The organism is Ciceribacter sp. L1K23 (genome assembly GCF_018122705.1).
Taxonomy (GTDB): domain Bacteria; phylum Pseudomonadota; class Alphaproteobacteria; order Rhizobiales; family Rhizobiaceae; genus Allorhizobium.
The window spans coordinates 2,618,869-2,702,645 of sequence record NZ_JAGRRC010000001.1 but is presented as its reverse complement, the minus strand read 5'-3'; the positions used below and the strand labels follow the sequence as shown (position 1 = coordinate 2,702,645).

Genomic DNA, 83,777 nt, shown 5'->3' with positions numbered 1-83,777 from the left:
GATGCCGCCACCAGCTACCAGGAGAGCCAGACCTATACCGTGCTCAGCGCCGCCGGCGGCATTACCGGCGACTTCGCCGACCTGCTCGGCGATTCCGCCTTTCTCGACGTCTCCTCCGCGATCTCCGGCAATGACGTGCTGCTGACCGTCGTCGTCGATCCGGATGACGATGATGGAGACGGGGATGGAGATGGTGACGGAGACGGTGACGGAGACGGTGACGGGGACGGTGATGGTGATGGTGATGGTGATGGGGATGGAGACGGCGACGGGGATGGCGATGGCGACGGGGACGGCGATGGCGGCACCTTCGTCACCGTCGCGCAGACCGGCAACGAACAGGCGGTCGCCCGGGCGCTCGACAGCCTGGAGCAATCCGGTCCGTCGCTTTCCCTCTACAACAGCCTTCTCCTGATGAATGCCGAGAATGCCCGCAAGACCTTCCGCCAGCTCTCCGGCGAGGTGCATTCCTCGACCACGCCGCTGCTGACGACCGGCACGCAGGCGATCAACGGCATGCTCAACACCCGCATGCGCGGCCTCTCCGGCGGTTCGGTCGAGCAGTCGGCGGGCGCGGCGACGGCTTACGGGCCGGAGGAGACCAATGCGGCGGCCGAGCGCTTCTCAGCCTTCGACGGCGGGACAGGGTTCGATGCCGGCCGCTTCGGCTTCTGGGCCAGCGGCTTCGGCGCGCGCGGCAGCATCGACGGCTCCGGCGGCACCGCCGGCAGCGACATCCACTCCGGCGGCACGCTGATCGGTCTCGACGGCATGGCCGGCGACTGGCTGGTCGGCCTCTATGGCGGCTATTCCAGCGCCTCGGTCGGCACGGAGACGGAGACGGCGTCGAGCGACAATTATCATCTCGGCCTCTATGGTAGCCGCGACTTCGGCCCCCTCTCCGTCCGCTCGGGCGTGAGCTATACGTTCTCCGGCATCGACACGGTGCGCAACGTCACCATGCTCGGGCAAAAACTGGAGGCCAACTACGATGCCGGCACGCTCAATCTCTTCGGCGAACTCGGCTACCGCATGGCGGCGGGCGGGGTGGAACTCGAACCCTTCGTCAACCTCTCGCATTCGCGCATCCGCACCGACGGCTTCACCGAGACCGGCGGCACCGCGGCGCTCACCGTATCGGGCCAGAGCGACGACGTGACCTTCACCACGCTTGGCGTCAGGGCCGCGAGCGGCTTCGATCTCGGCGGGGCCACGACCGTGGCGCGCGGCATGATCGGCTGGCAGCATGCCTTCGGCGATACCGCCACCACCTCCACCGCCCGGTTCGCCACCGGCGACAGCTTCACCATCGCCAATACGCCGATCGACAGCGATGCGCTGGTGATCGAGGCCGGTCTCGACTTCGCGCTCTCGCCCGCCGCCACCCTCGGCATCGGCTACAACGGCCGCTTCGGCGACACCGCCCGCGAGCACACCGCAACCGCAAAGGTCAGGATCGCATTCTGAGGGCGGGTGCGGTCGGTGTTGCGGGCGGCGACAATCGGCAAGTCCTAGCCGATCCAATCTTCCAGCACCCGGCGGATCGCGCGGTCGGCGGGTTCCTCGCGGGTGAACGCCCACCAGGTGTAGGCGCCCTGCCAGAGGCTTGCCATCTGCCAGCCGAGGCGTCGGCCCTCCTGCGGATCCGCTGACAGCCGGCGGCCGAGGGCTTCGGCGAGGCGGTGGCCCCAGGCGGCGCCGCGGGCGCGCAGTTTCGGATTGCGGATATCCTCGCGCAGCAATAGCAGGCCGTCGGTGGTGTCGCGCTCGGCCTGTTCGGGCGGCATCAGGCGCAGCAGCAGGTCGACGGCACCCTGGCGGGTCTCGGCCTCCTCGACATCCGCCCGCTCGGTCTCTTCATCCAGCCGGTCCCAGGCGCGCAGCAGGATCGCCTCCACCAGCGCCTCGCGGTCACCGTAGCGCTGCACCAGCGTGGCGGGGGCGAGCCCGCCCGCTTTGGCGGCGCGGGAGAAGGTGAGCCCGGCGGGGCCTGTTTCCATGATCGTTTCCAGCAGCAGGTCGAGCAGCGTCTCGTCGGATATCGTCTTGTGTCTGGCCATGAAATATATAAACGTACATTCGTTTATGAATCAAGGGAGCGCCATGATGGCCCGCATTCTCGGATATATCGCCGCCAGTTTGGACGGATTAATCGCCGCTGAGGACGACACTCTCGACTGGCTGTTCCAATATGACGGCATGGATCTCGGCGAGCACGACTATCGCCTGTTCATCCAGCGCATCCGCACCGTGGTGATGGGGCGCGGCACCTATGATTTCCTGGCCCGCGACCCCTCCCCCTGGCCCTATGGCGCGCAGCGCTGCATCGTCGTTACCTCGCGGCCGATCGACGACCCGAAGGGTCCGCTTGAAACCCGAAGCGATGTCGATGCGCTGATCGGCGAGCTTCGCGGGCTCGATGACGGCGATGTCTGGATGCTGGGCGGTGGGGCCTTGCAGATGGCCTTTCTCGAGCGCGGGGCCCTGGACGAGCTCGAGATCTACGTGATCCCGGAAATGCTGGGCGGCGGGCGCCCGCTCTTTCCGCTGACCGGCTTTCGCGCCAGCCCGACGCTCTTGAGCGCCAAGGCGCTCGACCGGGGCTGCGTGCGGTTGCACTACAGCTTCGCCCCGGCGTCGGAAGGGTCCGGATGACGGGCGGGCGGGGCGTCAATCTACGCTTTCCGGTTGCAAGGCAGGAACAAAACGACTGTCGGATCGTTTGTGCAGCACTCAAACCGAGGGAGTTACGATGAAGACGCTTTCCGAACTGTTCGAACATACGCTGAAGGATGTGTACTGGGCCGAAAACGCGCTGACCAAGGCCATGCCGAAGGTGGCGAGCGCGGCGAAGGACAAGAAGCTCAAGGATGCGATCGAGGGGCATCTGAAGGAGACCAAGGACCAGGTCAAGATTCTGGAAAAGGTCTTCGCCACGATCAACGTGAAGCCCGAGGGCGCCAAGTGCGACGCCACAGAGGGGCTGATCAAGGAAACCGAAGGCATCGCCGAGGAGGCCGAAGGTGTCGCGCTCAACGCCGGCCTGCTGGCGGCAGCCCAGGCTGTCGAGCACTACGAGATCGCCCGCTACGGTTCGCTGCGCGAATGGGCAAAGGTGCTCGGCAACGAGGAGGCGCATGTCCTGCTGTCCGAAATCCTCGACCAGGAGAAGGCGGCGAACTCCAAGCTGACATCGCTCGCCGTCAACGACATCAACAAGAAGTAGCCGGAGCACGTCCGGCGTCGCCGCTCCCACCCCGCCGGCCCCATGCCGTCGGGGTGGGCGGTCGGTCACGGTCCGGGCCCGGAGGGAGCCCAGCGAATGACATCCGAGCCCGCACCGGCCACCGAAACGCCCGCGCCGCAGGGCACATCGCGGCTGCAGAAATACATCGGCTTCATTCTCCTGCTTCTGATCGTCTACGGACTTTACCTCGGGCGGGAATTTCTCACTCCCATCGTGCTGTCCTTCCTGATTTCGCTGACGTTGACCCCCATCGTCCGCTTTCTCGGGAAATACGCCATTCCGCCGGCGCTTTCGGCCACGGTACTTGTGATTTCGATCACCGCCTCCATCACGGTCATGGGCTATCTCGTCAGCGGGCCGGTGTCGGAGCTTCTCGCCGATGCGCCCCGGATCACCGAGCGGCTGAAGGTCAAGATCCACACGCTGCAAGCCACGGTCGAGCAGGCGGTGCAGGCCACCCAGGAGATCGACAAGGCGACGGAGGCGATCAGCGAACGGGGCGTGCAGAAGGTGGTGGTGGCACAGCCCGGCATCCTGTCGATCGCCGCCGGCACCGCACTCTCGATCGTCACGACGCTCGCCATCACCTTCGTGCTGTCGCTTTTCCTGCTCGCCTCGGGACCACTGTTCTACGAGAAGATCGTCCAAAGCGTGCCGCGGCTCAGCGACAAGAAACGCGTGCTGCGCGCCGCCTATACCGTCGAACAGGTGGTTTCCCGCTATCTCTTCACCATCACGCTGATCAATATCGGGCTCGGCGTCGTGGTCGGCCTCGGCCTCTGGCTGATCGGGATACCGAACGCGTTCGTCTGGGGCGTGGCGGCCGCACTCCTCAACTACCTTCCCTATGTGGGCGCGCTGATCAACATCGTGCTCGTCGCGATGATCTCTTTCGCCACCTATGACAGCCTGCTCGTCGGCCTCGCCGGTCCTGCCTTCGTGCTCTGTTGCAATGTCATCGAGGGCCAGTTCGTCACGCCGCTGCTGCTCGGCCGAAGACTGGAGCTCAACACCGTCGCGGTGTTCATCTCCATCTCGTTCTGGTCGTGGATCTGGGGCTTCATCGGCGCGCTGCTGGCCGTGCCGATCCTCGTCGTCATCAAGGTGATCTGCGACCACTTCGACAGCCTCGCCGCCTTCGGCAACTTCCTCGCCGCCCAGCAACCGGCGCCGAGCCCGGAGGAGCGGCAGGAAGCACGCGGGACGCCATAGACACTGCGTTCATCGCGGGCGCGTTGTGGGGCGGACCGCGATTGCCTATATCGCGGCTACGAAGTGCCGCAACGGCACGCCCTGAAACCTTGTCGCGGTGATATCCCATGAAAAAGATAGGCTTTCTCTCCTTCGGCCACTGGTCGCCCTCGCCGCAGTCGGGCACGCGTTCGGCGGGCGATGCTCTGCTGCAGTCGATCGACCTTGCGGTCGCGGCCGAGGAGCTGGGGGCGGACGGGGCGTATTTCCGGGTGCATCATTTCGCCCGCCAGCTCGCCTCGCCCTTCCCGCTGCTGTCGGCGGTCGGTGCAAAGACCTCGACCATCGAAATCGGCACGGCTGTGATCGACATGCGCTACGAAAACCCGCTCTACATGGCCGAAGACGCGGGTGCGGCGGACCTGATCTCGAAGGGGCGGCTGCAGCTCGGGCTCTCGCGCGGCTCGCCGGAGCAGGTGATCGACGGCTGGCGCTACTTCGGCTACGCGCCGGAGGAAGGCCAGAGCGATGCAGACATGGGCAGGCGCCATGCCGAGGTGTTCCTCGACGTCCTGAAGGGCGAAGGTTTCGCCCGGCCGAACCCGCGGCCGATGTTTCCGAACCCGCCCGGCCCGCTGCGCCTCGAACCGCATTCGGACGGGTTGCGCGAGCGTATCTGGTGGGGTTCCGGCTCGGACGCCACGGCCCGCTGGGCGGCCAAGATGGGCATGAACCTGCAATCCTCGACTCTGAAGGACGACGAGACGGGCGAGCCCTTCCACGTGCAGCAGGCGAAGCAGATCCGCGCCTATCGCGAGGCCTGGGCGGAAGCCGGGCACATGCGGGCGCCCCGCGTCTCCGTCAGCCGCTCGATCTTCGCGATCGTCAACGACATGGACCGCGCCTATTTCAGCCAGTCCAAGGACCAGGATTCGATCGGCTATATCGACGAGAACACCCGCGCCATCTTCGGCCGCTCTTATGCCGCAGAACCCGACCGGCTGATCGAGGAGCTGCGCGGCGACGAGGCGATCGCGGAGGCCGACACGCTGCTCTTGACCGTCCCGAACCAGCTCGGCGTCGCCTACAACGCCCATGTGATCGAGGCGATCCTGAAACACGTGGCACCGGCGCTCGGCTGGCGCTGAGGGCTGAGACGGCGGGTTAGCTGGAAAGGGCCGGACGCGGGAACGCCTCCGGCCCTTCTCAATATCACAGGACGAAATCGCCCTTCACTAGGTCGATCGTGCCTTCGAGCTTGATCGAGAAGTCGGCCTTCTTGTCGCCGTCGTCATCAGCATAGACGAATGTGTCGCCGCTCTTGTGGACGTAGCGAAGCTCGCCCGCCCTGCCGGAAAAGGACTTCTCGCCGATGAAGGAGAATGTCTGGTTTTCATATGCCTTTGTATTGGCATCAATTCTCTCCAGATCGATCAAGTCGCCTTCGGAGTGCTTGAAGTCGTAGATCGTGTCGCGGCCTTTGGCGTCAACCGTCGAGTCAGCGGTAGAGGAATAGACGAAGACATCCTGCCCGGTCCCTCCGTGGAGCGCGTCGGCACCATGGTAGCCGTAGAGCCGATCGTTGCCCGCGTCGCCATAGAGCTTATCGTTACTGCCGGCATAGATGCTGAGTATGTCGCCGAAGAGCCAATCGTTCCCGCTGCCGCCTTTCAACGTGTCGGCACCGTTCTCACCCGACAGTCTGTCATTGCCGGTTCCGCCCAGCAGGGTGTCGTTGCCGAAGCCTCCGAGCAGGTGGTCATTGCCCGCGCCGCCCGACAGCGTGTCATTGCCGGTACCGCCGCCGTCCAGCGTGTTGTCGCCGCTGTTGCCGGTTATGACGTTGTTGAGGACGTTGCCGGTGCCGTCGATATCGTCGGTGCCCGTCAGCACCAGGTTCTCGACATTGGCGGTCAGCCTATAGCTGCGACTTGCCCGCACGGTGTCGGTGCCTTCGCCCGAGGCTTCGGCCACCGTATCGCTCCCGTTATCGACATAATAGGTGTCGTTGCCCGTTCCGCCCCACATCGTGTCGGCGCCGGCCTTGCCATCCAGCACGTCGTTGCCGGCCATGCCGCGCAGGTAGTTATTGGCGCTATTGCCCGTCAGGGTATTGTTGAGCGAATTGCCCGTGCCCGATAGTTTGGAGGTGCCCGTCAGGACGAGCTTCTCGATATTGGCGCCGAGCGTGAAACTGACAGACGCGCTGACCGTATCGGTGCCCTGGCTGGCGGCTTCGGTGACGACGTCATTCGTGTTGTCGACATAGTATTTGTCGTTTCCGGTGCCGCCGATCATGAGGTCGGCGCCAGCCCCACCGTTCAGCGTATCGTCGCCGGCATAGCCGTAGATGGTCTCGGCGAAGGCCGTTCCCGTCAGGGTGTTGGCGGCGCTCGTTCCCTTGATGTCCGCGGCGTAATAGCGCTGGTAGACGCCGGAGCCGTCGCCGTCCTGGCCCGCCGAGCTCCAGGTGACAATCCAGCTGCCGTTCGGCAGCGCCGTGACCCAGCTTTTGAACTGTTCGTCCGCCGTCGTCACGTTGACCAGCGTTTCCGTGCCGATCGCCACGCCGTTGGCGCCGTAGCGCTGCATATAGATGCCCTGGCCCGAGCCGTCCTGCTCCCAGGAGGTCCAGGTCACCACCCAGCCGCCATCGGCAAGCCCCGCGACGGAGGGATCGATCTGGCCGTTCGCGGTGGTGGTGTTGATCCGGGTCTCGGAGCCGACGAGGGAGCCATTGGCCGCGTAACGCTGCTGATAGATGCCGTAGTCGTCGCCGTCCTGGGTGTCGGAGCTCCAGGTGACGACCCAGCCGCCGTCGGCAAGCCCCGTCACCGCCCGGACCGTCTGGGCGCTCGACAGGGTGGTGTTGACGCGCGTCTCGGAGCCGTATTCGGTGCCGTCCGCATTGAAGCGCTGCTGGTAGACGTCGTAGTCGATCCCGTCCTGGTTGGTGCTCCAGGCCACGACCCAGCCACCATCCTCGAGCGCCGTGACGACCGGGTTCATCTGCCAACCGGCCGAGGTCGTGTTGACCTGGACTTCGGCGCCCTGGAGACTGCCGTCGGCATTGTAGGCCTGCTGGAAGATGCCGTAGCCGTCGCCGTCCTGGTCATAGGTGTGCCAGGTGACGACCCAGCCGCCATCGGCAAGCGCCGCGATCGCGGGTGCGGCCTGCGTGCCTGCTGTCTCGGTGTTGACCTGCTCTTCGCTGTCCACGGCGACGCCGGAGGAATTGTAGCGCTGTTGAAAGATGCCGCTGCCATCGCCGTCCTGACCATCGGAAACCCAGGAGGTCACCCAGCCGCCATCGGTCAGCGCGGTGACGGTGGCGCTGCTCTGGGCGCCGGTCGTGGTCGAATTGACAAGCACTTCCCCGCCAGTGGCCACGCCCGCGGCGGTGTAGCGCTGCTGGTAGATGCCGGTGTCGGACCCGTCCTGCCCATCGGACGTCCAGGTCACCACCCAGCCGCCGCCCGAAAGCGCCGTGACGGTGGCACCGTATTGTTCACCGGTGGTGGTGGAATTGACTCGTGTCTCCGCCGCGGCTGTGGCTCCGATCGACATGCAGGATCTCCCTTTTCTGACGTCCTGTTCCTGGGCATGATCGACGGGCATTCGAAAAAGCTGCTGCCACGGATATCAGGCCGCGCCGGCGTCCTGACCATGCATCATGCATGTCCTTGAGCGATCGGGGCCATTACTAGGACACAAAAAGTAAAAATAGCTGGAATCGAAATCCGACATTTTATCCAAAGCAATGATTGCGTCGGGAATTACGTCTTAATCTACTTATGAAGCATAACAATGCGATGGTTGTTTTAGAAAAGACAAAAATTCAGCTTCACTCCCAAATATAGACAGCACAACGTCAATAATTCCCAAGAATACTTGAAAATCAGGATGCTGGCCTCTCCTGCCAACGGGGCCTCATCCACGCGAAGCGCCCGACGGCTGGCAGCGGGATGCCACGCGCGCACCTCAAAATGCGGCATCGGCCACTTTTGGGGACAATTGTGACTTGTCCGGCAAAGCGACGCTCCCGGACGAAAGACGGGTGTGTCAAAGCCGCCCGTCGTCGATGTGCGCTACAGTCCGGGGCAGACGAAAAAGGGGTATTGGCGCGCCGGGCTGGCCTTTCGCCAGCCCTGCTCCAGCTTCGCATGTATTAGTGACATATAAAGCCACACCAAACCCGCGAGAGCCCAACGTGTCGACCGCAGCAGCCACAGCCTCCACGCCGCAGTTCCTCGAAATCATCGCCTTCAAGATCAACGACCAGTCGTTCTGCGTGAAGACGCGGTCGATCCGCGAAATCCGCGGCTGGGCGCCGGCGACCCCGATCCCGCATTCGCCCTACGAGATGCTTGGTGTCATCAACCTGCGCGGCAAGGTGATCCCGATCATCGATCTCTCGGTCAAGCTCGGCATGTCGGGCACGCAGGCCAGCGAACGCAGCGCCATCATCGTCACCGATGTCAACGACATGACGCTCGGCCTTCTCGTCGAGGGCGTGTCGGACATCCTGACGGTGCCGGCCGACAGCCTGCAGCCGGTGCCGCAGAGCGCCGGTCAGGCGACCAATTTCACCGAGGGCCTGCTTGCCCACCAGGGCAACATGATCTGCTTCCTGAACCTCGAAGAACTCTTCGCCTCCGGCAACAGCTACGCCACCGGCGGCGGCGGCGGCGGCGGCGGTGGTGGCGGAGCCGACGGCTGGCAGGAGTTCTGAGGCGACACCTCGAACGCAAAACGGACGATCCAGGGGTCGGGTGCGATATCGCTCCCGACCCCTTTTTCCGTGCGCTACAAGATGAAATCGCCCTTCACGAGGTCGATGTTCGCGTCGATGCGGATCGCGAAGTCGGATTTCTTGTCACCGTTGACGTCGCCGTAGACATAGGTGTCGCCGCCGGAATGGACGGTGCGGAGTTCGCCTGCCTTGCCGGAGTAGGACTTCTCGCCGATGAAGGAGAAAGCCTGGTTGCCGGAAGACCTGGTCGAGGCGTCGATGGCGGAGAGATCGACGCGGTCGCCCTGCGACTGGCTGAAGTCGTAGATCATGTCGCGAGCGGAAGACGAGACGGTGCTGTCTGCGAGCGCCGTGAAGACGAAGCGGTCGGCACCGGTACCGCCGTAGAGCTTGTCGGCCCCTGCCCCGCCGTAAAGCTTGTCGTTGCCCTCCATGCCCTTCAGGGTGTCGTTTCCGTCCAGTCCCTTCAACGTGTTGGCGATGATGCTGCCGGTGATGACGTTGGCAAGGGCGTTGCCGGTTCCGTCAATGCCGGCGGACGCCAGTGTTCTCGGAGCGCTGCTTATGACGGTTTTCAAGACAAGGTTCTCGACATTGGCGCCCAGCGTGTAGCTGATCCTGGCTTCGACCGTGTCGGTGCCCTGGCCGGAGAGTTCAACCACAACGTCGCCGGCATCGTCGACGTAAAAACGGTCATGACCGGTGCCGCCCTCCATGCGGTCGGCGCCGCTGCCACCGTCGAGGATGTCGTTGCCGGCATAGCCGCGCAGCGTGTCGTTGTCCGCACCGCCATAAAAGGTCTCACCGCCTGCCCCGCCATAGAGGCGGTCATTGCCGCCGCCGCCATAGACCTCTCCAGCGATGGTGCCGGAGCGGCCGTCATAGAGGTCGTTGCCATAGGAAAAGTCGAGATGCCCGATGATGCGGCCCGTGTTGGTGATCTCCTCGATCGCCGTGGTGTTGTTGCCCCACAAGGCGAAGTCGGCCTCGATCACGCCGCTGTTGGCGATCACCAGCTTTTCGGTGCTGTCGTTGGCCCGGTAAATGCCGACGCCGTCGGACCGGATTTTCCCGGCATTGATCAATGTTGAACTGGTGGAGCCGCCTTCGCCGCCGAAGGTGATGCCGATCGTCTGACCCACGACCATCCCCTCATTGACCACTTTGGAGGAGGTGCCGCTCAGGACTATGCCCGTATAGGAGCCATAGACCAGCGCAGTCTCGTGAACGTTGACCCTTTGCCAGTAGTCATTCGTCTGCGAATCCCCGAGCGAGATACCAGCGTAGACGCCGACCGCATTGCCGTAAAGTTCAACGACATGGTAGGAGCCGGTACCGCCAATCGCGCTATCGCCAATGCTGGTGCCGTTCGAGCCTAGAGTGACACCGGCCATGACGATGGCCGAGTCCGATGTCCCGAGGTTTGCCCGGACGCCCGTGCCGACCGAGTTGGTGGTGATGATCTGCAGTGCCATATAAGTATGCTCCCTGTCGCTGAAATGCGGCGGGAGGCAGAACACAGTTCGGCGGCGGACGGGAGGGGCGAAGGCCGAAACGGCAGGATCGGCATAACAGTTAGCGGACGCGCATAACTTTTAGCCGTGACATATGCCGCGTCGGGCCGTCGGACGGTTGCGGATGCTACAGCACGAAATCGCCCTTCACCAGATCGATCCGCCCGGCGAGCAGGATGGCGAAGTCGGCGGTGCCGTTGCCGTCGACATCGCCCTCAACGACGGTGTTGGCGCCGGCGAACTTGTAGCGGAGCTCTCCCTCGTCGCCGGAGAAGGCCGACTTGCCGATGAAGGAAAACGCCTGGTTGCCGCCGGTACCGGTCTGGGCGTCGATGGCGGAAAGGTGGATCTTGTCGCCCTGGGAATGGCTGAAGTCGAAGATCGTGTCGCGGCCGGAGGAGGCAACGGTGCTGTCACCGACGGCGGTGAAGATGAACTGGTCGGCGCTCGTTCCGCCGTAGAGCTTGTCAGCGCCGGTGCCGCCGGTGAGTTTGTCGGTGCCCGTTCCGCCTTCCAACTGATCATTGCCGGTGCCGCCGAGAAGCGTGTCGTTGCCGGAGAGGCCCTTCAGAGTGTTGTTGCCGGTGTTGCCGGTGATGGTATTGGCGAGGCTGTTGCCGGTGCCGTTGATATTGCTGGCGCCAGCGAGGATCAGGTTCTCGACATTGGCTCCGAGTGTGTAGGCGATCGTGGATTCAACCGTGTCTGTGCCCTGGCCGGAGGCCTCGACCACCACGTCGCCGGCATCGTCGACATAGAACTTGTCGTTGCCCGCACCGCCCTCCATGCGGTCGGCGCCCGCTCCGCCATCGAGCGTGTCGTTGCCGGCATACCCCTTCAGCGTGTCGGCATCGTTGCCACCATAGAAGGTGTCGTTGTCGATGCCGCCATAGATCCGGTCGGCGCCGTCGCCGCCATAGACGGCGCCGGTCAGTCGGCCAGAGCGCCCATCGTAGAGATCGTCTCCTCCGAAGAGGTCGATTGTTCCATTCATCCGGCCCGTGTTCGTGATCTCGTCGACGGCCGTGGCGAAATTGCCGTAAAATGCGTAGGTCCCCGTGATGGACCCGCTGTTGTTGACTACCAGTTTTTCGGTCGAACCGCCTAGACGGTATAGCGCGTAAACGCCGTCAACTGTGATCGACCCAGTGTTTGTAATGGTGGATGTCGCGCTGTTATTGTTTCCTCCGGCCGCTATGCCATATGTGAGGCTGGAGATCGTGCCAGCATTGGTGATGGTCGTACCGTATGCCCCTATATAGACACCGATAAAGTCGCCGTGAACGAGCGCTCCCGAGTGAATGACAACCTCCTCACCATTGTCGGCCGCATAGTCGTTACCCATCTCGATCGCGGTGTCGGCGGCCACGACATTGCCGTAAATGTTCGCGCGCTGGAAGCTACCTGTGCCCGAGATCGCGGTGCTGTTCGTCGAACCGACGGTGACGCCTGCCATGACAAAAATGCTGTCCGTTGTGGTAAGGTCCGCCCGGATGCCGGTGCCGATGCTGTTACTCCCGAAAATCTGCAATGCCATGATCTATACTCCCCTTTTTTCGGCCGCGGCCTCATACAGTTAACGTTAAGTTAAGCATGAAGTCGCGGCATGCGGGAGTCTGTCGGGGAGCACAATCGGCTGCGGCGCGTGTGTCTGTACTCGGGGGCGCTGTTGCCTCTCAGAGCACGAAATCGCCCTTCACCAGATCGATACGGCCGGCGAGCAGGATGGCGAAGTCGGCGGTGCCGTTGCCGTCGACATCGCCCTCGACGATCGTGTTGGAGCCGGAGAACTTGTAGCGGAGCTCTCCCTCGTCGCGGGAAAACGCAGCCTTGCCGATGAAGGTGAAGGCCTGGTTGCCGGAGGCGGTGCTGTCGGCATCGATGGACGACAGGTGGATCTTGTCCTTCTGGGACCGGGAGAAGTCGTAAATCGTGTCCCGCCCGGCCGAGGCAACCGTGCTGTCGCCGAGGCTCGTGAAGATGAACTGGTCGGCGCTCGTTCCGCCGTAGAGCTTGTCGGTGCCTGTGCCGCCGACGAGTTTGTCCGCGCCGGAGCCGCCTTCGAGCCGGTCGTTGCCTGCCGCCCCTTTCAGCGTGTCGTTGCCCGAAAGGCCCTTCAGCGTGTTGTGGCCGCTGTTGCCTGTTATCGCGTTGGCGAGGCTGTTGCCGGTGCCGGAGAAATTGCCGGTGCCGGTGAGGATCAGGTTCTCGACGTGGTTGGTGAGCGTATAGCTGCGCGAGGCCCGAACGGTATCGGTGCCCTGGCCGGAGAGTTCGACCACCAGATCGCCGGCATTGTCCACCGTGTAGGTGTCGTTGCCGGTGCCTCCTTCCATGCGGTCGGCGCCGGCGCCGCCATTGAGCCGGTCATTGCCGGCATAGCCGCGCAGCGTGTCGTTTCCGGCCTCGCCGAGGAAGTTGTCATTGTCGACGCCGCCATAGAGGCGGTCATTGCCGTCGCCGCCATAGACATCGCCGGTCAGCCGCCCCGAGCGGCCGTCATAGAGATCGTTGCCGCCGTCGAGCCCGATATCGCCGGTTATCCGGCCCGTATTGGTGATCTCGTCGACAGAAGTCGAGATAATGGAATAATACGCGACGGCGGACGCTTCGATCCGGCCGCTGTTGACGAGCACCAGTTTTTCGTCCGACGAATATCGTACAATCCCGTATGCCGCCTTGATCGTTCCGGTATTGGTGACGGTCGTGGTCGATGACGTGCCTATCCCGCTGAGCCACATGCCGTAGGTGCCGCCACTGATCGTTCCCGCATTGTCGATGCTGGAGTTCCGGCTGAATATCCGTATTGCGGCATCGACGCCATGGACGATGGCGCCGGAATGGACCTCGATCCCTTGCCCGGAATCGACGGACGCGTCGTCTCCCAGCACGATCGCATCGTCACCGCCGACCACTTGGCCGTAGATATCGGCGCGGTGGCCGCTGCCGATGCCCAGTACGGCGATATCGTTGGTCGAGCCGACGACGACGCCGCTTGCGACATACACGCTGTCCGTGGTTCCGAGAGCGGCGCGCACGCCGGTGCCGATGGTATTCGCGCCAATGATCTGCAATGCCATGGTCATGTCCCCTGTCACTGGTTATCACTGACGGGAATTAAACCACAGGTTCGCGTCAAACGCGAGTGAAGTCGGTTGTTGGCCCTGCCGGACGAGCTTCACTTTTTCTCACGTGCTTGGGAGCGAAGCCGCAGCGCGCGGGTGCTGTCAGAGCACCGTTTCCCAGCGCTGCTGGGCCTCCCCGGCCGTCAGCGACAGGTGGATGTGTGCGTCGACATGGTCGACCCAGTTCAGCGGAATGGCGTGGTCGCGATCGTCGGGGCTGTCGGCGCGCATTAGCCGGATGCGATTATCGCCCTCGATCCGGTCGACGGTGCCGACGGGCAGGCCATCGGCGCCGACGACCTTCATGCGTATCCTGATCCGCTCCGCCGATAACATGGCCTTCTCCCGCGTGTGATATGGCGGGAGAAGAACGGCGGACACGGGAATGGGTTCCTGTCCGGCGGCGAACGGAGAAACGGCGCCGGAAAGCACCGCCCTCGCTCGCCCCTACAGTGCTGCCTGTCGTCAGAGGATGAAATCGCCCTTCACGAGGTCGATATTGGCGTCGATTTTGATCGAGAAGTCGGATTTCCTGTCGCCGTTGACGTCGCCATAGATGAAGGTGTCGCCGCCGGAGTTGACGTAGCGCAGTTCGCCCGCCTTGCCGGAATAGGCCTTCTCGCCGATGAAGGTGAAGGCCTGGTTGCCGGAGGATTTGGTCGAGGCGTCGATGGCCGAGAGGTCGATCTTGTCGCCCTGGCTGCGCGAAAAATCCTCGATCGTGTCGCGGCCCGTGGACGAGACGGTCGAGTCCGAGAGCGACCTGTAGATGAAGCGGTCCGCGCCCGTGCTGCCATAGAGGATGTCGGCGCCGGAATTGCCGGTCAGGCGGTCGTTGCCGGAGCTTGCCTCCATCCGGTCGTTGCCGGAACCGCCGTTCAGCGTGTCGTTGCCCGAGCCACCGAGGAGACGGTCGTTGCCTGAACCGCCGCTCAGCGTGTCGTTGCCGGCGCCGCCGTTCAGCGTGTTGGCGCCCGTATTGCCCGTTATCGTGTTGTTGCCGCTGTTGCCGGTGCCGCTCAGATTGCCAGAGCCGGTGAGCACGAGATTTTCGAGCGTGGCGGACAGGGTGTAAGAGATCGACGCCTTGACGGTATCGGTCCCCTGGGCGACGAATTCCTGCACCTTGTCGCCCGTCGAATTGACGATATAGGTGTCGTTGCCGGTGCCGCCCTGCATCAGGTCGGAGCCGCCCTTGCCGTCCAGCGTGTCGTTGCCGCCATAACCGCGCAGGGTTTCGTTGAAGGCCGTGCCGGTGAGCGTCTCGGAGCGGTTGCTGCCGGTCACGTCGACGGCATATCGGCGCTGGTAGACGCCGTAACCCGATCCGTCCTCGAACTCGCTGGACCAGCTGACGACCCAGCTGCCATCGGGCAGTCCGACGACCAAAGCCTCGCGCTGAGTACCGGCGGTGACGTCGTTGACGCGGGTTTCCGCACCGGCAGCAGAGCCGTCGGCGTTGTACCGCTGCATATGTATGTCGCCGCTGGACGACCAGACGACGACCCAGCCGCCATCGGCAAGACTTGCGACATCAGACCCAGTTGAGGAGGTATCGAGCTCACTGACCAAAACTTCCCCGCCATAGCGACCGCCATCCGCCGTGAAACGTTGCTGGACGATCGTGGTCTCGCTGAGTATCGCTCCAGTCGAGCTCCAAGTGACCACCCAGCCACCATCGGCAAGGGTGGTTACCTGACTATCCGCCTGCGCGGATTGCGTCCGCGTGTTGACAAGCGTCTCCGCGCCAGACCTTGCGCCCGAAGCATCGAAGCGCTGCTGATAGATGCCATCGGAACTCCCGTCCTGGCCAAAGGATTGCCACGTCACAAGCCAGCCACCGTCGGCCAAGGCCGTCACTTCGCAATACCTCTGGTTTTGCGTGGTATACGTGTTGACCCGCGTTTCCGCGCCGACGCGCACGCCATCGGCCCCGTAGCGCTGCTGGTAGATGCCTTCATTGCTGCCGTCCTGCCCATAGGACTGCCATGTGACCACCCAGCCACCGTCGACGAGTCCCGCCAGCGACGGGCTCGTCTGGCTCTCGGGCGTGTAGACGTTGACCAGGGTTTCCGATCCTTTGGGCGAACCGTCGGCATTGTAGCGCTGCTGCCAGATGCCGAAGGTATCAAGCGCGGGGTCGAGACCTTGCCAGACGACCACCCAGCCGCCATCGGCAAGAACCCGAACCTCGGGCGCAAGCTGATTGAAGAGCGTCGCTCCGTTGACCCGCGTTTCACCGCCTGCGGCGGAACCATCCGGATTGTAGATCCGCTGATAGATTCCATTGAGGCTTCCGTCCTGCCCGTCGGACTCCCAGACCACGACCCAGCCGCCATTCGGTCTGAGCGTGATTGCCGCGTTGTCCTGATCATTCGTCGTGTAGATGTTGACGCGTGTGATGGCGTTTCCGGTCGCGTTCGACAAAGCTGTTTCTCCCGGTCATCGTTGGCCCGATGCCGGGCAAGCTAGGAAGAAACGGGAGCGCCGGCAGTCGGCATATGCCGACCGGCAGACAGAAAATTGCGCTCCACGGACTTTCAGTCCGGCGTGGAAACGCCGGAGGCCGGTCCGCTGTTCAACAGCGCGACCAGTTGCGCCTGGCTGGTGGCGCCGGTCTTGCGGAAGATGCGCTCCAGATAGGTACGGGCGGTCTTTTCCGTGACCGCGAAGGATGCGGCGGCCGCCTTGACCGAGCCGCCTCCCGCCAGGAAACGGGCAAGACGGGCCTCGGCCGGTGTGAGGTCGAACAGGCCAGACAGCAGCGTCGGTGACGGCACCAGTCCTGACGCCGAAAGCGGCGAGACGGCGACGAGCACGCGGCCGGACGAAAAGAGATCCAGCCCCACCCGCCCGAGCGGCATCAGATGAACCAGCATGGGGGGACGGTCGTCCGCCACCGGCACGGCGATCGAGCGGACCGTCGGCGTGGGAGTCCCGTCGCCGCCGCCTGCGGCCAGAAGATCCTGCAGCGAGGCGCGGTAGATCGTATCCGCCGCGCGGTCATTGATCGCCAGTCCGTCATAGGCAAGCGGCACGAACAGGCTGCGCAGGGCCTCGAAATCGGCGTTCGCGGCCCGCAGGCGGCCGCCGGCGCCCAGGATGGCGGCCGGGATGCCGAGCGCCGTCAGCGCATCGAGCCGTTCCCGCTCCTTCACGGTCGCCATGCGCGTGCCGATCAGGCAGGCCCGGGCGAAATCGGCATAGAGGCGCTGGAAGGTCGCGAGCGCGCCAGAGGGAAAAGGGCCGTCGGCCAGCCAGCGCTCGAAGGCGAGCGCCACGACCTGGCCGGTGGGCATGGCGATGATCGTGCCGACCTGGGCGCCCAGACCATGCTCCGCCCACAGCCGGTGGGGGATATCGGCGGCCAGCAAGCCCGCGCCGAAATACTCGTCGGCGCGGACAAAGCCGGTGATGGGATTGGCCTGATAATGCAGCATGCGGCGATTGTCACGCCACAGCCCCTCGCCCACGAACCGCTCCATCAGCGGTCGTGAACGCGGAGTGGAAACGAACCGCAGCGGATTGGTGGCATCGAAAACGATCAGCGAACTGCTGGCCGCCCCGGACAGCGCCTCAGTCACCGTCAGAATATCAAGCCACAGATCGGGCTCGAACACCGCATCATAGATGCGCTCCCTGACATCCCGCTCCAGATGCTCCACGGAAAACCCCGCAACCGATCTCGTTTGCCGCACAATTCACAAAGTGCAAGGCTTGTTCCCCGTCCTTCGAGCGGGACATGTCGCAGAACAATAACAGAGATGACGGGCGTTCTGAAGCATACTGCGGGCTTGCGGCGCCCGGGGGCTGGCAGGACTGCCGGGCGCGCCTTGGCGCCCGGTCCACCGTTTATGGCTACAGAATGAAATCGCCCTTCACGAGGTCGATATTGGCGTCGATCTTGATCGAGAAGTCGGATTTCCTGTCGCCGTTGACGTCGCCATAGATGAAGGTGTCGCCGCCGGAGTTGACGTAGCGAAGCTCGCCGGCCTTGCCGGAATAGGACTTCTCGCCGATGAAGGAGAAGGCCTGGTTGCCGGAGGATTTCGTCGAGGCGTCGATGGCCGAGAGGTCGATCTTGTCGCCCTGGCTGCGGGAGAAATCCTCGATCGTGTCGCGGCCGGACGACGAGACCGTGCTGTCCGACAGGGACTTGAAGATGAAGCGGTCGGCGCCCGAGTCGCCGAAAAGCACGTCGGCGCCGGAACTGCCGGTCAGCTTGTCATTGCCCGAGCCGCCCTTCATCCGGTCGTTGCCGGAGCCGCCGAGAAGGCTGTCATTGCCGGCACCGCCGTACAGGCTGTCGTTGCCGGCGCCGCCGCTCAAACTGTCATTGCCGCTGTAGCCGTTCAGCGTGTTGTTGCCGGAATTGCCGCCGATCGTGTTGGAGAGCGAATTGCCGGCACCGCTGGTATTGCCCGTGCCTGTCAGCACGAGCTTTTCCAGATTGCTGCCCAGCGTATAGCTGCGGCTTGCCCGCACCGTGTCGGTGCCGCCGCCCGAGCTTTCGACAACCACGTCACCGGAATTGTCGACATAGTAGGTGTCGTTGCCGGAGCCGCCTTCCATGCGGTCGGCGCCGGTGCCGCCGTTCAGCGTGTCGTTGCCGGAGCCGCCGATCAGGCGGTCATTGCCCGCACCGCCGCTCAGGCTGTCATTGCCGGAGCTGCCGTTCAGCGTGTTGTTGCCGCTGTTGCCGGTGATCGTGTTGTTCAGGCTGTTGCCGGTGCCGCTGGTATTGCCCGTGCCCGTCAGCACCAGGTTCTCGACATTGCTGCCGAGCGTGTAGCTGCGGCTTGCCCGCACGGTGTCGGTGCCGCCGTTCGAGCTCTCGACCACGACGTCGCCGGAATTGTCGACATAGTAGGTGTCGTTGCCGGAGCCTCCTTCCATGCGGTCGGCGCCGGTGCCGCCGTTCAGGGTATCGTTGCCGGAACCGCCGATCAGCCGGTCATTGCCGGAGCCTCCATTGAGGCTGTTGTTGCCGCTGTTGCCCGTTATGACGTTGTCCAGACTGTTGCCGGTGCCGCTGGTATTGCCGGTGCCTGTCAGCACCAGGTTTTCGACATTGGCGCCGAGGGTATAGCTGCGGTTGGCGCGCACCGTGTCCGTGCCGGCATCCGCCTCCTCGACCACCACGTCGCCGGCATTATCGACATAATAGGTGTCGTTGCCGGCGCCGCCCTCCATGCGGTCCGCCCCGGCCTTGCCATCGAGCCTGTCATTGCCATCACCGCCGATCAGCGTCTCGTCGAACGCCGTGCCCGTCAGGGTGTCATTGCCCGAGGTGCCCTCGATATCGGCGGCGAAGATGCGCTGGTGGACGGCTCTGATTTCGAATCCATTTAAGGCGGCCCAGGTCACGACCCAATTCCCGCCCGGCAGGGCCTCGACGCTGGGGAAATAGCCATAGGCCTCCTCGGTCGTCGCAACGAATTCCTCGCCGCCAACCGGATTGCCGTCGCTGTCGTAGCGTTGCTGATAGATGCCGCGCTGACTGTCGCCAAAGGACTGCCAGACGACGACCCAGCCGCCGTCATCGAGCGCGGCGACCGAGGGTTCCTTCTGGCTGCCCTCGGTCGTGGTGTTCACCCTGCTTTCACCGCCGACCTCGTTTCCGTTGGCATCATAGCGTTGCTGATAGACCCCATCGCTGTCTCCATCCTGGTCCCCGGAGTTCCAGGTGACGATCCAGCCGCCATCGGCGAGAACGGCTGCATCATGGCTAGCCTGATTGTCCTGAATGGTCGTGTTGACCATCGACATGAGACCGGTCGGAGAGCCGTCCGCATCGAACCTCTGCATGAACACGTCACGCGCCGTGCTGTCGTTATAAAACATCCAGAAGGTGATCCAGCCGCCATCCGGCAGGGCGATCACAGCGTCAGTGCTCGGGTAAGAGACATTGGTGGGGCTGGCCGCCGTCTCGCCGCCGACCTTGTCGCCATCGGCATCGAACCGCTGCTGATAGACAGCCGTGTTGCTACCGCTGCCGCCCCAGGCAACGACCCAGCCGCCATCCGCGAGCGTCGTGATCTGCGGATCTGACCCCGACTTGTTGGTCATGTCGAGACGCTCGGGCGAACCGACCGCATTGCCGTTCGAATCGAAAACGAACTGGTAGATACCGAATCCGTCCTCGCCGCCGGTCCTCATCACGGTCACCCATCCGCCATCATCGAGAGTGGCAACAGCGGGACCATACGCGCTGCCGGGAGCTTCAAAAACAGTGACCGTTTCGCCTACGGTATTGCCGGCGGCATCGAACCGCTGCTGGAGGACAACCATCGGTGCATCGTCGTCATCGCTTGTCCGTGCGCGCCATGTCGTGAGCCAACCACCATCGGCAAACGTTGCGATACCGGCATCTCTGACGGTTCCGTTATCCCCTGTGTAGACGGTTGTTTCTGCCTGTGCGGTGGCGTTCGAGCTCATCTGCTTTCCCTTCTATGTTGTTCGCGGCGGCGCGACATGGGCGTCGCCGATGAGACATCGACGTTTGCGGTAATCATGGTCCGGGCATCGTTGCCGGAGAGCGTCGCGGCTAGCGCCCACGACGTCCCCGTCCCCGGCCCGCTCACAGAATGAAATCGCCCTTCACGAGGTCGATATTGGCGTCGATCTGGATGGCGAAGTCGGAGATCTTGTCGCCGTTGACGTCGCCGTAGATGAAGGTGTCGCCGCTCTTGTTGACGTAGCGAAGCTCGCCCGCCTTGCCGGAATAGGACTTCTCGCCGATGAAGGAGAAGGCCTGGTTGCCGGAGGATTTGGTCGAGGCGTCGATGGCCGAGAGGTCGATCCGGTCGCCCTGGCTGCGCGAAAAATCCTCGATCGTGTCGCGGCCCGAGGACGAGACCGTGCTGTCCGACAGGGACTTGAAGATGAAGCGGTCGGCGCCCGAGTCACCGAAAAGCACGTCGGCGCCGGAACTGCCGGTCAGCTTATCATTGCCGGAGCCGCCCTTCATCCGGTCGTTGCCGGAGCCGCCGAGAAGGCTGTCATTGCCGGAGCCGCCGTACAGGCTGTCGTTTCCGGCCCCGCCGCTCAAACTGTCATTGCCGCTGTAGCCGTTCAGCGTGTTGTTGCCGGAATTGCCGCCGATCGTGTTGGAGAGCGAATTGCCGGCACCGCTGGTATTGCCCGTGCCCGTCAGCACGAGCTTTTCCAGATTGCTGCCGAGTGTGTAGCTGCGGCTTGCCCGCACCGTGTCGGTGCCGCCGTTCGAGCTCTCGACCACGACGTCGCCGGAATTGTCGACATAGTAGGTGTCGTTGCCCGAGCCGCCTTCCATGCGGTCGGCGCCGGTGCCGCCGTTCAGCGTGTCGTTGCCGGAACCGCCGATCAGCCGGTCATTGCCGGAGCCTCCATTGAGGCTGTCATTGCCGGAACTGCCATTCAGCGTGTTGTTGCCGCTGTTGCCGGTCATGACGTTGTTGAGGCCGTTGCCGGTGCCGCTGGTATTGCCCGTGCCCGTCAGCACCAGGTTCTCGACATTGGCGCCGAGGGTATAGCTGCGGCTTGCCCGCACGGTGTCGGTGCCGCCGCCCGAGCTTTCGATCACCACGTCGCCGGCATTGTCGACATAATAGGTGTCGTTGCCGGCGCCGCCCTCCATCCGGTCGGCGCCAGAACCGCCATTCAGGGTGTCGTTGCCGGAACCGCCGATCAGGCGGTCATTGCCGGAGCCTCCACTGAGGCTGTTGTTGCCGCTGTTGCCCGTTATGACGTTGTCCAGACTGTTGCCGGTGCCGCTGGTATTGCCGGTCCCTGTCAACACGAGGTTTTCGACATTGGCGCCGAGGGCATAGCTGCGGTTGGCGCGCACCGTGTCCGTGCCGGCATCCGCCTCCTCGACCACCACGTCGCCGGCATTATCGACATAATAGGTGTCGTTGCCGGCGCCGCCCTCCATGCGATCCGCCCCGGCCTTGCCGTCGAGCCTGTCATTGCCATCGCCGCCGATCAGCGTCTCGTCGAACACGGTGCCCGTCAGGGTGTCATTGCCCGAGGTGCCTTCGATATCGGCGGCGAAGATGCGCTGGTGGACGACTGGCCTAGAGGTAACCGGGTCCTCCGATACCCAGCTGACGATCCAGCCGCCATTGGGCAGGGCGGTCACGGAAGCACTATCCTGGTAGCCTTCCGTCGTCACATTGACGAGCGTCTCGGTTCCGACCGCATTGCCGTCGCTATCGTAGCGCTGTTGATAAATGCCGTAGCTGTCGCCATCCTGGCCAAAGGACTGCCACGTCACCACCCAGCCGCCATCTGAAAGCGCGACGACGTCCGCATCGCTCTGGAAACTGGTGCTGGTCGTATTGACCTGCGTCTCCCCGCCGACGGCGTCGCCGTCGCTGTCGTAGCGCTGCTGGAAAATGCCGGTCTGGTCGGCATCGGGCGACTCCCAGGTCACCACCCAGCCACCATCCGAAAGCGCGGCAACGGCCGGAAATCGCTGCGATCCCGCGCTCGTCGAATTGACCCGCGTCTCGCCGTCGACCTTATCCCCATTGGCGTCGAACCGCTGCAGGAATATATTCCCGTCGACGACAAACCATGTAACAACCCAGCCGCCGTCGGAAAGGGCCACCAAGTCGGGGAAGACATGCCGACCCGACGTCGTCGTATTGACCTGCGTTTCCGCGCCGACCGTATTGCCGTCGGCGTCGAAACGCTGCTGCAACACGTCCTCATTTCCGGCACCCGCTTGCCAGGTCGTGACCCAGCCGCCGTCGGAAAGAGCCACGCTTTTGACAAGACGAACATCGCCCCCGGTCGTATTGACCTGCGTTTCCGCGCCGACCGTATTGCCATCGGCGTCGAAACGCTGCTGGACGATCGGGCCCCCGTCGCTCGTCACGATAAAGCCGCCGTCCGCAAGAGCGACCACCGTCGGCTTAAAATGCTCTACTTCAGGATCACCCACCGGGATTTCGGCGCCCACCGGATTTCCCGCTGCGTCGAAGCGCTGCATAAATATATGGGTGTCATCGGCGTCGTCAGTCGCCGACCAGATGGCGATCCAGCCGCCAGCCGGCAGCAAGGTGACGCTCGGGTCGTTCATCCCGCTCGCGGCTGTCGTGCTGACAACGATTTCTTTGGTTCCGGTTGCGTTCGAGCTCATCTCATTGGTCCTTCAAATCGTTCAAAACGGTCGTCGTGTCGCGCCCGGCGGGTTCGTACATGCCGCCTCATGCGGTTCCGCCGGGCGCGATCGCCGTGCCTTGAGGCACAGCCCTGCTGTTTCATCACCGCCGCGCGCAGGCGGTGTCGGATGTCTTCGTCATCTTTCCATTCCGGGCAGCGGCGTGGTCGCGTTCAATCGCCCCCCCCTTGCCAGATCGGCGGCCGCACTTGCTGTGCCGCGCATCACATGCCGCGCCCCTTGTGAAATCGTAGGAGAACCGCAGCCGGGATCAGCCGGTAGCGGCCGGAGCACAAAACGGTGAACTTTTACCACTTGGAAAAAAATCGGCGCGGCCCCGCAAATCGCGGTGCGTGCACAAGTCATTGCGTTTTGTGCAGCGACGGCTATTTTCCGAACGATACGCCGTGGAATGCATTTGCGGCGCTGCGACGCGGTTTGCGTGCATGGCCCTCCGACCGGGGCACCAGAACGGCCCCGGTTTCGATATTTGATACGAAAATCACCTCATAAAAGAATTTCAAGCGAGCGACTGCAAATGAGCCTACATGACAGCCTGGCCGGCGACCGGACGCGGATACCGAACTTCAGGTTTTCGACCGAAAGCATCCGGCAGGAGGATCAGTTCGACGCCTGGTGCGAGTTCACGTCATCGATGTGCGACCTGGAGGCGATCACGCCGCCCTCGCAGGGCTTTCGCGCCAGCGCCGATTCCTATCGCCTCGGCTCGCTGCAACTGACCTCGTTCGAGCTCTCGCCGATGAACTTCCGCTACACGCACGATATCGTCCGGCGATCCGGCTTCGACCACTGGTGCATCAGCGTGGTGACGCAGGGGCCGGTGGGCTACGAAAGCCGGGACAGCGAGTTCAAGGTGCCGGCCGGCCAGCTGATCCTGCACTCCTATGCCAGCCCCTTTTCCGGCGTGATGGACAAAACCAATTACAGCGGCGTGTTCTTCACCCGCGACGACTTCTGGGACATCGCCGACCAGCTGGACCGCGCCGCGCATCAACTGGTGCAGGGGCCGATGTCGCAGATCCTGCGCGATTTCCTGGTATCGATCGCCAACCGCGCCAACCATCTGACGGTCGGCGAGGCCTCGGCCGTCGGCGATGCGTTCGGACAGCTGATGCGGGCGATGATCGCCGGCACGCCGGCGACGCTCGAAAGCGCGCAGGCGCCGATCGCAGCCGTGCAGTTCGACCGGGCGCGTCGCCACATCAACGCCAATCTCCGCTCGCCCGACCTGAGCGCCGACCAGATCTGCGCCACGATCGGCGTGTCGCGCCGCCAGCTCTATTATCTCTTCGCGGAACAGGGTGGCGTCGCGACCTATATCCGCAATCGCCGTCTCGCCGCCTGCTATGCCGCGCTCTCGAAGACGTCGGACGGCCGGCTGGTCAGCTCGATCGCCTACGAATACGGCTTTACCAACCTTTCGTCCTTCTACCGGCAGTTCCACGCCCGATACGGTTTCAGCCCGACCGAGGCCCGCGCGGCGGCGCGAAGCGGCGCGGCACCGGCCAGCGCCGACACCGGCACCTTCGTGGACTGGCTGTTGCGCACCGAGCCGGCCTGAGCGCCGGCCGCCTGACCGACCCGTTTTTTTCTGCCGGCGCCGTTCATCGGGAGCGCCGACGCCCGTTTGCCAAGGTTCGACATGCTTATCGAAATCGTATTGCCGCTCATCCTGATCGTCATCATGTTCTCGCTCGGCCTGGAGCTCGGGCCGCGAGATTTCGCCGAGGTGGCTCTTCGTCCGAAGGCGTTCGCGCTCGGCGCCTTCAACCAGATGCTGGTGGTGCCGCTTGCCGCCTTCGTGCTGGCAATGCTGTTTTCCCTGCCGCCGGAACTGGCGGTCGGGCTGATGATCCTGGCCGCCAGCCCCGGCGGCGTGCTGTCGAACTCGGCGACACGGCTGGCCGGCGGCAATGTGGCGCTCTCCATCTCGCTGACGGCGGTGATCTCGCTCGCCGCGACGCTGACCCTGCCGCTGGTGGTGGCCTTTGCCGTCGGGTATTTTCGCGGCGCCGAGGCGCCGGCGCTCGATGTGACCGGGCTCGGTCTCACGGTCTTCGTGCTGACGGCGGCCCCGGTCGGCCTCGGCGTTCTCGTGCGCCGGTATTTTCCCCGCTTCGTCGCAAAAAGCTCCGCGGCGATTGCACGGTTTTCGATGTGGCTGTTCCTGGTGACCATCGTCGCGGCTGTCATCGCCAACTGGCAGGCCTTCGCCGACAATATCGGATCGCTGTGGCCCGTGCTCATCGCGCTCAACGCCACGCTTCTGGCCGTCGGCTGCCTGACGGCCTCTCTCGCCCGCCTGCCCGCGCGGGACATGACGGCGATCGCCATCGAAACGGGCACCCAGAACGGTGCGCTTGGCATCGCCGTCGGCCTGGCGGTGGCTGCGACAAGCACCGGCCTGCCCGACACGACTCTGCCCTCGGTCATCTACTCGATCACCGCCTGGATTTTGACCATGCCCTTCGTGCTGTGGCGACGGAGCCGGTCTTCCAGCTTACCAGCGACCGCGCCTGATGGCGTTGCCTGACGGATTTTCCACCTACAAAATGAAATCGCCCTTCACGAGGTCGATGTTGGCGTCGATCCTGATCGCGAAATCCGAGGTCTTGTCGCCGTTGACGTCGGCGTAGATGAAGGTGTCGCCGCCGGAGTTGACGTAGCGCAGTTCGCCCGCCGCTCCCGAGAACGCAGATTTTTCGCCGATGAAGGAGAAGGCCTGGTTGCCGGAAGACTTGGTCGAGGCGTCGATGGCGGAGAGGTCGATTTTATCGCCCTGGCTGCGCGAGAAGTCGAGGATCGTGTCCCGGCCGGAGGAGGAGACCGTCGAGTCGGAGAGAGACGTGAAGACGAAACGGTCGGCGCCGGTGCCGCCGGTAAGCGTGTCGGCGCCGGTGCCGCCCGTCAGGCGATCATTGCCGGAGCCGCCGTTCATCGTGTCGTTGCCGATGCCGCCAAGGAGGGTGTCGTTGCCGGCATTGCCGTTCAGCGTGTCGTTGCCGGCGAGGCCTGTCAGCGTGTTGTTGCCGGTGTTGCCTGATAGGGTATTGGCGAGGTCGTTGCCGGTGCCGGCGAAGTTGCCGGTGCCTGTGAGCACGAGGTTCTCGATATTGGCGCCGAGGGTGTAGCTGCGGCCGGCGCGGACCGTGTCGGTGCCGCCGTTTAAGGCTTCGACGACGACGTCACCGGCATTGTCGACCACATAGGTGTCGTTACCGGCGCCGCCGGTCATGGTGTCGGCTCCGGCGCCGCCGTTTAGCGTATCGTTGCCGGCGCCGCCCAGCAGGGTGTCGGTGCCGGCATTGCCCTGCAGGTCGTCGTCGTCGTCGCCGCCATCCAGCGTCTCGTTGCCGGTGCCGCCCTGGATCACGTCGTCGCCGGCGCCGCCATAGACAGTGCCGAGGATGGTTCCGAGCCGTCCGTCGTAAAGGTCGGCGCCGCCGCCCAGCAACACATCCCCGCTCATCCGGCCGCTATTGGTGATCTCGGTGATGCCGTCGCCGCCTGACGCACCGTTGAACGCCATCAACGGCCCCGAAATGGTTCCGGTATTGGTGATGACCATCCGTTCCGAGCCGAGCTGGATGATGCCGGCGTTGACGCCGTCATCGTCCGTGCCGCTGATGACACCTGTGTTGGTGATCGTCGACGTTCCCGTTCCATCGGCTTCGACCTCAATGCCGAAGCCGCCGGAAATCCTGCCAGCATTCTCGATCAGGCTGCCGGAGGACTGCATTCGGAACCCCGCCTGGGTCGCGTCCAGAACGCCTGTCTCGTGAACGGTGACGCGAATGTTTCCGGCGGTTCCAGCGCTGGAGCCAGCATATAGCGAATACCTGAGCCCGTAGACGAGGCCGTGGATATCGATTGCATGGTCCGTTCCGGGCGCCTGCAGCCCGTCGAAGACCGGCGCCGAAACGATCGCGTTCTGCGCGACAATCACATCATCGCCGCCGGACACGGTGGCGCCGTCAAGATCAAGACCTGTTATAGTAATCGTTGCCATCGCGCACTTCTCCCGTCGCCAGACCCTTCAGCCGGGCAGCAGCCACGACCTTGCGGGGTGGTGCGGAGGATCGCACGATGGCGCGGATAGCGCCTGTGTCGCGCGTCACGGCAACGGCACTCCGGGATCGGATATCGCCATCTGGTTGCCTGCCCGGCTTCCGGCCCTACAGAATGAAATCGCCTTTCACGAAGTCAATGGTCGCGTCGATCCGGATGGCGAAATCGGCTTTTCTGTCACCGTTGACGTCGGCGTAGATGAAGGTGTCGCCGCCGGAGTTGACGTAGCGCAGTTCGCCCGCCGCTCCCGAGAACGCAGATTTTTCGCCGATGAAGGAGAAGGCCTGGTTGCCGGAAGACTTGGTCGAGGCGTCGATGGCGGAGAGGTCGATTTTATCGCCCTGGCTGCGCGAGAAGTCGAGGATCGTGTCCCGGCCGGAGGAGGAGACCGTCGAGTCGGAGAGAGACGTGAAGACGAAACGGTCGGCGCCGGTGCCGCCGTAGAGCTTGTCGGAGCCGGCGCCGCCGGTGAGACGGTCGTTGCCGGAACCGCCTTCGAGGCGGTCGTTGCCGGAGCCACCGAGAAGGCTGTCATTGCCGTTGCTGCCGCGCAGTATGTCGTTGCCGCCGGCACCCGACAGCGTGTTATTGCCGGTGTTGCCGGTGATCACATTGGCGAGGCTGTTGCCGGTGCCGGAGAGGTTGCCGGTGCCTGTCAGCACGAGGTTTTCGACGTTGCTGCCGAGGGTGTAGCTGCGGCTGGCGCGGACCGTGTCGGTGCCGGCGTTTGCCGCTTCAACGACGATGTCGCCCGCGTTGTCGACATAGTAGGTGTCGTTGCCGGTGCGGCCCAACATCGTGTCGGCGCCGCCACCGCCGTTCAGCACATTGTTGCCGGCATTGCCGACGATCATATTGGCAAGCCCGTTTCCGGTGCCGTTGATGCTGGCGGAACCGATCAGCACGAGATCCTCGACATAGGCGGCGAGCGTATGGGAGACCGAAGCGTCGACGGTATCGTGTCCCCCGCCCGATCGCTCGGTGACGACGTCGCCTGCATTGTCGACGTAATAGGTGTCGTCGCCCGCGCCACCGATCATAGTATCGGCGCCGGCGGCGCCGTTCAAAACGTTGTCGCCGGAATTGCCGGTGAGCCTGTTGGCAAGCCCGTTGCCGGTGGCGTCGATGTTGGCGGTGCCTGTAAGGACGAGGTTCTCGACATGGGCCGAGAGCGCATAGCTCAGCGCCGCGCGGACCGTGTCGCTGCCGGCGGAGGCGGTTTCGCGCACGACATCGCCGACATCATCGACATAATAGGTGTCGTTGCCGGCGCCGCCCTCCATCGTGTCCGCGCCGGCTTTTCCGTCGAGCGTGTCGTCGCCGGCCATGCCGCGCAACAGGTTGTCGCCGGTATTGCCGGTCAGGCGGTTGTCGAGATCGTTTCCGGTGGCGTCGATGTTCGCCGAGCCGGTCAGCACGAGGTGTTCGACATTGTCGCCGAGGGTGAAGGTGACCGAGGCGCGGACGGTATCCGTGCCGCCATTGGCGTCCTCCTCGACGACATCATAGATGCTGTTCACCTGGTAGACGTCGTCGCCGGCAAGACCGCGCATCAATTCGCCGAGGACGGTGCCGGAGATCGTATCGTCAGCGGCGGTGCCGTCGATGTCGGGAGCGTACCAGCGATGCACGATGTCACCCTCAGAGGCCCAGCTCACCACCCAGCCGCCATTAGCAAGCGCGGTGACGACGGGCTCGATCTGGTTGCCGACCGTTGTGGAATTGACCAGCGTTTCGCCGCCGACCGCCGTTCCGTCGGCGGCGTAGCGCTGCATGTAGATGCCAGCGCCGCTTGGATCGGCCGATTGCCAGACGACCACCCAGCCGCCATCGGCGAGCCCGGCGACATCCGGCGACCATTGGGCATTTACGGTGGTGGTGTTGACGAGCGTCTCGGACCCGGAAAGGCTGCCGTCGGCGGCGAAGCGCTGCATCCTGATGTCGTGCTCGTCGTTGCCGCCCATCCAGACGATAAGCCAGCCCCCGTCGGCAAGGGCGGCTGCCACGGGCGTCTCGTCGCCGTTTGTGTAGCTGTCTTCGATGGGATTCTCAAAGCCGAGGGACGTGCCATCCGCGGCGTAGCGCTGGAAATAGATCCCGGGACCGATGACGCGACCGGAGTGGCTCCAGACGACCAGCCAGCCGCCGCCGTCAAGCGGAATCACATCCGGGTGCGCCTGATCACCCTGCCACCTCGTATTGACGATCCCCTGGCTGATGAGCTGTCCGTTTGCATCGAACCGGCGCTGGCTGATTCCCAAGTCATTGCCGTCAGCAAAGTTGCTTTGCCAGGAGATCACCCATCCGCCATCGGCAAGGGAGGAGATCGCGGGCGAACCCACATACGGCCAAGCGCTGTCGAAAGCAGCCTCTCCGCCCAAGGCGCTGCCGTCGCTCGCATAGCGCTGATGGCCGATGAAGTCGCTGCCGCCGGTTTGGTATGTCCACGTCACCACCCAGCCGCCATCGGCAAGGGCGGTCACGGCCGGTTCGCCTGCGTTGTAGCTCGTATCGGTATTGACGACCGTGGGGCTGCCCATCGCCGTTCCATCGGGGGTGAAGCGCTGCTGATAAACCGCGTTCGAGATGCCATTTGGGCCCAGACCGAACGACGTGATCACCCAGCCGCCATCGGCAAGCGCCGTGATGGAATGGAAGCCGGTCGATCCGGAGGCGATGTTCTCCGCCGTGAACTCAGAACCTGCCGTCGCCTGAATTGTCATCAACAACATCCTTTCTGGAAAAATCTGCCGGCCGGTACCCCTGGCGGCGCCGTCTCACAAAATGAAATCGCCCTTCACCAAGTCGATGTTGGCGTCGATGCGGATCGAAAAATCCGAGGTCTTGTCGCCATTCACATCGCCATAGATGAAGGTGTCGCCGCCGGAGTTGACGTAGCGCAGTTCGCCGGCCTTGCCGGTAAAGGCCTTCTCGCCGATGAAGGAGAAGGCCTGGTTGCCGGAGGATTTCGTCGAGGCGTCTATCGCCGAAAGGTCGATCCTGTCGCCCTGACTGCGGGAGAAATCCTCGATGACATCGCGACCCGACGAGGAGACGGTCGAGTCGGAGAGCGCCTTGAAGATGAAGCGGTCGGCGCCCGAGCCGCCGTACAGCACGTCGGCGCCGGAATTGCCGGTCAGGCGGTCATTGCCGGAACTGCCCTCCATCCGGTCGTTGCCGGACCCGCCGTTCAGGACGTCGTTGCCGGAGCCGCCGAGCAGACGGTCATTGCCCGAGCCGCCCGACAGCGTGTCATTACCGGAACTGCCGTTCAGCGTGTTGTTGCCGGAATTGCCCGTGATGCTGTTCGCGAGGCTGTTGCCGGTGCCGGAGAGGTTGCCGGTGCCTGTCAGAACGAGGTTTTCGACATTGCTGCCAAGGGTGTAGCTGCGGGCCGCCCGCACAGTATCGATGCCGCCGTTGGAGCTCTCGACCACCACGTCACCGGCGTTGTCGACATAATAGGTGTCGTTGCCCTGGCCTCCCTCCATCCGGTCGGCCCCGGTGCCGCCGTTCAGGACGTTGTTGCCGGCGTTGCCGGTCAGGCTATTGGCGAGGTCGTTGCCGGTTCCGTTGAGGTTGGCGGAACCTGTCAGGACGAGGTTTTCAACGTTGGCTGTGAGGTTGTATGAGATGGACGCGTTGACAGTGTCGGTGCCGTCGGCAACGCGTTCGTTGACGACGTCGCCGGCGTCGTCGACATAAAAGATGTCATCCCCCTCTCTGCCGTCCATGAAGTCAGCGCCGGTTCCGCCATCAAGGACGTCGGCGCCGGTACCGCCATCCAGAGTGTCGTTGCCGGACCCGCCATTGAGAACATCGTCGCCGAAACCTCCTTCCAGGGTGTCATTGCCGCCACCGCCGCTCAGGATATCGTTGCCATTTTCGCCGTCGAAGATCTCGTCACCGGCCCCGCCCAGCAGCTCGTCGTCGCCAAAGCCACCTTCGACAACACCCACAATCGTTCCCAGCCGGCCATCATAATAGTCATTGTCATCATAAAGGCGCACGTCGCCCTTCAGGACGCCGCTGTTTATAATGCGGTCCACGCCGTAGGACACGGATGTAATCGAATAGCTACCGCCCTCGATGACCCCGGTATTGTGGATCTCGAAGGTACTGCCAGTGTCTCCCTCAAGCAGCACCCCAGCGTACAGACTGGTGATGGTTCCCCGGTTGGTGATCAGTGACGGATCGCCGGAAAAAGCAGCAAACTGCTGCAGAGATATACCGGCATCGCCGCCCCATATCAGGCCGTCATTGGTGATCGACTGTCCGTCCGCGCTGAGATAGATGCCGTAATGATCAAATCCCATTACGACCCCGCTTGCGCCGACATTGACGGTCGAGTCGTCGGTGACCATTCCCCAGACGCCCCGAATGCCACTGGCGCCGACAATCTGTCCTTCGATATCGAATTGACTGCGTGCACCGTTGAACTGGATTGCAGCGTAATCGATGGTCACCAGTCTGACGCCTGCGGCAAGGATGTAATGCTCGTCGTCCTGCACCTCAAGATACGTCGCGGTGCCGCTCCAGTCCGTGGTGATCGTCGTCGCCATGTTCTTTCTCCCTTGTGTGTTGTTTCAAACCTGCTCCCGTGTCGCGGGCATTTTCAGTCGATCACGAGCGCACCCGCGGCGCCGTCTCACAAAACGAAATCGCCCTTCACGAGGTCGATGTTGGCGTCGATCCGGATCGAAAAATCCGATTTCCGGTCGCCGTTCACGTCCGCGTAGATGAAGGTGTCGCCGCCGGAATGGACGGTGCGGAGCTCTCCCGCCTTGCCGGTGAATGCCTTCTCGCCGATGAAGGAGAAGGCCTGGTTGCCGGAGCTTTTGGTGCTGGCGTCGAGGGCCGAGAGGTCGATCCGGTCGCCTTGGCTGCGGCTGAAATCGTAGATCGTGTCGCGGCCTGACGACGCGACGGTGCTGTCGGAGAGTGCGGTGAAGACGAACCGATCGGCGCCCGTCCCGCCGTAAAGCTTGTCGGCGCCATTACCTCCGGTCAGGCGGTCGTTGCCGGCCTCGCCTTTCAGGGTGTCGTTGCCGGCGAGGCCGGAGAGCGTGTTGGCGCCGGAATTGCCGGTGATCACGTTGGCGAGGCTGTTGCCGGTGCCGGAGAGGTTTCCGGTGCCTGTCAGGATCAGGTTTTCGACATTGGCGCCAAGGGTGTAGCTCCGGCTGGCGCGGACCGTATCGGTGCCGGCGTTCGCGGCCTCGACCACCACGTCGCCGACGTTGTCGACATAGTAGATGTCGTTGCCCTGACCTCCCTCCATCCGGTCGGCGCCGGTGCCCCCGTTCAGGACGTTGTTGCCGGCGTTGCCAGTCAGGCTATTAGCGAGGTCGTTGCCGGTGCCGTTGATATTGCCGGTGCCTGTGAGGACGAGATTTTCGACATTGGCCGTCAGGGCGTAGGTGATCGAGGCATTGACCGTATCCGTCCCTGCCCCGCTGTTTTCGGTGACAACATCGCCGGCGTCGTCGACATGGAAGGTATCGTTGCCGATGCCGCCCTCCATGGTGTCGGCACCGGCGCCGCCATCGAGAACGTCATTGCCATCGGCGCCGTAGAGCGTATCGGTGCCGGCGCCGCCGGACAGGCTGTTGTCGCCGTCATTGCCGGTCAAGGTGTTGTCGAGGTCGTTGCCGGTGCCGTCGATATCGTCGGTGCCCGACAGCACCAGATTCTCGACATTGGCGGTCAAGGCATAGCTGATCGCGGCGTTGACGGTGTCCGTGCCCTCGCCCGTGCTCTCGGTCACGACGTCGCCGGTATTGTCGACGTAGTAGGTGTCGTTTCCGCTGCCTCCCTCCATGCGATCGGCGCCGGTGCCGCCGTCGAGGCTGTCATTGCCAGTGCCGCCGATCAACGTGTCGGTTCCGGCATTGCCTTCCAACTGGTCATCGTCGGCGCCGCCGTCGAGCGTCTCGTTGCCGGTGCCGCCTTGGAGCACGTCGTTGCCACTGCCGCCGTAAACGACACCAAGGATCGAGCCCAGCCGTCCGTCATAGAGATCGTCGGCGCCGCCGAGCAGCACGTCGCCGATCATGCGGCCACTGTTGGTGATTTCGGTGACAGCAAGATTGCTTGGGACGAACGAGCCATTGAAGGACGTCGTTACGCCCGCGATGAGGCCGGTATTGGTCAGGACGAGCTTCTCGGATCCGTACTGCTCGATGGCTGCGTAAAGCGAATCGCCTGCGCCGATGATCGAGCCGCTGTTGACGATGGTCGACGTGGTGGAGCCGCTTGCGGCGATAAAGATACCGTAGGTGCCGGAGATCAGTCCGGCGTTAGTGATCAGGCTGCCGGAAGACGTCACGAGAACGCCCTCGACGGTCGAGGTCAGCACACCGGTGGCATGAACGGTGAGCACATTGCTACCAGCGATCGCGCTATTCGAGCCGAGTGAGATCGACCAGGTCCCGCCGAAAACGTGGCCGTAGATGTCGATGTCGTGGTTCGTGCCATAGGCGGTGATGCCTGCGGCGTTGAATGTGGCCGTATTGCCAACGACGGCGCCGTAGCGGACGATCACATCATCGCCGCTCGTGATCGCCGTCGCGGTAGTGCCGACAGTCCTGCCGGTAAAGTCTTGCAGTGCCATTATCCGATCTCCCGAAGCTATGGAACGCAGCGATCCACGCCGCGCGGCCCTCGAACACATGGTTGCGAACCGGCGGCGGTCCGCCTACCGCCGGCTCGCCCGATCCGCCGCCTCACAAAATGAAATCGCCCTTCACGAGGTCGATGTTAGCGTCGATCCTGATCGCGAAATCGGGGGTCTTGTTACCGTTGACGTCAGCGTAGATGAAGGTGTCGCCGCCGGAATGGACGGTGCGGAGTTCGCCCGCCTTGCCGGTGAATGCCTTCTCGCCGATGAAGGAGAAGGCCTGGTTGCCCGTGGATTTCGTCGACGCGTCGAGGGCGGAGAGGTCGATCTTGTCGCCCTGACTGCGAGAGAAGTCGTAGATCGTGTCGCGGCCCGACGACGCGACGGTGCTGTCGGAGAGTGCGGTGAAGACGAACCGATCGGCGCCCGTCCCGCCGTAAAGCTTGTCGGCGCCCGTGCCGCCGGCAAGGCGGTCGTTGCCGGCCTCGCCTTTCAGGGTGTCGTTGCCGGCGAGGCCGGAGAGCGTGTTATTGCCGGTGTTGCCGGTGATCACGTTGGCGAGGCTGTTGCCGGTGCCCGTCAATCCTCCGGTGCCTGTCAGCACGAGGTTTTCGACATTGGCGCCAAGGGTGTAGCTGCGGGCGGCGCGGACCGTGTCGATGCCGGCGTTGGCCGCTTCAACGACGATGTCGCCGGCATTGTCGACGACATAGGTGTCGTTGCCGGCGCCGCCGGTCATGGTGTCGGCGCCCGCGAGCCCGTCGAGCGTGTTGTTGCCGGCATTGCCGGTCAGCGTGTTGGCGAGCGCGTTGCCGGTGCCGCTGATATTGGCTGTGCCCGTCAATACGAGGTTTTCGACATTGGCTGTCAGCACGTAACTGATCGACGCGCGGACGGTATCTGTGCCCTCGCCCGCGTTCTCCGTGACCACGTCGCCGGCATTGTCGACAAAATAGGTATCGTTGCCGGTTCCGCCAAAGAGGGTGTCGGCGCCGCCGCCGCCGTTCAGGATGTCGTTGTCATCGCCGCCATAGAAGGTTTCGGCGCCTGCGCCGCCGAGCAATTCGTCGTCGCCATCGCCGGCCTCGACGTCGCCGACGATCGTGCCGAGGCGGCCGTCGTAATAGTCGTCACCGCTGCCGAACGAGATCGCGCCCTTGATGGTGCCGCTGTTGGTCAGGCGGTCCGCCGCACCGCCGGATTGCAAGGCATGGGTTCCGCCCTCGATCCGCCCGGTATTGGTGACCTCGATGCGGGCGTCGCTGACGCTTGAGTAGATCGCGATCGTGGTGCCGATGATGGTCCCGTCATTGGTGATGGTATTGACACCACCTCCGGCGGCAAACAGCGGCTGGAAATTGATGCCGTACGAGGCCCCCCAGATCAGCCCTTGATTGCTGATGACATGGCCGTAGTCGATCAGCGAGATGGCATCGCCCGCCGATCCCAAGGCCGCTCCGAGCGGGCCGACATTGATCGTCGCGTTGCCGTATTCAAGGCCGGCGATGGCATTGTTGCCGACGACCATGCCTTCAACATCGAGACGCGCATTATCGGCCTCGATATAGATGGCCGTTCCACCAAATGTCGACATGATGCTGACGCCGGCGGCGATGACATACTGGTCTGCGTCCTCGATATCGAGAAAGGTGCCGGTGCCGGTCCAACTGGAGGTAATCGTCGTCGTCATGATTTTCTCCCGTCACAAAGTCTCTGTTGATCAAAGGATGAAGTCGCCCTTCACGAGGTCGATATTGGCGTCGATGCGGATGGCGAAATCGGATTTCCTGTCGCCGTCGACGTCGGCGTAGATGAAGGTGTCGCCGCCGGAGTTGACATAGCGGAGCTCGCCGGCCTTGCCGGAATAGGACTTCTCGCCGATGAAGGAGAAAGCCTGGTTGCCGGAGGTCCTGGTGCTGGCGTCAATCGCCGAGAGGTCGATCCGGTCGCCCTGCGAGCGGGAGAAATCCTTGATCACGTCGCGGCCGGTGGAGGAAACCGTGCTGTCGGCGAGCGCGGTAAACACGAAACGGTCGGCGCCCGTGCCGCCATAGAGCGTATCGGCGCCCGTGCCGCCGGCGAGGCGGTCGTTGCCGGCCTCGCCTTTCAGGGTGTCGTTGCCGGCGAGGCCGGAGAGCGCGTTGGCGCCGGAATTGCCGGTGATCACGTTGGCGAGGCTGTTGCCGGTGCCGGAGAGGTTGCCTGTACCTGTTAGCACGAGGTTTTCGACATGGCTGCCGAGCGTGTAGCTGCGGGAAGCGCGGACCGTGTCCGTGCCGGCATTGGCCGCCTCGACGACCAGGTCACCCGAGTTATCGACGTAATAGGTGTCGTTGCCGGTGCCCCCTTCCATGCGGTCGGCGCCCAGGCCGCCGTTCAGGGTGTCGGCGCCGCCAAGGCCGCGCAGCGTGTTGTTGCCGGAATTGCCGGTGATGACGTTGTCGCGGGTGTTGCCGGTCGCGGCGATGTTGCCCGAGCCCGTGAGAACGAGGTTCTCGACATTGGCGGCGAGGGTATGCGAGACCGATGCGCGGACGGTATCGGCGCCGGCATTGGCGCCTTCGACGACGACATCGCCTGTGTTGTCGACGTAGTAGGTATCATTGCCGGTACCGCCTTCCATGCGGTCGGCGCCGCCGAGGCCGTTCAGCACATCGTTGCCGCCGAGGCCTTTCAGCGTCTCCGCCCAGGACGAGCCGGTCAGCGTGTCGGCCCCGGTGGTGCCGACGCGATCGAGGGCGTAGTGGCGGATATGGGGGCCTTGCCCCCCTGGCGCGCTGCTGCTGGCGTTCCACATCACCAGCCAGCCGTATTCCGTCGCCACGATGGATGGCTTGTCCGAGACGTTGCTATCGACGATCACGGTCTCGCCTCCGACGCGACTGCCGGCCGCGTTGAAGCGCTGCTGGACGAGACTAAAGATACCGCCTAGGCCTTGCGAAACCCAGGCGACGACAAAGCCGCCATCCGCAAGGGCGACGATGGCAGGGGAACCCTGCGCGCCGCTCGTCGTGGTATTGACCGCGACTTCGCCGCCGACCGGATCGCCATTGGCATCATAGCGCTGAAGATAAACGCCATGCTGATTGCTATCCAGCCCCTGCCAGACCACCACCCAGCCACCGTCCTCCAGCCCCGTAGCGGCCGCATCGACCTGGCTGCCGACAGTTGCGGTATTGACGCGCGTTTCGGACCCAACCAGCACGCCGTTGGCCGCATAGCGCTGCATGTATATATCGGTGTCGTCGGCACGATCATCGAAGGCGGTCCAGGCCACGAGCCAGCCACCGTCCTCCAGCGCCGTCACCGAGGGAGTGTCCTGGCTGCCCGGATGATAGGTGTTGACCACGATCTCACCCCCGACCGGCGTTCCATCCGCCGCGTAGCGCCGCTGGACAATGCCGTTGCCATCGAGGTCTATGTCGAACCCAGACCAAGTGACGACCCACCCGCCATCCGACAACAATGCGATGGAGCGCTCGTAGGAGATCGTCGTTTCGAAGGTGTTGACCTGGCTTGGGGATCCCACCAGCCCGCCGTTGGAATCGTAGCGTCGCTGGAAGATGTCACCCGATTCGAAATCGGTATCATCGCCGAGCCAGTTCAGAACCCAGCCGCCGTCTTCATGTGCGGTGACGCGTGGAGCAACAGCGTAGGTCATGTCCGAGGCAAGCTCGATTACTCCGCCGACACGACTGCCGTCGGCGGCATAGCGCTGCATGGATATGCCTTTTCCACCGCCCTCCACATCCACAACCCAAGCGACGACCCAGCCACCGTCGGCGAGGCCCGTGACCGATTGGCTAAAACCGCCAGAGCTGGTGTTGACGCGCTCGATTGCGCTGCCTGTCGCCTCGGATCCCATGTCGAAACCTCCATCCCGCCGTTGAGAAAAGGGGCCGGCGAAAGGACAGGCGCCGTCGTTCGGTCCCGCGACAATCAAGTCCGCGTGACCGGCGACACACCTTGCTTTTCAGCGGTCGGCACCCCTGCTAACAGGATGGATAGACAAGGAAAAAAGCGGTTACAACAATTTTGGGAGGTAATTGTCCGGCAGACGCGATTTTGGCGGGAATGGTCAAAATGCGTGACGTGGCTGGTCAAAAACGCGGAAGAATGTTTTCCTTGCCCTGACGATTTCAGCACCAGCCCATCTTTGACCCGACCGGCCCATGACGATCAAGACACCGATCCCTGCCATTCACGTCGATACGCAAGATTTTCCCGCCGCAGAGCAGTTCGCCACCTGGAGCCGCGGCGTTACCACCCACAAGATCACCCGGCCGGTGGCGGCGACGGAGCCGTTCATGGCCGTGGTCGATGCCTGGATGCTGGGCGACATGGTGCTCACCCATTCGCGGCTCGATCCGACGAAATTTTCGCGCACGACCGAGATGATCCGCGCCGACGGCCTCGACTGGGTGCAGGTGGTGCTGATCAATGCCGGCACGCTGACCTTCCAGACGGACGATCAGGGCGAGCCGCGGCAGATGTGGCAGGGCGAGGTTGCCGCCTTCGACGCGCGCCGGCCGCTGACGACGGAAAGCTCCGTCATCGAGTGCGTGACCTGCACGGTGGCGCGCCGCGCCTTCACCGCCGTCAACCACGAGCCGTTCCACCACCATGGACGGGTGATCGACGGGCCCTGGGGGCGGCTGCTCGCCGATTGCCTGCTGTCGCTCGTCCGGCAGGTGGGCGAAATGCAGGCCGCCGACGCGGCGAACCTGACGACCGCCTTCGTCAACCTGCTGGTGACGGCCTTGCGTGCCAAGGAGCGCGACGCGCCGGTCCCGCCGCAGAAACCCTCCGTGCCGCTGCGCCAACGGGTTGAGGCCTATATCGACCAGAACCTCACCGCCGCCGACCTGACGCCGAAGAAGATCGCCTCCGATCTCGCGGTGTCGCAGTCCAATCTCTACCGCGCCTTCGCCAATACCGGCGGGGTGACCGCCTATATCCGGCGGCGGCGGCTGGAGACGATCCATTCCCGGCTCAATGGCGGCGACGCGATCTCGGTCGGCGAGGTGGCACGCGCCTACGGCTTCGTCAGCGCCGCCCATTTCAGCCGCGCCTTCCGCCGCCAGTTCGGCTTCGCGCCGCGCCGGACCCGCGCCATGGACATGCCGGCGGGACCGTTGATCGACACGGAAAACGCCAACCTCTTCCGCGCCTGGGAAGAGCGGCTGAGCTGAGCGGCGCGCGCATGCCTCAGAGGATGAAATCGCCCTTCACGAGGTCGATGTTTGCGTCGATGCGGATGGCGAAGTCGGACGCCTTGTCGCCGTTGACGTCGGCGTAGACATAGGTATCGCCGCCGGAATTGACGTAGCGCAGTTCGCCCGCCTTGCCGGAATAGGCCTTCTCGCCGATGAAGGTGAAGGCCTGGTTGCCGGAGCTTTTGGTGCTGGCGTCGATGGCCGAGAGGTCGATCTTGTCGCCCTGGCTGCGGGAGAAGTCGTAGATCATGTCGCGGCTGGTGGAGGAGACGGTGGAGTCAGAGGTCGCGGTGAAGATGAAGCGGTCGGCGCCCGATCCACCGTAGAGCTTGTCGGCGCCAGAACCGCCGGTGAGCTGGTCGTTGCCGGCCTCGCCCTTGAGGGTGTCGTTTCCGGCCAGACCTTTGAGGATGTTGTTGCCGGAGTTGCCGGTGAGCACGTTGGCCGAGGCGTTGCCGTTGCCGTTGAGGTTGCCTGCGCCGGAAAGGATCAGGTTCTCGACATTGGTTGCCAGCGTGTGGCTGATCGAGGAGCGGACCGTATCGGTGCCGGCGTTCGAACCTTCGACGACAACGTCGCCGGAATTGTCGACGTAGTAGGTATCGTTGCCCGTGCCGCCTTCCATGCGGTCGGCGCCCGAGCCGCCGTTCAGCGTATCGTTGCCGGAACCGCCCAGCAAAGTATCGTTGCCCGCGCCGCCGTCGAGCGTGTCATTACCCGAACCGCCATCGATGCGATCGTTGCCGCCAAGGCCGCTCAGGGTATTGTTGCCGGAGTTTCCTGTGATGACATTGGCGAGGCTGTTGCCGGTGCCGGTGAGGTTGCCGCTGCCTGTCAGCACGAGGTTCTCCACCGAACCGCCGAGGGTGTACGAAATGGAAGCACGGACGGTATCCGTGCCCTGGGCGGCCATTTCCTGGACCTGGTCGCCGGCCGAGTCGACGATGTAGGTATCGTTGCCGAAGCCGCCGAGCATGATGTCGTTGCCGCCGGCGCCGTCGAGCGTGTCGTTGCCGCCATAGCCGCGGATGGTCTCGTCGAAGGCGGTGCCATCAAGCGTCTCGGCGCGTGCCGTGCCGTCGATGTCGGTGGCGAAGACGCGTTGGGCGATGCCGGAACCGCTCCCATCCGACGTTTGCCATGTCACGACCCAGCCGCCGTCGGGTAATGACGCGACTTGGGGCGCGCGGGCAGAACCTTGGATATTCATCCTGGTTTCGGTTCCCACCGCATGGCCAGCGGCATCATACCGCTGCTGGTACACACTGTCCTGCTGCAAGGACGTCCAGACAATTATCCAGCCACCATCTGCAAGACCGGCCGCGACCGACTCGCGTTCAATCCCTGCCCGGAACGTGTTGACCAGTTGATCCTCCCCGACGGCATTTCCATCGGCGTCGTAACGCCGCTGATACACATCGTGACTTCCAGTCTGACCGTTGGACGCAAATGTGACGAGCCAGCCGCCATCGGCGAGCGCCGCGACCGAACTCGTAAGCTGGGCGCCACCGAGAAAGCTATTGACCCGCTGCTCGGCGCCTATCGCATTTCCGTCGGCACCATAGCGCTGCTGGTAGATATCCATAGAGACTTCCTGATCGCTGGAGACCCACACCACCACCCACCCGCCATCGGACAGTGCCGTGACGGTTGCCTCGGTCTGATAGCCGACAACATGTGTATTGACGCGCGTTTCAACACTCACGGCCTCCCCCTCGCCATTGAAGCGCTGCTGATAGATTCCGTATCCCGAGCCGTCCTGATCGAAGGACTGCCAGGTAACAACCCAGCCACCGTCGGATAGAGAGGTGACGGACGAGAGATCGCGAGTGTAGTTCACCTGGCTATCGACCCGGCTTTCAACGCCCATCGGCTGCGCTTCGGAGTCGAAACGCCTGTGAAAAATTCCGTCGTTCCAAGTGAGGGCATCGCACGTCCACGTGACGACCCACCCACCGTCGACGAGGGCGGCGATGGCAGGATTGGTATTGGTGGTGTTAATGACACCTTCGTACACCAGAACCTCGTCGCCCACCGCGACGCCCGTGGCGTCATAGCGCTGCTGCCGCACCCCAACGGTGCCTGCTTCGTTCAGATGTGACCATGCCACCACCCAGCCGCCATCGGCGAGCGTGGTGATCGTGGCGCTCCACTGAATGCCGTCAGTCGTGGTGTTGACGATGGTCTCGCTGCCACCGGTCGCTCTTGCCGTCATGATCCTTCCGCCTCCCGCACAGTCTTTCTGGGACAGGCGGGCGGGCCGGATGGGACATGTCAGGAAAGGAAAGTCCTCATACGGCCCGGATGCGGCCTGTCGTTGGCGCGGAGGCTAGCGGGACGGCAAAGGGGAGTCGCCGTCCATTTTTGATCGTGGCAGCGCCGAATTCTTCGGCCGGCGTCGGCATGGGTGGGACGCGGCACAACCTTCGGCCTCAGAGGATGAAGTCGCCCTTCACGAAATCGATCGTGGCGTCGACGCGGATGGCGAAGTCCGAGACCTTGTCGCCGTTGACGTCGGCGTAGATGAAGGTGTCGCCGCCGGAGTTGATGTAGCGGAGTTCGCCCGCCTTGCCGGTGAAGGCGGTCTTCTCGCCGATGAAGGTGAAGGCCTGGTTCCCGGAGCTCTTGGTCGACGCGTCGATGGCGGAGAGATCGATCCGGTCGCCCTGGCTGCGGGAGAAGTCGTAGATCATGTCCCGGCCGGTGGAGCCCACCGTCGAGTCCGAGAGCGCGGTGAAGATGAAGCGGTCGGCGCCCGATCCACCGTAGAGCTTGTCGGCCCCTGCCCCGCCCGTCAGCTGGTCGTTGCCGCCCTCGCCGCGCAGGGTGTCGTTGCCGGCGAGGCCTTTGAGGATGTTGTTGCCGGAATTTCCGGTGAGCGCGTTGGCGAGCGTGTTGCCGTTGCCGTTGAGGTTGCCTGAGCCGGAAAGGATGAGGTTCTCGACATTGGCGGCCAGCGTGTGGCTGATCGAGGAGCGGACCGTATCGGTGCCGGCGTTCGCCGCCTCTACGACAACGTCGCCGGAATTGTCGACGTAGTAGGTATCGTTGCCCGTGCCGCCTTCCATGCGGTCGGCGCCGGTGCCTCCATCAAGGCTGTCGTTTCCGGACCCGCCGATGAGCGTATCGTTGCCGGTACCGCCTTCCAGCCTGTCATTGCCCGCGCCACCATCGAGCCGGTCATTTCCGGCAACGCCAAGAAGCGTGTTGTTGCCACTGTTGCCCGTGATGACGTTGGCGAGACTGTTGCCGGTGCCGGTGAGGTTGGCGCTGCCTGTCAGCACGAGGTTTTCCACCGAGCCGCCGAGGGTGTAGGAGATCGAAGCACGGACGGTATCCGTGCCCTGGGCGGCCATTTCCTGGACCTGGTCGCCGGCCGAGTCGACGATGTAGGTATCGTTGCCGAAGCCGCCGAGCATGATGTCGTTGCCGCCGGCGCCGTCGAGCGTGTCGTTGCCGCCGTAGCCGCGGATAGTCTCGTCGAAGGCCGTGCCTTCCAGCGTGTCGGCCCGCGCCGTGCCGTCGATGTCGGTGGCGAAGACGCGTTGGGCGATGCCGGAATCGCTCCCATCCGACGTCGTCCATGTCACGACCCAGCCGCCGTCGGGCAGTGATGCGACTTGCGGCCCGCCGCCAGGGCCTTCGACATTCAACCTGCTTTCGGTTCCCACCATATTACCAGCGGCGTCGTATCGCTGCTGGTAGATGTTTCGGCTGCCGCTATGGCTGGAACCCCAGACAATCACCCACCCCCCGTCCGCAAGCGCCGTTAACGCCGGAAACGACTGATCGCCTGAGGTGGTCGTGTTGACGCGTTGCTCGGCGCTGGCGGCACTGCCATCGGCGTTAAAGCGTTGCTGGTAGACCTCGTTTTGATAGGGATCATCGGAGGAGTGCCATGTTACCACCCAACCGCCATCGGACAGACCAGCAATGGCAGCTGTTGGATCAACGCCGGCTCTATCCGTGCCGATAGTTTCTGTTTCGCCCATCGCCGTCCCATCTGCCGCAAAGCGCAACTGACGAATACCATAGTTGCCGCTCTCGCTGTTCTGGAGGGTCCACGCTACGACCCAACCTCCATCGGACAGGGCGGCGACCACCGAGTTGTATTGCTGTCCCGTGTTCGTGCCACCAACACGTATTTCCATAGCGCTAGCCATACCATCCGAGGCGAAACGCCGCTGGTAGACATTAGCATCGCCTTCATGATCGGAACTCCAAGTCGCGATCCAGCCACCGTCCGCAAGCCCTGTGAGAGACACAATGCCCTGAAAGCCATCAGCCGACGTATTGATGCGGACCTCGCCGCCCAACGCCATGCCATTCGCGTCGAAACGCTGCTGGTAGACGTCGCTGTCGCCGGCCTCGTGGTCATAGTGTTCCCATGCGATGACCCAGCCGCCTTCGGCCAAGGCCGTGACCTTAGGAGCCTGCTCATAGAGCGCCAGAGTGGTGTTGACCTGCACCTCCCCGCCGATCGCGGCGCCATCGGCACCGAAACGCTGCAAAAAGATCTTGGTCCCGCTGATATTCTGAGGCGACCCCTGCCATGTCACCACCCAACCGCCGTCGGCGAGCATGGTGATCACGCTGCTGTGTTGACCGTATTCAGTCGTCGTGTTGACGATGGTCTCGCTGCCACCGGTCGCTCTTGCCGTCATGATCCTTCCGCCTCCCGCACAGTCTTTCTGGGACAGGCGGGCGGACCGGATGGGACATTTCGGAAAGGAGCGTCCTCATACGGCCCGGATGCGGCCTGTCATTGGCGCGGAGGCTAGCGGGACGGCAAAGGGGAGTCGCCGTCCATTTTTGATCGTGGCAGCGCCGAATTCTTCGGCCGGCGTCGGCATGGGCGGGACGCGGCACAACCTTCGGCCTCAGAGGATGAAATCGCCCTTCATGAAATCGATGGTGGCATCGACGCGGATGGCGAAGTCGGCGACCTTGTCGCCGTTGACGTCGGCGTAGACGTAAGTGTCGCCGCCGGAATTGACGTAGCGGAGTTCGCCGGCCTTGCCGGAATAGGCCTTCTCGCAGATGAAGGTGAAGGCCTGGTTGCCGGAGCTCTTGGTGCTGGCGTCTATCGCCGAAAGATCGATGCGGTCGCCCTGGCCGTGGCTGAAATCGTAGATCATGTCGCGGCCGGAAGACGAGACGGTGGAGTCGGCGGTCGCGGTGAAGATGAAGCGGTCGGCGCCGCTGCCGCCGTAGAGCTTGTCGGCGCCCGAACCGCCGGTGAGATAATCGTTGCCGCCCTCGCCCTTCAGCGTGTCGTTGCCGGAGAGCCCCTTCAACGTGTTGTTGCCGGCATTGCCTGTCATGGCGTTGGCGGCGGAGTTGCCGGTGCCGGCGATATTGCCGGAGCCCGTCAGGACCAGGTTCTCGACGTTGGTCGCAAGCGTATGGGAGACGGAGGCGCGGACCGTGTCCGTGCCGGCGCTCGATCCCTCGACGACCGTGTCGCCGGCATTGTCGACGACATAGGTGTCGTTGCCGGCACCGCCCTCCATCCGGTCGGCGCCTGCGCCGCCATCGAGCGTGTTGTTGCCGGCATTGCCCGTCAGCGTGTTGGCAAGGCCGTTGCCGGTGCCCGACAGGCCGGACGTGCCGGCCAGGATGAGCTTTTCCACATTGTCGGCCAGCGTGTAGGAGATCGTCGCGCGGACGGTGTCGGTGCCGGCGCCCGAGCCCTCGACCACGGAGTCGCCGGCATTGTCGACATAATAGGTATCGTCGCCGGTGCCGCCGTCCATCATGTCGGCGCCGGTGCCGCCGTCGATGATGTCGCTGCCGTCGGCGCCGTAGAGGTCGTCATCGCCGCCGCCGCCGGAAAGCGTGTTGTCACCTGCATTGGCGATGATGGTGTTGTCGAGATCGTTTCCGGTGCCGTTGATGTTGCCGGAGCCCGTCAACGTCAGGTTCTCGACATTGGCCGTCAACACGTAGGAGATCGCCGCGCGGACCGTATCGGTGCCGGCGTCTTCCTCTTCGCTCACCACATCGCCGGCATCGTCGACATAATAGGTATCGTCGCCAACGCCGCCTTCCATCGTGTCGGCGCCGGTGCCGCCATCGAGGGTGTCGTTGCCGGCGTCACCCTGCAGCAGATCGTCGCCCGAACCGCCGTCGAGGCTGTCATTGCCATTGCCGCCGATCAGCGTGTCGGCGCCGCCATTGCCCTCCAGCGTATCGTCGTCCTCCTCGCCATTCAGGGTCTCGTCGCCCAGGCCGCCGCGCAGGGTGTCGTTGCCGTCGCCGCCATAGACGATGCCGTCGATGAAGCCGAGGCGGCCGTCATAGAGGTCGGCGCCGCCGCCGAGCAGAACCTGCCCGACCATCAGGCCGCTATTGGTGATCTGAGAGACACCGCCGCCGAACACTCCATTGAAAGAGGAGAGGGCGCCCTTGATCAGGCCTGTATTGGTGACGACCAAGCGTTCCGAGCCAAGCTGCAGAATGCCGCCGTCGTAGGTGTTCGTGCCATGACCGATGATCGAACCGCTGTTGACAAGGGTGGTGGGGCCGAGGCCGTAAGCGGTGACACCGAAGCCGAAGCTGCCGCTGATCGTGCCGGCATTGTCGATGGAAGCGCCGGAGGAGTAGACGTAGAAACCGTCGTTCTCCGAGGTCACGGCGCCGTTGCGGTGGATGCGGACGACGATATTGCCGGCCGCCGAAGGGTTTCCGCTGACGGCTATCGACTGGAAGGTGCCGAAGACGGTGCCGTAGATATCGGCTTCGCTGTTGCTGAGCAGTGTAAGACCGGTGCCGATGAAGCCCGTGCCGGCCAGCAGAGCGCCCGCCGCAACTGTCACGTTATCGCCGCTGTCGATAAATGCGGCGTAGCTGTCCTCGACGGTCACTCCAGAGAAGGTCCGATCGGCCACTGTATTCGCTCCCCGTGATCAAAAATCGCTTTTGCCGGTCGCATACGCCGGCTGTCCGAGCCTGACACAACCACAGACCCGCGATTTGCAACATGCCATGAACATGGGGGATCGCACCGGCGCGAGGGCCGGAGCGGTCCGCCTCGCTCTCTCCCATGGACGAGACCGAGGCGGATTCCGTTCGTATCAGAGGATGAAATCGCCTTTCACGAGGTCGATATTGGCATCGATCTTGATCGCGAAATCGGATTTCTTGTCGCCGTTGACGTCGCCATAGATGAAGGTGTCGCCGCCGGAATTGACGTAGCGGAGTTCGCCGGCCTTGCCGGAATAGGCCTTCTCGCCGATGAAGGTGAAGGCCTGGTTCCCGGAGCTTTTGGTGCTGGCGTCGATGGCGGAGAGATCGATCCGGTCGCCTTGGCTGTGGCTGAAATCGTAGATCGTGTCGCGGCCGGAGGAGGACACAGTCGAGTCGGAGAGCGCCTTGAAGACGAAGCGGTCGGCGCCGGTGCCGCCGTAGAGCTTGTCGGCACCCTTGCCGCCGGTCAGGATATCGTTTCCGGCCTCGCCGCGCAGCGTGTTGTTGCCGGTATTGCCGGTGATCGTGTTGGCCGAGGCGTTGCCCTTGCCACTCAGATTGCCGGAGCCGGTGAGAACCAGGGTCTCGACATTGGTCGTCAGGGTGTAGGAGATGCTCGAGCTCACCGTGTCGGTGCCGGCGCCTGAGGCCTCGACGACCACGTCGCCGGAATTGTCGACGTAATAGGTGTCATTGCCGGCGCCGCCTTCCATGCGGTCGGCGCCTGCGCCACCGTCAAGCGTGTCGTAGCCGGCATTGCCATAAAGCGTGTCGTTACCGGCACCACCGGAGAGGGCGTTGTCCCCGTCATTGCCGGTGATGACATTGGCGAGCGTATTGCCGGTGCCGGAGAGATTGCCGCTGCCGGTCAAGGTCAGGTTCTCGATATTGGCGCCAAGCGTCCAGCTGCGGCTTGCGATCACGAGATCGGTGCCCTCGCCCGCCGCCTCCGTGACGGTGTCGGCGGCATTGTCGACGTAATAGGTGTCGTTGCCGGTGCCACCGGTCATGGCGTCGGCGCCCGTGCCGCCGTCAAGGCTGTCATCGCCCGCACCACCCACCAGAGTGTCCGCGCCAGCGCCGCCATCGAGCGTGTCGTTGCCATCGCCGCCGTCGAGGGTTTCATTACCGGTGCCGCCGAGCAGCGTGTCGTTGCCGGCCTCGCCGTAGATGGCGCCGCTGATGGTGCCGAGGCGGCCATCGTAACGGTCGTCGCCGCCGCCGAACTTGACGACACCGGCGATGCGGCCGCTGTTGGTCAGGTCGTCGACCGCCTCCTCATATTCCGATCCGATATAGGCGTAGATGCTGCCCTGGAGCACCCCGGTGTTGACGGTCGTCAGCTTCTCCTCGCCGGAATTGTAGATCGCGGCATAATAATCGTCGTTGCCGGAGGCGGCGATGATGCCGCTGTTGGTGATCGTGCCGCCATCGCCGCTTGCGGCTCCATTGTAATAGAGACCGTAGGCGCCGGCGATCTTTCCGGCATTGGTGAGCGTGGAGTTGGACGCGGAGATCGATATGCCGCCACCGGCGAGCACAGAGGCGCCGGCGTAGACGTTGATCGTCTGGTTGGTCGAGGTGCCGCTGGTACCCGCCTGGATCGAATAGGTGCGCCCATACACCGTCCCGTAGACATCGATGGTCTGGTTGGATCCGGTGGACCAGACCGCCGAGTCAAACAGGCTGGTGCTGGCGAGGAAGGCATCGGCGGCAATCTCGGCGTTGTCCGTTTCGCCAAGGAAAGCGGGGAAGCCTGACTGGGCGGTGATGCCGGTAAATGTCTGGGTGGCCATGGCCAAAATCTCCTGTTGCGTTGAACGGGAGATGTCGCCAGCGGCCTTGCCGAGTCAAAAGTCAAAATTGGGCGGATCGGCCCGCAAAACGTCCAAAACTGGGCGCGTTGCGGAACTGGCGTTCAGATGACCGTCAGAGGATGAAATCGCCCTTCACGAGATTGATGTCGGCGTCGAGGCGGATGGAGAAGTCGGAGACCTTGTCGCCGTTGACATCGCCATGGATGAAGGTGTCGCCGCCGGAATTGGTATAGCGCAGTTCGCCCGCCTTGCCGGTGAAGGCGGTCTTTTCGCCGATGAAGGTGAAGGCCTGGTTGCCGGAGGATTTGGTCGAGGCGTCGATGGCCGAGAGATCGATCCGATCGCCCTGGCTGCGGGAGAAATCGAGGATCAGGTCCCGGCCGGAGGAGGAGACGGTCGAGTCGGAGAGCGCGGTGAAGATGAAGCGGTCCGCGCCATCGCCGCCGGTCAGCCTGTCGGCGCCTGTGCCGCCGGTGAGGAAATCGTTTCCGGCTCCGCCATTCATCGTATCGTTGCCGGCGAGCCCCTTCAGGGCGTTGTTGCCGGTATTGCCTGTGAGCGTGTTGGCGGCGGCGTTGCCGGTGCCGGCGATGTTGCCGCTGCCGGTCAATGTCAGCTTCTCGAAATGGGTCGAAAGCGTGAAGGCGATCGACGACTGGACCGTGTCAGTGCCGCCGTTCGCCGCCTCGACCACGACGTCGCCGATAGTGTCGACGACGAAGATGTCGTTGCCGGTTCCGCCTTCCATGCGGTCGGCGCCCGTGCCGCCATCCAGCGTGTCGTTGCCGGAACCGCCCTTCAGTGTGTCGGCATCGGCGCCGCCGGAGAGGTTGTCATTGCCGTTGCCGCCATCAAGCGTATCGGCCCCTGTGCCGCCCGACAGGTTGTCGTTACCACCTCCGCCATCGAGCGTATCGTTGCCGGCACCGCCGACGAAGGTGTCGTTGTCGATCCCGCCCAGAATGCGGTCGGCGCCGTCTCCGCCGTCAATTTCGCCGGAAAGCCGGCCCGAGCGACCATCATAGACGTCGTCGCCGCCGAAGAGGTTGATGTCGCCGATGATGCGGCCGGAATTCGTGATTTCGTCGATGGCGACGGGGGTGATGTTGGAGGTATAGGCGAAGCTGCCGGCCTCGATCAGTCCGGTATTGGTGAGCACCACGCGCTCGGTGGAAGCGTTTAGACGGCGGATGCCGATGCCTGCGTCGGCGGTCGCGAGGATCGAGCCGCTGTTGTCGATGGTCGTGGTGGTCGTGGTGGAGAGATTGGTCAGGGAGATGCCGACTGTGCCGGCCTGTATCCGGCCGGCATTGTCGATCGCATTGTCATGGGAAAAGAGCGAGATGCCGGTCGAGCCCGAATAGACCATCGCGCCTTCGTAGACATTCACGACCTGGCCGAAATTGATCGATCCGGTATTGCCAAGAGTGATGGCCGCTGACGTGGAAATGAGCGCGGCGGTCGCCACGACATTGCCGAAGACCTCCACGAGGTGGTTGTCGCCGGTTCCGTCAATCGCGGCGGAGGTGGTCGTGCCAAGTGTCACACCCGCCAGGACGATGATGCTGTCCGTGGTCGACAGGTTGGCTGCGATCCCGCTCGCCGGAACCGTGTCTGAGTTGATGATGCGAAACACCATTTTCTTCCCCTATTCCCTGCGTTCTGAAACGAAATCAATCCAACGCCCCATCTAAGGGCTTTCAATGCCCGCGAACGACAGATTTCCTGACATCGCGGCGACTAGTTTTGGTGGTTCCCCTGCCTGAGGTCTCGAAAGGCGACCGTCTTTTCCGGCGGGGCGACGCTGGGGGAAGACATGCGGCCCGACGACACCCGCCGGAAAGAAACGACCTGCGCTGATGCTGTCACGATCCCGGGAAGGGACGAGTGTCGTCCGTCACAGGTCGGGCCGACCAAAAAGGGGTCGACGTGGCGGGCCAGGGATATCCAACCACGCGGCCAACCAGGCCAGCCGTCGGCGGATGGCAAGCGGCTTCACAGGATGAAATCGCCCTTGACGAAGTCGATGGTTTTGTCGAAGGCGATCATGAAGTCGGACTTCTTGTCGCCGTTGACGTCGCCGTAGAGGAAGGTATCGCCGTTCGAGTTGACGTAGCGCAGCTCGCCGGCCTTGCCGGAATAGGACTTCTCGCCGATGAAGGAGAAGGCCTGGTTGCCGGAGGATTTCGTCGAGGCGTCGATGGCCGAGAGGTCGATGCGGTCGCCATGGCTGTGGGTGAAGTCGTAGATCATGTCGCGGCCGGAAGAGGAGACGGTCGAATCCGAAAGCGCCTTGAAGACGAAGCGGTCGGCGCCCGAACTGCCGTAGAGCTTGTCCGCGCCGGCGCCGCCGTAGAGAACGTCGTTGCCCGAGCCGCCCTCCAGCCGGTCATTGCCGGCGCCGCCGTTCAGCGTGTCGTTTCCGGCGCTGCCCTTCAGGATGTTGGCGCCGGAATTGCCTGATAGCGTGTTGTTGCCGGTATTGCCGGTGCCGTTGAGGTTGCCGCTGCCAAGCAGGGCCAGGTTCTCGAAATTGGCCGAGAGAGTGTGGGTGAGAGTGGAGCGGACGGTATCTGTGCCGCCGTTCGCTGCCTCGACGATCACGTCGCCGGCAGTATCGATATAGTAGGTATCGTTGCCGGCACCGCCGGTCATGGTGTCGGCCCCTGTCCCGCCGTTCAGCACGTTGTTGCCGGCATTGCCTGATAGCGTGTTGGCGAGCGCGTTGCCGGTGGCGTTGATATTGCCCGAGCCGGTGAGGATCAGGTGCTCGACATTGGCGGTCAACGTGTAGCTGATCGAAGCATTGATGGTGTCGGTGCCCTCGCCGGTATTCTCCAAAACCCCGTCGCCTGCGGTGTCGACATAATAGGTATCGTCGCCTGTGCCGCCGATCAGGATATCGGCGCCGCCGCCGCCGTTCAGGATATCGTCGCCCGCGCCGCCGTCCAGCGTCTCCGCACCCGACCCGCCCTTAAGCGTATCGTTGCCATCCTCGCCGTAGACCGTGCCTGTCACCGTGCCGAGGCGGCCGTCATAGATGTCGGCCAAGGCGCCGAGCCGGATCGTGCCTTCGATCGTGCCAGAGTTGGTGATGATGTCGACCGCGGCCACATCGTCCGACAGGTAAGCCTTGTCCGGGCTGTAAATGCGGCCCGTATTGGTCAGTTCCATGCGCGTCGCGTCGGACCCCGTGATCCAGAACGTGGCCGCGTTGGCACCGCTGAAGCCACCCTCGATGACACCGGCGTTGATAACGGTTTTCGTTCCCGTGCCGCCGACCGTCATGGCCCAGCGGGTTCCATAGAGTTCTCCGGAATTGTCGACCGTCATAGATCCGGTGCCGGCACTGACGCCGATTGTGTCCGACGAGATAATGCTCCGGTTTGTCAAACGGACGCCCTCGCCCTGCATGAGAAGGCCGTAGTTCAGCGCCCTGATCACGCCGTCATTCTCGACGACGCTGTTGTCTGACCGAAGCTGGATCGCACTTCCGACAGAGTAGAGATAGCCATGCTCTCCGATTGTCACGGTGTTGCCGGTCTGGCCCGGTTGAAAGACGATACAGACGCTGTAGGCGACAATGCTGCCGGCGACATCGATGCTGTTCCCGGAGCCGGTGACGTAGACGGCGCTCCCGCCGTCCGCCATGGCGATGCTGCCGAAGCGCGTGATGACAAGGGTGTCATCCGTCGTCAGATCGATGCCGTCGCCGTCCAGTTCCGACAGGGTTATCGTGGCCATGCAGGGTCTCCTCGTCAAACCGTGGCGCCGCCCGCCAGCGGCTCGCCTTCGGCGACTAGAACCATAAAAGGTCAGGTCTGACGAGAGATATTACGATGCATGCAACCTTTGGACCGGACGGGACGATCTGATGACGCCGGCGCGTTACAGGATGAAATCGCCCTTGACGAAATCGATGGTCTTGTCGAAGGCGATCATGAAGTCGGACTTCTTGTCGCCGTTGACGTCGCCGTAGAGGAAGGTGTCGCCGTTCGAGTTGACATAGCGCAGCTCGCCCGCCTTGCCGGAATAGGCCTTCTCGCCGATGAAGGAGAAGGTCTGGTTGCCGGAGGATTTCGTTGAGGCATCGATCGCCGAGAGGTCGATGCGGTCGCCGTGGCTGTGGGTGAAGTCGTAGATCATGTCGCGGCCGGAAGAGGAGACGGTCGAATCCGAAAGCGCCTTGAAGACGAAGCGATCGGCGCCGGAACTGCCGTAGAGCTTGTCCGCGCCGGCGGCGCCGTAAAGGACGTCGTTGCCCGAGCCGCCTTCCAACCGGTCATTGCCGGCGCCGCCGTTCAGCGTGTCGTTTCCGGCGCCGCCCTTCAGGATGTTGGCGCCGGAATTGCCTGATAGCGTGTTATTGCCGGTGTTGCCGGTGCCGTTGAGGTTGCCGCTGCCAAGCAGGGCAAGGTTTTCGAAATTGGCCGACAGTGTGTGGGTGAGAGTGGAGCGGACGGTATCGGTGCCGCCGTTGGCGGCCTCGACGATCACGTCGCCGGCGTTGTCGATATAGTAGGTGTCGTTGCCCGAGCCGCCGGTCATGGTGTCGGCCCCTGCCCCGCCGTTGAGCACGTTGTTGCCGCTGTTTCCCGTGATCGTGTTGTCGAGCGCATTGCCGGTGGCGTTGATGTTGCCGCTGCCGGTCAGAACGAGGTGCTCGACATTGGCCGTCAGCGTGTAGCTCACCGAGGCGTTGACGGTGTCGGTGCCTTCGCCGGTATTCTCCAAAACCCCGTCGCCGGCATTGTCGACATAATACGTATCGTCACCCGTGCCGCCGATCAGGGTGTCCGCACCGGCACCGCCGTTCAGCAGGTCGTTTCCGGCACCGCCGTCCAAGGTCTCCGCGCCCGACCCGCCGAGCAGCGTATCGTTACCGTCCTCGCCTGAGATCGTGCCTGTCACAGTGCCGAGACGGCCGTCATAGGTATCGTCCGCGCCACCGAGCCGGACGCCGCCCATCAAGGTGCCGGAATTGGTGAGGATATCGACCACCAGGGCGCCGTTCGACCGGTAGGAGAGGCCGGAACTGGTGACGGTGCCGGTATTGGTCATTTCCACCCGCGCCGTCACCGACGAGGAGTGGTAGATGGCGGCGTTGGAGGCGGCGGTCGCCACGATGGTGCCGCTATTGGTGATCACCGACGTGCCGCCGACCCCATTCGAATTGGATATCGCCGCGGTCGTTCCGGTGATGTCGCCGGCGTTGTCGACGGTGACGCGACCGCCATCGCCGTTTATGCCGACGCCGTTGGATCGGATCGACCCGCCATTGCTGACGGTATTGGCGTCGCCACGCAGGGAGATGCCGAAGTTCTTGCCGATCAGTTCGCCGTCATTGTCGATGAAGCCGTTGGCCGAGAACATCCGGATCGCCGAGATACGCCCGTAGACGATGCCGCTCTCGCGCACGGTGACGCCGTTGTCGGATTGACCGAACTCCGAGAAGGCAATGGCGTGGGAGCCCGAGGTGATGTTGCCGTAGACATCGACGCGATGACCGGAGCCGGAGCCGGTGACGGCATTGCCGCTCGACTGGATCACCGTGTAGTCGGTCAGCAGGAGGTCGTCGGTCGTTGACAGATCGATGCTGCCGCTGAAGGTGTTGTCTATGATCTGCACAACCATGCGCGTTCTCCCTCGTGACGCCTCGGCACCCCACCGCCATCGGGGCTCGTTCGGCGACTAGAACCATAAAAGGTCAGGTCTGACGAGGGAAAATACGATGCATGCAACCTTTGGACCGGCGCGGCTGCGGAGGACCCGGCGGGCGGCTCAGAGGATGAAATCGCCCTTTACGAGATTGATGTCGGCATCGATGCGTATCGCGAAATCGGCCTTGCGGTCGCCGTCGACGTCACCGTAGACGAAGGTATCGCCGCCGGAATTCACATAGCGGAGCTCGCCGGCGGTGCCGGTGAAGGCCGATTTTTCGCCGATGAAGGAGAAGGCCTGGTTGCCGGAGGACCTGGTCGAGGCGTCGATGGCCGAAAGGTCGATCTTGTCGCCCTGGCTGCGCGAAAAATCGTGGATCATGTCGCGGCCGGCGGAGGCCACCGTGCTGTCGGACAGCGCCTTGAAGACGAACCGATCGGCGCCGGAGCCGCCGTAGAGCCGGTCGGCACCGGCGCCGCCGATCAGCGTATCGTTGCCGCCCTGCCCTTTCAGCAGGTTGTCGCCGGCATTGCCTGATAGCGTGTTGGAGAGCGAATTGCCGGTGGCGGAAAGCGGCTTCGATCCCGTCAGCACGAGGTGTTCGACATTGGCGGGAAGCGTCAGCGATATCGACGACCGTATCGTGTCGGTGCCGGCGCCGGAGGCCTCGATGACCACGTCGCCGGTGTGGTTGACATAATAGGTGTCGTTGCCGGTGCCGCCTTCCATGCGGTCGGCGCCGGAGCCGCCGTTCACCAGGTCGTTTCCGGTGCCGCCGTAGAGCCGGTCATTGCCGGAACCGCCCTTCAGCGTGTCGTTGCCGCCATAGCCGTAGAGCGTATCGTCACCGCCGCCGGCATCGAAGAGATCGACGCCCTTGCCGCCGGTCAGGGTCGCAGCCTTGTCGTGATCGTAGGAAAACGGCGTGGCGTAACCGGCGAAGAGCTTGACGTAGTTCAGGACGGAGACGCCGTTGCCGTCATAGCTGGCGCTGTCGCCGCCGGACTTCAGATATTTGGCGACCGAGCCGGCGCCGACCAGATGGGCACCGGCCAGCATGCCCGACAGCGTGATCTTCGTGCCGTTGACGGTCTGGCCCTCGTATTGCTGGACGGAGGCCATGTAGCGCCATTGCAGCACCATGTAGGCCTTGACCGCCTTTTCCTGCACGGCGGGGCTCGCCAGGAAATCGGCCTTGGACCGGATGCCGTCCTTGCCGGTGAAGTAGGACGACTTCCAGTCGTTGGTCGAGGTTCCATCGCGGCGATAATAGCCGAGATCGATCATCGCCAGCTCGCCCATCTGGTATTTGCCGAGATAGCCGTAGCGGTTGACGGCACCGTAATTGCCGCCGGACTCGCGATCGCCGAGCGCCTTCAGGAAATCGCTGTAGTTCTTCGCCATACGCGGGACCCGATGTCGTGTTCGACGTCATCATGCAGGAAAAATGTAAAGATTTGGGGATCGCCGCGCGGCGAGGCTTGCCGGGCGAGTTCGAGCCCTGCCCTGTCCGCCCGGATTTTTCGATCTTTTTTCGAAACAATGGCGCGCCTGCTCTGTTCGGTTCTCGAGTGCTCGTCACCGAGGCTCGTTCACCCAGAAGGAGAAACAGAAAAGGAGACACCATGCTTTCCACCAGGACCAACCGGATCTTCGCGCCGGCCTTTGCCCTTTCGCTGCTTGCGGCTCCGGCGCTGGCGCAATCCGCGGATACGACCGATACCGGCACGTCGTCGACGACGTCGACCGGCTCCAGCCAGAGCGGCACCGGCGGAATCGATCCGACTACGGCGCAGAACAATGTTCGCGACCGGCTGAACGAAGCCGGTTTTCAGCAGGTCGAAATTCTCGACGCTTCCTATCTCGTGCGTGCGCAGACCGAGGACGGCAATACCGTGCTCATGGTGATCGACCCGCCGATGCGCGGCATGGGAACGTCCGGCTCGGACACGTCGGGGACTTCCGGGTCTTCCGGAACCTCTGACAGCAACTAGTCCGGCAGCGGACACAACGTGAGCTCCTCTCACGGAGACGGTGCGGCCCAGGCCGCACCGTTTTTTTTGTGTTGGCGCTTTTGCGAGCACCTCTGCCTTCCCCAGACGGCATCGCACTCGGTGGCGGACATAAAAAAGGCGGCAGGTGCGCCTGCCGCCTTGGAATCCCGAGTGACTTTTGTCAGCCGCGTCTTACCGGGCGCCGAGGATGACCGGGTGGTCGTCCGGCAGGGCCGAATAGCGGCTGCTGTCGAAGTTGGCCATGCCGTCGATCTGGCGCTCGGTGACATTCGGGGCCTCCAGCGTCTCCTCATCGGTGACGTTGAGAGCCGACAGCGCAACGGCCGCGCGGTCTTCACCAAGGCCCAGGAAGCCACCCGATGTCACCACCGCGTAGAGGCGGTTGTCGACATAGACGACGTCTTCGATATCGCCGAGTTCGTTGCCGTTGGCGCCAACGATATCGTAGTCCTTGATGTCGGCAACCGTCAGACGCACGTCGCGGGTCGAACCACGGCCGACGGCCGTGTTGGCGTCTTCCCTGGTGTCACCCTGACGGACCGCTGCGGTGTTCTGGCCGTCGATCTCGTCGCCAGCTTCATTCCGCGCCAGACGATCGGCCGCGGCCTGCCGGTTTGCGGCGGCGTTCGCCTGCTCCTGGTTCTGCTGCTCGTAGCGGATCTGCGGCTCGCCCTCGGCGCGGTTCACCCGAACCTCGGCCTGCTCCGTGGTGTAGCGAACATTGGGCTGCTGTTCGGTGCCCTGCATCCGCACGACCGGCTCGCCGGAGCGCTGAAGCTCGACATTGGCCTGCTCCTGCTGGCCATCCTGCGTGCGGACCTGCGGCTCGCTGTCGCTGACGCGAACCTCGGGCTGGCCCTGTTCGACCTCGACCTGGGGCTGCGAGCGACTGACATTCACATCCGGCTCCCGCATGCGTACGGTGACCTGCGGCTGCGGGATCTCGACCGTCACGACAGGGGCGGGCTGATGGATGATGATCTCAGGCTGCTGTTGCTGCACGGCGACCTGCGGGCTCGACTGGCGCACCGTCACATCCGGTTCCGGCACGTCGACGCGAATGGAGGCTTCGTCCTCGATCACGACATCGGAGCCTGTCTGACCGTTGCTCTGGTTGCTCCCCTGGCGCTGGCGATCCATGTTGGCCATCTGCCGCTCGACGCGTTCAAGCGCCTGCTCAGCGCGCTCAGGATCGCGCTGCGCCAGAGCCTGCTCGGCCTGTCGCAGAGGCTGGCGGATGCCGTTCATCGCATTGTTGCCGGCGTCGGCGCCGTTCTGTGCCTGCTGGCTCAGTCCGCGACGCGCCTCGCGGACGGCCTGTCGGGCACTCTCCAGGTCGTTGTTGTCGAATGCCTGAAGCGCGCGCTGGATGTTCCTCTGAACTTCGTTCATCCCGGCGTCGACCTGCCCGGTCTGCGAGGGATAGCGGCTGTCATTGTTCTGGGTCGTTCCCGCGTCCGGGGTCTGCTGGGCGACAGCGGCGGCAGGGGCCAGGGCTGTACCCGCCATCAGGGCTGCGACGTAAATCATCTTCATGGGTGTTTCCTCTCTGTGTCGTGTGTGGGTCTCCTTGCGCCGGTCTTCTCCGGACTGGTGTCCGCGCCGGGCATGCATAGGTCAAAGCCTTGCCACGGCCATTCGTTCCAGAAAAATTTTGCTTCTTCTTCATGTACATCAATGACTTGGCAGCGAGAGCATGGAGCCGCGAGGCGGCAAAGGTCGGGTCCGGCTGCGTCATGTGGCGCGCCGCCCCCGGACGAAGCCGGAGGCGACCGCTACCCATCCTGGGGCACTGCAATGTTACCGGAGTCTCCATGCGCCGGAGGGCCACCCATCAGAGCGGTGGCAGCGGACCAATGCCGTCACAAGACGAAATCGCCCTTCACCAGCGTGAGCTTGCCAGCAAGCAGGATGGCGAAATCGGCGGAGCCGTTGCCGTCGACATCGCCCTCGACGATCGTGTTGGAGCCGGAGAACTTGTAGCGAAGCTGACCTTCGTCGCCAGAGAAGGTCGACTTGCCGATGAAGGTGAAGGCCTGGTTGCCGCCGGTGCTCGCCTGGGCGTCGATGGCCGAGAGGTTGATCTTGTCGCCCTGCGCATGGCTGAAATCGTAGATCGTGTCACGGCCGGAGGATGCGACATCGCTGTCGGTCAGCGCCTTGTAGATGAACTGGTCGGCACCTGTGCCGCCGGTGAGCTTGTCCGCTCCATCGTTGCCGGTCAGCTTGTCGTTGCCTTCAAGTGCCTTCAGCGTGTTGGCGGCGGAATTGCCCGTCATGGAATTGGCCAGCGAATTGCCCGTGCCGTTGATCGCCGTGGCGCCGGCGAGGATGAGGTTTTCGACATTGGCTGCGAGCGTCCAGGTAATGGTCGACTCGACCGTGTCGGTGCCCTTGCCGGAGAGTTCGACGACGACATCGCCGACATTGTCGACAAAGAACTTGTCGTTGCCCGCGCCGCCTTCCATCCTGTCGGCATCGGCGCCGCCATCCAGCGTGTCGTTGCCGTTGTTGCCCTTCAGCGTGTCGGCCCCGTCACTGCCGTAGAACGTATCGTTGTCGACCCCACCGTAAAGGCGGTCGTCGCCGGCGCCTCCGACAACGGCGCCTGTCAGCCTGCCGTTCCGGCCGTCGTAGAGATCATCGCCGGAATCGAGATAGATGGTACCGCGCATCGTTCCGGTATTGGTAATTTCATCCACCGCGACAATGGCATTGCTGTAGAAGGCGTATTGCCCTTCGATCAGTCCGGTATTTGTGATCACCATCTTCTCGGTGGCGCCGGTGAACCGGATGATGCCGAAGCCCGAAGCCCCGCCCAGGATCGATCCGGAATTCTGGACCGTCGTCGTCGTGCCGCCCGCAATCCCGCCAACCGCGACGCCGTACTGACCCGTTATCGTGCCCTCGTTGATGACATAAGACGCGTAGCCCTGGGCCCAGACGCCGACATAGTTTGCCGAATAGACCAGCGCGCCCGCATGAATGATGGCCCTGTTGTCATAATCGAGGGAGGATGAATCCCCGAGCTGGATCGCCGTCGAGAGGGCGATGACGGTGCCGTAGATATCGGCCTGATGCGAATTTCCGGTCCCCTTTATGGCGATATCGTCGGTCGAGCCGACGGCGATGCCTGCGAGGACGAACATATCGTCGGTGGTGCCGAGATTGAACCGGACGCCGCTTCCGCTTGAGGTTGATGATGCGATCTGCAATGCCATGACCCTTACTCCCCTACAACTGAACTGGGTGTGATTGCTCTTGAATTTACAGGCATGCACGTCCTTGCCGGCCCCATGGGGACCGGCACCAGGCTCTGTCCTCTGCAGAAAGCGCGAGCCGACCCGCCGCGGTCGTCGCGCCACCGTTCAGAGCATGGAATTAGACTTCACGAGACCGATTTTGCCGACGTCGGGATGGAGACGTCGGACATGCATTGATGCTGAGCGGGATATCCGGCGCGGCGAGCGCACCGGAGCATGCCGTACGCGGGCCTGAAGAGAGCGGGTGGCGATCGCAAAGATGCCGCTCGCCGGGGCGGGCCGGCGGGTATGCCGGGGCCGGTCGACACGCATCCAATGATCCGGAATGCCATCCCCCACACGTCCCGTGGGGGTAAAAATCCGGCTGCTCCTCATCGAATTGCAATCAAGCACAGTTTCACGGCATGCGGGAGTCCGGGCCGACAGCGCGGAATGCGGGCCGCGAAAGAAATGTAAACTGTTGCTGAAATGCCGAATTGAGCTGGCCAGAAGAGCATCCTCTTCGTGGTATGCGCGGTGACGCGCGGGCAATGGAGACTTCAGCCCCGGGCAAGGCAAAACGAAGCATGCTGCCGATAAGTCCAAACGGAGTCGTTCGCCATGCAACTCACCGCCTCGATGCTCACCGATCCGGCCATGCGTTCTCAGCTGGAAGCCTTTTACGAGAACAAGAAGAACGAGACACTCGATGCCCTGCGCCAGCGGGAGTCGGAATTTCCGGACGGATTTGCCGGAGCGACGATCACCATGCCGGATGGCGAGACCAGAACGCTCGGGCCGAACCTTTTCACCGCCGAGATGGCGGAAAAATCCTTCGTCAGCTTCGATCAGTGGATCTCCTTCATGGCTGAGCGCTTCGACGACACCTCCACCAGTCTCGCCCAGGCACAGAAGCGGGTGGCCGATGTCGAGGCGATGAACCCGGACAACAGTTCCGCCGTGCGGGCCACCTTCTCCAAGGAGGGTACGCTCTACGCCTATATCAACGAAGACGGCACGCTGGTGACCTCGAACGGAACGGAACCATACCTTGAGGGGCTGGAGGAGGAGGCGCGGCGGAACGGGCTGTCGGGCGAGGCGCTGGTGGACCATCTCGCCGCGCGGGTGAAGGCCATCCTGGAGGAGCGCTTTCCCGAACTTGGCGTCGAGCGCTTCGACGCCGAGACCGCGCCGACGATCCGCGAGTTCGCGCAATCCTGGTACCACGGCTACGACGCCGACGAGATCTACCAGGATGCGCTCGCCGACGCGACGGCGCATCTCGACAGCGTCAAGGCCTGGCACGAGCAGTGGCAGGCGAACCTATACGAGATCCAGGGTTTCCTGATGGGGGCCGGGGCGGGTTGATCGCCCGCCGCCCCGATGGAAATGGCGGTTCCGGACTGCTTCGGTCACAGGATGAAATCGCCCTTCACCAGATCGATCTTGGTGGACAGGAGAATGGCGAAATCGGCTTTTCCATCTCCGTTGACGTCGCCCTCGACGATGGTGCTGGAGCCGGAGAACTTGTAGCGAAGCTCGCCGGCATCGTGGGAGAAGGCCGACTTGCCGATGAAGGTGAAGGCCTGGTTGCCGGAGGCCTTGGTGTCGGAATCGATCGACGAAAGCACGATCCTGTCCTTTTGCGCATGGCTGAAGTCATAGATCGTATCTCGGCCCGACGAGGCAACGGTACTGTCGGTCACGCTCTTGAAGATGAACTGGTCGGTGCCGGTTCCGCCATAGAGCTTGTCGGCTCCGAGATCGCCGCTCAGTTTATCGTTGCCGGAAAGACCCTTCAGCGTGTTGTTGGCGGTATTGCCCGCGATCGTGTTGGCAAGCGAATTGCCGGTGCCGCCGATCGCGTCGGTCTTGTAGAGGAGGATCAGATTCTCGACATTGGCGCCAAGCGTGTAGTTACCCGCCGCTTGTACCGTGTCGGTGCCCTGGCCCGACAGTTCGACGACCACGTCGTGGTCGTCGTCGACGTAGAACGTGTCGTTGCCCGTGCCGCCCTCCATGCGGTCGGCACCGGCGCCGCCGTTTAACGTATCGTTGCCGGCATTGCCCTTCAGCATGTCGGCGCCAGCGTCGCCATAGAATAAGTCATTGTCGATGCCGCCATACAGCCGGTCGTTACCGTCGCCGGCACTGATACCGCCCGACAGCCTGCCGGCCGTGCCATTGTAAAGGTCATCACCGCCAAACAGGTAGATCGTCCCGCGGATCGTTCCGGTGTTGGTGATTTCCTCAACCGCCGTCATACCGTTCCCGCTGATGGAAAAGGAGCCCTCGATCAGTCCGCTGTTCGTGATGACCAGCTTTTCCGTGCTTCCGTACGCTCGGAGGATCCCAGTGGCATCGCTCGTCAGCACGCCCGTATTGGTAATAGTCGTCATCGAGTTAGGGCCAGTGCCGCCCGCTTGCATGCCATAATAGGCATCGATCGTCCCCTCGTTCACCACCGTTGAGCCGGAGGACCCGACCGAAATGCCGAAATAGAACGAATAGACAAATGCTCCGGGATGAATGAGGACCTTGTTGCCGTAATCCGAGGCTAGATTATCGCCGAGTTGGATCGCGCAGAGGGATGCAACGGCGGAGCCGTAGATCTCGGCCCGATGATAACTTCCCAAGCCGACAATGGCACTGCTGTTCGTCGAGCCAATCGCGGAGCCAGAGAGGACGATGATGTCGTCCGCCGTACCGAGATCGGCACGAATGCCCGTTCCGATCGAGTTTGATCCTATGATCTGCATTGCGCTTACCTCTGTTTTCGCAGGCGTTTAATCCCTGTCTTCCCGGCACGTCATCGGCGGCCAACAGGCGTCCTCGCCCGGGAACCCGGTCGCGCAGGCGAAGGCAGCCGCCTCGTATCGACCCCTCGCCACTCGCGATCGATCGGCACCGGGCGAAGACACGGTCATCTATCGGGCATGCGAGGGGGCGTCTTCCCCCGTGCGGGTGATGGATCCGATGTTTATCGATCCGCCGAAGCATCGGCGGATACTGGCCGGCACAGGAACGAGAGGACGACAAAGATGCCGGCTTCGACGGAGCGAGCGGAGGGAAGAGGCGACGAGATGCCACCTCCTCCCGGCGGTTGCGGAGAAGAGGTTTCTCGAGTGTCCGGGTCAGGAAGTGGCGGCGCGGGGCGGAGGCCCGGTCGTTGCCGTGGCGTTTCTACGGCTGCGGTTTTGACCTGCCGGCGAGGCGACTACAGGATGAAATCGCCCTTCACCAGATCGATCTTGCCGGACAGGAGAATGGCGAAATCAGCCTTTCCATCTCCGTTGACATCGCCCTCGACGACGGTGCTGGAGCCGGAGAACTTGTAGCGAAGCTCGCCGGCATCGTGGGAGAAGGCCGTCTTGCCGATGAAGGTGAAAGCCTGGTTTCCCGAGGCCTTGGTGTCGGCATCGAGGGCCGACAGCTCGATGCGGTCGCCCTGGGACCGGGAAAAGTCGAAAATCGTGTCGCGGCCGCTCGCAGACGTCTTTGTATCGCCGAGGGCGGTGAAGACGAAGCGGTCGGCCCCGGCGCCGCCATAAAGCGCGTCGGCGCCGGCTCCGCCGGTGAGGCGGTCGTTGGCGTCGCCGCCTTCCAGCCGGTCATTGCCCGAGCCGCCATTCAGCGTGTCGTTGCCGGCAAGTCCCTTCAGCGTGTTGGCGGCCGAATTGCCCGTGATGGTGTTGGCGAGCGCATTGCCGGTGCCGTTGATGGCCGCCGTGCCTGTCAGCGTCAGCTTCTCCACCTCGGCCGCCAGCGTGTAGCTCACCGAAGCCTGAACCAGATCGGTTCCGCCGCCGGAGACTTCGGTTACCCTGTCGCCGCTGTTGTCGACGATATAGGTGTCGTTGCCGGCGCCGCCGGTCATGGCGTCAGCCCCGGCGCCGCCGTTCAGCGTGTTGGCCGCGGCGTTGCCGGTCAGCGTGTTGGCGAGCGCGTTGCCAGTGCCGTTGATCGCCGCCGTGCCTGTCAGCGTCAGTTTCTCCACCTCGGCCGCCAGCGTGTAGCTTATCGAGGCCTTGACGAGATCGGTGCCGCCGCCGGAGGCTTCGGTCACGGTGTCGCCGGTGTTGTCGACGATAAAGGTGTCGTTGCCGGCGCCGCCGGTCATGGCATCGGCGCCCTCGCCGCCATCGAGCGTGTCGTCGCCATTGCCACCAACCAGCGTATCGTCGCCGGCAAGTCCCGAAAGACTATTATTGCCATCATTGCCGGTCAGCGTATTGGCGAGTCCATTGCCGGTTCCGGCGATATTGTCGGCGCCGGTCAGCACGAGGTGTTCGACGTTGTCCACGAGCGTGAAGGAGATCGCGGCGCGGACCGTATCGGTGCCGGCGTCGGAGGCTTCCGTCACCGTGTCGCCGGCGTCGTTGACATAATAGAGATCGTCGCCGTTCCCGCCGGTCATGGCGTCGGCACCCTCGCCGCCGTCGAGCGTGTCGTTGCCGTCGCCGCCGATCAGCGTGTCGTCGCCGCGATTGCCCTCCAGCGTATCGTCTTCGGCGCCGCCGTCGAAGGTCTCGTCGCCATCGCCGCCGCGGATGACGTCGTTCTGGCGGCCGCCATAGACAACGCCGTCGATGGTGCCATGCCGCCCATCATAGAGATCGGCGCCGCCGCCGAGCCAGACCGCGCCGATGATCGTGCCATTGTTGGTGATCTCCGTGACGCCGGTGGCCCGGGAACCGCTATCGCCCCTGAAGGCCGAGCTGACGCCCTTGATGAGCCCCGTGTTGACGATCTCCAGGCGCTCGGCGCCAGACTGGACGATGGCCGCATCGCTGCTGCCGGTGCCGTAAGCGAGAATCGAGCCCGAATTGACGATCGTCGTGGTGGTGGCGGTGTTGTGACCCTGAACACGAATGCCGTAATCGCAGGAGATGTGCCCGGCATTGGTGACCGTCGAACCATAGGCATCGAGCAGGATGGCGTCGGCCGCCGACCCGATGACGCCGGATGCGCCGATGGTCAGGTTGATGCCGGAGCTGGTCTCGCCGCTGCCCAGCAGAAGCGACACAAGATAGCCCCAGACCGTGCCGTTGATCTCGATGTCGTGGTCGGAACCGGCGAGTGCGAAGGCCCAGCCGGTTTCGCCGTAGCAGAGGGCCGCCTGGTTCACCAGAAGATCATCGCCCTCCGACAGGTCGGCCACCGAGATGCCCCCGGTGTTGATGCCGGAATAGGTATACAGAGTCATCGCCGCACTCTCCTCATGCGTTCGCCGACGCGAACGGAGAGGCGACCGTAGGTCCGGGCGATCACGCCGTGAACGCCATGATCATGGTATATGTTCGGCTTGGCTTAAGTGGGTCGGGAGGAAATGCCAGTCAGGGCCCCGGCGGCATTTTCTCGAAGGCGGGCAGCGCAGGGTCGATGTGATCCCAGGGGAAGCCGGCGGCGGTCCAGGAGACCAGTTGCGGGCGGAAACGGGCGGGATCGTCGAGGCTGGCCGGCGTGACGATGAAGATATCGGGCACGACCGGGAAGGTCATATATACCGGCGAACCGCAGGTTGGGCAGAAAGCGCGTTGCTTGACCGTCCCGCCGTCGCCGGTCGACTGCCAGCGCGAGGGTTCGCCCTTCGTCACCACCTCGGCTGCGGCAAAGACCAGATGCGACTGGTGGCCGGTGCCGCTGTCGCGCTGGCACTGTCGGCACTGGCAATCGAGCATGGCGGCGGGCTCGCCTTTGATCTCGTAGCGGATCGCGCCGCAGGCGCAGCCGCCGGTATAGGACGTGCTCATCCCGTTTCTCCATTTCTCGGTTGCGAGAGGTTCAGTGTTCGGTCTTGCCGCCCGTCTCGTCGCCGGCGACCGTGTCGAGCCTGCCGACCACGACCTTCCAGCCTTCGCCCATGGTGCGATAGGCGCTGTCGTTGACTGGCAGGACGAAGCCGGAATGGACGAGGCGCAGGCGCGTGCCGCTCTCAGCCTCCGACAGGGTGAAGGTCACGACCGTATCGAGCTTGGAGCCATAGCCCTCGTTGGCCTCGTGACCGCCGGCCCAGGAAAAGGAAAGCCGCTCGTTTTCGATGACCTCCAGCACCTCGCAGCGGATGATGCCATCCCATTCGCCGGCCGGCTTCGTCTGGAAGGTGAAGCGCGTGCCGACGACGGGCTCGAAACCGGTGGGTGGCATCAGCCAGCGGGCGATCAGCGCGCTGTTCGTCAGCGCCTTCCAGAGAATTCCCCGTTCATGAGGAAAAACGTCGTCGAGGACGATCGCCTGCGTCTCCGGGGACTGTTTCTCCGGGCGGATGGTCTGGTTCATGGATCGATATCCTTAAGGAGGGTCTTCAGGTCCGCGAAGCGTTCGCGCCAGAAGATGCCGTAATGCGTCATCCAGGTGGCCAGCGGCTCCAGCCCTTCCGGCCGGGCGCGATAATAGACCTTGCGCCCCTCCGGCCGCTCGCTGACAAGCCCGGCCTCCTTCAAAGTCTTCAGATGCTGCGAGACGGCACCCTGGGTGACGGAGCCGGCGCGGGTCAGCTCGACCACGGTGATCTCGTCCGTTTCGGCGATACGTTCGAAGAGCCCACGGCGGGTGGGGTCGGCGAGCGCGCGGATGACGGCAGTGACGGTTTCTGGTTGGGTCATGGCAAAATCAATAGCTGATACTAATTCATTAGTCAATTCTATTTTATTTAAAGGGATAAACTCGCGCTGTTGACCAGCGCATTCTCGGAGGATGACAGGTTCAAGCGGCGCCGTCAGGTCCGATGAAACGGCTTCCTTGTAAAGTCGGACACAGCTTTCAAACGACGTTTCCGTCGTTCTTATCGCCCAAGCGAGAAGGACAGAACCGAGCACAATGGACAGTGGAATTCCGAGATGTCGCATTGCTGTCTCCTGGCTTCGATCAAAATCTTCGCGGTACTTAGCAAATGTGTGGCCGGAGACATGGCGGATCCGGATTGCACGCCTTTCCCGCTAAATCTCATCGCAGTCGTTTCAGCACATGTCTGTGCAGTCGGTCAGTTAGAGCCGCGATATTCCTGCGGAACCGACGAGCTCACCCGTTGCAAGGCTTCATGTTTATCGGACGAGTTTTTTTTCTCGTGGCCATGATACCCGGCGCTACACGCCCAGCGTAACAAAAAACACAATCCGTGGTAGCGTCATTCACGGCAATGGATTTTCCCCAACCCGGTTTCGCGCCGCACTCCGTACTACCCCTCCAGCCCCCGCCTCCCCGCAGCCACCACCGCCTTCGTCAGCCCGTCCAGCTCCCCCGCCACGAGGCGGTTGACCTGCCAGTCGAGGGGGGTGTCGATGACGATGCCGGGGACGAGGTCGACGAGGTGGCCGGATTGCAGGTGGTGGGCGACGAGGATCGCCGGGTTCATGCCCCAGCCCATGCCCGACAGCGCCGCCTCGACGAAGGCGTGGGTGGAGGGCAGGAGATGGGTGGGGACGGCGATCTCCCGGCCGAAGGCCAGTTCGAGGAAGCGGGCCTGCAGGCGATCCTTCTGGTTGTAGGTGAGCGCCGGCGCCTGGGCGAGCGCTTCCGGCGTGACGCCATCGGGGAAATGGCGGGCCACGAAATCCGGCGAGGCGGTGGCGTGGTAGCGCAGGCTGCCGAGCGGGTGGCGGCGGCAGCCGGTGACGGGTTTGTCGAGCCCGGTGACGGCGGCCAGCACGCGGCCGGCCTTCAGCCAGTCGGCGGTATGGTCCTGGTCGTCGACGGCGATGTCGAGCAGCATGCCGGATGATTTGGCGAAATCGGAGGCGGCGGCGAGGAACCAGGTGCCGAGGCTGTCGGCATTGGTGGCGATCGAGACGGTGACGGGCATGGCGCCGGTCTCGGGTTTCAGCGCCGGCAGGTGCTCCATCAGGTTTCCCTCCAGCAGTTCCACCTGTTCGACATGGCGGCAGAGCCAGGCGCCCTGCTCCGTCGCCAGACACGGCGTGCCGCGCGCCACAAGCACCGCGCCCACCCGCTCCTCCAGTTGCTTGATGCGCTGCGAAACGGCCGACGGCGTGACGGCCAGCGTGCGCGCGGCCTTTTCGAAGCTGCCGGTGCGGACGACGGCGGCGAGCGCCCGCAGCGCCTGGTAGTCGAGCATGATTAGCGTTCCTAATCTGAGGTTAGGAGAGTTAATTAGACTAAATTGTGTGGGAGAGGTAGTTGGGGCGAACTGTCGGGGGTCTGCCCCTCATCCGGCTGCCGCCACCTTCTCCCCGCGAGCGGGGAGAAGGGACTCGTGGCGCCGACGGCGCTCCATCTCCCTTCTCCCCGTCAGAACGGGGAGAAGGTGGCGGCAGCCGGATGAGGGGCAGTTTCACGCCGTTCTCTTACGCACACCAGGAGCCCTTCATGTCGCCCACCGTTTTCGCCACCGGATTTTCCATGGGGCTTACGCTTATCGTCGCGATCGGGGCGCAGAATGCGTTTGTGCTGAAACAGGGCCTGAGGCGCGAGCATGTGTTTGCGGTGTTTCTCACCTGCGCGCTGTCGGATGCGATCCTGATCACGCTCGGGGTGACCAGCCTCGGCGCGGTGACGGCGGTGCTGCCGTGGCTGGAGCCTGTGATGCGCTACGGCGGCGCGGCGTTCCTGATCTGGTATGGCGCGCGCAGCCTGATCTCCGCCTTCACGGGCAAGGCGGCGCTGACGGTGGACTGTGCGGCAGTGCCGAGCCTGAAGGCGACGCTTATCACCTGCCTCGCTCTCACTTGGCTGAACCCGCATGTGTGGCTCGATACCGTTGTGCTGCTGGGATCGATCTCGACGCAGTTTCCGGGCGAGCGGGTGGCCTTCGCACTGGGAGCGACGGCGGCATCGTTCGCCTTCTTCTTCGCCCTTGCCTATGGCGCGCGGTTTCTGGCGCCGCTCTTTGCGCGCCCGGCCGCCTGGCGCGTTCTGGAGGGCGTCATCGCGCTGGTGATGTGGGGTATTGCCGCGAAACTCGTGATCGGGATGTAGGCGTGTGATTGTAACACAAATTGATTGCGTGACAGCATTATGACACAATCTAACCATTGTAAAATAGATAGTTATAAAACATAATTGCTATAGGTCCGTCGGCGAACGCCACCGCCTCGCGCCACGGACAGACATGCCGCCCCCCGGCTGCCTATCAGACGGTCATCCCCTCGACCGGACGGCAAATGGACAGGGTCTGGAAGCCCTGCGGGTGCAGAACGTCCCTCTGCCCCGCGGGGCGAAACCCTTCCCGCGAACCTCTCCGCCTTCCAGACGTTTTGCTCCGGTACACCTCAAGAACGGAGAGAAACCATGGCCTACCTGCGTTTTGCCGCGATGATCTGCGTCTCGACGGCGCTGATGTTCGCGCTGATGTATCTCAACACCTATGCGCTGGACCACGTGTTCTTCAGCGAGACCCGCGTGTTCGCAGCCCTCTACATGGGCGCTTCGATGGCGATCGTCATGCTGGTCTTCATGTGGGGCATGTATCCGAACCGGACCGCCAACATGGCGATCCTCGCCGGCGCGGCCATCGTGTTCGGCCTGTCGCTTTTTCTGCTGCGCAGCCAGGAAACCGTCGGTGACGTCGCCTATATGAAGGCGATGATACCGCACCACTCGATCGCCATCCTGACCTCGTCGCGCGCCCATATCGACGATCCGCGCGTGCGCTCGCTGGCGGACGGCATCATCGAGACCCAGCGCGAGGAAATCGCCGAGATGAAGGACCTGATCGCCGAACTGGACGGTTCCGGCGCAACACGAACCGAGGCCCATGCAGGACAGTAACGCGACCGGCGGAATGGATGAGACAACAGGAGCCAGGCGACCGGGCGGCCTCCGGGCGAAGCTTGCCGCCCTGCCCGGCCTGCTGCCGAAGGGACGCGCGACGCTCGGGCAGCTGCTGAAAGGTCTCGGCGACCATCAGACGGCGCTGGTGCTGGCGGTCTTTTCGCTGCCGGCGATCATTCCGACGCCCGGCATTCCGGCCGGCATGATCTTCGGCACCGCGCTTGCCATCCTGTCGCTGCAGATGGTGGCGGGATCGCCGGAATTTGCGCTGCCGGGGCGGCTTTCGCGCGTCGGCGTGCCGCGCAATCTGGTGCTCGGCATGGCATCCGGCGGCGCGCGGACGCTGGAGCGCATCGACGGCTGGCTGAAGCCGCGCTGGCCGGGCCTGGCCGATGCCGGCGCGTTGCGCCCGCTCGGGCTCGTGGTGTTCCTGATGGGTGTGCTGATCGCACTGCCGATCCCGTTCGGCAACGTGCTTCCCGGCCTCTCGGTGCTGATGATCGCGCTCGGTCTTGCGGAACGCGACGGCATGGCGGTGGGCGCCGGGCTGCTGCTCGCCGTGCTCTCGGTGCTGTTCTCCGCCGCGATGATCGCCGGCGGCTGGTATCTGATCCAGAGCTGGCTTGCCGGCTGAGAACCTTAAAGCGTTCCGCGCAGCGCCACGTAGAGCGCATCCGGCACGCTGGCGCGGTAAGCCAGCATGGCGATGACGGTGGCCACCGCGATCAGGGTCGCCAGCGACAGGCGGTCGGAGAAGCGGCGGACGTAATCGGTGAAGCCGGGGATCAGAAGCGCGACGGCGGTGAGGATCGTCGCGCCGCCGACCAGGCCGTAGCGCGGGTCGTTGGCGACGCCGATGAACAGGAAGGCGCCCATGTAGGAACAGCCGGCGAGCGTCAGCGCCAAGGACAGCGTGGCGAGCGGATCGCCGCGACGGCGGGCGTCGTGGGTGATGATGAGCACTCCGAGACCGAGCGCCAGCCAGAGCGCCGGCGTGGCCCAGGGGCCGTAGCGGACGAGGTCCATGATCCGGGCCGCACCTTCCAGCGGCGGCAGTGCTGCCGGCTGGCCATCGACGATCGCGTGGATCGCCGGCAGTGCGGCCTGGTGGCCGGGGATCAGGAACTGCATGGCGGCATTGAAATGGCGCAGGCGATGTTCGGCCCAGGCGAGCGGATGGCGGGCGATGGCGGAGACCCACATGCCGCCAAGGCTTGCCGGTTCGGTGGCCACCGCACCCGGAATGTCGGTCGCAAGCCCGGTCGGCGTATCCGGCGAGCCGGCGATGCGATCCCAGAGGAAGCCGCAGCGGCGGGCATGATAGAAGGTGTCGGCGATGACGGGCGTATAACACTCGTCGATCTCTTCCAGCGTGATATGGCCTTCGAGACCGGAGAGATCGCGGGAGACATGGGCGATGCCGGCCATGTCGAAGATCTGCAGCGTGCGCAGCGCACCCGCATCGCGGGCGCCGAGCAGGCCGTGATTGATCATGCCGCTCGGCAGCACCAGGACGAGCGCGGCAAGGCCCATGAGCAGACCGGAGCGCAAGGGGCGGCGCAGGCCCGCCGGCCAGAGCATCCAGAGCGCCACCGGCAGCACGACGAACCAGCCATTGGTGCGCACCAGACCGGCATAGAGAAGCAGCAGACCGGCGATGACGGCCGCCCAGAGCGGCGTCTTCTCGCCTGCAAGGCGCGTGCGGGCGACGAGCGCCACCGCCAGCATGACTGTGGCGGCGAGACCGACATCCTTGTGGATGTTGACGATCTGCATGAGGAAGGGCGGGAAGAAGCCGACGAGGAAAACGGCCCAGGCGCCGACGCGATGGCCGAGGCGGGCGAGCGTCAGCGCCAGGAGAACGAAGGCGAGCGCCCAGCAGACCATCTGGAAGACGAACATGGTCCAGACCCCATCGCTCACCGACAGGAACAGCGACCAGAGGCGCGCCATGATCGGCGGGTGCCAGTCGTTGTAGGTCCCCGTCATCGCCTGCTCCAGCTGGCTCTGGCTGTCGGGGTTCATCTCGCCCGGAAAGCGGACAAGGATGAAGCCGACCCAGCCGACGAGGCCAAGGATGAGGATGAGAAGGCGATGGTTCAGGCGGGACATGGACACGCGGGACTCCGGAGCGGTCGGGATATCTCGACGCATCCCTTACTCCATAGCCGCCCCCGAGATAAGTGACGGGGCCAAATTCGTAAATATATGGTAAAAAACGACGAGAAAAACTTAATTAAAATTGGAAGCAAATAAAAACCGCGATCATCAACCCAATCTAAACTCCGGCGATCTTAACATTAACAGTCAGAACCGTTTGACAGAAGCAGGCTTCCGGGGATTCCTGCCGTCACTTCAAATAAAGCTGGGACAGATCGCGCATGGTTGCTTTGTACGACGTCAATCGCTCTTCCGGCGGCCGCAAGACGGCGCAGCAGGCGCAGCCGCGCGTCGCCGTGCTGGTGCCCTGCTACAACGAGGCGACGACGATCGCCTCCGTGGTGACCGATTTCCGCCTGGCTCTGCCGCAGGCGACGATCTACGTCTATGACAACAATTCCAAGGACGGCACGGCCGAGATCGCCCGCGAGGCGGGTGCTGTCGTGCGGTCCGAAACGCGACAGGGCAAGGGCCAGGTCGTCCGGCGCATGTTCGCCGACATCGACGCCGACGTCTATGTGCTGGTCGACGGCGACGACACCTATGCGGCCCCGGCCGCGGCACAGGCGATCGACAGCGTTCTCGCCGAGGGTGTCGACTTCGTCAACATCGCCCGCGTTTCCACCGCCGTCGAGGCCTATCGCCCCGGCCACCGGCTCGGCAATGTGATGCTGACCGAGATGGTGCGCATGTTCTTCGGCCGCCAGACGAGCGACATGCTCTCCGGCTACAAGGTGCTGTCGCGCCGGTTCGTCAAATCCTTCCCGGCGATGTCGAGCGGCTTCGAGACCGAAACGGAACTGACCGTCCATGCGCTCGAAATGCGCATGCCGATGGCCGAGATTTCCGCCCCCTACAAGGAGCGCCCGCCGGGCTCGGTCTCCAAGCTCAACACCTTCCGCGACGGCTGGCGCATCCTGATGCTGATCGCGCGCCTGATCAAGGACGAGCGGCCGCTGAAATTCTTCTCGACCATCGGCCTCGTGCTTGTGGCACTCGCCATCGGCATCTCGATCCCTGTTGTCATCACCTGGCTCGAAACCGGCCTCGTGCCGCGCCTGCCCACCGCCGTCCTCTCCGTCGGCATGGTCATCACCGGGTTTCTGTCGATCTTCACCGGGCTCATTCTCGATGTCGTGACGAAGTCCCGGCAGGAGATGAAACGGATGGCGTATCTGGCGATTTCGCCCAAGGGGTGAGCGGGGGGCGTTACGTTGTCGATAGCCCTGTTGATGGGACACAGAAGGCGGCTTTACGTCAAGAGTGGACCTCGCTCCATAGTGATAACAACTTCGTGGAGGCTTCACTATGTCCAAATATCACGCCAAGAGCACGCCGGCGGCAAAATGAGGACTGCAAGGAGATGCTGTAAATGCGGAGACCAGCGAGTTAAGCGGTCAGCTTTGCCGAAAGGGAGATGTTATGCAGCTAAATAAGACACATCATCTCAGAGGAGACTATCCACATTTGCCAAAGTGACATTGGTCAGCGGTTGTGATTTAAGTACGTCCCGTGACACATCCGGATCCGGGATGCTGGTCGCTATAAGTTTTTCCAGTCTTTCGAACCACTCGCCTTCATTCGACCCAAAAATATTATACAACGCTTCATTACGCGTCTTGCACCCCCAATCCTTGTATTTTGCCTGACAGTACTTCGTTGCTGCCGTGATGATATGCCAACGCAGTTTCGAATATTTTCCATCAAATCGCTTGTTGGACGTTAGCATCCGCAGACGGTAGTGACAGAAGCAAGCCGTGTAGTAATCCTCTTCCGGCCGTCCCGCGCCATAGACCTCAGACAACAGTTCTCCAGTAAGACGGTTAGGATAACGACTGGCAATATCCGGTCGCATCATAACCATTGCGGCGAAACATCTCGCCGTCTCCCTAACATCGAATATCCTGACGGGTGCCACATTTTCGGGTCCATATTGACCTTTTCGTCTTTCGCAATACAGACGATTGGGTTCCCCTGCACCGCGAGCATTGAAATACCGCTCTAGGTCTCGAAGCACCGCCATGGCGGATATAAACTGAGCATCCTCTACTTTAGACTGACGGTTCGTCGCTCGAACAATGTCGTCGATCACGGCAGCTTCATCAGCCTCGATCAACTTTATCATCAAACTGACAGTCTCATCCGTCTGATCATCGAGTGCGATTAGAACATTCGATGTTTGACAGCCGTTTACTATCTGGAAGTCTCTGATATAGATCTCTTGACCCGCAGGTCGAACGCTCGACGCAACAATAGTGATACCGTTATTCATTAAGCCAAACCGAGCCTTTTTCTCAGTATCACCAAGTGTTTCTGCGATCTCAGCATTCACGTCTACGTCAATTCCAAGGAAATCTCTAACGTTCTCCTCGAATAGCTTCTTTCGCGGCACTCCATTCTTATCTTTGAGAATTGCATCAATAAAGCTTCTTGCTCTCACGGTAGCGACGTAAGCGTTTTTAATGTTCGGCGCCGCAGGGAACGGTGCATATCCAATTGTTTCCATGCTCGCTTCGACCGGACCGTCAGACGCAAGCCAGTACTCATGGATTATGTCGCGATGGGCTTTGACAAGTCTGGTATCGCTCGAGTATCCAAGCGCCTTGATCGCATTGAGGCCGGCTTCGAAAGCTGCGTTGATTTCTACCGCCTCAGTGTCGGGCGCGGCAGTGAAAAAATATACGTGTAAATCTGGTAGGTCACCCCTGATGCGGCCGATGTTTTTGAAAAGTAACTCGAACATAACTTTGAAATCCGCCAGAAATTGGCTGTGGGGTTGCTGAGGAGACTCAGACAAATAGTCCGTGACGGCTGCAACAAATGAGTCCACTTCTTGCTTCGACCACGTTATCGATCGCTTGGCTTGCGTCAGGACAACAGTTACGTGAAACTCTCGGCGCGACGTTTTGAATATTTCTTCAAGCTCAGCGGCAGAAAAGACAGCCCGGTCGTCAAGGAAGAGAAATGCTCCATCGATCCCCGGGTCTGCCCCCTCGTAAACCAAATCTGTCGATTCAACATTGTCGGCGGAGTAGCGTGAGAAAGCGCAGAAGGCGGTGAAAGCCTCAAAATTCTTGGCTTCATCGTAAGGGGCTCCGAAATTTGCGCAGAACGTGTCGAAGTAAGACTTGGTGACCAGATGCATGATCGATATCTCTGTTTTCACGCGTTTCGTTGAGTGTATACGTTCGAGCCACAACGATCGCAAATTTTAGTTGTCTCGAATGCCGAAATGCAAGCTTGGTGATGCGTCCGGTATGTGAACAGCGTGCCTAAGCGTGGTATCGATTCAGGCAGCCAACACCTTATTCGCGGCTTGGTCGAGAAGCTCCAATTTGCAATCCCAAGGTTGAGACCACGTCGCTACGCTTGTGGCATGCTATGCCTGCTTTCAGATCGGTGTTGGAGTATCCAATCGACAGAATGCCGGCGTAAATTCGCCTTAATCGCTGCTCTTCGACGTCTACTGACTCAAGCATGAAGGCGCAGCATTCCTACTAATAACGTCAATCACTCCCCCGTCCGCCGCGCCGCCGCCTTGTACACCTCGTTCCGCTCCCGCTTGCCTACCGCCACGACAAGCACCAGAAGCTCCCGGTCGCGCACCTCGTAGACCAGCCGGTAGCCGGCGTTGCGGAGTTTGATCTTGTAGCGTTCCTTGACGCCATGCAGGCGGGCCGAGGGGAGTTTGGGGTTTTGTAGGCGCTCGGCGAGCTTTGCCTTGAACTGGTCGCGGGTCTGGCTGTCGAGCTTCTTCCACTCCTTCAGGGCCTCGTCCAGAAAGGCGAGCTCATAGGTCATCCAGCGTGACCTTGTGGATCGCTTGGCCTTCGCGCGCATCGGCGATGGCGTTCAGCTCCAGATCCTCCAGCCGTTCCAGCATGGCCTCGTAGGCCTTGGCCGGCACGCAATAGAAGGCGGGCTCGTTGCGATTGAGGATCGCGACCGGAAACCCCTCCCCGGCGGCGACGGTGCCCATCGGGTTCTTCTTCAGCTCGGAGACGCTGGCGGTGGTGGAGGCGAGGATCTGGTGAGCCATGAAGAGTATCCTTGATGGTGCTTTTAACAGGTCTCTAGATAGCTCTTTTGGGCGTGGTCTTCAAGATGAAGCCGAGATGGGCCAAGACGTCCGCGCGCTTTGTTGCGGGTCCTGATCCGTGCTATAGATCGTGGCGCACTCGGGTACTTCGCCATGTCCAGGACAAGCGGGAATTCTTCCGAACAGACAGCCGCTGCAAAGCCAGCGCATTTGCCCGCGCTCGACACGGGCTCGCCGGACTTCACGGAAGAATGCCGGCGTCAGGCAAAGGCGGCAGCGGAGAGCGATGCGCGCGACGTGGAACTGCAGGCGTTTCTCGAGGCGATGCTCGACGACCTGCTCGAATAACTCCCCCCATTCACAATCCCGCGAGCCCGCCCCTTCCCCGCTCTCCCCGCCCCGCCGTTAACCCTGCCCATAAAGATTGCATTTATCTTTTGGCGGTAAGGTCTCGTTAGGATTCGGCCTGTCTTGGCGCCGGCCGCTGGTATCGCGGGGTGGCGCCTTCTCCAACCGTTGAGTGAGTGATGCGTCTCAATTGTCTTCCGGCCCTTCTTCTGGCCTCTACGCTTCTCGTCGGCTGCAGCTCGACGTCGGACCCGACGGCGGCGCTTTCGGTGAAGACCTCGAACGAGACGACGGCCTCGATCGCGCCGACGCCGCCGGCGAAGGTGTCAGGTGGCGAGGAGACGCATGAGCTCGCCTGGGCCGGCGGATCCGCGCAATCGCCGGCGCTTTCGGCCGTGAGCGCGTCGGGCTATGCCGCGCCGACCGACCGGCCGAACACGGTGATGGCACCGGTCGTGAAGGGCGGGCGGCTGAAGGTCTATGCCCAGCAGTTCCGCGATGCCAAGCCGATCAATTTCGGCAAGGTGCAGCCGAAGCATTACGCGGTGCACGGCGTCGACGTGTCGCGCTGGCAGGGCGACATCGACTGGCCGAAGCTTCGCACCCAGGGCGCCAACTTCGCCTATATCAAGGCGACCGACGGCGGCGACCACATCGACCCGATGTTCGCCAAGAACTGGCGCGAGGCGAAGGAGGCCGGGCTGAAGCGCGGCGCCTACCACTTCTTCTACTGGTGCCGCGTGGCGAGCCAGCAGGCCGAATGGTTCATCAAGAACGTGCCGAACGATCCCGACGCTCTGCCGCCCGTCATCGACGTGGAATACAACCACCAGTCTGACTGCCGCTTCAAGATTTCGGCGGAAAAGGCGCGCGAAAAGATGCAGGTGTTCATGGACATGCTGGAGCGCCACTACGGCAAGCGCCCGGTGATCTACACCGCGCCGGATTTCTACGCCGACAACCTCGCCGGCCACTTCAAGACCTACCCCTTCTGGCTGCGGGCCGTCGCCCAGCATCCGTCCAAGGTCTATCCGAACCGCGACTGGGTGTTCTGGCAGTATTCCGGCTCCGGCCTCTCCCACGGGGTGAGCGAGAAGATCGACCTCAACGTGTTCCGCGGCACGGTGGAGCAGTGGCACGACTTCGCCGAGGGTGGAAGACGGGTTGCTTCGCGGTAGGGCGATTTACTCCAGAAGCAGACGTTCCGACGTCCAAACGAAGGGGTCTGGCGGCTAGGACAGGTCGTGAATGTCCTTTCCCAGGGCCGGCCCCAGTCGCCACTCACTGAATCGCACTTCCAGGCCTGCCCGTTCGGGCGTGCAGCACATGGGACCGACCAGATAGCGATCCGCTTTCGGGAACGGGCAGAGGCGGGCCAGTGGCCAGGTCCGGCCATCGCCTGACGCCTGTATCCTCAAAACACCGCTCTCCACGGTCACCCTTATCCAGAAATCGGATGGGTCACCGTCATATCGCCCCGTGGCCCAGTCGGAGGTTTCATCGGTCAGCACACTGCCGAGCAGGCCATGTCCGTCCGAGAACTCGATCCCGGCCTTGACCCAGCGTCGTTCGTCGAGCCTGACCATGAGGCCGGCCTGGTCGTAGAGATGCTCGAAATGTGCCTGGACCCGAACCTCTGCGGTGAAATCACCTTCGGTCTCAAATGCATAGAAGTGGCCGGTGTCGCGGACGAAGCCGTAGTGCGTCTTTCGCCAGAAATCGGTGTTGGCGTCCGTCACCACGAACAGTTCGCCATCCGATATTTTCGCTTTCGTCGGCTCGTTGAGCCAACGTCCGTGTTTGAGGGTCTGCAACAGCGGCTCCCATGACAACTCGCGGATTTTCCGACCCGCATCTTTCGTTCTGTCGCCAATCCTAGAGCGATTGATTGCCGACAAACAAGCGGTGACGGAGGTCTTCCGGTCGACAGCTGGTCACCGCTCCACGGAATGGAAAAATGAAGCGCCAGCGCTTCACATATCCGTGAACGGTCAGGTACCAGAAATAGTTCGCATGCTACCCGAGAGTTAACCCTTCGTTTACCATGCGGCCTCTTTAGTGGCGCTCTTCTCTCCAGCGCGATGACCGCGCGAATCTCTTCATTTCCGAGTTTTCATGACCAGTATTCTCACGAATATCGGAGCGATGAGTGCGCTCCAAACTCTCCGTACTATCGCTGGTCAAATGCAGGACACGCAACGCCAGGTGTCGACCGGAATGAGGGTGGGGCAGGCTTCCGACAATGCCGCGTACTGGTCGATTTCCACGACAATGCATTCCGACAACATGGCGCTAGCGGCGGTGGAAGACGCGCTGGGGTTGGGGGGCGCGAAGGTCGATACCGCCTATGCCGGGATGACGGCCGTCGTCGATGTCATCAGTGAGATGAAGTCGAAAATTGTCGTGGCAACAGAAGACGGTGTTGATCGCTACAAGGTTCAGGCTGAAATCGAACAGCTCAAGGAGCAACTCACCAGTATCGTTTCTTCCGCTACTTTCAGCGGGGAGAACTGGCTTTCCACCGATGGCAGCAACAGCGCCTCCGTCGTTGCGTCTGCGACGCGAGATGCGAGCGGTAACTTCGGCGTCAAGAAAATCTCTGTAAATCTAGGCGAAATTGCACTTTTCACTACGGTGGGTAATGGCCTCTTGCAGACGATCCCGTCGACTGGAGGAAATGGCAGAACATATGGTGGTTTTGAGAACTTCACGAGCCCCACTGACACATTTGCCTTTACCGAGCCGTTCACGATGGATGACGGAGACGAATTCAAATTCGACATCCAAGACGGGGCACTTCTCTATACGGCAACTGTGACGAAAGCGGTTTTTGACCAATGGGCCGGACCGAATGGAGTTGTAGACGGGGACTTCGAATTTTGGGACCTCTTGGCCCAATCAGCCGCCGACTCTGGTCCCGGTTTCTACGGGGTCAACAACCAAGCGTTCGGCCAAGACGCCCCCAATCCCGTGCTGTTTTCCAACTTCCGTGTAACAGGCGTTCCCGAGTACACGATTATGGATGTGGATGTCACGGACGGAAGCGATCTGGGTCTTCTGCTATCCCGGATCGACGGTTGGCTGGAGATGACGATCGATGCGGCCGCAGACCTTGGGGCACTTCAGTCACGCATTTCCATGCAGTCGGATTTCGTTGCGAAGCTCACAGACAGCATCGACAGCGGGATCGGCCGCCTCGTGGACGCCGATATGAACGAGGCTTCCACGCGTCTGAAGGCGCTGCAAACGCAGGAGCAGTTGGCGATACAGTCGCTGAGCATCGCGAATACGAGTGCCGATAGTCTGCTGACGCTGTTCAGGTAACACTCGGCCGTACGTGATATCGTCCACCTGACCGGAAGCTGCCCTGTCCGGTCACCGCCGCCAGTGCCGAAAGTCCTGTCACGCCCCTCCCCTCTTTCGCTCCCCATCGCCCATTGACGCCCCCGCGTTACATTGTTACACCTTCTTCCGTTGAAGGTTCTCCAAGGGTCGCGAAAGCCCGAGGGGATTAAAAGGGAACACGGTGCGACGTACCCAACAGGGCGCAAGACCGTGGCTGCCCCCGCAACTGTGAGCGGCGAGTTCGACCGGGATAAACCACTGGCCCAAAAGGCCGGGAAGGTCCGGGAGCGCATTGACCCGCAAGCCAGGAGACCTGCCTCGACGTGTAACGAAACCCGGCCGGGGTGTGCCGAGGAGAGCGACGATGGCATTCGAGAGATCCTTTTCCGATTCCCGCCAGCCGCAGCCCTTCCGCGACCCGAGGTCCGTCGTGGAGGCTGAAGGATGCAATTGCCGTCGACACTGAGCGGCGTGAAGCCCGCGGGGCTTCGCGTGGAAAGTGTTTCCTGGGGCGGCGCCATGCGCGGCTCTCCGGACGAACCGATCATTTCAGACATTTCCTTTACCGTGCTGCCCGGCGAGATGCTGGCGATCGTCGGTCCGAACGGGGCCGGCAAATCGAGCCTGCTGCGCTGTCTCTACCGCTATCACAGGCCGGATGCCGGCCGGATCACCATCGATGGCGAGGATATCTGGCGGATGAAGCCGCAGGCCGTGGCGCGGCGCATCGCGACCGTGCTGCAGGAGCCGGCGACCGATTTCGGCCTCACAGTCGCGGAGATCGTGGAGCTCGGACTGACGCCGCACCAGGGGCGCATGGACCGGCACGAGGCCTACGCGGCGATCGGCGATGCGCTGCAATTGATGGCGCTCGAGCATCTGGCGCCGCGCAATTTCGCCTCGCTCTCGGGCGGCGAGAAGCAGCGGGTGATGATCGCCCGGGCGCTCCTGCAGAAACCCGACATCCTGATCCTCGACGAGCCGACCAACCATCTCGACATCCGCCACCAGCTCGAAGTGCTGGCGCTGCTCTCGCGGCTGCCGGCGACGGTGATCGTCTCGCTGCACGACCTGGCGCTCGCTTCGGCGCATGCCGATGCCGTGCTTGTCATGGCGCGCGGGCGGCAGGTGCAGTACGGCCCGGCGCTCGATGTGCTGACCCCGCATGCGATCCGCGAGACCTTTTCGGTCGAAGCTGTGATCGACGCCCATCCGGCCACCGGCCGGCCCCGATTTTCCTTTCATCTCGACCAGACCATTTCAGGGAGACCTTGATGCGCTTCACCATTGCCCTTTCCGCCTTTATCGCCCTTTCGGCCTCCACCGCGCTTGCGTCGGGCTTTCCGGTCACCGTGAAGAGCTGCGACCGCGAGGTGACGTTCGAAGAAGCGCCGAAGCGGGCGATCTCTCAGGACGTGAACCTCACCGACATGATGCTGGCGCTCGATCTCACCGGCAGCATGGCCGGGATTTCCGGCATTTCCGGCTGGTACAAGATGGACGCGGAGATGAAGGCGAAGCTCGGCGACCTGCCGGAGATCGCGCCGCAGTATCCGACCAAGGAAGTGCTGCTGGAAGCCGATGCCGACCTGTTCTTTGCCGGCTGGAACTACGGCATGAAGGTCGGCGGCGAGGTGACGCCTGAGACGCTGGAGCCGTTCGGCATCAAGGTCTACGAGCTGACCGAGAGCTGCATTCACATCATGAAGAAGGACAAGTCCTCGATGGAGGACATGTATACCGACATCCTGAATCTGGGCCGGATCTTCGGCGTCTCCGAAAAGGCCGAGGCGCTGGTCGCGGGCTACCGCAAGCAGATCGCCGAGGCGACCGCATCCGTGCCGGAGGGAACGCAGCCGCTCAAGGTGTTCGTCTATGACAGCGGCGAGGAAAAGCCGTTCACGGCCGGCCGCTTCGGCATGCCGACGGCGCTGATCGAGGCTGCCGGCGGCGTCAACATCATGGAGGATGTCGAGACCAGCTGGACCGAGGTCGGCTGGGAGCCGGTGATCGAGCGCAATCCGGAGGTGGTCGTCATCGTCGACTACGGCGAGGTGACGGCGGAGCAGAAGATCGCCTACATGCGTGACAACCCGGCCTTCAAGGATATTCCGGCGGTGAAGAACAACCGCTTCGTCGTGCTGCCCTATGTCGAGGCGACGCCCGGTCCGCGCAACATCAACGCGGTGAAGACGCTCGCCGACGCCTTCCAGCGCTCGACCCAGTAATGAGCCATCGCGGATACGTCAGCGGGCCGCGCCATGCCCTCATTCACCTCACCCCGGTGCTGGTGGCAGGGCTGACGGTGGGTCTCGCCGCCATGATCATGCTCGCCGTCTCGGTGGGATCGACCAATATTCCGCTGTCGGAGGTGTGGAAGATCATCGCCAGCCATCTCGGCGTGACAGGAATGGAGCAGGACTGGTCGGCCGGCCGGGACAACATCGTCTGGCAGGTGCGGCTTCCCCGCGTGCTGCTCGGCGCCATGGTCGGCGCCGGTCTGGCGCTGGTCGGCGCGGCGCTGCAGGCGGTAACCCGCAACACGCTCGCCGATCCGCATCTGCTCGGCATTTCCTCGGGCGCGGCCTTCGGGGCGATCATCGTGCTTTTGCACACCGGCACGTTTCTCGGTCTGGTCACCGTGCCGCTCTTCGCCTTCGGCGGCGCGATCGCGAGCACAGCGCTGGTGGTCGGCATCGCGAGGCTCAACCGGGCCGGCAATGCCAGCCGGCTGGTGCTGACCGGGGTGGCGATCTCCTTCGTCATCACCTCGCTCGGCAGCCTCGCCATTCTGCTCGGCGATCCGCGCGCCACGCATACGGTGGTGTTCTGGATGCTGGGCGGACTGGGGCTGGCACAATGGGACTACCTGCCCTACCCGCTGGCGGTGCTTCTCGGCTGCGGCACCTACCTGATCGCCAAGGCCCGCAGCTTCAATGCCATGACGCTCGGCGACGAGACCGCCACGACGCTCGGCATTCCGGCCGAACGCTTCCGCCTGACGGTGTTCGTCGTCTGCGCGCTGCTGACCGGCGCGGCGGTCGCCTTTTCCGGGGTGATCTCGTTCATCGGGCTGATGATCCCGCATCTGGTACGGTTCGTGGTCGGCGGCGACTACCGACGGGTGCTGCCGCTTTCGGCGCTCGGCGGCGCGATCTTCCTTGTCGCGGCCGACATCGTCGCGCGCACGCTGATCCCGCCGCAGGACATGCCGCTCGGCATCATCACCGGGCTTGTCGGAGGGATCTTCTTTATCTGGATGATGCGCGGCGACCGGGCGACCGGCTGAGCAACTGCTACCAGCGCAGGGCGCGGCGACCGGCGCCGTAGCCGGCGATCGTGACGATCGCAATCGCCAGCGGGTACCAGGTCGCGACGAAGAGCGGGCTGTCGTCGGGGCAATGCAACGCGTAGACCGTGGCGCCGATGGCGCCCGCGGCAATGCCGGCGGCGGCACCGGCCAGGCCGGGGTTGTCAGGCGCGCCATTCCTCATGGCCCAGAGCAACGCGACCAGCGGCAGGAAAGACAACGTCGGCACCAGGACGAGGCAGAAGGTGGCGTTGCGGCCGAGCAGTTTCGGCATCCAGTCGGCTTGCGGCAGGACGACGAGTTCGGCGGCGACGGCAAGGACGAGCAGGCCGAGCGGCACCAGCAGGGAGAGCGCGGCACCGCGGACAGACAGGCCCGGCCGGCCAATCCGCAGGACGAGACGGCAGGCCAGCACCGCTGCCAAGAGGCTGGCGCCGATCTTGAAGGCGACCCGCAGCGTTTCGATCTGGTCGGCGAGATCGGGACGAAGGCCATAGGTTGACAGCAGGAGGGAAACGGCGGCGACAGCGCCGAAGACGATGGCAGCCGCCAGCGCACGACGGTAGCGCATCCGCACCGGCGCATCTTCCGACAAAAGCCTGATCAGTTCATCCGTCTTCATGCTTCACTCCGGTAAAGGGTGGACAGCGCCTTCAGCGCCCGGTGCAGCGTCACCCTGACCGCCACTTCACTCATCTTCAGCCGTTCGGCCGTTTCCTTCACACCCGCTCCCTCGAGAGATATGGAGCGGACGATGTCGCGTTGCGGCTCCTTCAGGCGCGAGAGCACGCTCTCCGCATCGAGCCTGTCGGCGACGTTCGCGTCTTCCGCCTCCAGCGTCGCCACGACGTCTTCCAGCGGCACATCGACCCTGCGGCCGCGACGGCGCAGCGCGTCGATCAGCTTGTTGCGCACGATCGTCGACAGCCACGGGCCGATGGGGCGTTCCGGATCCCAGGTGCCGCGTTTCAGATGAACGGCGATCAGGACCTCCTGGACGATATCCTCGGCCTCTCCGGCCGAAGCCCCGAACTGGTCGCAGCGGCGCCGCGCCATGGCGCGCAGGTGCGGCGTCACGGCGCGCAGGAAACGGTCGTAGGACGCCGCGTCGCCATCAAGCGCGCTTCGCATCCATTCCGCCCATTGCACCTCACGCTCAGGCCGCCTCACATTACCCTCTACGCGTCGCCACACGCTTTCGTTACCGAGATGTCATCGAAAGGCTGATTTTTCGGACAAGCCGTTGAACTGCCTTCGATTTCTTTTCACTGCCGCCTCGCCACACGATCCGATCGCGAATTTTTTCCGATCAGGCAGCGTAACGTTTCGCCGCAGCGGTCCGTAGCTCCCGATGACCAAGCCAATCACGGCTCGGCACTCTGAGGAGAACTAACGATGAAAAACGGTTTTGTCACGCTGGCGCTGGCCGGCTCGCTCGCTTCCGCTCTCGCCACGATCGCCGTCCCGGCCGCCGCGCAGGATGCCGAGAAGGAAAAGTGCTACGGCATCGCCCTTAAAGGTCAGAACGATTGCGCCGCCGGCAGCCATGATTGCGCCGGCCATTCGGCCATGGACTACGACAAGCAGTCCTTCAAGCTCGTGCCCGCCGGCACCTGCACCACGATGATGACGCCTGATGGCGCCCACGGCTCGCTGACGCCGGCCTGATTTCCTGAAAACCGATCCACCGCCAAATCCAGACAAGACAGATAGCAAGGACACCAGACATGACGACCAACCGCAACGCGCTCGCAGCCTCGCTCGCCGCCGCCCTCGTTCTCGCCGGCGGCCTGCCCGCCATGGCCCAGGATGCCACCAAGGAGAAGTGCTACGGCGTGGCGCTGAAGGGCCAGAACGATTGCGCCGCTGGCCCCGGCACGACCTGCGCCGGCACCTCCACCATGGACTACCAGAAGAACGCCTGGAAGCTCGTTCCGGCCGGCACCTGCGAAACCATGGAAACGCCTAATGGCAAGGGCTCGCTGACGCCGGCCTGAGGCGCGAAGCGAAGCACGCCCTTCACCCAACCCTCTCCCCGCCAGCGGGGAGAGGGACCACGACCGAACCGGAGAGACCTCCATGAAACCGTCCCGCCTTCCCGCCCGACCGGGCGTCGGCTTCAAGCCGGAGCATTTTACGAGCATCGACGCCGGCCCGCAGCCGGTCGGCTTCTTCGAGGTGCATGCGGAAAACTACATGGGGGCCGGCGGCCCGCCGCATGCCAAGCTTGCGCGACTGCG

The 83,777-nt window shown here is 63.2% G+C and carries 64 protein-coding genes and 1 riboswitch (1 of these 65 running past the window's edge); of the genes, 24 read left to right on the top strand and 40 right to left on the bottom strand.

All coding sequences use genetic code 11. The features are described 5' to 3' along the window. Positions 1 to 1,467 (top strand): autotransporter domain-containing protein (locus J5J10_RS13015; RefSeq protein WP_211930206.1); only part of this gene is annotated, 1,467 nt, incomplete at its 5' end. Positions 1,468 to 1,511: 44 nt separating this feature from the next. Here J5J10_RS13015 and J5J10_RS13010 read toward each other — a convergent pair. Beyond that, complete coding sequence (locus J5J10_RS13010) at positions 1,512 to 2,060, bottom strand: TetR/AcrR family transcriptional regulator (RefSeq protein WP_211930205.1); 549 nt, start codon at positions 2,058 to 2,060, stop codon at positions 1,512 to 1,514. Positions 2,061 to 2,106: 46 nt separating this feature from the next. Between J5J10_RS13010 and J5J10_RS13005 the strand changes: the two genes are divergently transcribed. The 4 genes from J5J10_RS13005 to J5J10_RS12990 all read left to right on the top strand — a co-directional run bounded on the left by J5J10_RS13005 (position 2,107) and on the right by J5J10_RS12990 (position 5,586). Further along, positions 2,107 to 2,655, top strand: coding sequence for a dihydrofolate reductase family protein (locus J5J10_RS13005; RefSeq protein WP_211930204.1), 549 nt, complete (start codon positions 2,107 to 2,109; stop codon positions 2,653 to 2,655). Positions 2,656 to 2,752: 97 nt separating this feature from the next. Beyond that, positions 2,753 to 3,226 (top strand): DUF892 family protein, encoded by a 474-nt coding sequence (locus J5J10_RS13000; protein ID WP_208554509.1) that lies wholly within the window; start codon positions 2,753 to 2,755, stop codon positions 3,224 to 3,226. 96 nt (positions 3,227 to 3,322) lie between these two features. Next, a complete protein-coding gene (locus J5J10_RS12995) occupies positions 3,323 to 4,459 on the top strand; it encodes an AI-2E family transporter (protein WP_211930203.1) in 1,137 nt (378 codons plus the stop codon). A 107-nt stretch (positions 4,460 to 4,566) separates the two neighbouring features. Beyond that, on the top strand, positions 4,567 to 5,586 hold the full coding sequence (locus J5J10_RS12990; RefSeq protein WP_211930202.1) for an LLM class flavin-dependent oxidoreductase: 1,020 nt from the start codon (positions 4,567 to 4,569) through the stop codon (positions 5,584 to 5,586). Positions 5,587 to 5,650: 64 nt separating this feature from the next. Here J5J10_RS12990 and J5J10_RS12985 read toward each other — a convergent pair whose 3' ends face one another. Beyond that, positions 5,651 to 8,005 carry a calcium-binding protein gene (locus J5J10_RS12985; RefSeq protein WP_211930201.1) on the bottom strand — a complete coding sequence of 785 codons (2,355 nt, stop codon included), beginning with the start codon at positions 8,003 to 8,005 and terminating at the stop codon, positions 5,651 to 5,653. Positions 8,006 to 8,648: 643 nt separating this feature from the next. On the opposite strand from J5J10_RS12985, the gene J5J10_RS12980 reads away from it, so the two are divergent. Beyond that, positions 8,649 to 9,170 (top strand): chemotaxis protein CheW, encoded by a 522-nt coding sequence (locus tag J5J10_RS12980; protein ID WP_349252067.1) that lies wholly within the window; start codon positions 8,649 to 8,651, stop codon positions 9,168 to 9,170. 74 nt (positions 9,171 to 9,244) lie between these two features. Here the strand turns inward: J5J10_RS12980 and J5J10_RS12975 are convergent, their stop codons facing one another. From J5J10_RS12975 to J5J10_RS12940, 8 genes are all read right to left on the bottom strand, one after another. Continuing rightward, a complete protein-coding gene (locus J5J10_RS12975) occupies positions 9,245 to 10,666 on the bottom strand; it encodes a calcium-binding protein (RefSeq protein WP_211930199.1) in 1,422 nt (473 codons plus the stop codon). 166 nt (positions 10,667 to 10,832) lie between these two features. Further along, positions 10,833 to 12,242, bottom strand: a complete 1,410-nt coding sequence (locus J5J10_RS12970; RefSeq protein ID WP_211930198.1) for a calcium-binding protein — start codon at positions 12,240 to 12,242, stop codon at positions 10,833 to 10,835. Between the two features lie 139 nt (positions 12,243 to 12,381). Then, positions 12,382 to 13,785, bottom strand: a complete 1,404-nt coding sequence (locus J5J10_RS12965) for a calcium-binding protein (RefSeq protein WP_211930197.1) — start codon at positions 13,783 to 13,785, stop codon at positions 12,382 to 12,384. Positions 13,786 to 13,932: 147 nt separating this feature from the next. Beyond that, on the bottom strand, positions 13,933 to 14,166 hold the full coding sequence (locus J5J10_RS12960; protein WP_211930196.1) for a DUF2171 domain-containing protein: 234 nt from the start codon (positions 14,164 to 14,166) through the stop codon (positions 13,933 to 13,935). Positions 14,167 to 14,295: 129 nt separating this feature from the next. Continuing rightward, complete coding sequence (locus tag J5J10_RS12955; protein WP_211930195.1) at positions 14,296 to 16,257, bottom strand: type I secretion C-terminal target domain-containing protein; 1,962 nt, start codon at positions 16,255 to 16,257, stop codon at positions 14,296 to 14,298. Positions 16,258 to 16,370: 113 nt separating this feature from the next. Further along, complete coding sequence (locus J5J10_RS12950; RefSeq protein WP_211930194.1) at positions 16,371 to 17,495, bottom strand: helix-turn-helix transcriptional regulator; 1,125 nt, start codon at positions 17,493 to 17,495, stop codon at positions 16,371 to 16,373. Between the two features lie 193 nt (positions 17,496 to 17,688). Beyond that, positions 17,689 to 20,268, bottom strand: coding sequence for a calcium-binding protein (locus tag J5J10_RS22670; protein WP_211930193.1), 2,580 nt, complete (start codon positions 20,266 to 20,268; stop codon positions 17,689 to 17,691). A 142-nt stretch (positions 20,269 to 20,410) separates the two neighbouring features. Beyond that, entirely contained in the window at positions 20,411 to 22,957 is a 2,547-nt protein-coding gene (locus J5J10_RS12940; protein WP_211930192.1) for a calcium-binding protein, read from the bottom strand. Between the two features lie 559 nt (positions 22,958 to 23,516). Between J5J10_RS12940 and J5J10_RS12935 the strand changes: the two genes are divergently transcribed. Beyond that, positions 23,517 to 24,560, top strand: coding sequence for a helix-turn-helix domain-containing protein (locus J5J10_RS12935; RefSeq protein WP_211930191.1), 1,044 nt, complete (start codon positions 23,517 to 23,519; stop codon positions 24,558 to 24,560). Positions 24,561 to 24,641: 81 nt separating this feature from the next. Further along, a complete protein-coding gene (locus tag J5J10_RS12930; protein WP_211930190.1) occupies positions 24,642 to 25,532 on the top strand; it encodes a bile acid:sodium symporter family protein in 891 nt (296 codons plus the stop codon). Between the two features lie 12 nt (positions 25,533 to 25,544). Here the strand turns inward: J5J10_RS12930 and J5J10_RS22665 are convergent, their stop codons facing one another. From J5J10_RS22665 to J5J10_RS12895, 7 genes are all read right to left on the bottom strand, one after another. Beyond that, on the bottom strand, positions 25,545 to 27,008 hold the full coding sequence (locus tag J5J10_RS22665; RefSeq protein WP_282959989.1) for a calcium-binding protein: 1,464 nt from the start codon (positions 27,006 to 27,008) through the stop codon (positions 25,545 to 25,547). Further along, positions 26,980 to 27,117 carry a hypothetical protein gene (locus tag J5J10_RS12920; RefSeq protein WP_211930189.1) on the bottom strand — a complete coding sequence of 46 codons (138 nt, stop codon included), beginning with the start codon at positions 27,115 to 27,117 and terminating at the stop codon, positions 26,980 to 26,982. The genes J5J10_RS22665 and J5J10_RS12920 overlap by 29 nt, the downstream gene beginning before the upstream one ends. 57 nt (positions 27,118 to 27,174) lie before the next feature. Further along, positions 27,175 to 29,790: a calcium-binding protein gene (locus tag J5J10_RS12915; protein WP_211930188.1), complete on the bottom strand. Its 2,616-nt coding sequence runs from the start codon at positions 29,788 to 29,790 to the stop codon at positions 27,175 to 27,177. Positions 29,791 to 29,844: 54 nt separating this feature from the next. After that, positions 29,845 to 31,629, bottom strand: coding sequence for a calcium-binding protein (locus J5J10_RS12910; RefSeq protein WP_211930187.1), 1,785 nt, complete (start codon positions 31,627 to 31,629; stop codon positions 29,845 to 29,847). Between the two features lie 86 nt (positions 31,630 to 31,715). Next, on the bottom strand, positions 31,716 to 33,680 hold the full coding sequence (locus J5J10_RS22660) for a calcium-binding protein (RefSeq protein ID WP_282959988.1): 1,965 nt from the start codon (positions 33,678 to 33,680) through the stop codon (positions 31,716 to 31,718). A 112-nt stretch (positions 33,681 to 33,792) separates the two neighbouring features. Then, positions 33,793 to 35,376: a calcium-binding protein gene (locus J5J10_RS12900; protein WP_211930185.1), complete on the bottom strand. Its 1,584-nt coding sequence runs from the start codon at positions 35,374 to 35,376 to the stop codon at positions 33,793 to 33,795. A 30-nt stretch (positions 35,377 to 35,406) separates the two neighbouring features. Continuing rightward, entirely contained in the window at positions 35,407 to 37,551 is a 2,145-nt protein-coding gene (locus J5J10_RS12895; protein WP_211930184.1) for a calcium-binding protein, read from the bottom strand. Positions 37,552 to 37,858: 307 nt separating this feature from the next. Here J5J10_RS12895 and J5J10_RS12890 point away from each other — a divergent pair, with 307 nt between their 5' ends. Further along, positions 37,859 to 38,878, top strand: coding sequence for a helix-turn-helix domain-containing protein (locus J5J10_RS12890; protein WP_211930183.1), 1,020 nt, complete (start codon positions 37,859 to 37,861; stop codon positions 38,876 to 38,878). 16 nt (positions 38,879 to 38,894) lie between these two features. Here J5J10_RS12890 and J5J10_RS12885 read toward each other — a convergent pair whose 3' ends face one another. From J5J10_RS12885 to J5J10_RS22650, 8 genes are all read right to left on the bottom strand, one after another. Beyond that, positions 38,895 to 41,117: a calcium-binding protein gene (locus tag J5J10_RS12885; RefSeq protein WP_211930182.1), complete on the bottom strand. Its 2,223-nt coding sequence runs from the start codon at positions 41,115 to 41,117 to the stop codon at positions 38,895 to 38,897. Positions 41,118 to 41,334: 217 nt separating this feature from the next. Next, positions 41,335 to 43,566 (bottom strand): calcium-binding protein, encoded by a 2,232-nt coding sequence (locus J5J10_RS12880; protein WP_211930181.1) that lies wholly within the window; start codon positions 43,564 to 43,566, stop codon positions 41,335 to 41,337. A gap of 216 nt (positions 43,567 to 43,782) precedes the next feature. Next, positions 43,783 to 45,792 (bottom strand): calcium-binding protein, encoded by a 2,010-nt coding sequence (locus J5J10_RS22655; RefSeq protein WP_349252066.1) that lies wholly within the window; start codon positions 45,790 to 45,792, stop codon positions 43,783 to 43,785. A 186-nt stretch (positions 45,793 to 45,978) separates the two neighbouring features. Beyond that, positions 45,979 to 47,667: a calcium-binding protein gene (locus J5J10_RS12870; protein ID WP_211930180.1), complete on the bottom strand. Its 1,689-nt coding sequence runs from the start codon at positions 47,665 to 47,667 to the stop codon at positions 45,979 to 45,981. A 133-nt stretch (positions 47,668 to 47,800) separates the two neighbouring features. After that, positions 47,801 to 49,327, bottom strand: coding sequence for a calcium-binding protein (locus J5J10_RS22450; protein WP_249116738.1), 1,527 nt, complete (start codon positions 49,325 to 49,327; stop codon positions 47,801 to 47,803). Positions 49,328 to 49,683: 356 nt separating this feature from the next. Continuing rightward, positions 49,684 to 51,432, bottom strand: coding sequence for a calcium-binding protein (locus J5J10_RS12860; RefSeq protein WP_249116737.1), 1,749 nt, complete (start codon positions 51,430 to 51,432; stop codon positions 49,684 to 49,686). 144 nt (positions 51,433 to 51,576) lie between these two features. Then, positions 51,577 to 53,322, bottom strand: coding sequence for a calcium-binding protein (locus J5J10_RS12855; RefSeq protein WP_211930179.1), 1,746 nt, complete (start codon positions 53,320 to 53,322; stop codon positions 51,577 to 51,579). Between the two features lie 147 nt (positions 53,323 to 53,469). Continuing rightward, positions 53,470 to 54,753 (bottom strand): calcium-binding protein, encoded by a 1,284-nt coding sequence (locus J5J10_RS22650; protein ID WP_211930178.1) that lies wholly within the window; start codon positions 54,751 to 54,753, stop codon positions 53,470 to 53,472. Positions 54,754 to 54,770: 17 nt separating this feature from the next. Here J5J10_RS22650 and J5J10_RS12845 point away from each other — a divergent pair, with 17 nt between their 5' ends. Continuing rightward, positions 54,771 to 55,343: a hypothetical protein gene (locus J5J10_RS12845; RefSeq protein ID WP_211930177.1), complete on the top strand. Its 573-nt coding sequence runs from the start codon at positions 54,771 to 54,773 to the stop codon at positions 55,341 to 55,343. 192 nt (positions 55,344 to 55,535) lie between these two features. On the opposite strand, the gene J5J10_RS12840 is transcribed toward J5J10_RS12845, so the two are convergent. Both J5J10_RS12840 and J5J10_RS12835 read right to left on the bottom strand, forming a co-directional pair. Beyond that, entirely contained in the window at positions 55,536 to 56,900 is a 1,365-nt protein-coding gene (locus J5J10_RS12840) for a PRC-barrel domain-containing protein (RefSeq protein WP_211930176.1), read from the bottom strand. 326 nt (positions 56,901 to 57,226) lie between these two features. Further along, positions 57,227 to 58,585, bottom strand: coding sequence for a calcium-binding protein (locus J5J10_RS12835; protein WP_211930175.1), 1,359 nt, complete (start codon positions 58,583 to 58,585; stop codon positions 57,227 to 57,229). Between the two features lie 642 nt (positions 58,586 to 59,227). On the opposite strand from J5J10_RS12835, the gene J5J10_RS12830 reads away from it, so the two are divergent. After that, a complete protein-coding gene (locus J5J10_RS12830) occupies positions 59,228 to 59,974 on the top strand; it encodes a hypothetical protein (RefSeq protein WP_211930174.1) in 747 nt (248 codons plus the stop codon). Between the two features lie 44 nt (positions 59,975 to 60,018). On the opposite strand, the gene J5J10_RS12825 is transcribed toward J5J10_RS12830, so the two are convergent. The 6 genes from J5J10_RS12825 to J5J10_RS12800 all read right to left on the bottom strand — a co-directional run bounded on the left by J5J10_RS12825 (position 60,019) and on the right by J5J10_RS12800 (position 66,680). Beyond that, complete coding sequence (locus J5J10_RS12825; protein WP_211930173.1) at positions 60,019 to 61,365, bottom strand: hypothetical protein; 1,347 nt, start codon at positions 61,363 to 61,365, stop codon at positions 60,019 to 60,021. 458 nt (positions 61,366 to 61,823) lie between these two features. Then, positions 61,824 to 63,812 (bottom strand): calcium-binding protein, encoded by a 1,989-nt coding sequence (locus tag J5J10_RS12820; protein WP_211930172.1) that lies wholly within the window; start codon positions 63,810 to 63,812, stop codon positions 61,824 to 61,826. A gap of 130 nt (positions 63,813 to 63,942) precedes the next feature. Then, positions 63,943 to 64,359: a GFA family protein gene (locus J5J10_RS12815; protein ID WP_211930171.1), complete on the bottom strand. Its 417-nt coding sequence runs from the start codon at positions 64,357 to 64,359 to the stop codon at positions 63,943 to 63,945. A gap of 31 nt (positions 64,360 to 64,390) precedes the next feature. Next, positions 64,391 to 64,885 (bottom strand): SRPBCC domain-containing protein, encoded by a 495-nt coding sequence (locus J5J10_RS12810; RefSeq protein WP_211930170.1) that lies wholly within the window; start codon positions 64,883 to 64,885, stop codon positions 64,391 to 64,393. Then, positions 64,882 to 65,211: a metalloregulator ArsR/SmtB family transcription factor gene (locus J5J10_RS12805; RefSeq protein WP_211930169.1), complete on the bottom strand. Its 330-nt coding sequence runs from the start codon at positions 65,209 to 65,211 to the stop codon at positions 64,882 to 64,884. The genes J5J10_RS12810 and J5J10_RS12805 overlap by 4 nt, the downstream gene beginning before the upstream one ends. 572 nt (positions 65,212 to 65,783) lie before the next feature. Next, positions 65,784 to 66,680 (bottom strand): LysR family transcriptional regulator ArgP, encoded by an 897-nt coding sequence (locus tag J5J10_RS12800; protein ID WP_211930168.1) that lies wholly within the window; start codon positions 66,678 to 66,680, stop codon positions 65,784 to 65,786. Between the two features lie 251 nt (positions 66,681 to 66,931). Between J5J10_RS12800 and J5J10_RS12795 the strand changes: the two genes are divergently transcribed. The 3 genes from J5J10_RS12795 (at position 66,932) to J5J10_RS12785 (ending at position 68,969) form a co-directional block, all read left to right on the top strand. Then, entirely contained in the window at positions 66,932 to 67,540 is a 609-nt protein-coding gene (locus J5J10_RS12795) for a LysE/ArgO family amino acid transporter (RefSeq protein WP_211930167.1), read from the top strand. A gap of 312 nt (positions 67,541 to 67,852) precedes the next feature. Continuing rightward, positions 67,853 to 68,332 carry a DUF305 domain-containing protein gene (locus J5J10_RS12790; protein WP_211930166.1) on the top strand — a complete coding sequence of 160 codons (480 nt, stop codon included), beginning with the start codon at positions 67,853 to 67,855 and terminating at the stop codon, positions 68,330 to 68,332. After that, positions 68,319 to 68,969, top strand: a complete 651-nt coding sequence (locus J5J10_RS12785; protein ID WP_211930165.1) for an exopolysaccharide biosynthesis protein — start codon at positions 68,319 to 68,321, stop codon at positions 68,967 to 68,969. The genes J5J10_RS12790 and J5J10_RS12785 overlap by 14 nt, the downstream gene beginning before the upstream one ends. A gap of 5 nt (positions 68,970 to 68,974) precedes the next feature. Here the strand turns inward: J5J10_RS12785 and J5J10_RS12780 are convergent, their stop codons facing one another. After that, the gene (locus J5J10_RS12780; protein ID WP_211930164.1) at positions 68,975 to 70,453 is read right to left on the bottom strand and encodes a glycosyltransferase family 39 protein; all 1,479 of its coding nucleotides are present in this window, start codon (positions 70,451 to 70,453) and stop codon (positions 68,975 to 68,977) included. Positions 70,454 to 70,716: 263 nt separating this feature from the next. Here J5J10_RS12780 and J5J10_RS12775 point away from each other — a divergent pair, with 263 nt between their 5' ends. Next, a complete protein-coding gene (locus tag J5J10_RS12775) occupies positions 70,717 to 71,694 on the top strand; it encodes a glycosyltransferase family 2 protein (RefSeq protein WP_211930163.1) in 978 nt (325 codons plus the stop codon). 248 nt (positions 71,695 to 71,942) lie between these two features. On the opposite strand, the gene J5J10_RS12770 is transcribed toward J5J10_RS12775, so the two are convergent. From J5J10_RS12770 to J5J10_RS12760, 3 genes are all read right to left on the bottom strand, one after another. After that, complete coding sequence (locus tag J5J10_RS12770) at positions 71,943 to 73,640, bottom strand: AIPR family protein (RefSeq protein WP_249116736.1); 1,698 nt, start codon at positions 73,638 to 73,640, stop codon at positions 71,943 to 71,945. Between the two features lie 365 nt (positions 73,641 to 74,005). Next, positions 74,006 to 74,296: a type II toxin-antitoxin system RelE/ParE family toxin gene (locus J5J10_RS12765; RefSeq protein WP_211930162.1), complete on the bottom strand. Its 291-nt coding sequence runs from the start codon at positions 74,294 to 74,296 to the stop codon at positions 74,006 to 74,008. After that, positions 74,286 to 74,534 carry a type II toxin-antitoxin system Phd/YefM family antitoxin gene (locus tag J5J10_RS12760; RefSeq protein ID WP_211930161.1) on the bottom strand — a complete coding sequence of 83 codons (249 nt, stop codon included), beginning with the start codon at positions 74,532 to 74,534 and terminating at the stop codon, positions 74,286 to 74,288. The genes J5J10_RS12765 and J5J10_RS12760 overlap by 11 nt, the downstream gene beginning before the upstream one ends. A gap of 153 nt (positions 74,535 to 74,687) precedes the next feature. On the opposite strand from J5J10_RS12760, the gene J5J10_RS12755 reads away from it, so the two are divergent. After that, positions 74,688 to 74,882, top strand: coding sequence for an antitoxin MazE-like protein (locus J5J10_RS12755; protein WP_211930160.1), 195 nt, complete (start codon positions 74,688 to 74,690; stop codon positions 74,880 to 74,882). A 179-nt stretch (positions 74,883 to 75,061) separates the two neighbouring features. After that, complete coding sequence (locus tag J5J10_RS12750) at positions 75,062 to 76,060, top strand: GH25 family lysozyme (protein WP_211930159.1); 999 nt, start codon at positions 75,062 to 75,064, stop codon at positions 76,058 to 76,060. A 54-nt stretch (positions 76,061 to 76,114) separates the two neighbouring features. Here the strand turns inward: J5J10_RS12750 and J5J10_RS12745 are convergent, their stop codons facing one another. Continuing rightward, a complete protein-coding gene (locus tag J5J10_RS12745; protein WP_211930158.1) occupies positions 76,115 to 76,696 on the bottom strand; it encodes a DUF1349 domain-containing protein in 582 nt (193 codons plus the stop codon). A 301-nt stretch (positions 76,697 to 76,997) separates the two neighbouring features. Between J5J10_RS12745 and J5J10_RS12740 the strand changes: the two genes are divergently transcribed. From J5J10_RS12740 to J5J10_RS12725, 4 genes are all read left to right on the top strand, one after another. After that, on the top strand, positions 76,998 to 78,206 hold the full coding sequence (locus tag J5J10_RS12740) for a flagellin (RefSeq protein WP_211930157.1): 1,209 nt from the start codon (positions 76,998 to 77,000) through the stop codon (positions 78,204 to 78,206). A gap of 137 nt (positions 78,207 to 78,343) precedes the next feature. After that, positions 78,344 to 78,563: riboswitch (cobalamin riboswitch) on the top strand. Positions 78,564 to 78,671: 108 nt separating this feature from the next. After that, positions 78,672 to 79,502, top strand: coding sequence for an ABC transporter ATP-binding protein (locus J5J10_RS12735; RefSeq protein WP_211930156.1), 831 nt, complete (start codon positions 78,672 to 78,674; stop codon positions 79,500 to 79,502). Next, complete coding sequence (locus J5J10_RS12730) at positions 79,502 to 80,455, top strand: ABC transporter substrate-binding protein (RefSeq protein ID WP_211930155.1); 954 nt, start codon at positions 79,502 to 79,504, stop codon at positions 80,453 to 80,455. The genes J5J10_RS12735 and J5J10_RS12730 overlap by 1 nt, the downstream gene beginning before the upstream one ends. Next, entirely contained in the window at positions 80,455 to 81,516 is a 1,062-nt protein-coding gene (locus J5J10_RS12725; protein WP_211930154.1) for an iron ABC transporter permease, read from the top strand. The genes J5J10_RS12730 and J5J10_RS12725 overlap by 1 nt, the downstream gene beginning before the upstream one ends. Positions 81,517 to 81,523: 7 nt before the next feature. On the opposite strand, the gene J5J10_RS12720 is transcribed toward J5J10_RS12725, so the two are convergent. Both J5J10_RS12720 and J5J10_RS12715 read right to left on the bottom strand, forming a co-directional pair. After that, positions 81,524 to 82,159, bottom strand: coding sequence for a DUF1109 domain-containing protein (locus J5J10_RS12720; protein WP_211930153.1), 636 nt, complete (start codon positions 82,157 to 82,159; stop codon positions 81,524 to 81,526). Continuing rightward, positions 82,156 to 82,707 carry a sigma-70 family RNA polymerase sigma factor gene (locus J5J10_RS12715; RefSeq protein WP_208548881.1) on the bottom strand — a complete coding sequence of 184 codons (552 nt, stop codon included), beginning with the start codon at positions 82,705 to 82,707 and terminating at the stop codon, positions 82,156 to 82,158. The genes J5J10_RS12720 and J5J10_RS12715 overlap by 4 nt, the downstream gene beginning before the upstream one ends. Before the next feature lie 225 nt (positions 82,708 to 82,932). Here J5J10_RS12715 and J5J10_RS12710 point away from each other — a divergent pair, with 225 nt between their 5' ends. The 3 genes from J5J10_RS12710 to J5J10_RS12700 all read left to right on the top strand — a co-directional run. After that, positions 82,933 to 83,205: a DUF2282 domain-containing protein gene (locus J5J10_RS12710; protein ID WP_208548880.1), complete on the top strand. Its 273-nt coding sequence runs from the start codon at positions 82,933 to 82,935 to the stop codon at positions 83,203 to 83,205. 59 nt (positions 83,206 to 83,264) lie between these two features. Beyond that, positions 83,265 to 83,534, top strand: a complete 270-nt coding sequence (locus tag J5J10_RS12705) for a DUF2282 domain-containing protein (protein WP_208548879.1) — start codon at positions 83,265 to 83,267, stop codon at positions 83,532 to 83,534. An 82-nt stretch (positions 83,535 to 83,616) separates the two neighbouring features. Next, on the top strand, positions 83,617 to 83,777 hold the start of the coding sequence (locus J5J10_RS12700) for a DUF692 domain-containing protein (RefSeq protein ID WP_211930152.1). Its footprint extends 694 nt past the window's final position; 161 of the gene's 855 nt are visible here — the first part of the coding sequence; the start codon lies at positions 83,617 to 83,619; its stop codon lies off the right edge, out of view.

Coding starts and splice junctions, on each gene's coding strand:
- J5J10_RS13010 (WP_211930205.1), bottom strand. CDS start 2,060: ATGGCCAGACACAAGACGATATCCGACGAGACGCTGCTCGACCTGCTG.
- J5J10_RS13005 (WP_211930204.1), top strand. CDS start 2,107: ATGGCCCGCATTCTCGGATATATCGCCGCCAGTTTGGACGGATTAATC.
- J5J10_RS13000 (WP_208554509.1), top strand. CDS start 2,753: ATGAAGACGCTTTCCGAACTGTTCGAACATACGCTGAAGGATGTGTAC.
- J5J10_RS12995 (WP_211930203.1), top strand. CDS start 3,323: ATGACATCCGAGCCCGCACCGGCCACCGAAACGCCCGCGCCGCAGGGC.
- J5J10_RS12990 (WP_211930202.1), top strand. CDS start 4,567: ATGAAAAAGATAGGCTTTCTCTCCTTCGGCCACTGGTCGCCCTCGCCG.
- J5J10_RS12985 (WP_211930201.1), bottom strand. CDS start 8,005: ATGTCGATCGGAGCCACAGCCGCGGCGGAGACACGAGTCAATTCCACC.
- J5J10_RS12975 (WP_211930199.1), bottom strand. CDS start 10,666: ATGGCACTGCAGATCATCACCACCAACTCGGTCGGCACGGGCGTCCGG.
- J5J10_RS12970 (WP_211930198.1), bottom strand. CDS start 12,242: ATGGCATTGCAGATTTTCGGGAGTAACAGCATCGGCACCGGCATCCGG.
- J5J10_RS12965 (WP_211930197.1), bottom strand. CDS start 13,785: ATGGCATTGCAGATCATTGGCGCGAATACCATCGGCACCGGCGTGCGC.
- J5J10_RS12960 (WP_211930196.1), bottom strand. CDS start 14,166: ATGTTATCGGCGGAGCGGATCAGGATACGCATGAAGGTCGTCGGCGCC.
- J5J10_RS22670 (WP_211930193.1), bottom strand. CDS start 20,268: ATGAGCTCGAACGCCACCGCACAGGCAGAAACAACCGTCTACACAGGG.
- J5J10_RS12940 (WP_211930192.1), bottom strand. CDS start 22,957: ATGAGCTCGAACGCAACCGGAACCAAAGAAATCGTTGTCAGCACGACA.
- J5J10_RS12935 (WP_211930191.1), top strand. CDS start 23,517: ATGAGCCTACATGACAGCCTGGCCGGCGACCGGACGCGGATACCGAAC.
- J5J10_RS12930 (WP_211930190.1), top strand. CDS start 24,642: ATGCTTATCGAAATCGTATTGCCGCTCATCCTGATCGTCATCATGTTC.
- J5J10_RS22665 (WP_282959989.1), bottom strand. CDS start 27,008: ATGGCAACGATTACTATAACAGGTCTTGATCTTGACGGCGCCACCGTG.
- J5J10_RS12915 (WP_211930188.1), bottom strand. CDS start 29,790: ATGACAATTCAGGCGACGGCAGGTTCTGAGTTCACGGCGGAGAACATC.
- J5J10_RS12910 (WP_211930187.1), bottom strand. CDS start 31,629: ATGGCGACGACGATCACCACGGACTGGAGCGGCACCGCGACGTATCTT.
- J5J10_RS22660 (WP_282959988.1), bottom strand. CDS start 33,680: ATGGCACTGCAAGACTTTACCGGCAGGACTGTCGGCACTACCGCGACG.
- J5J10_RS12900 (WP_211930185.1), bottom strand. CDS start 35,376: ATGACGACGACGATTACCTCCAGTTGGACCGGCACCGGCACCTTTCTC.
- J5J10_RS12895 (WP_211930184.1), bottom strand. CDS start 37,551: ATGGGATCCGAGGCGACAGGCAGCGCAATCGAGCGCGTCAACACCAGC.
- J5J10_RS12890 (WP_211930183.1), top strand. CDS start 37,859: ATGACGATCAAGACACCGATCCCTGCCATTCACGTCGATACGCAAGAT.
- J5J10_RS12885 (WP_211930182.1), bottom strand. CDS start 41,117: ATGACGGCAAGAGCGACCGGTGGCAGCGAGACCATCGTCAACACCACG.
- J5J10_RS12880 (WP_211930181.1), bottom strand. CDS start 43,566: ATGACGGCAAGAGCGACCGGTGGCAGCGAGACCATCGTCAACACGACG.
- J5J10_RS12870 (WP_211930180.1), bottom strand. CDS start 47,667: ATGGCCACCCAGACATTTACCGGCATCACCGCCCAGTCAGGCTTCCCC.
- J5J10_RS22450 (WP_249116738.1), bottom strand. CDS start 49,327: ATGGTGTTTCGCATCATCAACTCAGACACGGTTCCGGCGAGCGGGATC.
- J5J10_RS12860 (WP_249116737.1), bottom strand. CDS start 51,432: ATGGCCACGATAACCCTGTCGGAACTGGACGGCGACGGCATCGATCTG.
- J5J10_RS12855 (WP_211930179.1), bottom strand. CDS start 53,322: ATGGTTGTGCAGATCATAGACAACACCTTCAGCGGCAGCATCGATCTG.
- J5J10_RS22650 (WP_211930178.1), bottom strand. CDS start 54,753: ATGGCGAAGAACTACAGCGATTTCCTGAAGGCGCTCGGCGATCGCGAG.
- J5J10_RS12840 (WP_211930176.1), bottom strand. CDS start 56,900: ATGAAGATGATTTACGTCGCAGCCCTGATGGCGGGTACAGCCCTGGCC.
- J5J10_RS12835 (WP_211930175.1), bottom strand. CDS start 58,585: ATGGCATTGCAGATCGCATCATCAACCTCAAGCGGAAGCGGCGTCCGG.
- J5J10_RS12830 (WP_211930174.1), top strand. CDS start 59,228: ATGCAACTCACCGCCTCGATGCTCACCGATCCGGCCATGCGTTCTCAG.
- J5J10_RS12825 (WP_211930173.1), bottom strand. CDS start 61,365: ATGCAGATCATAGGATCAAACTCGATCGGAACGGGCATTCGTGCCGAT.
- J5J10_RS12820 (WP_211930172.1), bottom strand. CDS start 63,812: ATGACTCTGTATACCTATTCCGGCATCAACACCGGGGGCATCTCGGTG.
- J5J10_RS12815 (WP_211930171.1), bottom strand. CDS start 64,359: ATGAGCACGTCCTATACCGGCGGCTGCGCCTGCGGCGCGATCCGCTAC.
- J5J10_RS12810 (WP_211930170.1), bottom strand. CDS start 64,885: ATGAACCAGACCATCCGCCCGGAGAAACAGTCCCCGGAGACGCAGGCG.
- J5J10_RS12805 (WP_211930169.1), bottom strand. CDS start 65,211: ATGACCCAACCAGAAACCGTCACTGCCGTCATCCGCGCGCTCGCCGAC.
- J5J10_RS12800 (WP_211930168.1), bottom strand. CDS start 66,680: ATGCTCGACTACCAGGCGCTGCGGGCGCTCGCCGCCGTCGTCCGCACC.
- J5J10_RS12795 (WP_211930167.1), top strand. CDS start 66,932: ATGTCGCCCACCGTTTTCGCCACCGGATTTTCCATGGGGCTTACGCTT.
- J5J10_RS12790 (WP_211930166.1), top strand. CDS start 67,853: ATGGCCTACCTGCGTTTTGCCGCGATGATCTGCGTCTCGACGGCGCTG.
- J5J10_RS12785 (WP_211930165.1), top strand. CDS start 68,319: ATGCAGGACAGTAACGCGACCGGCGGAATGGATGAGACAACAGGAGCC.
- J5J10_RS12775 (WP_211930163.1), top strand. CDS start 70,717: ATGGTTGCTTTGTACGACGTCAATCGCTCTTCCGGCGGCCGCAAGACG.
- J5J10_RS12770 (WP_249116736.1), bottom strand. CDS start 73,640: ATGCATCTGGTCACCAAGTCTTACTTCGACACGTTCTGCGCAAATTTC.
- J5J10_RS12765 (WP_211930162.1), bottom strand. CDS start 74,296: ATGACCTATGAGCTCGCCTTTCTGGACGAGGCCCTGAAGGAGTGGAAG.
- J5J10_RS12760 (WP_211930161.1), bottom strand. CDS start 74,534: ATGGCTCACCAGATCCTCGCCTCCACCACCGCCAGCGTCTCCGAGCTG.
- J5J10_RS12755 (WP_211930160.1), top strand. CDS start 74,688: ATGTCCAGGACAAGCGGGAATTCTTCCGAACAGACAGCCGCTGCAAAG.
- J5J10_RS12750 (WP_211930159.1), top strand. CDS start 75,062: ATGCGTCTCAATTGTCTTCCGGCCCTTCTTCTGGCCTCTACGCTTCTC.
- J5J10_RS12740 (WP_211930157.1), top strand. CDS start 76,998: ATGACCAGTATTCTCACGAATATCGGAGCGATGAGTGCGCTCCAAACT.
- J5J10_RS12735 (WP_211930156.1), top strand. CDS start 78,672: ATGCAATTGCCGTCGACACTGAGCGGCGTGAAGCCCGCGGGGCTTCGC.
- J5J10_RS12730 (WP_211930155.1), top strand. CDS start 79,502: ATGCGCTTCACCATTGCCCTTTCCGCCTTTATCGCCCTTTCGGCCTCC.
- J5J10_RS12725 (WP_211930154.1), top strand. CDS start 80,455: ATGAGCCATCGCGGATACGTCAGCGGGCCGCGCCATGCCCTCATTCAC.
- J5J10_RS12720 (WP_211930153.1), bottom strand. CDS start 82,159: ATGAAGACGGATGAACTGATCAGGCTTTTGTCGGAAGATGCGCCGGTG.
- J5J10_RS12710 (WP_208548880.1), top strand. CDS start 82,933: ATGAAAAACGGTTTTGTCACGCTGGCGCTGGCCGGCTCGCTCGCTTCC.
- J5J10_RS12705 (WP_208548879.1), top strand. CDS start 83,265: ATGACGACCAACCGCAACGCGCTCGCAGCCTCGCTCGCCGCCGCCCTC.